Source organism: Cohnella sp. SGD-V74 (genome assembly GCF_003001675.1).
Classification (GTDB): Bacteria; Bacillota; Bacilli; order Paenibacillales; family Paenibacillaceae; genus Cohnella.
In genome coordinates this window covers 115,344-230,686 of record NZ_PVYW01000006.1, presented here as the reverse complement: position 1 = coordinate 230,686, position 115,343 = coordinate 115,344, and the positions used below count along the sequence as shown (strand labels likewise).

The 115,343-nt window shown below is 57.4% G+C and carries 81 protein-coding genes (2 of these 81 cut by a window edge); 51 read left to right on the top strand and 30 right to left on the bottom strand.

All coding sequences use genetic code 11. The annotated features are described in order from the left end of the window. A protein-coding gene (locus B0G52_RS35570; protein WP_158223672.1) for a hypothetical protein crosses the window boundary here: on the bottom strand, window positions 1-304 show its 5' portion. 131 nt of this gene lie to the left of the window's left edge; the window shows 304 of its 435 coding nt (coding positions 1-304); its start codon is at window positions 302-304; its stop codon lies beyond the left edge, outside the window. A gap of 463 nt (window positions 305-767) precedes the next feature. Here B0G52_RS35570 and B0G52_RS11800 point away from each other — a divergent pair, with 463 nt between their 5' ends. From B0G52_RS11800 to B0G52_RS11760, 9 genes are all read left to right on the top strand, one after another. Beyond that, a complete protein-coding gene (locus tag B0G52_RS11800; protein WP_094044402.1) occupies window positions 768-4,553 on the top strand; it encodes a DUF5695 domain-containing protein in 3,786 nt (1,261 codons plus the stop codon). Window positions 4,554-4,950: 397 nt separating this feature from the next. Then, window positions 4,951-6,003 (top strand): LacI family DNA-binding transcriptional regulator, encoded by a 1,053-nt coding sequence (locus B0G52_RS11795; RefSeq protein ID WP_233162606.1) that lies wholly within the window; start codon window positions 4,951-4,953, stop codon window positions 6,001-6,003. 486 nt (window positions 6,004-6,489) lie between these two features. Beyond that, on the top strand, window positions 6,490-7,899 hold the full coding sequence (locus B0G52_RS11790) for an ABC transporter substrate-binding protein (RefSeq protein WP_094044398.1): 1,410 nt from the start codon (window positions 6,490-6,492) through the stop codon (window positions 7,897-7,899). 72 nt (window positions 7,900-7,971) lie between these two features. Next, entirely contained in the window at window positions 7,972-8,895 is a 924-nt protein-coding gene (locus B0G52_RS11785) for a carbohydrate ABC transporter permease (RefSeq protein ID WP_094044396.1), read from the top strand. Further along, entirely contained in the window at window positions 8,892-9,761 is an 870-nt protein-coding gene (locus B0G52_RS11780; RefSeq protein WP_094044394.1) for a carbohydrate ABC transporter permease, read from the top strand. The genes B0G52_RS11785 and B0G52_RS11780 overlap by 4 nt, the downstream gene beginning before the upstream one ends. An 86-nt stretch (window positions 9,762-9,847) precedes the next feature. Further along, on the top strand, window positions 9,848-11,785 hold the full coding sequence (locus B0G52_RS11775; protein WP_094044557.1) for a glycoside hydrolase family 127 protein: 1,938 nt from the start codon (window positions 9,848-9,850) through the stop codon (window positions 11,783-11,785). A 190-nt stretch (window positions 11,786-11,975) separates the two neighbouring features. Further along, window positions 11,976-12,629, top strand: a complete 654-nt coding sequence (locus B0G52_RS11770; RefSeq protein WP_158223671.1) for a TetR/AcrR family transcriptional regulator — start codon at window positions 11,976-11,978, stop codon at window positions 12,627-12,629. Continuing rightward, window positions 12,626-13,810 carry an FAD-dependent monooxygenase gene (locus B0G52_RS11765; RefSeq protein WP_094044390.1) on the top strand — a complete coding sequence of 395 codons (1,185 nt, stop codon included), beginning with the start codon at window positions 12,626-12,628 and terminating at the stop codon, window positions 13,808-13,810. The genes B0G52_RS11770 and B0G52_RS11765 overlap by 4 nt, the downstream gene beginning before the upstream one ends. Window positions 13,811-14,008: 198 nt before the next feature. Continuing rightward, window positions 14,009-15,397: a glycoside hydrolase family 32 protein gene (locus B0G52_RS11760; RefSeq protein ID WP_094044388.1), complete on the top strand. Its 1,389-nt coding sequence runs from the start codon at window positions 14,009-14,011 to the stop codon at window positions 15,395-15,397. A 224-nt stretch (window positions 15,398-15,621) separates the two neighbouring features. Here B0G52_RS11760 and B0G52_RS36600 read toward each other — a convergent pair whose 3' ends face one another. After that, complete coding sequence (locus B0G52_RS36600; RefSeq protein ID WP_369827048.1) at window positions 15,622-15,702, bottom strand: putative holin-like toxin; 81 nt, start codon at window positions 15,700-15,702, stop codon at window positions 15,622-15,624. 220 nt (window positions 15,703-15,922) lie between these two features. Between B0G52_RS36600 and B0G52_RS11755 the strand changes: the two genes are divergently transcribed. Then, window positions 15,923-17,500: an alpha-L-rhamnosidase-related protein gene (locus B0G52_RS11755; RefSeq protein ID WP_094044555.1), complete on the top strand. Its 1,578-nt coding sequence runs from the start codon at window positions 15,923-15,925 to the stop codon at window positions 17,498-17,500. Here B0G52_RS11755 and B0G52_RS11750 read toward each other — a convergent pair. Beyond that, the gene (locus tag B0G52_RS11750) at window positions 17,488-18,489 is read right to left on the bottom strand and encodes an AraC family transcriptional regulator (RefSeq protein WP_158223670.1); all 1,002 of its coding nucleotides are present in this window, start codon (window positions 18,487-18,489) and stop codon (window positions 17,488-17,490) included. The genes B0G52_RS11755 and B0G52_RS11750 overlap by 13 nt on opposite strands. A 441-nt stretch (window positions 18,490-18,930) precedes the next feature. On the opposite strand from B0G52_RS11750, the gene B0G52_RS11745 reads away from it, so the two are divergent. The 3 genes from B0G52_RS11745 to B0G52_RS11735 all read left to right on the top strand — a co-directional run bounded on the left by B0G52_RS11745 (window position 18,931) and on the right by B0G52_RS11735 (window position 22,049). Next, window positions 18,931-20,259, top strand: a complete 1,329-nt coding sequence (locus tag B0G52_RS11745) for an ABC transporter substrate-binding protein (RefSeq protein WP_233162604.1) — start codon at window positions 18,931-18,933, stop codon at window positions 20,257-20,259. A 78-nt stretch (window positions 20,260-20,337) separates the two neighbouring features. After that, the gene (locus B0G52_RS11740) at window positions 20,338-21,219 is read left to right on the top strand and encodes a carbohydrate ABC transporter permease (protein ID WP_094044384.1); all 882 of its coding nucleotides are present in this window, start codon (window positions 20,338-20,340) and stop codon (window positions 21,217-21,219) included. Then, the gene (locus B0G52_RS11735; protein ID WP_094044382.1) at window positions 21,216-22,049 is read left to right on the top strand and encodes a carbohydrate ABC transporter permease; all 834 of its coding nucleotides are present in this window, start codon (window positions 21,216-21,218) and stop codon (window positions 22,047-22,049) included. The genes B0G52_RS11740 and B0G52_RS11735 overlap by 4 nt, the downstream gene beginning before the upstream one ends. 59 nt (window positions 22,050-22,108) lie before the next feature. Here the strand turns inward: B0G52_RS11735 and B0G52_RS11730 are convergent, their stop codons facing one another. Next, window positions 22,109-23,689 (bottom strand): response regulator transcription factor, encoded by a 1,581-nt coding sequence (locus tag B0G52_RS11730; protein ID WP_094044380.1) that lies wholly within the window; start codon window positions 23,687-23,689, stop codon window positions 22,109-22,111. Window positions 23,690-23,701: 12 nt separating this feature from the next. Next, complete coding sequence (locus B0G52_RS11725; protein WP_094044378.1) at window positions 23,702-25,498, bottom strand: sensor histidine kinase; 1,797 nt, start codon at window positions 25,496-25,498, stop codon at window positions 23,702-23,704. A gap of 202 nt (window positions 25,499-25,700) precedes the next feature. Here B0G52_RS11725 and B0G52_RS11720 point away from each other — a divergent pair, with 202 nt between their 5' ends. The 3 genes from B0G52_RS11720 to B0G52_RS11710 are packed head-to-tail and all read left to right on the top strand — an operon-like array spanning window position 25,701 to window position 30,484. After that, window positions 25,701-26,690: a 2-hydroxyacid dehydrogenase gene (locus B0G52_RS11720; protein ID WP_094044376.1), complete on the top strand. Its 990-nt coding sequence runs from the start codon at window positions 25,701-25,703 to the stop codon at window positions 26,688-26,690. 5 nt (window positions 26,691-26,695) lie between these two features. Further along, entirely contained in the window at window positions 26,696-27,751 is a 1,056-nt protein-coding gene (locus B0G52_RS11715; RefSeq protein ID WP_094044374.1) for an NAD(P)-dependent alcohol dehydrogenase, read from the top strand. A 21-nt stretch (window positions 27,752-27,772) separates the two neighbouring features. Then, on the top strand, window positions 27,773-30,484 hold the full coding sequence (locus B0G52_RS11710; RefSeq protein WP_094044372.1) for an alpha-L-rhamnosidase: 2,712 nt from the start codon (window positions 27,773-27,775) through the stop codon (window positions 30,482-30,484). A 163-nt stretch (window positions 30,485-30,647) separates the two neighbouring features. On the opposite strand, the gene B0G52_RS11705 is transcribed toward B0G52_RS11710, so the two are convergent. Further along, entirely contained in the window at window positions 30,648-34,061 is a 3,414-nt protein-coding gene (locus B0G52_RS11705; RefSeq protein WP_094044370.1) for an S-layer homology domain-containing protein, read from the bottom strand. A 242-nt stretch (window positions 34,062-34,303) separates the two neighbouring features. Between B0G52_RS11705 and B0G52_RS11700 the strand changes: the two genes are divergently transcribed. Continuing rightward, window positions 34,304-37,474, top strand: a complete 3,171-nt coding sequence (locus B0G52_RS11700) for a UvrD-helicase domain-containing protein (protein ID WP_094044368.1) — start codon at window positions 34,304-34,306, stop codon at window positions 37,472-37,474. Window positions 37,475-37,546: 72 nt separating this feature from the next. On the opposite strand, the gene B0G52_RS11695 is transcribed toward B0G52_RS11700, so the two are convergent. The 13 genes from B0G52_RS11695 to B0G52_RS11630 form a co-directional block, all read right to left on the bottom strand. Then, entirely contained in the window at window positions 37,547-38,821 is a 1,275-nt protein-coding gene (locus B0G52_RS11695) for a Gfo/Idh/MocA family protein (protein ID WP_094044366.1), read from the bottom strand. A 121-nt stretch (window positions 38,822-38,942) separates the two neighbouring features. Beyond that, window positions 38,943-39,803 carry an AraC family transcriptional regulator gene (locus B0G52_RS11690; RefSeq protein WP_094044365.1) on the bottom strand — a complete coding sequence of 287 codons (861 nt, stop codon included), beginning with the start codon at window positions 39,801-39,803 and terminating at the stop codon, window positions 38,943-38,945. 103 nt (window positions 39,804-39,906) lie between these two features. After that, entirely contained in the window at window positions 39,907-41,289 is a 1,383-nt protein-coding gene (locus tag B0G52_RS11685) for an ADP-ribosylglycohydrolase family protein (RefSeq protein WP_094044363.1), read from the bottom strand. A gap of 135 nt (window positions 41,290-41,424) precedes the next feature. Further along, the gene (locus tag B0G52_RS11680) at window positions 41,425-43,095 is read right to left on the bottom strand and encodes a response regulator (RefSeq protein WP_094044361.1); all 1,671 of its coding nucleotides are present in this window, start codon (window positions 43,093-43,095) and stop codon (window positions 41,425-41,427) included. Then, a complete protein-coding gene (locus tag B0G52_RS11675) occupies window positions 43,073-44,842 on the bottom strand; it encodes a histidine kinase (RefSeq protein ID WP_094044551.1) in 1,770 nt (589 codons plus the stop codon). Before B0G52_RS11675 ends, B0G52_RS11680 begins: the two co-directional genes overlap by 23 nt. Window positions 44,843-44,890: 48 nt before the next feature. Continuing rightward, window positions 44,891-45,775: a carbohydrate ABC transporter permease gene (locus tag B0G52_RS11670; protein WP_094044359.1), complete on the bottom strand. Its 885-nt coding sequence runs from the start codon at window positions 45,773-45,775 to the stop codon at window positions 44,891-44,893. Between the two features lie 33 nt (window positions 45,776-45,808). After that, window positions 45,809-46,714: an ABC transporter permease gene (locus B0G52_RS11665; protein ID WP_094044549.1), complete on the bottom strand. Its 906-nt coding sequence runs from the start codon at window positions 46,712-46,714 to the stop codon at window positions 45,809-45,811. A gap of 266 nt (window positions 46,715-46,980) precedes the next feature. Beyond that, window positions 46,981-48,657 (bottom strand): extracellular solute-binding protein, encoded by a 1,677-nt coding sequence (locus B0G52_RS11660; protein WP_094044357.1) that lies wholly within the window; start codon window positions 48,655-48,657, stop codon window positions 46,981-46,983. 225 nt (window positions 48,658-48,882) lie between these two features. Beyond that, window positions 48,883-49,710, bottom strand: a complete 828-nt coding sequence (locus B0G52_RS11655) for a carbohydrate ABC transporter permease (protein ID WP_094044547.1) — start codon at window positions 49,708-49,710, stop codon at window positions 48,883-48,885. Window positions 49,711-49,797: 87 nt separating this feature from the next. Then, a complete protein-coding gene (locus tag B0G52_RS11650) occupies window positions 49,798-50,718 on the bottom strand; it encodes an ABC transporter permease (protein ID WP_094044355.1) in 921 nt (306 codons plus the stop codon). A 263-nt stretch (window positions 50,719-50,981) separates the two neighbouring features. Beyond that, window positions 50,982-52,628 (bottom strand): type 2 periplasmic-binding domain-containing protein, encoded by a 1,647-nt coding sequence (locus tag B0G52_RS11645; protein WP_233162602.1) that lies wholly within the window; start codon window positions 52,626-52,628, stop codon window positions 50,982-50,984. Between the two features lie 507 nt (window positions 52,629-53,135). Then, on the bottom strand, window positions 53,136-55,484 hold the full coding sequence (locus B0G52_RS11635) for a helix-turn-helix transcriptional regulator (RefSeq protein WP_094044351.1): 2,349 nt from the start codon (window positions 55,482-55,484) through the stop codon (window positions 53,136-53,138). An 18-nt stretch (window positions 55,485-55,502) separates the two neighbouring features. After that, the gene (locus B0G52_RS11630) at window positions 55,503-56,753 is read right to left on the bottom strand and encodes an MFS transporter (protein WP_094044349.1); all 1,251 of its coding nucleotides are present in this window, start codon (window positions 56,751-56,753) and stop codon (window positions 55,503-55,505) included. Between the two features lie 303 nt (window positions 56,754-57,056). Between B0G52_RS11630 and B0G52_RS11625 the strand changes: the two genes are divergently transcribed. Genes B0G52_RS11625 through B0G52_RS11600 form a run of 6 tightly spaced genes read left to right on the top strand, consistent with a single transcriptional unit; the run spans window position 57,057 to window position 64,187 of the window. Beyond that, window positions 57,057-58,748: an ABC transporter substrate-binding protein gene (locus B0G52_RS11625; protein WP_094044346.1), complete on the top strand. Its 1,692-nt coding sequence runs from the start codon at window positions 57,057-57,059 to the stop codon at window positions 58,746-58,748. A 22-nt stretch (window positions 58,749-58,770) separates the two neighbouring features. Further along, window positions 58,771-59,697, top strand: coding sequence for an ABC transporter permease (locus B0G52_RS11620; protein WP_094044344.1), 927 nt, complete (start codon window positions 58,771-58,773; stop codon window positions 59,695-59,697). Window positions 59,698-59,715: 18 nt separating this feature from the next. Next, complete coding sequence (locus B0G52_RS11615) at window positions 59,716-60,612, top strand: ABC transporter permease (protein WP_094044342.1); 897 nt, start codon at window positions 59,716-59,718, stop codon at window positions 60,610-60,612. 12 nt (window positions 60,613-60,624) lie between these two features. Beyond that, window positions 60,625-62,634, top strand: coding sequence for an ABC transporter ATP-binding protein (locus B0G52_RS11610; RefSeq protein ID WP_094044340.1), 2,010 nt, complete (start codon window positions 60,625-60,627; stop codon window positions 62,632-62,634). Between the two features lie 34 nt (window positions 62,635-62,668). After that, a complete protein-coding gene (locus B0G52_RS11605) occupies window positions 62,669-63,445 on the top strand; it encodes an SDR family NAD(P)-dependent oxidoreductase (protein ID WP_158223669.1) in 777 nt (258 codons plus the stop codon). Then, window positions 63,432-64,187: an SDR family NAD(P)-dependent oxidoreductase gene (locus B0G52_RS11600; protein WP_094044336.1), complete on the top strand. Its 756-nt coding sequence runs from the start codon at window positions 63,432-63,434 to the stop codon at window positions 64,185-64,187. The genes B0G52_RS11605 and B0G52_RS11600 overlap by 14 nt, the downstream gene beginning before the upstream one ends. Window positions 64,188-64,206: 19 nt before the next feature. On the opposite strand, the gene B0G52_RS11595 is transcribed toward B0G52_RS11600, so the two are convergent. Then, a complete protein-coding gene (locus B0G52_RS11595; protein WP_094044334.1) occupies window positions 64,207-64,989 on the bottom strand; it encodes a class I SAM-dependent methyltransferase in 783 nt (260 codons plus the stop codon). Window positions 64,990-65,172: 183 nt separating this feature from the next. On the opposite strand from B0G52_RS11595, the gene B0G52_RS11590 reads away from it, so the two are divergent. Together B0G52_RS11590 and B0G52_RS11585 are read left to right on the top strand one after the other, a co-directional pair. Continuing rightward, a complete protein-coding gene (locus tag B0G52_RS11590; protein WP_094044332.1) occupies window positions 65,173-65,649 on the top strand; it encodes a GNAT family N-acetyltransferase in 477 nt (158 codons plus the stop codon). A gap of 30 nt (window positions 65,650-65,679) precedes the next feature. Further along, entirely contained in the window at window positions 65,680-66,564 is an 885-nt protein-coding gene (locus tag B0G52_RS11585; protein WP_094044330.1) for an aminoglycoside 6-adenylyltransferase, read from the top strand. On the opposite strand, the gene B0G52_RS11580 is transcribed toward B0G52_RS11585, so the two are convergent. Further along, window positions 66,554-66,958: a CBS domain-containing protein gene (locus B0G52_RS11580; RefSeq protein ID WP_094044328.1), complete on the bottom strand. Its 405-nt coding sequence runs from the start codon at window positions 66,956-66,958 to the stop codon at window positions 66,554-66,556. The genes B0G52_RS11585 and B0G52_RS11580 overlap by 11 nt on opposite strands. 262 nt (window positions 66,959-67,220) lie before the next feature. On the opposite strand from B0G52_RS11580, the gene B0G52_RS11575 reads away from it, so the two are divergent. The 3 genes from B0G52_RS11575 (at window position 67,221) to B0G52_RS11565 (ending at window position 71,232) form a co-directional block, all read left to right on the top strand. Further along, window positions 67,221-68,267, top strand: a complete 1,047-nt coding sequence (locus tag B0G52_RS11575) for a FecCD family ABC transporter permease (protein ID WP_233162618.1) — start codon at window positions 67,221-67,223, stop codon at window positions 68,265-68,267. A 2-nt stretch (window positions 68,268-68,269) separates the two neighbouring features. Continuing rightward, complete coding sequence (locus B0G52_RS11570) at window positions 68,270-69,310, top strand: FecCD family ABC transporter permease (protein WP_094044324.1); 1,041 nt, start codon at window positions 68,270-68,272, stop codon at window positions 69,308-69,310. Between the two features lie 938 nt (window positions 69,311-70,248). After that, window positions 70,249-71,232, top strand: a complete 984-nt coding sequence (locus tag B0G52_RS11565; RefSeq protein ID WP_094044322.1) for a cell wall hydrolase — start codon at window positions 70,249-70,251, stop codon at window positions 71,230-71,232. A gap of 4 nt (window positions 71,233-71,236) precedes the next feature. Here B0G52_RS11565 and B0G52_RS11560 read toward each other — a convergent pair whose 3' ends face one another. The 3 genes from B0G52_RS11560 to B0G52_RS11550 are packed head-to-tail and all read right to left on the bottom strand — an operon-like array spanning window position 71,237 to window position 76,084. Further along, a complete protein-coding gene (locus B0G52_RS11560; protein WP_094044320.1) occupies window positions 71,237-72,826 on the bottom strand; it encodes an extracellular solute-binding protein in 1,590 nt (529 codons plus the stop codon). Next, window positions 72,823-74,271: a response regulator gene (locus B0G52_RS11555; protein ID WP_158223668.1), complete on the bottom strand. Its 1,449-nt coding sequence runs from the start codon at window positions 74,269-74,271 to the stop codon at window positions 72,823-72,825. Before B0G52_RS11555 ends, B0G52_RS11560 begins: the two co-directional genes overlap by 4 nt. Continuing rightward, window positions 74,264-76,084: a sensor histidine kinase gene (locus B0G52_RS11550; RefSeq protein ID WP_158223667.1), complete on the bottom strand. Its 1,821-nt coding sequence runs from the start codon at window positions 76,082-76,084 to the stop codon at window positions 74,264-74,266. Before B0G52_RS11550 ends, B0G52_RS11555 begins: the two co-directional genes overlap by 8 nt. 240 nt (window positions 76,085-76,324) lie before the next feature. On the opposite strand from B0G52_RS11550, the gene B0G52_RS11545 reads away from it, so the two are divergent. From B0G52_RS11545 to B0G52_RS11520, 6 genes are all read left to right on the top strand, one after another. Then, entirely contained in the window at window positions 76,325-77,731 is a 1,407-nt protein-coding gene (locus tag B0G52_RS11545; RefSeq protein WP_094044314.1) for an ABC transporter substrate-binding protein, read from the top strand. A gap of 226 nt (window positions 77,732-77,957) precedes the next feature. Continuing rightward, complete coding sequence (locus B0G52_RS11540) at window positions 77,958-78,866, top strand: carbohydrate ABC transporter permease (RefSeq protein WP_094044312.1); 909 nt, start codon at window positions 77,958-77,960, stop codon at window positions 78,864-78,866. A gap of 17 nt (window positions 78,867-78,883) precedes the next feature. Then, window positions 78,884-79,714: a carbohydrate ABC transporter permease gene (locus B0G52_RS11535; RefSeq protein WP_198960634.1), complete on the top strand. Its 831-nt coding sequence runs from the start codon at window positions 78,884-78,886 to the stop codon at window positions 79,712-79,714. A 272-nt stretch (window positions 79,715-79,986) separates the two neighbouring features. Then, window positions 79,987-82,026: a DUF5107 domain-containing protein gene (locus B0G52_RS11530; RefSeq protein WP_094044308.1), complete on the top strand. Its 2,040-nt coding sequence runs from the start codon at window positions 79,987-79,989 to the stop codon at window positions 82,024-82,026. 1,217 nt (window positions 82,027-83,243) lie between these two features. Next, entirely contained in the window at window positions 83,244-83,804 is a 561-nt protein-coding gene (locus B0G52_RS11525) for a Uma2 family endonuclease (protein WP_094044306.1), read from the top strand. 46 nt (window positions 83,805-83,850) lie between these two features. After that, a complete protein-coding gene (locus tag B0G52_RS11520) occupies window positions 83,851-85,581 on the top strand; it encodes a Uma2 family endonuclease (RefSeq protein WP_094044304.1) in 1,731 nt (576 codons plus the stop codon). 75 nt (window positions 85,582-85,656) lie between these two features. Here the strand turns inward: B0G52_RS11520 and B0G52_RS11515 are convergent, their stop codons facing one another. Genes B0G52_RS11515 through B0G52_RS11510 form a run of 3 tightly spaced genes read right to left on the bottom strand, consistent with a single transcriptional unit; the run spans window position 85,657 to window position 87,820 of the window. Beyond that, a complete protein-coding gene (locus tag B0G52_RS11515) occupies window positions 85,657-86,358 on the bottom strand; it encodes a Gfo/Idh/MocA family oxidoreductase (RefSeq protein ID WP_198960633.1) in 702 nt (233 codons plus the stop codon). A gap of 27 nt (window positions 86,359-86,385) precedes the next feature. Next, window positions 86,386-86,721, bottom strand: coding sequence for a Gfo/Idh/MocA family protein (locus tag B0G52_RS35905; RefSeq protein WP_198960632.1), 336 nt, complete (start codon window positions 86,719-86,721; stop codon window positions 86,386-86,388). Between the two features lie 4 nt (window positions 86,722-86,725). After that, a complete protein-coding gene (locus B0G52_RS11510) occupies window positions 86,726-87,820 on the bottom strand; it encodes an FG-GAP repeat domain-containing protein (RefSeq protein ID WP_094044302.1) in 1,095 nt (364 codons plus the stop codon). A 180-nt stretch (window positions 87,821-88,000) separates the two neighbouring features. On the opposite strand from B0G52_RS11510, the gene B0G52_RS11505 reads away from it, so the two are divergent. Then, window positions 88,001-88,831 carry a helix-turn-helix transcriptional regulator gene (locus B0G52_RS11505; RefSeq protein ID WP_094044300.1) on the top strand — a complete coding sequence of 277 codons (831 nt, stop codon included), beginning with the start codon at window positions 88,001-88,003 and terminating at the stop codon, window positions 88,829-88,831. On the opposite strand, the gene B0G52_RS11500 is transcribed toward B0G52_RS11505, so the two are convergent. After that, window positions 88,809-89,909, bottom strand: a complete 1,101-nt coding sequence (locus B0G52_RS11500; RefSeq protein ID WP_094044298.1) for a metallophosphoesterase — start codon at window positions 89,907-89,909, stop codon at window positions 88,809-88,811. The two genes, B0G52_RS11505 and B0G52_RS11500, sit on opposite strands and share 23 nt — an antisense overlap. 140 nt (window positions 89,910-90,049) lie before the next feature. Here B0G52_RS11500 and B0G52_RS11495 point away from each other — a divergent pair, with 140 nt between their 5' ends. The 8 genes from B0G52_RS11495 (at window position 90,050) to B0G52_RS11460 (ending at window position 101,296) form a co-directional block, all read left to right on the top strand. After that, window positions 90,050-91,066 (top strand): HD-GYP domain-containing protein, encoded by a 1,017-nt coding sequence (locus B0G52_RS11495; protein WP_094044296.1) that lies wholly within the window; start codon window positions 90,050-90,052, stop codon window positions 91,064-91,066. A gap of 155 nt (window positions 91,067-91,221) precedes the next feature. Continuing rightward, window positions 91,222-92,154: a carbohydrate ABC transporter permease gene (locus B0G52_RS11490; RefSeq protein WP_094044294.1), complete on the top strand. Its 933-nt coding sequence runs from the start codon at window positions 91,222-91,224 to the stop codon at window positions 92,152-92,154. A 17-nt stretch (window positions 92,155-92,171) separates the two neighbouring features. Next, window positions 92,172-93,011, top strand: coding sequence for a carbohydrate ABC transporter permease (locus B0G52_RS11485; protein WP_094044292.1), 840 nt, complete (start codon window positions 92,172-92,174; stop codon window positions 93,009-93,011). A gap of 113 nt (window positions 93,012-93,124) precedes the next feature. Then, window positions 93,125-94,546: an ABC transporter substrate-binding protein gene (locus B0G52_RS11480; RefSeq protein WP_094044290.1), complete on the top strand. Its 1,422-nt coding sequence runs from the start codon at window positions 93,125-93,127 to the stop codon at window positions 94,544-94,546. A 347-nt stretch (window positions 94,547-94,893) separates the two neighbouring features. After that, complete coding sequence (locus tag B0G52_RS11475) at window positions 94,894-96,732, top strand: sensor histidine kinase (protein WP_094044288.1); 1,839 nt, start codon at window positions 94,894-94,896, stop codon at window positions 96,730-96,732. Beyond that, window positions 96,725-98,323, top strand: coding sequence for a response regulator transcription factor (locus B0G52_RS11470; protein WP_094044286.1), 1,599 nt, complete (start codon window positions 96,725-96,727; stop codon window positions 98,321-98,323). The genes B0G52_RS11475 and B0G52_RS11470 overlap by 8 nt, the downstream gene beginning before the upstream one ends. A 27-nt stretch (window positions 98,324-98,350) precedes the next feature. Further along, complete coding sequence (locus tag B0G52_RS11465) at window positions 98,351-100,138, top strand: heparinase II/III family protein (RefSeq protein ID WP_233162600.1); 1,788 nt, start codon at window positions 98,351-98,353, stop codon at window positions 100,136-100,138. A gap of 15 nt (window positions 100,139-100,153) precedes the next feature. Further along, the gene (locus B0G52_RS11460) at window positions 100,154-101,296 is read left to right on the top strand and encodes a glycoside hydrolase family 88 protein (protein WP_094044282.1); all 1,143 of its coding nucleotides are present in this window, start codon (window positions 100,154-100,156) and stop codon (window positions 101,294-101,296) included. 291 nt (window positions 101,297-101,587) lie between these two features. Here B0G52_RS11460 and B0G52_RS11455 read toward each other — a convergent pair whose 3' ends face one another. Continuing rightward, on the bottom strand, window positions 101,588-103,666 hold the full coding sequence (locus tag B0G52_RS11455; protein WP_094044280.1) for a beta-galactosidase: 2,079 nt from the start codon (window positions 103,664-103,666) through the stop codon (window positions 101,588-101,590). A gap of 141 nt (window positions 103,667-103,807) precedes the next feature. Between B0G52_RS11455 and B0G52_RS11450 the strand changes: the two genes are divergently transcribed. From B0G52_RS11450 to B0G52_RS11415, 8 genes are all read left to right on the top strand, one after another. Next, window positions 103,808-104,668 carry an AraC family transcriptional regulator gene (locus tag B0G52_RS11450; RefSeq protein WP_094044278.1) on the top strand — a complete coding sequence of 287 codons (861 nt, stop codon included), beginning with the start codon at window positions 103,808-103,810 and terminating at the stop codon, window positions 104,666-104,668. A 35-nt stretch (window positions 104,669-104,703) separates the two neighbouring features. Continuing rightward, window positions 104,704-107,064 carry an AraC family transcriptional regulator gene (locus tag B0G52_RS11445; RefSeq protein ID WP_158223666.1) on the top strand — a complete coding sequence of 787 codons (2,361 nt, stop codon included), beginning with the start codon at window positions 104,704-104,706 and terminating at the stop codon, window positions 107,062-107,064. Between the two features lie 172 nt (window positions 107,065-107,236). Beyond that, complete coding sequence (locus B0G52_RS11440; protein WP_094044274.1) at window positions 107,237-108,166, top strand: ABC transporter permease; 930 nt, start codon at window positions 107,237-107,239, stop codon at window positions 108,164-108,166. A gap of 18 nt (window positions 108,167-108,184) precedes the next feature. Continuing rightward, window positions 108,185-109,069 (top strand): carbohydrate ABC transporter permease, encoded by an 885-nt coding sequence (locus tag B0G52_RS11435; protein WP_094044272.1) that lies wholly within the window; start codon window positions 108,185-108,187, stop codon window positions 109,067-109,069. 93 nt (window positions 109,070-109,162) lie between these two features. Next, window positions 109,163-110,698 (top strand): ABC transporter substrate-binding protein, encoded by a 1,536-nt coding sequence (locus B0G52_RS11430; protein ID WP_233162598.1) that lies wholly within the window; start codon window positions 109,163-109,165, stop codon window positions 110,696-110,698. Between the two features lie 87 nt (window positions 110,699-110,785). Then, window positions 110,786-111,691 carry an aldo/keto reductase gene (locus B0G52_RS11425; RefSeq protein ID WP_094044270.1) on the top strand — a complete coding sequence of 302 codons (906 nt, stop codon included), beginning with the start codon at window positions 110,786-110,788 and terminating at the stop codon, window positions 111,689-111,691. 28 nt (window positions 111,692-111,719) lie between these two features. After that, on the top strand, window positions 111,720-112,463 hold the full coding sequence (locus B0G52_RS11420) for an RraA family protein (protein WP_094044268.1): 744 nt from the start codon (window positions 111,720-111,722) through the stop codon (window positions 112,461-112,463). Beyond that, the gene (locus B0G52_RS11415) at window positions 112,456-114,507 is read left to right on the top strand and encodes a DUF8034 domain-containing protein (RefSeq protein ID WP_094044266.1); all 2,052 of its coding nucleotides are present in this window, start codon (window positions 112,456-112,458) and stop codon (window positions 114,505-114,507) included. Before B0G52_RS11420 ends, B0G52_RS11415 begins: the two co-directional genes overlap by 8 nt. A gap of 67 nt (window positions 114,508-114,574) precedes the next feature. Here B0G52_RS11415 and B0G52_RS11410 read toward each other — a convergent pair whose 3' ends face one another. Next, window positions 114,575-115,343: the 3' portion of an AraC family transcriptional regulator gene (locus tag B0G52_RS11410; protein ID WP_158223665.1), read on the bottom strand. Its footprint extends 110 nt past the window's final position; 769 of the gene's 879 nt are visible here — the last part of the coding sequence; its start codon lies off the right edge, out of view — the gene reads right to left on this strand; its stop codon occupies window positions 114,575-114,577.

Below are 115,343 nucleotides of genomic sequence, written 5' to 3'. Positions count from 1 at the left end.
GATTATCTTCGGAACGACCTACACGGCTACGCCGGGGTTCGGTATGAGATTCATCAAGTGGTATTTCGGCATCTTTTTCGCGCTGGGCATAATAGGTGCGGTGCTTACTTTGGCTGGAGTTATCGAATTTTGAGGTTGCGATTAAAGGGAAGCCCCGATGATTCGGGGCTTTTACTTTTGAAGCAACGGGCGTTTCGGCGGAATCTCTCTCATTCGAGGGAGAAGGTTTATTTGTGCCGACGCATAAAGGATAGACCGGAGGCGGGGCAAGCGGGGCGATCCGTTCATCAAAATTCTCTTGCAAAAAAAACGGCTCAGTGATATAAAAAAGTTATCCGTAATCTAAACGTTTAAATTGCGAATTCATCTACGACTCTCCCTATCTGGCACCTCTCCGCAGCAGACAGCTTCCCTTCATGAGTCTGCACAAGCATAGTACAAGCCGTTTGCAAAGCGCGCATCCCGTAAATATGACCTCATCGCCCAAACCCATCTTTTCAACGAATCGTTCCAATTTGACGACCTAGTGTCTTTAATAAGATAAACGTTTAGATTTCTTGGGGAAAGTCTATTCTGAGACGACTGACGAAATTCCGAAATTCGGCTTTGCAAAAATGAAAGCGGTTTATTTCGGATGTCGCGAAAAAAGCAATTCGGGCAGCGAGGCGATCCATAAAGGAGGTGATGGGTATAGGCTGATCGGATAAGCAATCGTTAGGGGCAACAAATGGACGGCAATTTTCCAACTTAAAAGGAGGCATTTATGTATGGTTCAACGTCTGGCGCTCGTGCAAATTACTAAACGCGTGCTATTGCTGTCGGCTTTGCTGGGGGCGGCGCTGCTATGCGTCGCGCTGCTTCCGCAGTCGGCTTCCGCCTATACGCTGTCGAACGGTACGTTCGAGGTGCAGACCGGCACGCACGGTGAAATTACGTCGCTGAAAATCGTCGGCGACAACTATCCGACGAACTACGTCATGAACGCGACGAACGCGCCGCAGCAAAATACGGCCGATCATCAATGGGTCGGCGAATTGATGTTCAAGTACCGGCTCGGAACCGGGGCGTGGCAGACCGCCCTGACGCAAAGCTCCGCGGACGGCAGAACGCAGAACCAGAGCGGGACGACGGCGACGATTACGTACCAGAATTCCGCCAATGCGAACGGCGTCAAAAACTTCCGTCTCGTCGAGACCTACTCGCTCGTGAACGATTATTTCCTCTGGCAAATTCAACTGACGAATACGAGCGCGCAGACGATCGAGTTCGGAGACATCGGTTTGCCGCTGCCGTTTAACGAATACTGGTCCGGCGGCGGCAACGAGCAAATTTACGAGACTCGGGTCGTCACACACTCCTTCGTCGGCAACAACAGCTCCTACATTACGGTCGGCAGGCCGAGCGGCATCGGACCTTACTTGCTCATGGTGCCGGACGTATCGACAGGCGCGGGTTTCGAGTACCAGGACCGCTGGAGAATCGAGGAGCATCCGGGCAGCATGTGGGCCGCCGATCAAGGCGGTTGGCCGGAAGGGCTTAACGTGTTCTACATCCACTCCAACGTCATCAAGAGCACCAACCGCGGCTACTTGCCGAACACGAGCCTGACGCTTGCGCCGGGCGCGAGCAAGACGTACGCGTTCAAGTTCTTCAAGGTCGCGAACGAGAACGCGGTCAAGGATCGGCTCTATAGCGAAGGCATGATCGACGTTACGGCGATTCCGGGCATGATCGTGCCGACGAACCAGACGGCGAAGTTCGATCTGCATACGTCGAAGGCAATCACCTCGATTACGGCGCAATATCCGTCCGAGACGACGATTACTTCCCTCGGTACGACGGGCACGAACCATAAGCTGTATTCGCTCAAGATGAACCGTCTTGGCCCTAACCTGATTACGGTCAACTATGGCAGCGGGGAGAAAACGGTGCTCCAGTTTTACGCGATTGAGCCGATTGCGGACGCGCTGCAGCGGCATTCGACGTTCATGGTGAACAGCACGCAGTGGAACGTGCCGGGAGACATCCGCGACAAGGTGTTCGACGACTGGATGATGCATACCAATTCGAAGCGGAACGTCTTCAACGGCTATTGGGGCTGGGGCGACGACTGGGGCTATACGCACGGTCAATTCCTCGCCGAGAAAAACGTGCAGACGCCGGTCGCTTCGGAGGTTACAGCTGTCGATCAGTATTTGCAGACGGCGATCTGGACGAACCTGATGGCGAACAACCATACCGATTATTTGATCCACGACTTCCTGATGCCGGCTCCGAACACGACGCCGACCTATCGCGGATATGCGTACCCGCACATTTACAACACTTATTTCAGCATGTACAAGATCGCCAAGCTATACCCCGATCTTATTTCTTACACGAACACGAGGCAGACGTACTTGTCCCGCGCCTACAACATTTTCAAGGCGCTGTACGACGGACCGGTCGCTTACAATTGGCACACCGGCCTGATGGGCGAGCAGACGACGCCGGAGCTGATCAAAGCGCTTCAGGACGAAGGAATGACGGCGCAGGCGAACGATGTGATTGCGAAAATGGCGACGAAGTACAACAACTTCAAGAACACGACTTATCCGTACGGCTCGGAATACAATTACGACAATACAGGAGAAGAAGCGGTCTACATGCTCGCCAAGATGAACAATAACACGTCGATGATGAGCAAGATCAACGCGAAAACGCGCGCGACCCGCGGCCATATGCCCGTATGGTACTACTACGCGGACCCGGTCACGATTACGGGAGAGAACTGGTGGAACTTCCAGTATTCCGTCTCGCTCGTCGGCTACGCGATGGACGATTGGGTACGCAATTACTCGGCGAATCCCGAAGTCGAGCAGCGGATGACCTATGCCGCGAAGATCGCCAACGTGAGCGCGATTAACTCGGGACAAATCAGTTCGGACCCTGCCGATATCGGCGCCGTCGCTTGGACGTATCAGGCGGAGAAAGGCAACTATCCGGCGCTCGGACTCGGCGGCGGCCCGCTGCAGAACGGCTGGCGCGGCATGTCCGGCGAAGCCGACCTCGGCTTGTTCGGGGCGATCCGGATTCTCAGCTCCGACGTCGCCATCGATCCGATCTTCGGCTTGTACTGCTATGGCTGCGACGTGACGGAGTCCGGAGGCAACTATATCATCGTGCCGAAGGACGGCGTCAATCAGAAGCTGAATCTGATTACGCAGAAGCTGAACATGACGATGGAGCGGGACAAGTATACGGCCGCGACGGTCGCTCTCGCCAAAAACTATGTCAACTTCACACTGCAGAGCGCAACGCCGGGCAAGGCGCATACGACGAAGGTGACGTTCACTGGGCTTGCCGCCGGTACGTACCAAGTGCTCGTCGACAATGCGGTCGTCGGCTCGGTCAACGCGACGACCGGGGGAGCGACGACGGTGAATCTCGGCATCGGCACAGCGCCTTCTTACGACATTAAGCTTCAGCAAGGCGGCGTTTCGCTGCCGGAGCAGCTCGTCCGCTATCCGTTCAGCGAGTCGAACGGAACCTCGACCGCGGATGCGTCCGGCAACGGCAAGACGGGGACTTTGAACGGCGGAGCGACGTTCTCTGCGGGGCAATCCGGCAATGCCGTCGCCTTGAACGGAACGAACGGATACGTCAGCATGCCGAGCGGCATTGCGAACGGGGCGACGGACGTGACGATCGCGGCGTGGGTGAAGGCCAACAGCCTAAGCAACTGGACGCGCATCTTCGATATCGGAACCGGCACCTCGAACTATATGTTTCTGTCGCCTCAGCCGGGCGGAGCGGGTCTGCGCTTCGCGATTACGACCGGCGGCAACGGCGCGGAGCAGCAGATTCATTCGACGGCCGCGTTCCCGACGGGCGTCTGGAAACACGTCGCTGTCACGATTGCCGGCTCGACGGGCAGACTGTACGTGGACGGCGTGCAGGTCGCTGCGAACGCGAGCATGACGCTTAATCCGTCGAGCCTCGGCAATACGACGCAGAACTGGCTCGGCCGCTCGCAATTTGCCGGCGATCCGTACTTTAACGGACAGATCGACGATTTCCGCATTTACAGCAGAGCGCTGAGCGCTTCGGAGATCGGCACATTGTATGGCGGCACGACGATATCCGACATCGCGCCGCAGGCGACCGCGACGACATCGTTCGTCTCGTCGTGGGAGAGCCTCGCGGGGTTAAACGACGGCTATACGCCGGTGAGCTCCAACGACCGGGGGCATCCGGTATACGGCAACTGGGACAATCCGAACACGACGCAATGGGTGCAATATACGTGGAGCTCTGCCCGCACGATTTCCTCTGTCGACGTGTATTGGTTCGACGACGATCAAGGCATCGACCTGCCCGCATCTTATACGATCCAATATTGGGACGGCAGCTCCTGGGTTAACGTGAGCGGCGCTTCGGGGCTGGGCCTGCTGGCCAACCAGTACAACACGACGACGTTCGCGCCGGTGACGACGACGCAAATCCGGTTGAATATTACGGCAAAGGCGACGACTTCGACCGGTATCGAGTCGTGGAGAGCGAACGGATATTAAAGCAAGCCAAAAGGCTGTCTCATAAGTAAAAAAGACGTACCAAACGATTATCGATGGATGAGTGTTCACGGGCATCCATCTCCTTCCGATGCTGTACGGCCCTGGAATTTTGAATGGATAGACCCGTAATAGGGTCATTTCAGGACCGTATGAGGCAATCACCAGGAGATGGATGCCCTTCTTCTTTTCATCGATAATCGGGTACGCCCCTACTTACTAAGACAGTCTCTTAGAAGTTTGCCAAGATAGCGCTGCGACCCGGCCCAGGAATATAAACGATTAGATTTATGCGCCCAAAGCCCCCTGAATCGCGAGGATCGCTTGCTTTTATCGCAAACGGAATGATATAACAAGAACAATATCGAATCTATCCGTAACGATGAAGGTGGCGATGACGGTGTCGGAGAAAGTGAGCATTAAAGAGATCGCGGCTAAAGCGAACGTTTCGATCGCTACGGTCTCCTATGTATTAAACGGCACGCGCAACGTGCGCCCGAAAACGAAGGAACGGGTGCTTCGGGTGATAGAAGAGCTGAACTACCAGCCGAACGACATCGCCAAAAGTCTGAAAAGCAAAAAAACGAACACGATCGGAGTCATTGCGGAAGACGTCACGGTATTCAACGTGCCCGAGATCATCGACGGCATCAACGATTACGCGGACGGTCACGATCTGCACATTGTGCTGACGAACTTGCGGCTGCACAAGCGGGTCGGTCATAATTACGCCGATGTCGAAGCGTACCGCAAATACGCCGCGAATGCCGTCTCCGATCTGATGGCCAAACAGGTCGAGGGCATTATTTATGTCGGCATCCATCCGCGTGATGTAACCGGGCTGATCGACACGAGGGGCAAGCCCATCGTATATACGTATTGCTATACACAGAACGATCTATCCATCCAATATAACGACGAGCAAGCTGCGTACGACTCGGTGTGCTACCTGCACGACAAAGGCCATCGGCGAATTGCGGTCATTACGGGATTGATGGATTCCATTCCGTCGCGTCTGCGGTTCAACGGCTATTATAAAGCGATTATGGAGCATGAGCTTCCTTTCGAGCCGCAGTTGATCAAGGTCGGGGATTGGGGAACGGAGTCGGGATTGCGGGCGACGAAGGAGCTGCTTGAGCTGGAAGAACCGCCGACGGCGGTGCTTGTCATGAACGACGTAATGGCGGCAGGCACGCTTCGGGCGGCGTGGGAGAAAGGGTTCCGAGTTCCGGAGGATCTGTCGATTGTCGGATTCGACAACAGGGAGTTCAGTGATTACTTGCAGCCGCGCCTGACAACGTTGGATCTGCCCCTTCACGAAATGGGCTACTCATCCATGAAATCGCTCATGCGGCTGGTCAACGGAGAGCCGGCCGAACCGGTGCCGATGCCATTATGCGTATTGCTGGAGAGAGAGTCGGTCGCTTCGCCGAATGGCGCCGAGACAAGCTAGTCAGCATCGACTGCCGAATCCAGACGGAACAGTATAACGTATTCCCATCCCGACGCCGCCTAAGCGGACATGGAGATGGGTTTTTATTTAGCAATTCGGAAAAATAAATTTCCCGCAAAAGAAAAATAAGCGCTTGCATAAAAATTGAAATCTATGTTATAAAGAAATTGCAACTAATTCTAAACGTTTAGATTTAATCCGAATTCATGGATTTATCAGCATTTCCACTCGCTTCTACATCGGAATCAATTGTTTTGTTCGCCTGAGACCCAAAAACTCCAAGATGTAATCGCTTCCCAAGGACAAGAGACTCCCGGACTTAATGTTTAGCCTACCGACATTCACTCTTTTTCACGCAATAAGATAAACGTTTAGATTTTGAATTGAGGTGCTGAACGTTTAACTCGCAAACTTGGAATCTTCAAGGCTCCGGGTCAAACGGTTAGACATATAAAATTTTTTAAGCCATGAAGGGAGAGAGGGGCAATGAAAGCAGGAAAGAGACTTGGGGGAGTTCTTCTAGCGGCTGTATTGGCGATCGGTGCGGCAGGTTGCGGGAACAGCGAGAACAACGAGAAAAGCGCAGCTCCAACAGGAGGCGAGTCTTCGAAGGCGCCGGAGAATACGTCTTCCCCGACGAAGAAGGTCAAAATTACTTATTCGATGTGGGGAAGCGCCGAAGAAGGGAACACCACCCAGGCGGTCGCGGACAAATTCAATGCTTCCCAAGACAGAATCGAAGTGGAAGTAATGGCGATTCCGTGGGAGAACTACATGACCAAGCTGAATACGCTCGCAACGGCAAACCAGTTGCCGGATACGGGGATGCTGAGGGAAGACGGCGTTATCCAGTGGTCGTCCCAAGGTATGCTGAATGACGTAGGCTCCATGTACGAAGGAAGCGACAGCAAACCGCTGGACAGCCTCGCTTACAAATATCAGGGCAAGACGGTAGCCTACGCCGCCGCCAACGAGATCCTCCTCCTCTACTACAACAAAGACATGTTCGACAAGGCCGGCGTGCCTTATCCGCCATCCGCGCTGGATCAAGCATGGACATGGGACGAATTCGTAGCTGCGGCCAAGAAGCTGACGATCGACAAGAACGGCAAGCATCCCGGCGAAGACGGCTTCGATTCCCAGAGTATTGTCCAGTATGGCGCATCCGTCGAAAACTTGCCGTGGCAGTTGGAAACCTGGGCAATCAGCAATGGCGGCGGATTCTACAACAACGACGGGACAGAGGTGAGAATCGGGGAAAACGCCAGCGTCGAAGCGATTCAGAAAGTCGCGGATCTGTATTTGAAAGATCATGTCGCGCCTTTGTCCGTCGGCCAAACCGATGACGGCATACAGCGCACCGTCATCGCGGGTACGGTTGCGATGGCTACGAATGGACAGTGGAATGTCGGAACGAGCCTGAATACGGCCAAGGAGCAAGGCTTGAACTATGGCGTAGCCGTATTGCCGTACATGAACGAGAAGGTTACGCTCAATACCGGCGGTGCGAACGTCGTATTCTCCCAGACCAAGCATCCGGAAGAAGCGATGGAATGGCTCAAATGGTACACCTCCGAAGAAAACAATTGGGGGCTTATCAGTTCGGGAATCTGGATGCCGGTGCTGGAAAAATGGTATACGGACGAAACGCTCACCCGCAAATGGGTCGAAAATCCGAACTTCCCTCCGTATGACGAATATAAGTCCGCGGTCGTCGATTATGCGCAATCGTCCGCCGCGAGACCGGCTTCCTGGTTTTACACGAATCATACGACGGAGTTCAACACGTTGCTCGGCTCGATTCTCGGGGATGTCTGGACCGGCAAGACGACGGCCGCGGACGCGATCTCCAAAAATCTCGAAGCTTTGAAAGCGGCTCATTCGGGCAGCCAATAACAAGATCGGAAGGATGACCGCCGCTTGCGAGATCCCGGCGGTCATCCTTCACGCATAGGGTGGGAGCGAGAAATGGAAACGATCGGTAAACCGCTAAAACGCCGTTCCCGAATTCATTCGAGCGAGCAACGCGTTGCTTATATCTGTTTGATTCCCGCGTTCCTCGGGCTGATCTTCCTGACGTATGCGCCCCTTGTCGGGGTACTGGGGATCAGCCTGACGAACTGGACAGGGCTGAAGAGCCCGGAATTCGTCGGCTTCGATAATTATGTCAAGCTATTTACGACCGATCCCTATATTAAGGACTCGATTATCGCGACGATTTATTTTGCCTTTTTATCCGTAGCCGGAAGCATGATTTATTCGCTGTTCATCGCGATGCTGCTTAACCGTAAAATTCCGGCAAGAGGTTTTTTCAGAGCCGTATTTTATGTGCCGTTTGTTTTGCCGGCCGTCGCGATCTACGTCGGATGGTCCTGGCTTTACGAGGCGAATTTCGGTTTCTTCAACTACTTGCTCTCCGAAGTCGGCTTGAACAAAATTCTGTTTATCGCGGATTCCCGTTACGTAGTTCCTTCGCTTTCCTTGATTGCGGTCTGGCTGGCGGGCAACTTGATCGTCATTTTCCTGGCCGGACTTCAGAACGTTCCGAGCGTCTATCATGAAGCGGCCGAGATGGACGGCGCGAACGGGTGGAAACGGTTCAGACATATCACCCTGCCCTGCATGACGCCGATCATCTTTTACAACTTGCTGATGAGCTTGATCGCCAATCTTCAGGTTGTTACGCCTGCTCTTGCTCTGACCAACGGCGGTCCCGGCAATTCTTCCCGATTCATGACCTATCTGATGTACGATCAGGCTTTCGTCAATTACAAGCTGGGTTATGCCTGTGCGACGACCTTCATTATTTTCGCTATTCTTGCCGCCTTTACCGCTGTTTTGTTCAAGACGTCGAATCGGTGGATTTTCTCTGAAGGGGGCGACGACAAATGAGCGAAGCGGCTTACGGCAGACTCAAAAGCAAGAAACGCAGCGAACGAACGGCGAACGTCATCACGCTTGTCGTTGTCTTGTTCTTTGCCGTTCTCGTACTTTTTCCGATCTGGTGGATCTTCCGTACGTCTCTGATGACGAACGCCGAGATTTACAGATTTCCGCCGTCTTTGCTGCCGGCAGACTGGTTGTTTTCCAACTATGAGAAAACGCTGAAGGTATTTAAGTTCTGGAAGTATCTATGGAATACGATGGTCATTATCGTTCCCTCCTGTTTGGCAGGGACGTTTACGGCTACCTTGTGCGGATACGCTTTTGCGAGGCTGAGGTTTCGGGGCAAACAGTTGATCTGGGCTCTGTGCATCGGTTCCATGCTGTTGCCTGCCATGGTTACGCTAATTCCGCTGTACATCGGGTGGACACGGGGGTTGGGGCTGCATGACAGCTATCTGCCGTTGATTTTGCCCTATTTCTGCGGTGGCGGCGCTTTTAATATCTTTTTGATCCGTCAGTTTATTCTTTCCATACCGAGAGAGCTTGACCAAGCGGCAACGATCGACGGAGCCGGATATTTCCGCATTCTGTTCAGCATTATTATGCCGGCGATCAAACCTGCCATGATTGTTGTCGCGCTGTTTATCTTCATCGGCCTGTGGAACGATTTGCTTCAACAGATGATTTATATCAATTCAAGCGACAAATATACGATAGCTTTGGGGCTTACCAACTTCAGGGGACAATTAAAGCAGGAATGGTCGCTGACGATGGCAGCCACGTGCCTGTCCTTTGCTCCCGGCGTTCTTTTCTACCTGATCGGTCAAAAGTACTTTGTCGAGGGAATCACGATGACCGGGATGAAAAATTAGTCCGGCGCGCTGACCGACAGATAGAACAACTTCAAATTGTGCAACCAAGCGGGGAGGAACCGACTGTGACGATTCAATCTGCGGACATGCTGCCTTTAAGTCGGGTGTCCATACAAGATCGCTTCTGGATGGAATACGTAAATCTCGTGCGGGACGTCGTCGTTCCGTATCAGTGGGAAGCGCTGAACGATAGAATTCCGGACGCGGAACCGAGCAGCGCCGTCCGCAATTTCAAGATCGCGGCCGGGGAAGAGCAAGGCGAATTTTACGGCATGGTGTTCCAGGACAGCGATGTCGGCAAGTGGCTGGAAGCGGTCGGGTACTTGTTAAGCTCGCGTCCCGATCCCGAGCTCGAGCGGATTGCCGACGAACTGATCGATACAATCGCGAAGGCGCAGCGTTCCGACGGCTACCTGAATACGTACTTCACTTTGAAGGAGCCGGAGGGCCGCTGGACGAATTTGGCGGAATGCCATGAGCTGTACTGTGCGGGTCATCTGATGGAAGCGGCGGTAGCCTATTACGAAGGAACGGGCAAGCGCAAGCTGCTCGACGTCATGTGCAAGTACGCGGATTACATCGATACCGTATTCGGGCCGGAGCCGGGCAAGCTGAAGGGCTACGACGGCCATCAGGAAGTCGAGCTTGCGCTGGTGAAGCTGTACAGGGCGACAGGCAACGAGAAGTACTTGAACTTGAGCCGATTTTTCCTGGATCAGCGCGGGGCGAAGCCGAACTTCTACGAAATCCAGCTGGCGCAGCGCGGCGGCAAAGTTCATTATCCGAATCTCGATATCGCCCGCCGCTTATCTTACAGCCAGTCCCATCTGCCCGTTCGCGAACAGTACACGGCGGAAGGGCACGCCGTCAGAGTCGTCTATATGTGCGCGGGAATGGCGGATATCGCGAAGGAAACCGGGGACCGCGGTATGCTCGAAGCCAGCCGCAGGCTGTGGCGCAATATCGTGGACAAGCGGATGTATATTACCGGCGGCATCGGTTCGATGGAGCACGGGGAATCGTTCACCTTCGATTACGACTTGCCGAACGACACCGCATATGCGGAAACTTGCGCCTCGATCGGCCTCATTTTTTTTGCGCATAGAATGCTGCAGCTGGAGCCGAAGAGCGAGTACGCGGACGTCATGGAACGGGCGCTGTACAACACAGTGCTGAGCGGCATGTCCAAGGACGGACGGCACTTCTTCTATGTGAATCCGCTTGAGGTATATCCGGAAGCGCACGGCAAAAACGCGATTTACAATCACGTCAAGCCTGAGCGGCAAGGCTGGTTCGGCTGCGCATGCTGCCCTCCGAATATCGCGAGATTGCTTGGCTCGCTGGGGAAATACATCTATTCGGCACAGGGGAACACGCTGTATACGCATCTCTATATCGGAAGCCGGATCGAATGGGAGTCGGCGGGAGGCTCGGTAAAGATAGAACAGGAAACCCGGCATCCAGGGTCGGGGGACGTCCGTCTTCGCGTGTCGGCGGATAAGCCGTCCGTTTTCGAACTGGCCCTTCGCGTCCCGGATTGGTGCGACGGATACGCCGTTCGGGTGAACGGCGAAGCGTGGACGACGGTCGGGGGCCTTGGCAGCGACGGGTACGTCAAAATCGAGAGACTCTGGACGGAAGGCGACACGGTCGACCTTGTCCTTAGCATGCCGACGCGGCGGATGCTCGGCCATCCGATGATTCGCCAGGTCGCGGGCAAGACGGCCATCCAGCGGGGACCGTTCGTCTATTGTCTGGAGGAGGCCGACAACGGCCCGCACTTGCACGAGATCGCGCTGCTCAAAGACGGGAAGCTGCAGGCCGGCTTCGAACCTGACCTGCTGGGCGGACTCGAAGTCGTGACGGCGGAGGGAGTTCGCATGAAGAGGGAGTCGGGGGGCGATCGGCTGTACGAGCCTGACGCCTCGTGTCGGGTCGAACCCGCCGTCCTTCGCTTCATCCCTTATTACGCCTGGGCGAACCGCGGTCGGGGAGAGATGACCGTGTGGGTGCGCAGTTTGTAAGGAATCGCATATAATTTGAAATTTGGCGGCGCAGGGGGGCACTGCGCCGCCATTGCGCTTTTTTTGGTCTGCCGTCACTTTGCGCCTTAACGCCTGCTTGGAGATTGACAAAAATAGGTTCTGACAATACCATAGTACCAACAGTACTTATTTGTTACTTTTGGTACTATATACGTGACGGAGGTTCATCGTGAACGAGAGCAACGAAGATCAGAACAAAGGCCATCCCAACGGCAAAGTCAGAAGACGCATTCTGCAATACGCCAGCGACAAATTCGCCGTAAGCGGCTATTCGAACGTCTCCATCGCGCAATTCGCCTCGGAACTGAAGATGAGCAAGTCGACTTTCTATAAATACTACCAGAGCAAGGAAGAGCTGCTCTATGCCGTGATCGAGACGTTCTATTCCGATTTCGAGGAGGAGATCGCCGCGATCGCAAGCGACTCGGCCATGAATACGGGCGACAAGATTCAGGCATTCGCGATGGCCGTTCGCCGTCGCTTCGAGAACGTCCGGGTATCGTCCGTAGAGGATCTGCAGCGTTCCGCCCCGGAAGCTTACGAGGTTCTGGAGCGGCGGCGGAAGAGAATCATTACGGGGAACCTGATTCGGCTGTTCGAACAAGGGGCAAGCAGCGGTTATATTCGCAAGGACGTCTCACCGATGCTGATGGCGAATTTGTTGCTTCAGGCGCTTCAATACTTGGAGCATCCCGGGTTCATCGCGGGAACGAACTTTACGTTCTCCGAGATGTTCAAGCAAGTGTTCTCCATCTTGATGGAAGGCAGCTTGACGGAGACGGGGCGCGGCGAATTCCGGGAAGCGGAGGAGGAGCGGACATGAAGGCGATCATTATCGGAGCGGGAATCGGGGGGCTGACCGCAGCCATCGCGATGCGCAAGGCGGGGATACAGGCCGATCTTTACGAGAGCAAGAGTGAAGTGAGATTAAACGGAGCGGGGCTAGGTCTCGGTCCGAACGCGGTGAAAGCGCTGGAGCTGCTGGGCTTGGGAGATGCGCTTCAACGCGCGGGAATGCCGGTGAGACAGGTGCAAATCCTCTCGCAGGAGGGGAAAGTTCTTAGCCGTATGGGAGCGCCCGATCGGAGCAAGAATGCGGATCCGGAGCAAGTTACCGTGCTGAGGGCGGATCTGCTCGGGTTTCTCGTGGATGCGCTGGGGGCGGGGGAAGCGATTCATACGGGGAAAACGTGCGTCGATTTCGAGCAGGGCGAGGATGGCGTAACGGTGAAGTTCGAGGACGGCTCGACGGAAGAAGCGGATCTGCTTGTAGGGGCGGACGGCATTCGCTCCGTGGTCCGGGGGAAGCTGTTCCCGGAGGCGAAGCCGCGGTATTCCGGTTACACGTGCTGGCGCACCGTAGTCCAGGCGGGTTCCTCGCTGCGTTACGACCGCGAGTTGTTCACGGAGACGTGGGGAAGCAATGGAAGATTCGGTATCGTTCCTTTGTCGGACAATCGCATCTACTGGTTCGCGTGCGTGAACGCTCCTTATAACGATCCCGCCATGAAGCGGGTAACAATAGCGGATTTGGCGAAACGGTTCGCCGGGTACCATTCTCCGATCTCCGATCTGCTGGAGTTGTCCAGTCAGGACGCAATCTTGCACCATGATATCGAATATTTGCCTCCGATCAAGCGGTTTGGCCGCGGCCGCGTCGTTCTGATCGGCGATGCGGCTCATGCGATGACGCCCAACATGGCGCAAGGAGCGGGGCAGGCTATCGAGGATGCGCTATTCCTCGCGGAGCATGTCAGCCGTTGGCCCAATTTCGCGAGCGCATTAGAAGGATACGAGAAAGACCGGGTCAGCCGGACGGGGACGATTACCCGGATGTCCGGGCGAATCGGGCGCATGGCTCAGTTGGAAGGCCGCCTGCCCGTGGCGCTGCGCAATGCGGTTCTCCCGCTGGTTCCCGACGCGCTCATGCAGAGGCAACTGGATTATGTGTACAAGGTAAACCTGGAGAGGGCCGGGATGCTGCTGGGCCGTTCAGGGAGCTGAAGAGAGAGCGTGCATGCAAGGAAAATGTTAATGTGAACGAATACGAGCCCAGGGGACGATAGTCGGCCCCTGGGCTCGGTTGCGGAAAAAACGATCCTTACGAAGGAAGTTGGATATGCGGACGAGAAATACTGTATAGCATAGGTAAGCGGGTTTCTCCCCAGCAATTCCGGGAAGAAAACATAAGGAGCGATCAATATGGATCGATATAGGCCGATATTCCACTTTACGCCTCCGCGCAATTGGATGAACGACCCGAACGGCCCGTTCCAACTGAACGGCGAGTACCATCTGTTTTATCAGCATAATCCGTCGAAGCCCGAGTGGGGAGACATCCATTGGGGCCATGCGACAAGTACGGATCTGGTCAATTGGACCCGCAAGCCGGTCGCGGTTGCTCCTTCGCGGGAGCTCGGGGAATGGCACTGCTATTCGGGATGCGCCGTCATCGACGGCGACGAGGTGAAGTTGTTCTATACGAGCATCGGGCAGGACGAGCGGAATGCGACGACGGGAGCGCAGCAGTGGATGGCGAAAAGCAAGGATTTGCAGGCCTGGCACAAACCTTCCGTCAACCCCGTGTTGACTTCGGAGCTGCATGGGGGCGTCGAAATCACAGAGTGGCGGGACCCTTACGTATGGAGAGACGGGGACGAGTGGAAAATGGTTCTCGGCGGCATACACGAGGGCAAGGGCTGCGCGTTCCTGTATCGTTCCGACGATTTGGAGAATTGGAGCTATGAGGGCATTTTTCACCGGGGAGAGGAATCAATTTGGGAATGCCCGCATCTGTTCCGGTTCGGAGAGAAAGCGGTGTTGTTCTATTCCCCGAGCGCCCAGGTGCGTTACATCTCCGGGACGATCAATGCCGAAGGAGAGTTGGCAGCGGACTTCCGCGGAACCGCCGATTACGCGGGCTTCGAAGGCTATTACGCTTCGACGGGGTTCGTTGACGAGCAGGGACGGCGCGTATTGCTCGGCTGGATGCCGGAGGGAAGGGGAGAGGATTTTCCGGAGCCCGTGGAATGGGCGGGCGCACTCGCTTTGCCGCGCCTCGTGTCTTTGAATGCGGACGGTTCGATCCGGATGTCGCCGCTGCCCGAGCTTCGTCAGCTGAGGGGTGAGCATCGGGAGCGCTCTAACGTTCGCCTGGGAGCGGGAGCAGTCGATGCGGGAATGCGTTCGAATACGTTCGAGTGCGCGCTGGAGATCGAAGGACCAAGCGGAGAGGACGGCGCTGTTAAGGTGTCCGTGCTTCAGTCCCCGTGCGGTCGGGAACGGACGGACATTATCGTGGACTTCGCCGGCAATCGGATCGTCATCGACCGTTCGCAATCGAGTCTGTTCCCGAACACGCACAAAACCTCGGTAGAAGGAAAGCTGCCCTCCGGCGCCCGGGAGTCTCTTGAACTGCGAATCTTCGTCGACCGTTCGACCGTCGAAGTGTTCGCGAACGAGGAGACATGCCTGTCCGCTCGGGTGTATCCGTCGTTGGCCGACAGCGACGGCATCCAGGTTCGTTCCGACGGGGAGATTCTCTTGAAAAGCTGGCAGGTATGGGCGATGAACGCTGCGGCTATTGGGTAGGGGATGGTTCGAAGAGGAATGGGAAGCGGCTCCGGCTTTGGGAAATGACAACTTGTTGGAAAAGTATGACGTTTCTGAGTATGCTATGCTATAATATACTCAGAATGAGATTCATGTTAAAGGAGCCGTGCGGCTAACACGACTCCCCACAACAGCCGCTTTTAAGGGCGGTAGGCTTATAGGAAGTACGGCAGAAATAGACCGATTCCTTTGCGGGGGGCGGTCTATTTCCGTTTAAAGGACAGTATCGCAACGATCAGCGAACCGAACGTTATCATAAGTATAAGTCCCTCGAATACTGTCATGGGCATCACCTCCCTTCCGGGAGATTAGCCGACCGCCCTTGCAAGCCTATACTGTTGTATGTCCAATTATACTATAATTTTCCAACCGAGCGACAAAGTTGTCGTTCTTTTTTATTGGCCAAATCCGGTCATCGGATAAAAAAACAAGGCGATCGGGCATGTTACCGGTGGACGAAAAGAGGTAGGGTGGAGGAAAACGTTACAGATGGAGGTCGATGTCATGTCGGATCAAGCCAAATTTCAAGCTGCTCAGACGACGATCGTACGCAACGAACGCTTCATCCGGATTGCCGACGGGCTCAAGCCGGAATGGTTTGGCGAGGAGGTCGAGCCGACGCAGCTCGTGAAGGTCGAAGCCGATGAAACGGCGATGCACGGGTGGCGGGCGGTACGCGATGCGGAGATCGGCTCTCTCGGGAGTCGGGAGCTTGGGAAGGGACAGTCGGCGATCGCGGATTTCGGCGATCATCGCGTCGGATACGTATCGTTCGAGATCAAGCCGGCCGGCAGTCCGCCGGACGCGCCGCTGAAGCTGAGGCTGACGTTCGGAGAAATGCCGGTCGAGATGGCGGTGCCGTTCTCCAGCTACGACGGATGGATCAGCAGCTCGTGGCTGCAGGAGGAAACGATCTTCGTAGACGTGCTCCCGGGCAAGGTGTCATTGCCGCGCCGTTACAGCTTCCGATACTTGAAAATCGAAGTGCTGGACACTTCCCCCAAGTATCGCGTCAGCTTCTTCAACCTGAAATGCGCGACCGTCACTTCGGCGGATCGGACGAGCATTATCCCGTTCGCTCATGCCGATCCGCTGCTGCGGGACATCGACCGCGTCAGCGTCAAGACGCTGGAAGACTGCATGCAGGACGTCTTCGAGGACGGACCGAAGCGGGACCGCCGGCTATGGCTGGGCGACTTGCGCCTGCAGGCGCTGGCAAACTACGCGACGTTCCGCACCGACGCGCTCGTCAAGCGCTGCCTGTACCTGTTCGCCGGAGTTCCCGACGATCGCGGGCGGGTGTCCGCCAATCTGTTCATCGCGCCGAAGTTGATCGCCGACGATACGTATTTGTTCGATTACTCGTTGTTTTTCACGGTAACTTTGCACGATTATTATGAAGCGACCGGGGACAGGGATACGTTGCAGGAGCTATGGTCGACCGCACGCCGTCAAGTCGAGCTGGCGTTGGAGCGGCTGGACGATCGAGGCGTCGTGCGAGACGAACCGACGTGGTGGTCGTTCATCGACTGGCACGAGTCGTTAAACAAGCAAGCTCCGTCTCATGCCGTTCTGATTTACGCGTTGCGTCGGGCCATTCGTTTGGCCGAGGCGGTCGATTGCGCAAGCGCCGAACAATTCGAACGTCGGCTCGCCGATGCCGAACGAGCGGCAATGGAATCCCTCTGGGATTCGGAGCAGGGCTTCTTCGTCAGCGGAGAGGGACGGCAGGTATCCTGGGCTGCTCAAATCTGGATGGCGCTGGCCGAAGTTCTGCCGCCGGACGAGAACAGGGCGCTGATGCAGCGCTTGCTGAGCGCGAAGCCGGACATCGCGCCGACGACGCCGTACATGTACCATCACCTCGTGGAGGCGCTTCTCGTCGTCGGGCTGAAGGATGAGGCCGTACATCTGATGAAGCAATACTGGGGAGGCATGCTGAAGAACGGCGCCGATACGTTCTGGGAGCTGTACGATCCGGGCAACCCGGACTTCTCCCCGTACGGCAGCCCCCTGATCAACAGCTACTGCCATGCCTGGAGCTGCACGCCGACGTACCTGATCCGCCATTACGGATTGTAAGGCAGCGTGCGCGGAGCGCTGCGGAAATCGTGGGGCGTCCGGCCGAAGCGGGCCTTGAACTTCCGATAGAAAAATCCGAGGCTCTCGTACCCGCACTGCCTGGCGACCTCATCGACGCTTGCGTCGGTTTCCATGAGCAGCCGGGCCGCCCGGTTCAGCCGCTGCCGCTGCACCCACTCCGTATAGGTGAGGCCCGTTCGGCTCTTCAGCAGGCTTCCCAAGTATTTCGGACTGAAGTGGAAGCGCTCGGCCAATTCGGTCAGCGTGCAGCTTCCCGGATTTTCTTCCATATAGAGCAGCACGTCGCGGATAACCCCTTGGGGGAGGGGCGGTTCCGGCTCGTAATTCAGATCAAGGTCGTAGATGCGCATCAGCTCGATGAGCAAAATCGGCACGTAGTGGCGCAGCAGATCGGCGGAATGTCCGTCCGGATCGAAAAATTCGCACATCATGTCGCACATCAACCCGTGCAGCTTGACGCGTTCCCCGGGCCGGAAGACGATGTATCTTCCGTGCCGCTGCCGCTCCGATAGAGCATGCGCGATAAAGCTCGCGACCGCTCCGCCTTCGGGCGCCCGGTCCGGGAAAGCGGAAGCGAGCGTCTCCTTGCGCAGCAGCAGGTTCACAAGAATATCGTTCTCTCCCAGCGGCGCGATGCCGTGAGGCACGTTGCGGTCCATCAAGCAGGCGTCGCCTTGGCGAAGCGTCACCTGCCGGCCGTCGATCCGCTGCTCGCATGAGCCGGAATACATATAGTTCAATTCGATGAAATCGTGCTTATGGACAGGCATGGCGGCGAACCGGTGGTGCTTGCGCAGGGATACCGAATCGCTCCCGAAAAAATACTTGCCCTGCATGCGGGGAATTCCGTCGGGCTCGTCCGCAAGCTCTCCGCCGTCGAAGTCGTTGACGTTCTCGCGCGTACGGAGCTGAATGCGTTCGACGGCATCCAGGCCCCGAAGCAGCTCGTCCAATTGAAGGTGGTTCATGCGCAACCCTACTTTTTCCCGATACTGACCAAAATATAACATACGAAGAGGCTGTCCATTAAGTCAATCGAGAACAACAATATAGAATGATCCATGTATTACCATGGGGATATATCTCCTTCCGCTACAATGTACCCCAGAAAGTGACGAGAAGCTTCGCAGCTTATTCCGATTACTTTCCGGGGACCCCGAAGCAAGGTCATGAAATCAGGAATGGATTAACCCGTAACAGGGTAATTTCATGACCGTATGAGGCAGGCGCTTCGCTCTACAGGAGATATATCCCCATTCTTTTTATCGATCATTTTTGTTGTTCTGGCTTATGGGACCGCTCCTTCATCTAAAAATTGTGCACTTTAAGTACTAAAGTAAATACACCGGAAGAGAAGGTAACATGAACGTAGCCCGAAAAACAGATCAAGATCAGGGGGACTGATAACCGTGTTCCAAGGAAAGAAAAAGATGAAGACGATTCTGGCCGGCGTAACCGCGCTGGCGGCAACGACAGCTCTATTGAGCGGCTGCGGCAGCTCCGACAAAGGCGAGGAGAGCAGCGGAGGAAGCAAGAACGTCACGCTGACGATGATCGTATCCGGCAACAAAGCGGCGGACGGCCAAGACTTCGAGTTGGACGTGCTGCCTAAGATGGTGAACGAGAAGTTCCCGAACATCAAGCTCGAAGTTCAGAAGCTTCCGGACGACCAGTACAACACTTCGATCAAGACGAAGCTGGCAGCGGGCGAAGCGCCCGACATCTTCCGCGTATGGCCGAGAATGGGTTCCGCGGCGAGCATCATCGACCTGTCGAAAGCCGGTTATCTGGCCGACCTGACGGACCTGCCGTTCATGAGCAACATCAGCGAAGGCGCCCGCAGCGACATGTCGAACGACGGCAAAGTATACGGCATCACGAAGGGCATCGACATGCTCGGCACTTACTACAACAAGGATTTGTTCGCGGAGGTCGGCATTACGGAAGTGCCTCAGGATTGGCAGGCGTTCCTTGAAGCGTGCCAGAAGCTGCTGGACGCCGGCGTTACGCCGATCGTCATGGGCGATAAGGATCCGTGGTGGATTCAATTCGGCGCTTATCAGCTCGCGGCGAACACGGTGTACTCGGCCGACAAGGATTTCGACCTCAAGCTGCAATCCGGCGAGAAGAAATTCACCGACGAGACTTGGGTGAAGGCTCTCTCGATGTATAAGGAATTGTACGAAAAAGGCTACATCGCCAAAAACACGCTCGGACTGGGCGGACCGCAAGCGACGCAAATGTTCATCGACGGCAAAGCGGCGATGGTGTTCGACGGCACATGGGACTTCCCGACGCTGACGGCTCAAGGCGCGGCTACGTTCGAACGCGGATTTTTCCCGCTGCCGGGCAACGAGCCGGGGCAGCCGGTATGGCAAGCGGTATCGACGGCGGCCGGATGGGCGGTCAACGCGAAATCTGCGCATCTGGAAGAAGTCAAGCAAGTGCTCAACTACTGGTTCGACAGCAGCTCCGACTTGTTCGCGGAATGGGTGAAGCTGAATCCTTCGATCAGCGCGTTTAACGGAGTTCCGCTGAACAACGACTTGTACAAGTATTCGTACGAGCTGTACCAATCGGGCGGCAATTCCATCTACTTCGCCAACCAAATGTGGCCGAACGGCGTAGCCGACACGCTGCAGGTGAAGTTCGGCGAAATCATCGGCGGCCGCAAGACGACGACGGAAGACGTAGCCAGCGCTATGCAAGCGAAGTTCGACGAACTCTGGAAGAAATAATCCGGTCCGTCGCCAAGAATCGAATGAAGGGGACCGTGAAGGTCCCCTTCCCATTCCATTCGGAAAGGAACTCCCAGCATGAATTCAGCGGTATTGAAAAAAACGATGTACTGGTTCGTCGTGCCCGCATTGACGATGTATCTCGTATTCTGGATCTATCCGATCCTTCGGCTGTTCCAGTACAGCTTTTCCGACTATAACGGCTTCATTCAAAATTTCAATTATATCGGCTTCGATAACTTCTCGCAGATTTTCAAGGACGGCGTAGCCGGCACTTCCTTGTCCAACACGCTGATCTACACGCTCGTATTCGTCGTGTTCAGCAACTTGATCGCATTGGGTTTGGCTTTTCTCCTGAATATGAAAATAAGAGCCACGGGCCTTTATCGTACAGCCGCTTACGTGCCGACCTTGTTCAGCGCGATCGTCGTCGGGTTCATTTGGAGCTACGTCTATATGCCTGACAGCGGCCTTATCGCTACCGTATTAAGCTGGTTCGGCGTCGACGGCGCGAGCCTTAATCTTCTCGGGAACTACAGCTCCGCGTTGTACGCGATCACCGCGGTCGACGTCTGGAAGCATATCGGGACGAGCACGGTTATTTTCCTGGCGGGGTTGCAGACGGTTCCCGTCGACTTGGAGGAAGCGGGCCGCATAGACGGCGCCAGCTCCTGGCAAGTGACGCGGTTTATTCGCCTGCCGCTGCTGGCTACCTCCATGACGATTAACGTGACGCTCAGCTTGATCAACGGCCTGAAGGCGTTCGATTACTCCTTCATCATGACCAACGGCGGACCGGGGCGGGCGACGAGCACCCTGCTGTTCGAAATTTTCCGCATGGCTTTCCGCGAGATGCAGTACGGCAAAGCTTCCGCGCTCGCCGTCGTATCGTTCATCGTCATTATCGCCATTACGATCTTCTTCGTGCTTAGGCTGAACAAAAGGGAGGTGTCGGCATGAACGGCGGCATCGCCAAAAAGACGCTTACGCATATCGGCATTTCGTTTGTCCTGCTGCTGAACATCCTGCCGCTTCTGATCGCGCTGTCGAGCTCGTTCCGTTCGGTATCGAACATGACCAATCCGCTGCAGCTGTTCAGCGAATTTTCGCTGGAGAGCTATCGGGTCGCTTTCGATAAGATGCACTTCATGCAGGCGCTCGGCAACAGCTTAATGCTGACGGTCATCTCGGTCGTCGTCGTCGTGCTGTTCACGTCGATGGCCGCTTATCCGATCGCGCGGATCAACAATCGGCTGAGCAAGGCGCTCTATCTGTTCTTCCTGTGCGGGCTTGTCGTGCCGAGCCAGATGGTCATTATCCCGATCGTTCAGACGATTCAGGGACTGCACATTCCGAGCTCGCAATATACGCCGATTCTGATGTTCATTACGTGCAGCATTCCGTTTTCCTCTTTCCTCTATACCGGGTTTATCAAGAGCAGCATTCCGATCGAGGTAGAGGAGTCGGCGCTCATCGACGGAGCGGGCCTGATGCGCCGCTTCTGGCAGATCGTGTTCCCGCTGCTGCTGCCGGTCACGGTGTCGGTCGTCATCACGCAGGGCGTGTGGATCTGGAACGACTACTTCTTCAACATGATCTTTATTTCCAGAGCCGCCGAATCTCCGCTGCCGCTGGCCATGCTCGGCTTCATGGGCGACCAGACGAATCCGACGGCGTGGAACGTCCTGTTCGCGGCGTGTTTCCTCTGCGCGCTGCCGCTGCTCGTCATGTTTGCGTTTCTGCAAAAGTACTTCATCGGCGGACTGACCGTCGGTTCGGTTAAAGGGTAATCGTCAGATCAGCAAGGGGCCGTCCCTAAGTCGACAAGACTTGGAGACGGCCCCTTGATCTATTGGGAGGATTCCGCAGCATGAGCCGCGTTCGAGCGATATTCCTCCGGAGTCAGCCCGGTCAGCTTCTTGAATACGCGGAAAAAATATTTCGTGTTGTCGTAGCCGAGCGACTTCGCGATTTTGTACACTTTGTCGTCGGTGCTTCCGAGCAGCTCCTTGGCTTTGCCGATGCGTACCTGGTTGACGTAGTCGATGAAGTTGATGCCGGTTTTCTCCTTGAACAGGAAGCTGCAATAGCTGGGGTTCAGGAAAAACAGCGACGAGATTTTGTCCAGCGTCAGCACTTTGTTGAAATTGTTGTGGATGTAAGCTTTGATATTGTCGACGATCTGTTCGGACGAGTACAGGTTTTGTCCGCTCATCATGTCTGCGACACTGGGCAGCACGTTGAGCAAATAGTCGCGAATGGCGTCCGCATCGAAGAAGCCGGCCAAGGCGGTCTCGAAGCTGGACGAGGGGGAATGGCCCCCATCAATGTGAAAATTGCGGTGCAGCACGTCGCGGACCTCTTGCACGAGCAGCCGGCATTCGCTTTTTACCTCCCCCAGCGTCAGCTCCGGCACTGAAGAATAATGCGCGAACAGCTTGCCGATCCATTCGGAGGTCTTCGCCTTGTTGCCCGACTCGATGAAGAACAGCAGCTCGTCCGCCCGTTCCCACGGCTCCGTCAGGGAAACCGGCTTCCCGGCGCCGCCGCGAAACACCGATACGACCGCCCCCGTGGAGCCGATGCGAATGCCGTTCAACGCTTCGACCGTCTCCTCGTACGCCTCGAACAGCTCGCTTAGCGAGCTTTTTTCCCCGCTGATTCCGAACCTCGGATTCCCGGGGGCCTGCTCGCCAATCATCCCGGCCATTGCCGCCGCAGCCTCGGCGAGATCCTTCGCGGCGCTCTCCGGCGCCGACGCATAGAACAAATAAAAGGCCATATGATCCTGCTGAACATGCGGGACGTACAGATAAGGGGCTCCGGCCTCACCTTCATATGGCTCAAGCTCTCCCGAGGAGTACGCCGCCAGCAGGACGTAGCGCTTCGCCGAAGCAGCCTCCTGCAGCCTTACAGAGCGGAACGCCGGAACCTTCTCTTTCCGGTGCAATCCCACAATAAGATGGCCGAGCGACTGAAGGTCCGCGTCGTAGCTGATCTCCTGCTTCTCGTTCTCCTGATGCTCCAGCTGCTGCAGCGCCGAGCGCTCCGCATCGAGCAAGTCGATGGCCTTGGTCAGCGTTTCGCGAATCTCGTCCCGGCTGAACGGTTTGAGCAAGTAGCCGACCACCTTGGCGGAGATGGCTTCCTTCATGTATTCGTAGTCGGAGTAGCCGCTGACGACGATGATTTTCTTGCTCGGATAGTTCGTCTGAAGCGTCTGAAGCAGCAGCTTGCCGTCCATCTCCGGCATTCTCATATCGGTGATGATAATGTCCGGGTCGGCGCTCTCGAGCAGAGCCAGAGCGTCCTCGCCGTTGTTCGCCTCCCCGGCGAACTCGAGTCGATCGCCGAAGTCGGCGGCGCGAATCTTCTTCAGCATTCCGCGCCGGATCAAGACTTCGTCGTCCACGACGATATATTTATACATAACGCGACACCTCTAATCCAGGATAGGCACGTTGAGAACGACCCTCGTCCCTTTGTCCAGCTCGCTCTCCAGCGATAAGCCGTACTCGGGGCCGTAGTAGAGGGAAATTCTCGAATGCACGTTTTTAAGCCCGATGCTCCGCTTGTCGCGGTGGCCGAGCTCGCTGAAAGCGGGCGGCTCGCTCAGCAGCGCCCGCAGCTCCTGAAGCTGCTCCGGCGACATGCCGACGCCGTCGTCCGCGATTTCCAAGACGATGCGCTCCTCCGCGCGGAATACTTTTACGGCGACGGTTCCCTTTTTCCTGGTGCTCTCCAGACCATGGTACAGCGCGTTCTCGACGATCGGCTGCACGATGAGCTTCAGCACCTTATAGGACGGCAAATCTGCCTCGATCTCGAGGCGGAAGTCGATTTTGTCCTCGTAGCGGATTTTCTGAATCGTCATGTAGTTGCTGACGTGCGCAAGCTCGTCCTCGATCGGGACCAGCTCGCTCTCCGTCTTGATGCTGTAGCGGAACATGTCTCCGAGCGCCTTCGTCATGACGGCGATGCTCTCGACTTCCTCGATCTCGGCGATGCTGTTGATCGACTCCAACGTGTTGTACAGAAAGTGAGAGTTGATCTGCGCCTCCAGCGCTTTCATCTGCGAATCCAGCGTAATAAGCCTGTTCTGATAACTCTCCTTGATATATCTGTCGATGTCCTGAATCATTTTGTTGTACTCCGTGTACAGCACGCCGATCTCGTCTGTCCGCTCCAGATTCTTCTTCACCGTAACGAGGCTGAGAAATTTGTTTTTCCGCATCGTCTTGCTGAGGTCGATAATCGGCTTCGTAATCAGGCTCGAGAGCAGAATGGACAGAAGTACGAAAATCACCGCGCACGTGACCGCGATATAGATCAGCAGCCGCTCGGACACGCCGTATTGCTTGTACAGCTCCGACAGACGAATCGAGCCGACGATCTTCCAATCGTTGTCGGGAAACGGCCTCACGACGGCCAGCGTCCCGTCTGTCGTCTCTTCGGCGGCTTCGCCCGGATGGGCGGCGATCCAGCCGTTCAGCGGCTCGGGCAGACGCTCGCCGATTCGCGGAGCTGCGGAGTTTTCGTACAGAATCTTCCCGTTGCCGTTAACGAGAAACATGTTCGTAATGTCGGGGACGATATCTTTGTCGATGCCTTTGAAAATATCGAGCCCGCAGTCGAGCATCAGCACGCCGAGCAGCTGCCGGGTATCGGGATCGTACAGCGCGCGGGAGAACGTAATGGACGGTTTGGCGTTTATGATGAATTCCTTCGTATCGGCATCGCTGATGTACAGGCCTCCGTTTTTCACCAGCGTCCGTTCGTACCAAGCGTCGCCCAGCGGGCTGTAGTCGACCTTGAGATCGGTGCTGATGCCGTAGCTGATCGACTGTCCGTCCGGGAGGAAAATGTAGATGCCGTTCAAATACGGATTGCCGAGCATGAGGTTGTTGAAAAAAAACAGCATGTTGGTGCGCGCCAGGAAAAAGTCGTACTGATCGGCATTCGGATTGTTGATCAGCTTGTTCAGCTCCTGCGACACCGTCACCGCCCCCGGGCGGGTGGTGAACTGCTGGAATGACAGCGTAATATGGTCGATGTTCTGGAAAATATGGTCGATCCGCTCGACAGCGTTGTCGATCGTGCCGGTCGAGACGAGGGATACCTGCTTGGCGACAAGACTCGTGTAAGCGTTATAGGAAATGAGCGTCACGATAAAAATGGGAACGATCGAAATGCCCAGAAATACGAAAAACAGCTTGTTGCGAATGTTGCGATTAATCATCTCGAGTCCTCCGAAGGGCGGCATATCTAAAAATAGCATACCATGATTGCCGGAAGCCATACAAAGGGGGCAGAGCGCGTTCGCCTAAAAATAGTGCACCCGATTCGCTAAAGTTAATGTACCGTCCGGAGAGGTATGATAGCATCGAACAATCGTCCGCGACAGGGCGATCGATGTCTTATGCGATAGAGGAGGGGACGTTATGGCCATGCCGAAGGCGCTCGTCCTGAAGCCGCTGCCGGAAGAAGCGAAGCGAACGATACGGGAGCGCTGCGAGCTGATCGAGCCGAAGGAGATGCCGCTCAGTCGAGAGCAGCTTCTGATAGAAATTGCGGACGTCGAAGGGCTGCTGACGAACGACGTGCGAATCGACTCCGAGCTGCTGAACGCGGCGAAGAAGCTGAGAGTCGTGAGCAACCAGTCGGTCGGCTACGACAACTTCGACGTTGCCGCCATGAAGGAATGCGGAGTGATCGGAACGCATACGCCTTACGTTCTTGACGATACGGTCGCCGATCTCGTATTCGCCTTGATGCTGGCCGCGGCGAGGCGCGTTCCCGAGCTGGACGCCCAGGTCAAGCAAGGAAGATGGGGAGAGCCCGGCTGCGGAGGAGAAGCCCATTATGGGATCGACGTGCACCATGCGACGCTCGGAATCGTCGGCATGGGCAGAATCGGTGAAGCGGTGGCGCGCAGGGCGTCGCTCGGCTTCGGCATGAACGTGCTGTACAGCGGCCGTTCGCGCAAGCCGGCTGCCGAGCATGTGTACGGCGCACAATATCGGACGCTCGACGAACTGCTGGAGCAGGCCGACTTCGTCGTCGTGATCGCGCCGTACACGCCGGAGACCGCCCGGATGATTCGCGCCGAGCATTTCGCGCGGATGAAGCCGACGGCGGTGTTCGTCAACGCATCCAGAGGACAGCTGGTGGAGGAGGGGGCGTTGGTCGAGGCGCTGCGGAGCGGGCGCATCTTCGCGGCGGGGCTGGACGTCTACGAGACGGAGCCGGTGAAGGCGGGCCATCCGCTGCTGGCGCTGCCGAACGTCGTCACGCTGCCGCACATCGGCTCGGCGACGGCGAAAACCCGCCACGACATGGCGATGACGGCCGCGAACAATCTGGTCGGGGGCCTTCTGAACGACCGCCCGATCCATATCGTGTCCGAATTGCAACATCTGAGAAAAGGGTGATTGAGATGACTATTCCCGCAACGATGAAGGCGGCCGTCATGACCGAGCCGCGCCGGATCGCGACAGAAGACCGGCCGATTCCCGAGCTCGGCGAGCACGAAGCGCTCGTCAAGGTGATGGCGGTCGGCGTGTGCGGCTCCGACGTCCACTATTTCGAGCATGGCCGCATTGGCGGCGCGATCGTCCGCTATCCGATGATTCTCGGCCATGAATGCGCCGGCGAGGTTATAGCCGCAGGCAAAGGGGTTACTCGGCTTAAGCCGGGCGACCGGGTCGCAATTGAACCGCAGACGACCTGCGGACGCTGTCCCGCCTGCAAATCGGGCAAGTACAACCTGTGCCCGGAGGTTGCGTTTTTCGCGACGCCGCCGATCGACGGCTCGTTCGCTCAATATGTGAAGATGCGCGAGGACTTCCTGTTTCCGATTCCCGACAGCTTGAGCTACGAAGAAGCGGCGCTGATCGAGCCGTTCTCGGTCGGCATCCACGCGGCGAACCGGACCGGCCTTAAGCCGGGGGACTCCGTGGCGATTATGGGCATGGGACCGGTTGGCCTGCTAGCCGTCGTGGCGGCCAGAGCTTACGGCGCGAGCCGGATTTACGTCACCGATCTGGAGCCCGTCCGTCTGGAGGCGGCCAAGAAGCTGGGCGCCACGCACGCGATTAACGTTCGCGAGCAGGATGCCGTCGAGACGATCAAAGCGCTCAGCGGCGGCTCGGGCGTCGACGTCGCCTGGGAGACGGCCGGCAATTCGAAGGCGCTGCAATCGGCGCTGCTGTCGCTGAAGCGCGGCGGCAAGCTGGCGATCGTCGGTCTGCCTGTACAGGCGGAGATTCCGTTGGACATTCATTTCATCAGCGACCACGAGGTCGATATTTACGGCGTGTTCCGCTACGCCGGCACGTATAAGGCGGGAATCGAGATTCTGGCCTCCGGCATCGCCGACGTTTCCTCGCTCATTACCGACCGCTATCCGCTCGGCCGGACGCAGGAAGCGATGGAGCGAGCCATGAACAACAAGAGCGAGAGCCTGAAGGTGATCGTCTATCCGAACGAATAAGGCGGAGGGAGAGAAGAAAGCATGACGGAATTCATCGTTCGCTCGTTGACTTGCGAATATCGGGAAGCTTTGCTCGGAACCGATGTACGGGTGCCGCGCTTCGGCTGGAAGCTCGAATCGGACAGAAGGGGCACGGTCCAGACCGCATACCGGATTCAGACCGCGGAGTCGGAGGACGGCTTCGACGCGCCGCTCTGGGATTCCGGACGGGTCCAAGGAGATCGGTCCGTGTTGGTGGAATACGGCGGACCGGCCATTCGTTCGCGAACCCGTTACTACTATCGGGTGAAGGCGTGGGACAATTACGGCCGCGAGACGGAATGGAGCCGTCCCGGCTGGTGGGAGACCGGACTGCTGTCGCCCGAAGAGTGGAAGGCGGAGTGGATTACCCCTGATTCGGAAGCGATCGATCCGCACGCCAAGGAAGCTTATCTGCTGAGGAAGGGCTTCTCTGTGACAAAGGGTATCCGCAGCGCAAGAATTTACGCGACGGCGGCCGGCGTGTACGAGCTGTACGCGAACGGCTCGCGCGTAGGCGAGGACGTGCTGGCGCCGGGCTGGACGAGCTATCGCGAGCGCCATCAATATCAGACGTACGACGTCACCGGCCTGCTGCGCGAAGGCGACAACGTCATTGGAATCGCGCTTGGCGACGGCTGGTACAAGGGCGAGTTGACGTGGCTGAGCAAGCGGAACATCTATGGAGACAGAAGGGCGGCTCTGCTTCAGCTCTGCATCGGCTATGAGGACGGAAGCGAAGAGTGGGTCGTCACCGACCGCGCCTGGGAAGCGGCAACCGGAGCGATCCGGATGTCCGAGCTGTACGCCGGAGAGCTGTACGACGCCCGATTGGCCCGCGAAGGCTGGAGCGAGGCGGGAGGGACGGATGGAGGCTGGCACGGGACGGTAGAGGTTCCGCTCGGGTATGGACAGCTCGTGGCGCAGGAGAATGATCCGACCCGCGTCACCGAGACGCTGGCACCGCAGGCCGTTCTTCGTACGCCCCAAGGGGACAGAGTGCTGGATATGGGGCAGAACCTGGTCGGCCGGATGCGCTTCTCGCTTGACTTGCCGGCAGGCGCTCGCGTCCTTCTGCGTCACGCGGAAGTGCTCGATAGGGATGGGAACTTCTACACCGGCAATCTGCGCAAGGCGAAGCAGACCGTCGAATATATCGCCGGGGAAGCCGGTCGCGTCGCTTATGCGCCGCACTTTACGTTCCAGGGCTTCCGTTACGTGCTTGTGGAAGGGCTGGAGCATTTGTCGGACGAAAGCCTGGCAAACGGCTTCGTCGCGGAGGTCATTCATACCGATATGGAGCCGACAGGCAGCTTCGAAAGCTCCAATGCGAGAGTCAACCGGCTGCAGCAAAACATCGTCTGGGGGCAGCGGGGCAACTTCCTCGACGTGCCGACGGACTGCCCGCAGCGCGACGAGCGGCTTGGCTGGACCGGGGACGCACAGGTGTTCATTCGGACAGCGGCGTTTAATTACCATGTCGGCCCGTTCTTCACGAAATGGCTGCGCGATCTGAAGGCGGATCAGCGCGACACTGGCAGCGTGCCTTACGTCGTGCCGAACGCCTTGGAGGACTACACCTCCACGATGTGGGGAGACGAGACGTACACTTCATCGGCTTGGGGCGACGCCGCCACCGTCTGTCCGTGGACGGTGTATCAAGTTTACGGAGATCGCCGCCTGCTGGAGGAACAATACGGCAGCATGAAGGCGTGGGTGGAATTCATTCGCGCGCAGGGGGACGAAGAGAGTCTGTGGAACACGGGCTTTCATTTCGGCGACTGGTTGGCGCTCGACGCCCACGAGGGCAGCTATTTCGGCGCGACGCCGGTGGAACTGGTCGCTACGGCGTACTACGCGCTGTCGACGCGGATTTTGCGCGATGCGGCGGCCGTGCTCGGCAAGGACGAAGACGCGGCGGAGTACGGCAGGTTGCTGGAGGGTATCGTCGGCAAGTTCCGCGAGACGTTCCTGACTTCCGAAGGTCGGATGGCCGCATCGACGCAGACGGCCAACATTTTGCCGCTCGTGTTCGGACTGGTCGACGGAGAAGACCGCAAGCGAATCGCCGCCGATCTGAACGAGCTCGTGCGGAACAACGGCTATCATCTGGATACCGGCTTCGTCGGCACTCCGTATCTGTGTCTGGCGCTGTCGGAGAACGGTTACCATGACACGGCCGTCAAGCTGCTGCTCCAGGACACCTACCCGTCGTGGCTGTACTCGATCACGAAGGGCGCGACGACGATCTGGGAGCACTGGGACGGCATCAAGCCGGACGGCTCATTCTGGAGCGACGACATGAACTCCTACAATCACTACGCGTACGGCGCGATCGGCGACTGGATGTATCGGTACGTGGCCGGGCTGGATCTGGACGACAGCGTCCCCGCCTATAAACTGGCGAAGATTCGTCCGGGCTGCTCGAACAGTGAGCTGACGTTCGCCCGCGCAAGCTTCGAATCCGCCTACGGGCGAATCTCGTCCGGATGGCGCGCTGAAGGCGGCGACATCTTCGTCGACGTCGACGTTCCGGCCAACGCCTGCGCGGACATTTTGCTCCCGGGAGCGCGGCTGGCGAGCGTAACGGAGAGCGGCTCGGCTCTGGAAGCCGCCGAGGGCGTCCGTTCGCTCTCGCAGACGGACGAAGGAGTCAGGCTCACCGTCGGCTCCGGCTCTTATCGCTTCCGTTTTCCGCCTACGGGCGCAAATTGAATGGGATTGTCCTGTAAGTAAAAAGAGTCGTACAAAAAGAGGATCGGTGAACAAATGTAAGAGGCATCTATCTCCCTACCCTTGCTCTATAAGGAGATAGATGCTCTTATTTTTCGTCGATCATCTTGTACGACCCTGCTTATGAGGCAGCCTCGTTATTCAATTATTGAATCGTCACCGACATGACCTGCCCTTCCCAGGCCCATATCAGATAATTGCCAGCTTGCAGTCCGCTGGTGTCGATCTCGAAAGTTTGGGAAACATTATCTGCATTAATGCGATACACTCTGCCCTGTGCGGCCGCCTCAAATTGCGTTTGACTTCCAAAAGTATCGGCGGGCACAAAGTACACCGTCGTTGGCTTATCCGCCTTGAAGGTGATCGTATCTCCTACTTGTAACACTGGAACGTATCCTTCAACGTTGAGGAGCGCTCCGGCCTTATAGGAAGAAATCACTTCAGCTTCTATAGGCGTGTTGTCTATCTTAAATGTTCCGGAGGCAATCTTCCAAACGTTATTATCTCCAGTGAAAGGCACCGCGAAATCAACGAGTATGCGCCACAAACCGCTGCCGTCGTCCGGCTGCACCGTGACGGTATCATTCTGGTCAAGAGGCTGGTAGGTGGCGCCGCCATCCGTCGAAATGGAGATTACGGACTTCAAGTTGGACGGATCCATATTCAAATCAATTCCCTGAGATAGATGCAGAGAGACGCCGCTGTTATAACGAATTCCCCGTGCAATGGTCAAATTCCGATTAATGGCAAGAGTGGCCGGGTCAGACAAATTGCCGGCAGCGTCTGCTGCTACGACTTGAAATTCTCCCTGAGGAATAAGGACTGTCTGCAGCGATACAGGCGTATTGGCGGTTACCGCAACGGCCATGCCTCCCCCTTGCTGTACGAATTGATGAATGGCTTTGCGGCTGGACTGCGATAGGTCATACGTGCTTGGAAGAACATAGACAGTACCGGTTTCGGTACTGCTTACTTGATAGTTATTAAATAAATCCCGTATACTGACCGTCAACTCAGGCTTTGTCGTATCGCTAAGGTCGATGGTCGTGTTTTTGGCAAGTTTTGCTCCCGTTGCGGCATGAGCCTCGTCAAACTGAAGCAGCTTGTTGTAGACTCCGATCGGATTTCGCTGCTGGTCCAGGAATACAATGTACAAGTACTGATCGTAGTTCAAATCCGAAGTGTTGGAGTAAAATGGGACTTCTCCGTTAAAACCTGACGAGCCTGGAAAGTGAGCCAAAATTGCGCTTGCTTTGAAATGCTCTGCAGGCCAAGCTTTCGGCAGCGGTTCCGAGCCCAAGACCGAATAGGTGCCGACAATCCCAATGTATCGGGCTGCCGCTTTTAAGGATTCCGGAAGCTGCGTTTCGGAGATGGTAACAGATCCGCCTGTGGCGACATCCCCTAATGAGAGCCTGTTCATTTCATCCAGCTCTGCAGTCGTGTAAAGTCGAACATCAACGCCCGTTATATTCTCAGTGACAGGAACCGGAGTCATATCAGGCACATAATTGCCCTCGGCTATTACCGAATCGCCGCGCAACACCTTAATGTACAGCGATGTTGGAAATTCGGGGATGTTCGACCAAATTCCTAGGTAACAGGATATTTGGTTAGAAAAGGGCGATTCGCGGCATTCTGATTCTGGTATTATTTGACCCAAAAAATAGACTTCGACTTTATCTGTTTTCTCAAACGCTTCCGTCGTCAACGTATACACAGGTCTATAGATTCCCGCAGGATCGTAAAAACCGTTGTCTGCCACTCTGAATCCTTCCTGGATCGTTCTTGGATAGCGGATGTCAAAGTTGTAGTTTTTCCCGTAAATGTTGTCGCTGCTCTGAACGTATATGCTAATATGAACGTCTTCAAGGGGCTTTAATTTAACCTGGATGTCTTTCTTCCCTTTGAAAGCATAAATCGCGCTTGCTTCATTCTGATAGTCTATAGACACAAATACATGAGCCCATTCCGACTCTGCAGCGACGGACAAACGGACCTCCTGTTGCTCAATATCTCGGGGCACGTCCAACGTGTAGGAGAACACCGATTTGGAGAAGCCTTCGCCGACAATTGAATCTATTTCGTCGCGCTGTGTCAGTGTATAGTCTCCGAACGTCAGTTTGGACAAGAACGCGCTGCTGCACAGAGCGGTACAGACCGCAGGTGGAGTGCCGCCACCATTGCCACCTCCGGTGCCTCCACCGCCACCGCCGCCTCCACCACCGGCAGTCGATCCGCCGGACGCGCCAGAATTGCCAGCCCCGTCAACCTTTTCCGGTTTCGTTTCGAAGCTGGAGCCTTTGGCTCCCTCTTGAACCGTGGCGTTGATGACTTTTCCTTCGCCAATCATTTTCGTTACGGCCTCAAGAACGAGCTGTATGATTTGGGCTTCTTTGCTGAGGTTGATTTCCGCGCCCGTCGCTCCCGAGCCAACCTCCATATTTTGCACCGAGCCGCTTGGAATGCTGACGACGATGCGGGAAGCCAAGACGCTTACGCTTTCGAATTGTCCGCTAAGCTCTACCTTCGAGCCTTCGGGCAAGGCAGGCGACAGCTCAACATCCTTCACGCCGCTGTCTGTCACAGTCGATTCTTCCAGCTTTACGGGAGATTGCACGGTTACCTTCTGAACCGTCGTGGAACCGGAGACTACGATTCGTACCGAGCCTGTCGCTTTATTGACAACGACCTGCACCAGCACGGAATCTTCCAGATGAATCGAGTTTTGACCACCGCCGGCGATAGTCGTCTTCCCGTCTACCTTAACCTGTTTCAGGTAAACGTCCCCTTCGCCAATCTCTTTGCCCAACAGCAGGTTTCCTTTAATCTCATAGTTAATCAGAGTGACGCCTGCAGCCGCAACCGTGACGTCGCCGTTAACGACCGTTTTCTTGGCGGCGGAGCCGTACTCGCCCGGCTTGGATATGACGGTTGTTTCTCCCTTGACCCTCGTTAAGGCATTGTCGATCGCTACAATCGCTTCAGCGCGGGTGATCGGCGATAGCGGCCGGAAGTTGCCGGCCTTGTCGCCCTGCATAACGGATTGTTCGACGAGAGCGGCGACTTGCTTGCTCGCCCAACCTGCGATCAGGTTAGCATCCTTAAACACGGACAGGTCGGCATTCGCCGGTCCATTTAATTGCAATGCGCCGGCAAGCATAACCGCCGCTTCCTGGCGCGTAGTCATGCCGTTCGGATTGACCTTTTGGCTCGAATCTCCCTTTATGTATCCCGCCTGATAGGCTATGGAGATATCTCTGTACCCCCAGTGATTGCTTGCCAAGTCCACGAAGCTGAGCGATGCGGCCTGTTCCTTCAGCCCGAATGCCTGATTGAGGAAGGCCGCGAATTCCGCGCGCGTTACGGGCGCATCCGGCCGTACTTCCCCGTTTCCGTAGCCTTGCAGCAGCCCTTGATCTTTCCACTTCTGCAAGGTCGACATTGCCCAATGGTTGGAACTATCATTTGTGGCTGCAGCAAACGCAGAGCCGGATAAGGATAGCGGCAAGGCTATCAACAAAGCAAGCACAAAGCATGTCAAACGCTTGAACCTCATGCGGAAATTCCTCCTATTTTGTCATTACCTCGATAGTACAAGATTTATCTCAGAATAGGAATAATTTTCTTCTCAAGGTAACAAGTTGGGTTTGGCCCAGTCTGTGGCACTAACCCTTGGACGGGTTATTTTCGTTTAGATTAGTTAATAGGGAAAAGGAATAAGATGGGTTTTGTCGAATTGACGAGAGACGGGGAGAAATCCCGAATCGACCATCAGTCAGCGCAGAGAGGGCTTATGACATGGAAATCAAAGGTCTCGACAAGCTCATGGATCAACAAAGCTTTCGCCTGCTCAAAGAAAAGGTAAAAGAAGGAAATATCGCCAAACTGGTTCTCCAGAGAAGGGAAATCCGGGTCATTTGCAAAGAGTTGTATTTGGGGACGATTCCGGCCCAATATGGGTTGGATGATCTTGAAGGCTATGCCTACGCCAGAATCGACCAAGTTCTTCCCCGGACGGTTACGATAGATTACTGGATCACCTGTATGACGAAAGAGGAAGCGATCGCTTATAAGAAGATCCGCGAGGAAGAGCGGGAACGCAGGAGACGGGCGCGGATCGAAGAGGAGATCGGTCGCGAAGTGCAGCGTAAAATCCGTCTGGATGAGGAAGAGCGGAGCAGGATGCGTTCCGTTACCCAAACTTTCTACTTTCGGCGTTTGGCTGAAGACTACGAGCGCAAGAGACGGTCGGCCCACACGCCGGTTGTCCAAGGAAACTTCAATTTTCTTCTTGGCGTAGACGGCAAACAGCAAAGGGAGAGGCAGTATCGGCAGGACGTACAGCGGCAATTGGATCGAGACTTGACCCGTAATCCGAACGATGAGACGCTGCTTTTACTGAGCCGTTTGAACCGCGAAGGAACATTGCTGCGTATGCTGGAAACGAAGCATATACCGGAGCGGACGGTCGTACGGGCAGAGGAGATCGAACGGGAAGCGCGCGAGAAAGTGGAGCGGCTGGCCCAGGAAAACGAGGAACGCCGGGCCAAGGAACGAGCGAGGCAGAAAGCCGAAGCGAAACGGAAGGCAAGAGAAGAAGCGAAACAAAAGGTGAGGGAAGAAACCGAGCGCAGCGCAAGGGAAGAAGCGGAGGGCAAGGCCAAGAAAGAAGCCGATTTGAAGTTAAGGGAAGAAGCAGAACGCAGGACAAAAGAAGAAGCTGAGCGGAGAGAGAAAAGAGAGGCGAAGACGAGGGTCGGGGAAGAGATCGAGCTGAGGGGGCTGCTTAATTCGGCCAATGCTGAGCCCGTTTTTTTCAAACCCAAGTCGGAATGGACTGGATGGGGGAGGAGCTACGACTTTGAGCTTAATTACTTAACCGCTACCCGTAAAACGATCCAGAACCAGATCGATCTGACCGAGCATAAGCTCAGCTTCAAATCTCGAAGGGAATGGGGTCTGGGCGGGGGAGATATCTATGCGGACAATCTGATCGCCGCGTCGATCGCCAAGCAAATCCCGAAATTACGGAGTGTGTACGACAAACCGTATTTTGCGAGAATCGATTATGAGCTCCAGAGGGGAAAGGCTGTCACGTATTATATCGGTCAAGCAGGCGTAAGCGACCAAGCGAGCTCCGAAGTTCGGGTCGTTTCTTGGACATCCCCGTTAAGCTCCCTGTTCTATCAAAAGAAATTAGGGCCGGCCGTTTCCAGCGAAGGCCCGGTCACGGTGAGACTTATCCGGCAATTCGAACTGGACGAAGGCCTGCAATATCTCGATCAGGAGTGGAACGAAACGTATTTCGAGTATGACGACCCGATCCTGAGCAAGAGGCTGGCATCCCATTCCAACGAGAAGATGCGAGATATCGTCGAGACGATTCAGGCCGAACAAGATTCGCTGATCCGGTTGCCCAGAAACAAGTCGATTATCGTGCAAGGCTCGGCCGGCAGCGGGAAAACGACGGTCGCTCTTCATAGGCTCGCCTACTTGTTCTACGAAGAAAGCAAGCTCGATCCGACGCGTTTTATTGTGTTCGGCCCTAATCGCATCTTCCTGAATTACGTGCACAAGGTGCTGCCTGGCCTCGGCGTGGATGGGATCGAACAGAAGACGTTCCAGGAATGGGCGGTCGAACTGCTGAATATCGGGAGCTTCGTGTTTACCGAGCCGTTCGAGACGATGCAGATCATCGAGAAGAGCGAGCCGTTGGTCGCGAACCGGTACCTGTTGAAATCCAAGATCAAAGGCTCGCTGCCCTTCAAGAAAGCGTTGCTCCGCTATCTCGAGGATTACGAGCAAGCTTGTTTTCCCCAGGACGAGGTGAGAATCGCGATTGACCAAGACGAGGATTATATCGTATCCGTAGAGCAGATGCGGCGCTGGTTTTGCGTGGACTACAAGCATTTGCCGATCGTCAAAAGACGGGAGTTCATTTTGAACGTTATCGAAAGATACGTACGCAACCTGGCCGAAAGATCGCAGACCTCTTCGAAAACTAAAATCAGAAAGCAGCTTAACGGCTTAAGGTCGAGATGGAAAGAGCCCGAAGCTCTGGAGATCTATTTCGATTTCATGTCGAGCGAGCTCAACTATTCGTATGTTGCCGATTTGATCGATTTGGAGGGCTACAGGTTTCTGTGCCGTCACCATCGCTTTATGAGGGAGAACAACGAGCTGGAACACGAGGATTTGGCTCCGCTGCTGTACATCAAGCAGTACATTTCGGGAGAGATCGGCGCCAGAAGGATTCAAAATAAAGAGGTCAAATATGTCAGCTATCAATATGCGGTCATCGACGAAGGCCAGGACTACAGTCCGTTCCAGATCGAACTCATCCAATCAGTCGTTAGTCCCGGTTCCGTCATGATTCTGGGGGATTTGGGGCAGAGCATATTCAGCTTTCGCGGCATACATAGGTGGGATGAGATTACAAGCGCGCTAGGGGACTGCACCTACTTGGAACTGCGTACAAGCTACAGATCGACCGTGGAGATCACTTCGTTTGCCAGCCGCTTGATCGAATCGTGGAGCGAAGGAAAGTTTGCATTGTCGCAGCCGATTTTGCGTCATGGACGCGAGCCGGACGTCTATGAAGAGGAGCGGGCAGCGTGGCTGTCCCGAGTACGGGGTGCGCTCCAAGGGGCGATTGATCGAAACTATGGCAATATCGCGTTAATCGTCAAAACTCCAAAAGAGGCGTTGGAGCTGAAGAAGGGTTTGGGACGCGAGGATGCGACAGTATTGCTGGATTCCGCCGATGAGTACGCCGGTGGGATCGTCATCCTGCCTGCCTATTTGTCCAAGGGCATCGAATTTGATGCGGTCGTCGTTACTGACGCATCCGCAGGGATTTACGGAGATAATGTCTCCGACAGAAAGCTCTTATACGTAGCATGTACCAGAGCGTTGCACGAGCTTCACGTCATTAGCAACGGCATGCTTAGTGCGGCGTTCGCTGTATAGTCGCATTTGCGCGGCGTCATGGCAGCCGACCGTATCGTGCGGAAGCGGATACGGTCGGCTGTTTGGCTGCCGCTAAACCAACACCGAGTCCTTCCGGTACAGATCCGCCAGCTTGACGGCCTGACCGTCGTGAAGCCTCGAATGCTCGGCCGCGAAAGCCATCAGATGGCTCTGCAAGGAGGCGGTGGCCGACGTCAAGCCGTGCGACGGATTGCGGTCGAAGCCGCGCACGTCGCGCAGGAACGAAGCGACCATGCGCTCGTCGCCGCCGCCATGGCCGTCTCCCTCGACGCTGCAGCGGATTTCGACCTGCTCGCCCGTCGCGTAACGGTACAGCGTGAAAGCCCCCTTGTCCATATCTCCGATAATCTCGCCCTGCGTACCCATGATCTGAACCCGCCGCGTGCCGCTCTGCGTCAGGCCCGACATGATGAACGAAGCGTTCGCTCCGTTCTCGAAAGCCAGATTGACGACCTGGTGGTCGACGACGTTGTTGTCGCAGCGATAGACGCAGCGGCCGAACGGCCCTTCGCGCAGCGCCGTCAGGATGCCTTCCTGCGACAGGTCGCCCGTCATGTAGCGGGCCCAGGGGTGATGCGGAGGCTGCATGTACATTTTCAGCGCGGAGAAGGCGCAGTCCCGTTCGACCTCGCAGCCGTCGGTGCAGCGCTCGGCCGAGCCTTCCGGAGCGTTCTCCGCGCGGAAGTGCAGCAGCGAGCCGTACGAGCTGACGCCGGTGCACGGCTGATCCATCAGCCAGGAGATGAGGTCCAGATCGTGGCACGACTTGGCCAGAATCATCGGGCTCGTCTCCTCCGAATTTCGCCAATTGCCGCGCACGTAGCTGTGGATCATATGCAAATAACCGACGTTCTCGGTAAGTTGAATCGTTCCGAGCGTCCCCAGCTCTCCGTCCGAGATGCACTTTTTGATCCCCGACCAGAACGGGGAATAGCGCAGCACGTGCGTCACGGCGAGCAGCCTTCTATACTTGAGCGAAGCGCGCTCCAGCCGGATGCATTCCTCCAGCGAGGGCGACATCGGCTTCTCCAGCATGACGTGATAGCCGAGCTCCATCGCCGTCATCGCGGGAACGTAATGCATCCGGTCCAAGGTGCAGATGATCATAATGTCCGCCATGCGGCCGTGCTCGAACGCCTTCTCCCAGGAGTCGTATACCCGGTCGGGGGCGATGCCGTGAATTTCCGCGAACCTGGCTCTGCGCTCCTCGTTCGGCTCGGCTACGGCCACGAATTTCAGCTCGTTGGGGAATTTCTCCGCATACGGTCCATAAATGTATCTTCCTCTGCTGCCGGCTCCCAGCAATACCGCCGTTAATTGTTTCACAACGATTCCTCCTTAGTGCGCGCCTACTGCGTATCCCAATTGTAAGGGGGGCGCTCCGGAGGAAAAAGAGATCGTTGCTTACATTCCATATACATTTATTGACCTGTCCCGGCCAGACGTCTTATTCGTCCGCTTGCTGCACGGAGCCCATAGATTGACGATAAGCGACGGGGGATACGCCGACCGTGTCCTTGAACACCCGATAGAAGGTCGGCAAGCTCTGGAAACCGCATTCGAACGCAATATCGGCTACCGCTTTGTCCGTTCCCAGCAGCTCCTGCTTGGCGGCTTGGACCCGCAGGAGGGAGACGTAGTCGGAGAAGCGGTATCCTGTCGTCTCCACAAAGGCGCGGCTGATGCGAGAGACGCTTGCGCCCAACTCGTCCGCCAGTTCCGCCAGACTGAGCGGCTCGCGAAAGCGCCGCTCCACCAGAGCGGCCAGCGAATGCGCCTGACGCACCGCCTGCACCATCGTCTGCCGTTCGTCATCGTTAAGCAGATCGCTGTAATGGCGAAGCATGCGGCCGCATAGCTGAACAAGCGCGCTTTTGGCCATCGCCAAATAGCCGGGGGACTTGTCCCGCAGCTCCTGCGCGATTGCGTGTATCCAGGGCGTAAGCTCCTGCGCAAGAGGAGAGCCGCCGGCGATGTGATTGCGGAAACGAGTGGAACGGTAGGAGAAAGGCAGCAGAAGGCCGGGGTCCTCGGCCAGCAGCAGCGCCGGATCGAAGTTAATGAACAGATAGCGGCTCGGATCGTGCGGGTCGGATTGAGCGACATGGCGTTCCTCGTTGTTGACGATAAACAAATCCCCGGGACAAGCCTCATAGCTTTTGCTGCCGAAGAAGAAGCGGCCTTTGCCCGACAGGCAGAGGCCGACTTCCAGACTGGAATGCATGTGGGGCGACTGGCGATCGAAGGAGGGCGTCCATTCGAAAGCGTTGATCGGAATCGGATGATCGTACGTAATATGCAGCTTCATCGCTTCGATCGCATCCTGACAAAATCGTAGTATAGGGCAAGTATACAACGTTGCTCACGATAACGGAACCGCATTCCGGCGCCGCGACGATCGAGGGACGGTCTTACTGCTGCAATTTCCGGAAAACCTCATAGCTTCTGCGAGCGCATTCCGAGAGGGCGATCGGGTGGAAGCCGCTGACGTCCGCGTATAAAGTATCGTTCAACGGCTTGATCCAGGTGCCGGGCAGCGCCGCCGCTCCAAGCGACGCGCCAAGGATGGAGCCGACGGTGGCGCCGTTGCAATCGGTATCCCAGCCGCCAAGCACGGCCGTCGTAATCCCTTTCTCGAAATCTCCGCCGGAATGAATGAGCGCGGCCGCGCACAATGCGGCGTTATTATTGGTATGAACGCAATGGTAGTGCTTGAACGCGTCCCAAATGTTCTCCACCAGTTCCAATTGATCCGACGTACTCTCGGCAATTCGGACCGCCAGCGCGATGTCTTCCGCAAGACGGCTGCGCTTCGGAATTTGGCTTAACCCGATCTCGACGATCCGCTTCACGTCGTTCTCGACGAACGCGGCCGCAATCATGGCGGAGCAGAACATGGCCCCGTAGATGCCGTTCTTCACATGAGAGAAGGAGGCGTCCCGCCAAGCCAGCTCGGCTGCGAGTTCAGGCCGTCCGGCAGCTCCGTACGCGTAGCCGTCCACGCGGATCTGCGCGCCGATCCATTCGCGGTAGGGGTTCAGATGAGAACGTCCCCAATGAACATGCTTCTCCCAGTCATCGGGCCGTTCGCCGCTAATATGAGAGGTGACTCGAGCGAAATTCAAATAGGTCTGCGCTTCGGCGGTGAATACCTGACCGAACGACAGATGCCGGTGCCACAGCTTGCCGACGTCCCAGGAATCGAAAGCCAGGCCGCGTTCCTCCAGCATGAGCAGGCCAAGCGCGGTGTAGCGGATATCGTCGTCCGTTTCCATGAAGCGGATATTTTCCCGGCAGCTGGCCAGACTGCTCCAGCGTGCGATCTCGATGCCGTATTGCGCTTCGGCCGCCGATTCTCCCGGCGTATAGTGGCGAATCGGCCATTGCCCGGCGCCTTCGAACCAAAGCTTAATATTGTGCCAGCCGGGTCTGCCGCCCGAGCCTTGCATGAAGGAGGAAGCCTCCAGCGGCTTGCCCAGCGCGCAGCCGGCCGCGCGGCCGAGCCAGGCGCCGTAAAACTTGTTGTGCCATTCGGCATCCGTCCAAGAACCGGCCGCAATGCGCGGCTGTTCCGGGCGTTCGGCGCGAATCGTCTCCAGGTCCGACGGCTCGATATACTTAAAATCCTCGCTCGGCTGAAGAGCCGTTAACGCGCGATATACGTCCATAATCGGAGCTTCATCCGTGCCGGCGGCTTCCAGCCGTTCCGCGAAGCCCGATACGTCGCAGCCCTCTTCCCGGCGTTGCTGAATTTCTTCCCGAACAAGCTCTCTCAGTCCCGTCCATTTCGTCATAACGATTGCCTCCCCTAATTAAGCGAAATCCGTATGAACCGATTATAACCATCAGGATCGTCCATGGCTTCTCATAAAGCAAAGGGGATATTCTCATTTTTTGCGCGGCGCTCAAGGCCCGTGGTTCGTATCCGTTTATTGACCCGGCCCGGCAGGCTGGGAGCGCGCGGAGCGGAAATCCTGAGGCGTCATGTCGTTCTGCTTCTTGAAGAAGCGAATGAACGCCAGCGCCGAGTTGTAGCCGAGCGCGGCGGCCACCTCGCTTACCTTCATCGAAGTGTTCAGCAGCATCTCCTTCGCTTTCATGTTGCGGTAATCGTTCACGTATTTCGACAGCCCGACTCCCGTAATTTGCTTGTACAAGCGGGACAGGTAGGACGGGTTCAGGCTCACGTAGTCCGCCAGCGCCGTCAAGGAGATGTCGGAAGCGATGTTCTCATCGATATAGCCGTGCACCTTGTGGACCAATTCGGCCGGGAGCTCCGTGCCGCGCTGCGCGTTCCATTCGAAGAAGCAGTCGGCCATCTGCCGGTAATATTGAACCAGCTCCGGCCACGACATCGCTTCGTCGTACCGGAACAGCTTGTCGAGATCGAGCTGCGTATTGACGTATTCTCCGGCATCCCGATTTTGCTGAATGCAGAACAGGAACACCGCGGACAGCGAATGGTACAGCTCGACTTTCCGCTCGTGCGCTGCCGCCGGGTCGTTCCAGACGGACGTAAGCTCGGCGTACAGCTGGTCGAACTGCTCGCGGTGATTGTTTTCCAGGCAGCTCATCAGCAGCTGGACCCGGGCATGGTAGAAGCTGTCGCGCCCGACTCCGGCGGACTCGGCGGACTGGCCTCGCGGCAGATCCTTATCGGTCAGGATGACTTCGTTGAACAAGCCGTGTCCGAGGCTCAGAGCGTATTTGACGGAGTGAAAACGGTCCGACAGCGCCCCCCAGTCCGTCGTCTCGCTCGCCAGCAGGAAGGAGACCGACAGCCCGAGCAGCTTGCGGCAATTCGCCTGCACTGACTCCAGAATGCCGCTCGCATAGCGGTGCGCCTTGAGCCATTCCGCGCCGCCCGGCTCGGCGCACGACTTGGGCTGGATCAGCCAGGCGACCTTGGACAGCTCGAAGACGACGGAGAAGCATCGGACCTGCGCGGACAGCATCTCGTCCCCGATATTTTGCATCGCGTAGCAGAGCAGCGCCTTGTCCGGGGCCGTGAACGTCTCCTTCCACGCATCCAGTCTTCCGATGAGCAGATACGCGGGCAGGGACGCGTCGAGCGGGATGTCCAGCTCCCGGAACATCCGGTCGAGCTGGATTTCCGCGACGTGCTTGCCTTGGAGCAGTCCCCATATATAATCCTTCTGCAGCGAGGGCAGCGCCTGTCTCATCTTGGACTGCGCCCGGACGATCATGTTCGCCTGGTCCTGCTCCTCCTCGATTTTGGCGACGGCCCGCTGCACCGCCTGTACGATCTTGTCGTCGCTCTCGACCTTCAGAATATAATCGAAGCCGCCGTAGGTGAGCGCGCTCTTGGCGTATTCGAAGTCGTTGTACCCGGTCAGGAAAATCACCTTGCAGGCCGGCCACTGCGACTTGATCTCCCGCAGCAGCTCGATGCCTTCGATGCCCGGCATCTTGATGTCGGACAGCACGATATCGATGCGCCGGGAGGACAGCACCTCCAGCGCCTCCTCGCCCGAATAGGCCGTCACCGTCTCCAGCGGCAAATGCCCGTTCTGCTCGAACAGCTCCACAAGCCCCTCGACGATAATGGGGAGGTCGTCAACGATCAGCAGTCTGTACATGTTCGTTCCCCCTGTCGCTCGCGCATAATTTGATGCCGACCTTCAGCCCGCCCAGCTCCGATCTCGCCACGGACAGGCCGTACGGTTCTCCGTAGCGAAGCTGAATCCGGCGGTGGACGTTCAGAAGTCCGGTCGTCTCCTCGATCCGGCTCGTGGAATGCCGCAGCTTCCTGCGCAGCAGCTCGATCTCCTCGTCCTTGATGCTTTGGCCGTTGTCCTCTACATAAATCGTAAATTCGTCGCCCATTCGCTCGGTATGCACCCATAGCTCCCCCGGATGAAGCATATTGCCGAGCGCATGCTTGTACGCATTCTCGATAACCGGCTGCAAAATCAATCTCGGCACGTAAATAGGGGGGACCTCCCCGTCGAACCCGACCTCGATCCGGTCGCCGTAGCAGATCGTCTGCATTTTGACGTAAGTTCGGGAATGCTCCATCTCCTGCTCCAGCGGAATGTCGTCCTCGTCGTTGCGGGTGATGAACTGAAAGTACTGTCCGATGTACAGGCAAAATTGATAGGCTTTCTCCTTATGCTTGTCGGACTTGATCAGCCGGCACAGCACGAAGAAGCAGTTGTACAGAAAATGAGGATTGATCTGCGACTGCAGCCGCTTCAGCTCCGATCGCTGGTTGCGGATCTGCTGCTCGTAGTTTTCCTCGATGAGCGTCTTCAAGGAGCGCACGGTGTCGTTGAACGCCTGGTACAGATAACCGAATTCGTCGGCTCCGCGATTGATCGGGATCGGCTCCAGCCGGTTCTGCTGAACGCGGCGGAAGGAGTGGACCAGCTTCATCAGCGGCCGGTAGATCAGGCGCAGCAGGAAATAAGTGAAGAACAGCACGATGGCGACCGCAAGGGCGCAAGCCCACCAGAACAGCGTTCGGTACATCTGCAAGGAGCCGAGGATCATTTCCTCCGGAATGCATGTGACCGAGTAGGCGTTCCACAGGCTGGAGTATTTGTAGACGGCGAGCAGACGCTCGCCCCGGTGGACGATCGTTCCGTAGCCTTCTTCGGAAAGCGCTTCCTGCTTGGCCGACGCGAATGCCGTCACTCTCTCCAGCAGCTCCGGGTCCATGCCCGTGTCGATGCGCCAGCCGCGCTTCAAGTTCAGCAGCACGCTGTGTCCGCCCCGGGCGCCGCCGATCTGCGTCAGCGTCTCCCGGATCTTGGCAGCCGACAGCTCGACGCCCACGACGTACAGCGGACTTCGGGACGTGCTGACGGGATACTGCATCGTAATGAAATAGCGATCGTTCCAGTAAATAAAAGCTTCGTCGTAAGCTTTGGCCCCGTTCTGCATCGATACGTATTCCCGTTCGTCCAGATGGGTTTCGTAATTGTTGCTCAGAACCGTTCGCTCGATAAGGGGGATGTAGGCTTTGGCCTCCCGGATATACGGGCTGGAATTTTTCATCAGCTCCAGCCGGCGCTGGATGTCGAGAATTTTGCTCGAACGCTCGTAAGAGCTCATCTCGTTGCCTGTCGCCGCGACTTCCATTAAATCCTGATCCATGACGTAGTTGGGCAGATAGCGGCTGATCCGGTCCGCTTCCTTGTCCAGAGAATCCATATAGAACCGGGTCGTGTTCAGCACAGAACCGGATATTTCGCTGCGGATGTTGGCCGAGCCCCGCTCGTTGATCATCCAGGTAATCGCCAGCATAGGCAACAAGGCCGCCAGGAAGGCAGCCATGATTTTCTTGAATATGGACGACTCGTGCAGAAAGAATAGGTTCTTCATCGCTCGCGCTCCCGGTTCGTTTTCGCCAAGTTGTGAGTAACTCCGATCTTATTCTTTTACGCTTCCCATGACAATGCCTTTAATGAAAAAGCGCTGCAGGAACGGATAGACGATCAGAATCGGGAACGCCGCCACGAAGATTTGCGCCGCTCGGCTTGTGCGGTCGGACAGCTTGACCATCAACTCGGCTTGCTCCGCCTTGATAAAGCGGAAATCCATCTTGATGATGACCGTCTGAAGGAACGTCTGCAGCGGGTAATTCTCGGTATGGTTCATGTATAGCATGCCGTCAAACCAGCTGTTCCAATGCCCGACGACCGTGAACAGTCCCGTTGTTGCCAGAGCCGGCAGAGAGAGGGGGACGTAAATTTTCCACAGCGTCTTAAAATGTCCCGCCCCGTCGATTCGCGACGACTCCTCCAGCTCCTTGGGCAGATTGCGATAGAAGTTCAGCAGCAGGATGACGTTAAACACCGGGATCGCCGTCGGCAGCACGAGCGCCCATAGCGTGTCGATCATTCCGAGGTTTTTGACGGTCAAATAGGTCGGAATCAGTCCGCCGCTGAACAAAATGGTAAATACGAACACCCATGCGTAAAACGTTCTGAGCCGGAACTGGCGGGGGTCCTTGGACAGCGGATAAGCGGTGACGATCATAAGCGCCATGCTTAGGGCAGTTCCGAGCAGCACGCGCTGGATCGATACCCAGAAGGCGCGGAGGTATTCCGGCTTGCCGAACACGTTGTCGTAAGCGGCGGTCGTGAAGTCGACCGGCCACAGGGACACTTTGCCGGCCGCCGCCGCGGCTCCGGAGCTGAACGAAATGGCCAGAATATGCATAATAGGCATCAGGCAGAGGAAGGAGATCAGAAACAGGAACGTGAAGTTTCCCGCAATAAAAACTCTTCTGCCGAGCGAACGGTCAGTAATCATGGTAAGTCTCCCTTCTGAACGGCGGGCGGATCATTAGAAAATACGGTAATTCGCCAGTCGGTAGGCTAGGACGTAGGACAGCGACACGAACAGAAACGAGACGATCGATTTCAGCAGGCCTACGGCTGTAGCAAAGCCGAACTGCGCTTGTTGCACGCCCATACGGTAGACGAAGGTGTCGATGATGTCCGCGCTTTCGTAGACGGGAGGGCTGTACAGGTTAAAAATTTGTTCAAAGCCGGCGTTAAGCACGTTGCCGATGTTGAGCGTCAGCATCAGCACGATAATCGGCATCATGCCGGGGAGCGTGACGTAGAACGTCTGCTTGATCCGCCCGGCGCCGTCCATGGCGGCCGCTTCGTATAGAGAAGGGTTAATGCTCGTTAACGCGGCTAAGTAAACGATCGTGCCGAAGCCGAACTCCTTCCATACATCCGAAGCAACCATGACGTACGGGAACCAGTCGTTGCTTCCCAGGAAGAAGATCGGTTTGACTCCGAACCATCCGAGCACCTGATTGAAAATGCCGGAGGAGGGGGACAAGATATCGACGAGTATTCCGCTCAGCAAAACCCAAGACATAAAATGAGGCAAGTAGACGAGCGTCTGGAAAGTCCGTTTGATCCATTCCCGACGCAGCTCGTTGAGAAGAATCGCTATCGTAATCGGCACGAACAGTCCGGCCGCTATTTTCATGACTGCAATAAACATCGTATTGAAGAAAATGCGCCCGATATCCGGGTAATCGATCAGCAGTTGGAAGTTTTTCATGCCGATGAAAGGGGAACCGAACAAGCCTTTGTTAGGCACGTATTTCTGAAAAGCCATAATGATGCCCGCCATCGGGACGTAGCTGAACAGCAGTACCAGGAAAAGGCCTGGAATCAGCATAAAATGCAGCGGCCATTCCCTCTTCCATATCCTCGTTAGTCCATTCATGCCATTCACCTCGATGTTCAGCTGGAGCCGGGCCGTCAATGGGAAGGTCTGTTCCGAAAGCGGTTCAAAGATCTCGACATCTGAATAGTAAACGCGCATGTATCTCCATCCGAGTCTATACGCTCCTGAAATCCGGAATGGTTAACCCGTTGCAAGGTTATTTCAGGACCGTATGAGGCCTTCTCCAGGAGACACATGCGCACTTTTTCCTATCGATAATCTAGATCAGCTTTACTTTCGAGACGCTCTTCCGTACGCGTCCGGGGTTATTTATTAGCGCTATACCACTCGTTAACTTCCTTCGTAATCTCGTCTCCGCCAAGCTTTTTCCACTCTTCCACGAACTTGTCGAATTCGTCGACGGACACTTGGTTCATCATAATCTTGAAGTACACCTCGTCGCGCTTCTTGGTCAGAATTTCCTGTCTGTCGACCATCGTAGGCGTCGGAGCGCCGTAGAATTTGTTCTGCATGTATTGCTTGTTCTTCTGGATTTCCGGACCGTAAGAGAAGGCGCCTTTCGGACCGGAAATCAAGTATTCCCACCACATGCTCGTATCGCCGTCGACAAATTTCATCGCACGCTCATAACGATTTTTCTGGTCTTGCGTCTGCAGGATGCTCGCGTCCTTGGTTTCGATGGCTTTAGGAAGAATCTCTCCGTTGTTGTCGAGCTGCTTGCCGACGCGAAGCGGATTGAGCAGCCAGTAATTGCTGCCTTTCTCGACGCGATCCTTGCCGTATCCGTAAACCTTCTGGTCTTCGGTCGGATGGTTGTCGACGACGATCCATTGGTTCAACAGCTTGATGACGCCTTCCGGATGCTTCGCTTTCTTGGAAATCACGTAGTATTCGTCTACGCCGATACCGATCTGCGGACGAGCCGGGTTGCCGTCCACCGAAGGAATCGGGAAGACGCCCCATTCTTGCACGATTTTGCCGTCTTTGACCGCGCCCTTAACGAGCTGAGCCGGAGTCCAGGTTGCGCCGAACACCATGCCGATGCCATCGTCGTAGAGCAGCTCGGCTGCTTTCTCCGTGTCCTTGACGGCGAATTCCGGATCGATCAAGCCCTTCTTGAACATATCCTGCAGCGCAGCGAGAGCTTGCTTGACTTCCGGCTGAATATCGCTGTTGACTAGTCCGCCGTTGCCGTCGTCGATCCAGATATTCTCATACGCATGATAGCCGTTGAGGAAGGCGCGCAATCCGGTTACGCCGGTTTCGATGCTGAACGGATTTTTGCTGACCGCAAGCCCGTAGGTCGTGCTTTTGCCGCCCGGGTTTTTCGCTTTGAACGCTTCGGAGACGGCCACCAAGTCGGCCATCGTTTTCGGCTCGGGCAGGTTCAGCTCCTTTAGCCAGTCCGTGCGGACGTACAGGTTTTGGTACTGATACGGGTTATAAGAGCTTGGAATACCCATCAGTTTGCCGTCGAACGTGGCCGTCTTCATCTGCAAGCCGCCGTCCATCGTCAGAAACTTTTTCGTTTCATCCGTAGCATATTGCTCATACAATTCTGTCAAATCCATAATCATGTCGGCCTCGGTCAGCTCCTTGAGCTGAGTCGCGTTGACCATCAGGAAATCCGGCAAATCGTCAGAGGCAATCGTAATTTTTACTTTTTCTTTGAATTGAGTGACGTCGGCGATCCATTTGTTCGTGATTTTGACGCCGATATCTTTCTCATAAGCATCGTATATCGAATTCTTTTCCCAGCTCTCGCCCTCGTCGAACTTCAGGTAAGGATCGCTTTGGGAAACCGTCGATACTTCGATCACTTCGCCGCTCTCGGCGCCGCTCGAAGCGCTCGAGCCGGCTGACGCCGACGGCGATGCGCTCGGCGACGACTTCTCGGTTTCCTTCGCATTGTTGCCGCACGCGGCCAGTGCCACGCTGACAATCAAGGTCGTGATCAAGAGGAATTTCCTGCCCAGCTTCATACTACCCCTCCACAGTGTCTGATGATGGTGAGTCCCGCTGCGCCAAGGCAGCTTCGCTTCCTAATTCAAGTATAGGAACGGGGGCGACGGTCATCCATATACTAGTCTTTACCTTTCGTATACACCTTTTGACCGGCTTGCGCAAATAGACGAAGAGGGCGGCTCCGAAGTCGCTTCGACAACGGAACTGCCCTCTGTATTGGCTATTGGGGAAAATGACTCTGGTTATCCCTTCAGCGCGCCGATCATGACTCCTTTTACGAAGAAGCGCTGAATGAAAGGGTAGACGCACAGAATCGGAACGGTGGCGACCATGATGGTCGCGTACTTGATGGTGGCTCCGATCTGGAACTGCTCGCCGACCGCCGCTCCCGAGGAGAGCGAGTCCGTCGAGCTCAGAATGAGAATTTCCCGAAGGTAGATTTGCAGCGGGAACAGCTCCTGCTGCTGAATGAAGATGGAGGCATAAAACCAGCCGTTCCACTTCTCGACCGCGTAGTAGAGCCCCATGACGGCCAGCACCGGCAGCGACAGCGGAATAACGATGCGAAACAGAATGACCAGATGATTCGCCCCGTCGATCTTGGCCGACTCCTCCAGACTGTCCGGGATGGATTGGAAGGAGGTTCTCATCACGATCAGATTAAAGGTTGAGATGGCGAACGGCAAAATCGTCGACCACAGCGTGTTCGTCAGACCGACGCCTTTGACGACCAAATACAAGGGAACAAGGCCGCCGCTGAAAAACATGGTGAACGTCACCATAATCATGAAAAACTTGTTCCACATGACGTTTTTGCGCGAGAGCACATAAGCGCCGAGCGCCGTCATCAGCAGATTAAGCGCCACGCCGACAACGACGATAAACAGCGTGTTCCGGTAACCGATATAGATGCGCGGATCGGCAAAGACGAGCTTGTAGGCTTCAAGGCTGAAGCCCAGCGGCTTCCAGAGCAGGCCCCGGTGCGAGACGATCTCGGCCGGGCTGCTGAACGAAGCGAATATGACGTGCAAAATCGGATACAAAGTGACGATGACCAACGCGAGCAGCATCAGATTGATGGCAAGCAGCGTGATCCGATCCGCCGGGCCGTTCTTCAAGGCCGACACCTCCTGGTGAACATGAAGCGTGCTGCTTGCTTACCACAAGCTGTTTTTCGTAACTTTTCTGCTGAGCCAGTTGGCCAGCACGAGCAGCGTCAGATTGATGACGGAATTGAACACGCCGACCGAGGTGCTGTAGCTCCAGTTGAACTCCAGCAGACCTTTGCGATAGACGAATGAAGAGATGACGTCGGCCGTCTCGTACGTGATCGGATTGTACAGCAAAATGATTTTCTCGAAGCCGACGTTGAGCAGGTTGCCGACGCGCAGAATGAACAGAATGACGATCGTCGGCAGGATGCCGGGAAGGGTGACGTACCAGATCTGCTTCAGTCTGCCGGCCCCGTCGATGCGCGCCGCTTCGTATTGATCCTGATCAATGCCCATGAGCGCCGCCAAGTAAATGATCGATTCCCAGCCGATCTTCTGCCAGATCTCGGACAGAATGTAGATCGGGCGGAACAAGCCGGCATGCTGCAGCATGGAGGTGCCGTCGCCGCCGAAATACGAATAGAGCGTATTGATGACGCCGCCGCTGTCCGTGAAGTCGCGGATCAGGCCGGCGATGACGATCATGGATATAAAATAAGGCATGTAGGTAACGGTCTGGACGAATTTCTTGTACCGTCGGCTGCGTACTTCGTTGATCATCAGGGCCAGAATAATCGGAGCCGGGAACTCGAAGAGAAGGGAGTACACGCTGATGATTATCGTATTGCTCAGCACTCTCAGAAAATAGTAACTGTCGAAAAACGCCTGAAAATGGTCGAGTCCGACCCAGGGACTGCCCAGAATGCCTTTTGCCGGCACGTAATTCTTAAAGGCGATCAGCACGCCGTACATCGGCGTGTATTGGAATATGAGATAGTACGCGATAACGGGGATCATCATGGCGTACAGGTATTTGTTCGTCAAGAAGTCTCTGACGAATCTTCTGCCGAAAGCCGTTTTGTCCATGCTTCACCTTCCTGGCCGAAGGGTCTGTCCGATAAGTTATTAGGGAGCCAACCTTATAAAATGATCCACGTATTACCATGGGGATATATCTCCTTACGCTGCTGATACGGTCATGAAATTAGGAATGGATTAACCCGTAACAGGGTAATTTCATGACCGTATGAGGCAGGCGCTTCGCTCTACAGGAGATATATCCCCATTCTTTTTATGGATCATTTTGGTCGCCCCGACTTATGAGACAGACCGCGTTCGCGAACCCGTTTTTAGCGATTGTAGTACCGGTCCAGCGCGGTTTGCTGGATTTCGATGGCGCGGTCGATCTTGAGCGACTTCAGCTTGTCCAGGTAGCCCTCGTAAGCGTCGATCGGCTCGTTGCCCAAAATGATCTTGAGCGTCATCTCGTCGACGAGCGTGTTCACGTCGTTCATGATTTGCGCCAGCTCGGAAGCTTCCTCCGGAGTCGGTGTGACCGGCGGCACCTTGTATTTGTCGATGTCGGTCTTGGACCATACTTCGAGCGCCTGCTTCTGCTGCGGCAGCGCCAAATATTGCGTAATGTACCGTTTGTCCTGAACGAACGGCCCGGCGAAGTTCGCGCGAATGTACAGGGACATCGCTTGGGACGGGGACAGCTTCTCCGGGTTGTTCATCAGCAAGTCCGTATAGACGGGAGCGCCGTCCTTCATCTCGTAGCTGACGCCTTCCTGCCCGAAGTTGAAGTACATATGTCCTTCTTCGCCATAGCCGTAATCCAGCAGACGGGCGGCCAGTTCAACATTCTGGGAGCTCGACGTGATGGCGACGTTGCCGTTGTTCGAGAACTGCGGGTCCTTCTGGCCGAATTTAGGCGCGTCGCCCTTGTTGAGCACCGGATACGGCGCGGCGATGAGCTCGGAGTCCGGTTCCTTCTCGAGCAGCAGCGGAGTCCATTTGCCGATACCGCCGCCCGAATTCGCCACGGTTGCGCCGGTCGCTCCGGACGTAATGTTCGCGTCCAGCGCCTTGCCGTCCACGTTGGCGATGTTCTTGTCGAGCAGCCCTTCCGTATACCACTGGCGGAACGTGCTCAGAAACTCCTTGTAGCCGGGCTGCATCGGACCGAAGCGAACCTGGCCGTCCTCCTGGAACCAGCCGCGGGTCGTATCGAACGCGCCGATGAACGCTCCGTTATTCAGAAACTCTCCCGAGAAAATGTAGGACAGCGGGCTGACCGCGCCTTTCTTTTCCTTGAACGCCAGAAGCGTCGTATGCCACTCTTCGATCGTCTCGGGCACCGGAAGGTTCAGCTCCTTCAGCCAGTCGCCGCGCACGATCGGTCCCTGGTACACCTGCAGCATCGGATCTCCGCGCAGGAACGGGAACGTGTAGTAGCTGCCGTTGTCCGTCTTCAGCATTTTGTCGATATCGGGATGCTCCTGCAAAAACTTCTTGAGGTTCGGGGCGTATTGGTCGATGACGTCGTTCAGCCGCAGGATGTATCCGTCGGCGATCGCCTTCTCGGGGCCGCCCGGGAAGTTGAACCAGTCGAACTCGATCATGTCCGGCAAATCTCCGGAAGCCAGCAGGATGTTGAGCGCATCCTTGGATTGTCCCGTCGGCGGACTGATGAACTTCAGCGGCACGCCCGTGCGTTTCTGCCACTCCTGGAAGAAGGGAACCTCGTCGATGGTCGACTTGGTCGTGTTGTACTCGGCCCAGTAGGTCAGCGTCTTGTCTGTCTGTAATGGATAGGAGATTTCCGCGCCTTCCTGCGAAGGAGCGCCGGAGCTTGCGGCGGGCGCGGAGGCGGACGGCGATGCCGCTTCCTTGCCGTTGCCGCCGCTGGAGCAGCCCGCTGCGGCGAAGACCAGCATGGCCGCGGTCAGCGTGAGCGCTGCGGCTTTGGACGTTCTCGAAGTTTGGAACTTCATCTTGGTATACCCTCCCGTATCGTCGTCTTGAACTTAATCGGTATGCATTAGGATGCGATAGGCATGATGCGATATGCGGCCTGTCGCGAACGCTGCATCCGCGCCGGGCGGCTGCTTCGCGATGCCTGAAAGCGGTGAGGCGCCTCGTTATCGATTATGCTCCGAAAGGCTCCCCCGAGGGAATCGTCAACATGCCAAGCGGCATCGTCCAAATCTCTTCCGGCATCGACGAAATCGCAATCGGCATCGGCAATTTCCCGAAAATCGCCCTTTTCGACCGCAAAAGAGGCTGTCCCATAAGCAGAGTTGCTTGAGCTGATCGATAGACAAAGAAGGGGTATGTACCTCCTGGAGAATGCCTCCTACGCTTCTGAAACCACCTTATCACGGGTTTACCCATTCAGGTTTCAGAAGCGTATAGCATCGGAAGGAGGTACATACCCCTTGCACCTTTATCATCGATTATCTTTCACAGCAACTTGGTTGGCTTATGGGACAGCCTCTTCCTTAACCCAGCTTCTGAAATTGTCCCGGGGTAATGCCTTCGTATTTCTTGAACGTGCGGATAAATGTGTTGATATCGTGGAAGCCGACTTGGGACGAGACCGATTTGATGCTCTCTTTGGTGCCTCGCAGCAGCGTCTTGGCCTCCTCGATGCGAAGGCGGTTGATCGTATCGAGCAGCCCTTGCCCGGTCTGATCCTTGAACAGCTTCGACAAGTAGGTCGGCGTCATTCCGAAGCGCTCTCCGATCATGGAGATGTTCAGGTTCGCTTCCCGGTAATTGGCCGAGATGAAGGCCAGAATGTCCTGGCTGCGCTCCATCATCGCCTGGTTGCGGGAGGAGCTGGTGTTCTCCCTCTGCCTGCTCAGCGCGAATTCGCAAGTCTCCCTGACCGCCGCCGCGAGCTGGATTTCCATCTCCTGGCTCGACTCGCAGTTGACGAGCTGCGCGATGCGGGCGGCCAAGCCGTCCACGGGGCCTCCGATCTCTCCGACGGCCTTGAGGAGGGTGCCGACGAGATCGTGCATCAGGCATTTGACCCATTCCACGGACAGGGAGGCGCGTTCCCGGCTTCGGGACAGCAGGCCCCGCACGATTTCCTCGGCTCCGTCGGCTTCCCCGGCTTTGATCAGATTGATCAGCTGCTGCTCGACTTGAATCGGGTAGTAGTAGTCGGACGGGGGAGCGAGCGCTTCTTCCCGCCGCAGTTCGTCGTAATCGGACACGTCCTGGTCGCCGACGACGATCCGGTATTCCATGGCGTCCACCGCTTCCCGATAAGCCTCGGCGATCTCCTGACGGGACGACTTGATGCCGCTCAGGGAGACGAGGGTGTCGATGCGGAATTTCTCCTCCAGAAAACGGGACGCCCGAAGGGCGATCTCCCGCAGATCCTCGCGCAGCCCTTCGTGCGGACCGTCGGTCAGATTGATCAGGCACGCGATGTTGTCGTCGATCTCGCAGGCGAAGCCCTGATGCTTCTCGCCGGCCAAATCCTCGACGACGTTGGCGACGATGAATTCGAGCAGGCGCGTCTTGTCCCGGACCGATACGGCGTCGATATGCTCGAAGAAGCGTTCGTCGTCGACGTAAAACAGAATAACGGCGAACCTCTCCGAGCGAAAATGGACGTCGAAGGCGGTCAGCGACTCGTCGAGCGCGAGCCGGTTGTCCATTCGTCCTTTCAGCATGCGGGTCAGCATATTCGAACGAAGCATGGAGGACTGCTGCTTCATTCGCGAATAAATCCGGCCTTTCTCGTCCAGCGTATCCGAGATCGCTTGCTGAATCCGGTGGAACTCGTCCCCGACGGGAGCCGCTTCCTTTTTCTCGACCGTCTGGAGCAGACGGAGCAGCCGCTGAATCGGGCTGTAGTTCCGCAGCAGGAACAAGGCCGACAAAATAAGGCCTCCGACGATGCTGATCAGCATGCCGATATACATGATGCTGCGCAGCGAGTCGGTTTTCTGCCAGACCAGGGTGCTCGGGACGACGGTGGCGTAGATCAGCTCCGAGTTGCTCGACTTGATGTACATGAACTCCGACGGCTCGCCCTTGTATTCCTCGAACGCGGAGCCGCTCTGTCCTTCGAAGGCGATGTTGGACAGATAAAGCGGCTGCTGGGTGCTGTCCGTCGAGACCAGCACTTGCTTTTCCGGATTCAGGACGAGCACCTGGCCTTCGCTGAAGGCTTGAACGTTGCGAATCGTCTCCATTAATTTCGTCGTATCGAGGAGGACGACCGACGTGCCGGGAGAGCTCTCCAGCCGTTCGCCGGGAAAGGATTGAATGTAAGCCAGCGTGCTGGGCTTGGCGTCCTTGCTGGCCAGCTTGATGAAGCCTCCCGCGTTTTTGCGCTGCAGCAGGTTCAGCCAGATCTCGTAGGAGATGGCGTCGTTCTCGTGGATCGTCTCGTAAGCAAGCTTATGGTCGCGGTAGATGCCCGGTTCGAAAATAAGGTCCATGTTTTTCCAATAGACGTAATACGTTCGGATGGAAGGATACAAGGTTCGGTAGATGGCCAAGTCCTTCGCCGCGATATGCAGATTGTACAGCTCTCCGTCCAGGCTTGCCGGGGTCGAGTAGAGGCTGGAGTACATAAAGGCCCGAAGCCGCACGTTCCAGATCAGCTCCGTCGTCAACCGCTTTACGCTGTCGACCTGGTTGTCGATGACTTCGCGGACTTCCTGCAGCAGGACGTTGTTCGCATGGTGGATCTCGCTCTTGAGCAGCTCCTGGGATCGGGAATAGACGAAGCTGCTGATGAGAAGAGGGACGAACAGGATGGCCAGATAGGACAACAGCCAGGTCAGGATAACGCTCCTTCTCCGGAGCAGGAACCTCTTCCACATGTAAAAATTGATCCTCCTTCAGGATGGGCCGGACGAATCGTTTTTTACAATGTTCGACAAGGTCTCCCGGTTCTCCTGTCGGGCTCGGGCGATTTGCGGCCGGTCGAAGCCGCTGGCTTGGACATACCACGCCGAACCCAGCAGCGCGATGCCGGTAAGAAGGAAAACGAGCGGAATCCCGATCCATCCCCCGAGGAAGCCGCCGAGCAGCGGCCCGATGACGATGCCGAGCTGACTGGCGGTCTGGCTCAGGCTGACGGCTCTGCCGCGAAAGTCGGCGTCCGCGTGCTGAACGATCAGCGCGTTCAGCGCGGGATAGACGGCGGCGAAGAACAGCCCGTAGCCGAAGCGCAGCATGGCGAAGCCGGCCAGATGGGATACAACCGCCTGAAGCAGATTGCCGAGCCCGCCGCCGATCAGTCCGATGATCAGCGTTTTCCCATAGCCGATTTTTCCGCCGATCCGCCCCCAGCGCGAACCCGTTAACACCGTCGCCACACCGACCGCCGAGAAGACGATTCCCGCACTGAGCATGGCGTTGCTCTCGTCGGCTCCCAACTGCACGACGAATATCGTCAGCAGCGGCTCCAGCACAAGGACCGAGACCGACACGACCAAGATCAGCCCGTAAATGCGAAGCAGCCGGGGAGTCGCGGCGGCCCGCTTCAGGTCCTGCAGCACGCTCGGACGGGCTCCGCTCCTCTTCTCGCGGACTTCCTTGACGCCGAGCACGATGACGGCCGAGATCAGCGTAATGACGCCCGAGGCGATGAAGCAACCCCGCAGTCCGACCCATTGACTCAGAATACCGCCGGCAAGCGGACCGATAATGCCTCCCGCGGCGGTCGACGTGGAGATGACCCCGAGTGCGTAGCCGACGTGCTTGTCTGGCGTATTGGTGCCGACCAAAGTGACCGAAGCGGGACTGAAGCCGGCCATCAACCCTTGGAAAATCCGCACAAGAATGAACGTAAACAGATCGTATACGAAATAATTGGCCAGATGGGCCGCAGCCAACCCGACTCCGGAACGAACGAGCATCGGTTTGCTGCCGTATTTGTCGGCCAGCGATCCCCAGAAGGGCGCGCACAATCCGCTGATCAGGAAGCTGATCGAGATCGAGACGCCCGCCCACGCCTCCAATCCGCTGGTGAGTCCCAAGTCCTGGTGCAGGAACAGCGGGAAGAACGGAACCGAGAGCGTATAAGCCATATGATTGATGAACAGACCGAGCCATAGGATGTACAGATTGCGTTTCCAGTGCTGCAACAGGCTTTCCTCCCCGTTTCGCGGCCTCCGTTTTAGATCATCATAGGGGAACGGTCCGATCGTTGAATAATAGAAAAATGCAATAAAGCGATAGCAAATTTCTGCTTGCGATTCGGGAAATGAGCGGATATTAAAAAAATGCTATGAATGGATAGAAATAATCTATTATCCATTTCGTTGCCAATCGGGAGCAAAGGTGATAGATTATTTCCAAGTCAAAACCATGTAAACCAATGAGAATAATGAAAATTGGGGTTGCGAACTGTATAAGCCTCGATATCTAAACAGGGAGAAGTGATTCTAATGTCCAACAAACGCAAAATCGTTCGCTCGTTGCCCGTCCTGGCGCTGATCTTCGCCATCGCGCTGGCCGGCTGCGCTCAGAAGCCGTCTTCGGGGGAGTCAAGCGCGGCAGGGGGCGCGTCTCCGGCGGCCGCCGTATCGTCGGCCTCTCCATCGGCCGAAAGCGGCAATACGCCTCAGGGAGGGGAATTGAGCTATGCGCTGGCCACTTCGCCGGACCAGCTCGACCCTCATCGCAGCGGATACGCGGTAGCCGTTCGCGTCATCCGGACGATTCACGACAGCCTTGTCGCCCAAGCGCCGGACGGCTCGATTCATCCCTGGCTCGCCACCGAGTGGGAAGCGTCGCCGGACGGCAAGAGCTACACGTTCAAGCTGCGCCAGGACGTGAAGTTCCACGACGGCACTCCGTTTAACGCCGAGGCGGTGAAATACAACTACGACCGGATTTTGAACCCGGAGACGAAGGCGGCCAACTCGCAATCCCTCATCTACCCGTACGAATCGGCCGAAGTTCTCGACGAATATACGGTGAAGCTGAATTTGAAGACGCCGTCCAGCGCTTTCCTCGGCAATCTCAGCCAGGCGCTCGTCAGCATCGTCTCTCCGACGGCCGCCGAGAAGTACGGCGATCAGTTGACCAAAAATCCGGTCGGCTCGGGCCCGTTCAAGTTCGTCAGCTGGGAGGAAAACTCGCAGATCGTCGTAGAGCGCAATCCCGACTATAACTGGGGGCCGGACTCGCTCGTGGACAATACGGGCGCGCCTTACCTCGACAAGATCGCATTCAAAATCGTGCCCGAGGAAGCGACCCGCATCGGCAGCGTTCAGAGCGGTCAGATTTTGGCCGGAGAGACGGTGCCGCCGCAAAATATCGCCTCGCTGGCCAACGACGCCAAGCTGCAAATTTTCAAATCCAATACGCAGGGCTTGCCCTTCACGCTGTTCATCAACCAGAAGAGAGAGCCTTGGGGCGATACGAAGCTGCGCCAAGCGCTGCAGGCCGCGATCGACGTCGGGTCGATCGTCAAGACGCTGTACTTGGGAACGTACGACCAAGCCTGGTCTCCGCTCACTCCCGGCACGCTCGGCTACGACGCGTCGCTGGAGAACGCCAACAAGTTCGATCAGAACAAAGCCAACGCCCTGTTCGACGAGCTGGGCTGGCTGAAGGGCGACGACGGCATTCGCGCCAAGGACGGCAAGAAGCTGACGCTGCGGTACGTGGACGGTTCGCCCAACCGGGAGAAGAGGAACGACATCGCGGCCATCGTCCAGCAGCAGCTCAAGCAAGTCGGCATCGCCGTCGAAGTCGAGATTACGCAGGATTTCCGCACCGTCATTTTCGAGCAGGGTAATTACGACATTTACGGCAACAGCCAGGTCAACTCCGACCCGGAGGCGCTGCGCAACTTCTATCATTCCGGCGCCAAGTCGATCGCAGCCTCCCAGAACCTCCCCGGCTACGCCAACGCCGAAGTGGACGCGCTGCTCGATGCGGGACTGGTCGAACAAGATCCGGCCAAGCGCGAGGACATCTACAAGCAGATCCAGCAGATCATTATCCGCGACGCGGTCATCATTCCGATCTACGTCTTCCCGTATACGGTCGCCGCTTCGAAGACGGTCGAGGCGTTGAAGTTCGACAGCTTGGCGTATCCGCTGTTCAACGACGTGTATCTTGGAAAATAAAGCGCGAGGGAGGAGATAGAGGATGCTCAGAACGGCGGGATTAAGATTGTTGACCTCCCTGCTCGTCATCTTCGGCTCTCTAGTGCTCGTATTCTCCATCGTCTACGTGCTGCCCGGAGATCCGATTCGTTCGATCGTCGACCCGACGACCGTGTCCGAGGAGACGCTTGCCAGCCTGCGCGCCGAACTGGGCCTCGATCGCCCGTTCTACGCGCGGTTCGCGGACTATATCGGCAGCATGCTAAGGGGAGACTTCGGCAAGTCGCTGCTGAACGACGAGCCGGTTCTTCCGAAAATCCTCAAGCATCTTCCGGCGACGCTCGCGCTGACCGCGGCCAGCAGTCTGTTCGCAGCCATGGTCGGCATCTGGCTGGGCGTGCTGTCAGCGATTCACCGCGACCGGTGGATCGACAGCGCGGCGAGGGTGATCGGCTTGTTCGGCATATCGATGCCGACATTCTGGTCGGGCATTCTGCTCATTCTGATCTTCTCGATTACGCTCGGCTGGTTTCCCGCGATGGGGTCCGACGGCTGGAAGACGCTGGTGCTCCCCGCCATCGGACTCGGGATCGTCGGAGCCGGATACGTCGTCAGGCTCGTGCGCAACAGCATGCTGGAAGTCATCAACGAGCAGTTCGTGCTCACGCTGCGCGCGAAGGGCGTGTCCGAACGGCTGGTCATGTACAGGCACGCCCTTCGCAACGCGCTCATTCCCGCATTGACGATGATCGGCGTGCTCAGCGGGGAGCTGCTCGCCGGAACCGTCGTTATCGAGACGGTATTCGCGCGTCAGGGCATCGGCCGGATTATTTCGGATGCGCTGATGGCCAAGGACATTCCCGTCGTTCAGGGAGTGATCTTTTTCTCCGCGGTCATGTACGTCCTGATCAACCTGCTCGTGGATCTGTCCTATCGCGTGATCGATCCCCGGGTCAGAAGGCTGCAATAAGAGAGAGGAGCGTTCCGGATGGAAGATACCGTAGCGGTCAAATCCCCCGCCTGGCGAGAGAGCCGGGCGGCAAGCGAGAGAGTTCGCATCCGATCGGGAATCCGCTTTTCCGCCTTGCTCGTATACGGAGCCGGGCTGGTCATTTTTTTTATTGTGCTGTGCGCGCTCTTCCCCGGACAGATCGCGCCGTATTCGCCGACGCTGATGAACGTGGACGCGATTATACAGTCGCCCAGTCTCGCGCATCCGTTCGGCACCGATTATTACGGCCGCGACGTCTTCAGCGTCGTCGTGCACGGAACGAGGGACTCGCTGCTGATCGGCATCGCCTCCGTGCTGGTCGGAGGGCTGATCGGAGCGGCTATCGGAGCGATCGCAGGTTTTCTGGGAGGCGTCATCGACACGATCATCATGGGTTTGATCGAGGTTATGATGACGATCCCCGGCATTCTGTTCGCCCTGGCGGTCGCGGCGGCGATGGGACCGAGTCTGTTCAACATCGTGCTGGCCGTCGCCTTGTCGGCGGTTCCCGGCTATGCCCGCGTCTTCCGCAGTCAGATCATCAGCATCAAGGGCAGGCCGTTCATCGCGGCCGCCCGATCCGTCGGAGCCGGACGCGTGCGGATATTCGCCCGTCACGTGCTGCCTAACGCTTGGGCGCCGCTGCTCGTCATGGCGACGATCGGTCTGGGCACCTCCATTCTGGTCGGCTCGGGGCTCAGCTTTCTCGGTCTGGGCGTCATTAAGGAAATTCCCGACTGGGGGACGCTGCTCTCGCAAGGAAGAGGCTACTTGACGGTGGCCTGGTGGATGTCGACGTTCCCCGGACTGGCGATTACGCTGCTGGTGCTGTCGGTCAACCTGCTCGGCGACAAGCTTCGGGATCGGCTCGATCCGAAGAAGAATCGAATCTAGGAGGCTCGCCGCATGAAGCAATTGCTCGATATTCGAAATCTGACCGTTAAATTCGCGACTCCAAACGGGTGGCTGACCGCGATCTCCGACGTGTCGCTGGGCATCCGTCCGGGCGAAACGGTATGCCTGGTCGGCGAGTCGGGCAGCGGCAAGACGATTACGTCCAAATCGGTTATGCGCCTGATCGACTACGAGAACGGGGTCATCGCGGACGGACGGATCGAATTGGACGGCATCGACATCGCCCAAGCTCCTCAGAAGCAGCTGCGCGGCTTGCGGGGCAAGAAGATGGCGATGGTGTTCCAGGAGCCGATGGCGGCCTTCGATCCCGTATTCACGATCGGCAGCCAGATCGTCGAGGTCATTGTCGCGCATAAGCTGGGGAACAAGGCTCAGGCGCGGGAGCGCGCCGTTCATCTGCTTGGCAGAGTCGGCATTCCCGAACCGGAGCTGCGCATGAAGCAGTATCCGGGCGAACTGTCCGGAGGCATGCTGCAGCGCGCGATGATCGCGATGGCGCTCGCCTGCGGACCGGATCTGCTGATCGCCGACGAGCCGACGACCGCGCTGGACATGACGATTCAAGCGCAGATTCTGCAGCTGCTCCAGGAGCTTAAGGCCGAATTCAACATGGCGATTCTGCTGATTACGCACGACATGGGCATCGCCGCCGAGATGGCCGACCGCATCGTCGTCATGTACGCGGGGCGTGTGGCGGAGGAAGCGACGGCGCGGCAACTGTTCGAAAAGCCCCATCATCCGTACACGCAGGGGCTGCTTCGTTCCGTGACGACGCTGGACAGCGAGCGAGGGGCCAAGCTGTACGCCATCGAGGGAAGCATCCCCAATCTTGCCGAGCTTCCGGGGGGCTGCCGCTTCCATCCGCGCTGCCCGTACGCGACGGCGCGGTGCACGCAAGATGATCCTCCGCTCGCCGAAGTGAACGGGCGCCGGGTCGCATGCTGGCATGCAGAGTCTCTCGCGGAGTCGGAAGGCCCGGTCGCCGCGGCCGTAGAAGTGCGGGAGAGGGCCGATTCGAACGAGTCGGCCAAGTCCGGGGATACGTTAATTGAGGTCAAGTCGCTGCGCAAATACTATCCTTTGAAGAAGGGGACGCTGTTCGGGCGTTCCGCGGCCATTCGCGCGGTGGACGACGTCAGCTTCCATATTCGCAGAGGAGAGACGTTCGGTCTCGTCGGGGAATCGGGCAGCGGCAAGTCGACGCTGGGCCGGCTCATCCTGCAGCTGGAGCGGGCGACTTCGGGAGAGGTGATCTTCGCGGGAAGCAGCTTGCGGGAGCTCGGAGAGAAGGAGCTTCGCGAATCGCGCAAGGACATGCAGATGATCTTTCAGGACCCGTACGGTTCCATGAATCCGCGATGGAAGGTCGGCGACATTATCGCCGAACCGCTCTCCATTCACACGACGATGACCGCGGCGGAGAAACGGGAAAGAGTGGGCGAGCTTCTGCGGCAGGTCGGTCTGGACCCCCAGTGGAGCGAGCGATACCCCCACGAATTTTCGGGCGGGCAGCGGCAGCGAATCGGCATCGCCCGCGCGATCGCCCTTCGGCCTTCCTTCGTCCTGGCGGACGAGGCGGTGTCGGCGCTTGACGTATCGGTCCAGGCGCAGATCGTGAATCTGATGCAGGAGCTCAAGACGAATCTGGGACTCACGTTTCTGTTCATCGCCCACGGCCTTCATGTCGTACGGCATATTTCGGATCGGATCGGGGTGATGTACCTCGGCAAGCTGGTCGAGATCGCGGACAGCGAGGAGCTGTTCCTTCGGCCCGCTCATCCGTATACGAGAGCGCTCATCGCGTCCATCCCGTGGCCCGATCCCGGGCGCAGACGCGGATCCGCTTCGCTCGGCGGGGAGATTCCTTCTCCGGCGAATCCGCCTTCGGGCTGCCGCTTCCATACCCGCTGTCCCGCCGCGACCTCCCGATGCAAGGAGGAGCAGCCCGAATTGGGCGAGATTCGCCCGGGGCATTGGGCGGCGTGCCACTATCCGTTGTAAGGTCCGACTCAGGGACGGGAAGGAGGAGAACGACTTGGGGAGATTGTCCGGCAAAACGGCGCTAATCGTCGGCGCGGCTCATCCGGAAGGAGCGGCCGTCGCCAGTTTGTTCGCTTGGGAGGGAGCCAAGGTGGCTCTGACGCACGACGGTCAGCCGGGGGTGGCGGAGCTTGCCGAAGAGATCCGCGGTTTCGGCGGGGAAGCGGTCGTCGTCCCTCTGGATGACGCCGCGTCTTCGTCCGCGTGGAAGAGCGCGGTAGAGGAAGCCGCAAAGGCGTTCTCCTCCATTCATATTCTGGTCTATGTCGCGGGCGGATATCGGGAACATGATCGTGAGCGGTCTCTGGAGACCGAGACGCTCGCTTCCTGGGAACGGGTGCTGCGAACGTGGACGTCGTCCGCGTATCTCGGTATCCGATCGGCCGCGCCGGCGCTGCGCCGGGAAGGCGGGGCCGTCGTGAACGTTGTGTCGTCGTCCGCCGTCTCTCCGCAGGCGGGCAGCTCGGTCGCGGCGTCGGAGGGAGCGATCCGGATTCTGTCCAAGAGCGCGGCCATCGAGCATGCGAAGGACGGCATTCGCGTCAATGCGGTCGTCGTGGGCAATCTGTACGCGGATTACGACAAGGATGTTCCGGCCGGGAGGCGGGGCACGGCTAGAGACGTGGCGCATGCGGTGCTGTACCTGGCGTCCGACGAATCGGCCTACGTGAACGGCAGCGAGCTGATCGTCGACGGCGGCAGCTCGGCGAGGTCTCGGAAGGATATCGTTACGAGAAGACAGGCGGGAGAGGGAGCACTTGGGCAGACTTGACGGGAAAGTTGCGCTGATTACTGGCGCGGCGCGAGGCATGGGCGCGCGCGAGGCGGAGCTGTTCGCCGCGGAAGGCGCGAAGACGGTCGTAACGGACATGCGCTATGAGCTGGCGGAGGAAGTCGCGGAGCGCATACGGCGCGGCGGCGGAGAGGCGATCGCGCTCCGTCACGACGTCAGCTCGGAGCAGGACTGGATTCGGGTCGTCTCGGCATCGGTCGAACGGTTCGGGGCTTTGCATATTCTTGTCAACAACGCCGCGATCGCGGCGAGCTCTCCCGAGGTGGCCGGCCTGGATGCGGAAGAGACGTGGGATCGCATTCTGTCGGTCAACCTGACGGGGGCTTTCCTCGGCGTTAAGCACGCGGTTCCCGAACTGCGCAGGGCCGGGGGAGGATCGATCGTCAACATCTCCTCCGTCGCCGGCATCAAGTCGTTGGGAGGCCCGTCGAGCGCCTACTCGGCGGCCAAGGGCGCGCTGAGAAGCTTCTCGAAGGGCGCCGCCGTCGAGCTGGCTCCCGACCGTATCCGCGTCAATTCGGTACACCCCGGCCTGATCGAGACGCCGCTTGTTCAAGCTGCCGCCGACCGGGAGAGGGACCGCTACCTGTCTGTCATCCCGCTCAACCGGCTCGGCAGTCCGGAGGACGTCGCGTACGGCGTGCTGTACTTGGCGTCCGACGAATCGTCCTACGTGACGGGAACCGAACTGGTCATTGACGGCGGTTTGCTGGCTTATTGACAGTTGCCAAGCTTGTCGGTCACGGATGAAGCGGGGGCAGCTCCGCTTCGATTTGATCCGCGACCAAGGTGTAAAACTCCGGAAGGCCGGGAGCGGAAGAGGGGAACTCCTCGAAAGCCCGGACGTACAAGCCCGCTTTCCCGACTGCCGTGACGATGTCTCCGACCGTCCAGCCTCGCGTCATCACCTTGCCCAGGCCGCCGCGTTCCTCTTCGGGCAGCAGTTGAATGAACGCCACGTCCCCTTCATGGAACCTTTTATCGAAGTAGTCGGAGGGCGTCTGGCCCTCTCGCCAACTTTTCCATATGCGGGCAAAAGGGTGGAAATCGGTCAGAAGCAGCCGTCCCTTGGGCGCCAATCTTCGGCGAACCGTCGAGAAGATCGGATCGAGCTCCGCAAAATAATGCAAAATGCCGAACTCCATCAGCACGATGTCGTATTGCCCCAGCTTCTCTTCTTCCGGAATATTCGTCGCATCGGCGCAAATGTAGTCGATCCGCACTCCCGCCGCCTCGGCTGTCCGCATCGCGTACAGACGATTCTCCTCCGAGATGTCCACGACGGTCACGTCCGCTCCCATCAGCGCAAGAGAGACCGCCTTCCGGCCGTTCGAGCCGAGAAGGTTGAGCGCGCGTTTGCCGGCCGGCTCGCCGATGTACTTCAACCAGTAACGTAGAAGATGCCGATGCGTTCGCTTCAATTCCTCCGCGAGATTTTCCGGCGTTCCGTGCGCCTCCACCCAGGCTTGATACGCTTTCGTTTCCCATGCCGTCTTATTGGCTGCGGACTGCTCTTTTTGCATGAACGGCCTCCTTTTTTTCGCTGGCTTGGAGCTGTGTCTTCCCTATTTCTTTTGCGAAGCGGTCTGGCTTATGTATTCTAATGTAAGAACGCATTTTTCCGTGGACGGTTGCGGAACAGATTTGATATCGTGGAAGAATGAATAACAATTAAAAAGAGACCTGGACGGCGGGGAGCGGTAACGATGGAAATCAGAGTGGACGACTTGACGGGCGGCGAGGTGCGGGAGCTCATTCGGCAGCATCTGGCGTCGATGGCGGAAGGGTCTCCGCCGGAAAGCGTGCATGCCTTGGATCTGACCGGGCTGAAACGGCCCGACGTCACGTTCTGGAGCGTATGGGATCAGGGCGAATTGATGGGCTGCGGGGCGCTGAAGGAACTGGACCCGCTGCACGGAGAGATCAAATCGATGCGTACGGCTTCGGCCCATCTGAGGAAGGGCGTCGCCAGGCGCATGCTTCAGCATATCGTGGACGAAGCCGTAAATCGCGGCTATCGGCGGTTAAGCCTGGAGACGGGATCGATGGATTCGTTCATACCGGCCAGAACCTTGTACGAGAGCTTCGGCTTTCGCTGCTGCGAGCCGTTCGCCGACTACGCAGAGGACCCTTACAGCGCGTTCATGACCTTTGAGTTGGAGCAGGAAGGGCGAGCGGTGTAGACCGGGGAAACGGGAGGGAGACGAGGGAACATGAGAAGCGAACGCGAAATGATGGCCATGTTCTTGGACTGCGCGCGCGAGTACGAGCAGATCCGCGCCGTTACGCTGGAGGGCTCGCGGACGAATCCGAACGCCCCCAGAGATGTTTTCCAGGACTACGACATCAGCTATCACGTCACGGACATGGCTCTCTTTATCGACGATCCGTCCTGGATCGACCGGTTCGGGGAGCGCATCATCCTGCAGACGCCGGAAGACATGGCCCTGTTTCCTTCCGAATTGGGGAAGCGCTTTTCCTACTTAATGATTTTTACGGACGGCAACAAGGCGGATCTTACCCTGATTCCGCTGGACGAGGCGGAGGAATACCGCAAGGAAGACAAGCTGATGCAGGTGCTGCTCGACAAGGACGGCGTATTCCCGGGCGTTCCGCCTTCGAGCGACGAGGATCACTGGGTCAAGCGCCCGTCGGCGGAGTTTTTCGCGGACTGCTGCAACGAATTTTGGATGGTGTCTACGTATGTCGCCAAAGGGCTGTGGAGAAAGGAAATTTTGTTTGCTCTGGAGCACTTGAATTCGATCATGAGGCCGATGCTGCTGAAGCTGATCGAATGGCGCGTCGGATTCGAGACGGGCTTCTCGGTCAGCATCGGCAAATGCGGAAAGTACTTGGAAAGGTACATGACGGAGCAAGACTGGCGGAAGCTGACGGCGACCTACCCGGGCGGCGCATACGAAGAGGCGTGGGAGGCGCTGTTCGTCATGGCGGAGCTGTTCCGCTCGACCGCCGAGGAGGTTGCGGGAAGACTGAATTGCGAATATGCTCGGGAAGAGGACGAAAGGGTTACGGCGTACTTATTGCGCGTAAGGGCATGGGCGAACGAGGCCGAGGACGGCCGAGGCGTCAGTCGGTAATGTTTCTCGTGTAATATTCGATGATGTCCTTGCGCCTGATCAGTCCCAGGAACACGCGAGCGTCGTCGACGACGGGAACGAAGTTCTGGTCGGCAGCCAGCGTCAGCATGTCTTCCATATGGGCGTTTATCGCTACGCACTCGTTGTAGATCCGTTTCTTGATCTCTGCGACCGGAATCTCGTCCATATTGTCGAAGTTCAGTCCGGGCGTGCATTTCAGCTTCCAGAGCAGATCTCCTTCGGACAGGGTGCCGATATATTTGCCTTTCGTATCTATGACGGGCACGGCGGAGTACTGGGAAGCTTCCAGCAGCTCCAGCGCTTCCTTCATGGACTCCGCGGTCGTTAAATACGCGACTTTTTCTTTGGGCAGCAAAAACGATCGGATTTCCATCGGGTTCGTTCCTCCTTCTCGGGTCGTTGTCGGGCTACAGTACTATTAAAACATATTTGGGCTCCGAGGTCTCCCCCGTCCGGGAGCAATGGGGATTAATCATTGACAGCAAAAAATGATAATGATAATCTTTATCAATATAAAGAGTCGGCTTGCAGAATGCGAGTTACTGCAAAATTCACTAGACTGGGGAAGACCTAACGTGGCAGTAAAAAGCAAACAATCCAAAGAGCCCGGGCTGTCGTCCGCGGCTCCAGATGCGCTGGAATCCGTCGGGCCGGCGAGCGCGGCCGAAGCGGTCAAGCAAATTCATTCGCGTCCGAATGTCGCTATTCTGATCATTCTGGGCGGCATCGTCGCGCTAATCTTGGGCATCGGCGTGTCGGTGACGTTCGGAGCGAGAGATATCCGTTTCGTAGAGGTATGGTTGGCTGTTTTCCAATACAATCCGGACTTGACCGATCACCAGGTCATTCAGGAGCTGCGTTTGCCGAGGGTGCTTGGATGCGTGCTCGTAGGCAGCAGCTTCGCGGTAGCGGGCGCGATTCTGCAAGGGATGATGCGCAATCCGCTGGCCGATTCGGGTCTGCTGGGATTAAACTCGGGAGCGGGCTTCGCTCTCGCGGTTTGTTTTGCCTTTTTTCCGGGCCTGTCTTATTCGTACCTCGTTCTGGTCTGTTTTATCGGCGCGGCGTTAAGCGCCATGTTCGTATTCGCGCTCGGATCGATTGCCAAGGGCGGACTGACGCCGGTTCGTCTCGTGCTCGCGGGCGCCGCGTTGTCCGCGCTGCTGACCGCGTTAAGCGAAGGCATAGCGCTCTATTTCCGGATCGGTCAGGATCTGGCGTTCTGGTATGCCGGAGGCGTAGCCGGAACGAGATGGATTCACTTGAAAGTCATGGCTCCGTGGATCGCGTTGGCCATCGCCGGAGCGATCGCCTTGTCGAGATCGATCACGCTGCTCAGCCTCGGCGAAGACGTGGCGAAAGGGCTCGGCCTTCGTTCGGGCTTTACCAAGTTCATGGGAACGGTTATCGTCATCGTGCTCGCGGGCTCGGCCGTATCCGCCGTCGGAGCGGTCTCGTTCGTGGGCTTGCTCGTGCCTCACTTCGCGCGCAAGCTGGTCGGCGTGGATTACCGGTGGATCATACCGACTTCGGCCGTGCTCGGGGCAGTGCTCGTCGTGCTGGCCGACTTGGCCGCGAGAACGGTGCGTCCGGGCTTCGAGACGCCGATCGGCGCGCTGATCGCGCTTATCGGGGTGCCCTTCTTCCTCTATCTTGCGAATAAGGAAAGGAGGGAGCTGTAGGGATGGGCGAATACATAAGGTTGAAATCTCCCGAGGAGCTCGCCAAGCGCAAGCGCAACATTATCGTTCTCGTTATTCTGTCCGCTGCCATTATTCTGGCATTCATGGCCAGTATGAATACCGGATTTATCCGCTTGTCCCCTATGGATTTGGTAAGAACGCTGTTCGGCGAAGGAACGGCGCAGCAAAACTTGATTCTGTACGAATTCCGGCTGCCCCGGATCGTCATCTCCATTCTGATCGGCGCCGGTCTCGCGTTGTCCGGCTGCGTCCTTCAGTCGATCTCGCGCAACGCCTTGGCGGATGCGGGCATTATCGGCATCAACTCCGGCGCCGGATTCATGATTCTGATGTACGTCGCCTTCTTCCCGACGATCACGGTAGCTTCCGCTTTCGTGCTGCCGGTGCTCGCTTGGGTCGGAGGCGGAGTGGCGGCTCTGCTCGTCTTCACCATGTCGTATCGCAGACACAGGGGATTGTCGTCGAACCGGCTCATTCTGAACGGCATCGCGCTCAATTCGGGCATCTCGGCCGCTACGATCGTGATTACGCTAAGAATCAGTCCGGAGCAATACCAGTTCGTGGCTACCTGGATGGCAGGCAGCATATGGGGCAAGGATTGGAAGTTCGTCTGGGCGCTGCTTCCTTTCATCTGCATATTGTTGCCTTACGTCTATCTGAAATCCCAGACCGTGAACGTGCTGTCTTTGGGAGATTCGCTGGCGAAAAATCTGGGCGCGGCCGTGAGCCGGGAACAGCTGCTGCTGCTGGGGGCCGCTGTCGGCTTGGCGGGCTCGTGCGTGGCGGTCAGCGGAAGCATCGGCTTCGTCGGGCTGATCGCGCCCCATCTGGCCAAGCGGCTTGTCGGGCAGAGGTACCAGATCCTGCTGCCGACGACCGTGTTGACCGGCTCGCTGCTCGTCCTCGTGGCGGACACGCTGGGCAGATGGGTGTTCCAGCCGTCGGAAATTCCGACGGGCATCGTCGTCGCCGTCATCGGCGCTCCGTACTTCCTCTATCTGCTCGTGCGTTCCAAAGGGTAAGGTGCCGTATTCGTTGCAAAGGATGGCGTTCGAACCGGCATCGACATCGTGGCCGATCGGTTCGATGGCTTGTTAGTTGGTCCACTGCTTGAGTTGAGCGTACAAGCGGGCAACCCCACGGGAGAGGGGCCGGGCGAAGCAGCCCGCGCCTCTCTTTTGCCGCGTTGAGGAGAGCCTTCGCTCCGAGCCTTCGCTCCGAGCCTTCGCTCCGAGCCTTCGCTCCGAGGCTTCGCCTCTGTGCGGAGAATCGTCGGAGCTGGTTGGGCCTACGGTGGGACGCGGTGTTCTAGAGAATCGATTAACAGGACTCGAATGGGGCTCCGGAGGAGCGCGTTGTTCTAAAGAATCGATTAACGGGGCTCGAAGGGGCCTCCGGAGGAGCGCGTTGTTCTAGAGAATCGATTAACGGGACTCGAATGGGGTTCCGGAGGAGCGCGTTGTTCTAAAGAATCGATTAACGGGGCTCGAAGGGGCCTCCGGAGGAGCGCGTTGCTCTAGAGAATCGATTAACAGGACTCGAATGGGACACGCCGGGGCTCAGCGTTCTGGCAGACCGTTTGCATGAGCTTCTTCGACCGAATCGGATGCCTAAACGGAGGAATTTACTCCGAGAGATCTAGGGCGTGTATGCAAACCCGCTCAGAGGCAACTATCACCGCCTTTTCGCCCCCTGCTTCGTCACTTTTGCTTGACGTACCTCCGGTACGCCTTCACAAAAGTTCCTTGCATGGAACGAAAATTCGGCAACATCTGCTATCCTCGGAGTATGCATACACGCCCTAGCAAGCCAGTTGTAGTCAATTGGTCAGCCGTAGTTTTTTTCGCGTAAACCCCCATTTGTGTGAAAAAGTTAATCCTGCGCGCCCCCGGTGTTGTGATATATTTTTACAGTAGCAAGAAAACGCTAACGATACATTTTGTACCTTCGGGAGGTTCTCATGCTCCATAGAAGCAAGCAAATTCGGGCGATCCTGCTCCTGTCGCTCTCCGCTCTGCTCCTGCTTGGCATCGGATTGCCGTCGGCGGCGGCTGCGGACGAAGACAACATTACGGTCAAGGTCGACGGGAAGACGGTCAAATTGGCCGAACCGGCGCAAATCCTCGGAGGCAGGCTGTTCCTGCCGATCGCGAGCGTGACCGGATTGCTGAACGCGACAGCCGAATGGGATTCGGAGAACGAAGCGGTGACGATCCATACCGCATACAAAGACAAGATTGTGTTGACCAACGGCGTGCCCGTCGTCTACTTCAACGATTCGCGCTACGTGATGGACGCTGCGCCGTTCTTCTTGGACGGCCGAATCTATATTCCGGTGCGCTACGTTGCCGAGCTGCTGCACGCGAAGATCAAGTGGGACCCGGAAGCGTTGCTGGCCGAGATCGAATCGGTTGAACCGGCGGTCGTAGCGGAAGATTACGGATTGCAGGAAATCGCCGAGGCGCATGGCGTCAGCAAGGCCGTGCTGCTCAAGCGCAACGGGTTGGATAAAGCCGAGGCCGTGGAGGCAGGAACGAAGCTCCAGGTCGTCGTGCCTTCGATTTTCGATAACGAAGCGAAGCCGTTCACCGAGGAAGATTACCGTCTGCTGGCCAAGCTGGTGCAAGTCGAAGTCGGCTACGAGTCGTACGAGGCGCATCTGGCGGTTGCGAACGTCGTGCTTAACCGCGTGGCGGATTCGCGCTTTCCCAATTCGATTCGCGACGTCATCTACTCGGGCAAACAGTTTCCGCCCGCGCACAACGGCCTGCTCGACAAGAGCAAGCCGAACGCGACTGTCCTGCGCGCAACCAAAGACGCGCTAAACGGGAAGAACAACGTGAAGGACGCCGTCTATTTCTATAACCCGAGAGTGACCAAGGGGGCGTTCTGGTCCGGTCTGGAGACGATCGCGACGATCGGCAGCCACCGGTACGCCAAATAATAGCTTACTCGATGCCGAACTCGCGGGCTCGGACATTCACTTCCTCGACCATTCGGTCGAGGCCTTTTTCTTTATAGCCGTCGATAATGGACTGCCATGCCGCTTCGACGGGCAGATCGCTGATCATAACGCGAATCATATCGTCGCTGTCGAAGATCGTGAAGCCGTCCTTGGCCGGAGTGGACAACCGCGTCAGCCGCGGCTCGTAAGCCTGCTTGCGGGTCTCGCGCATGGAGTAGTCGACCAGCTCCCGCTGCGCTTCCTTGGCTTCCGGGGTGATGCCGACGTAATCCGGATTCAGCTTGAACATGCCGTCCCAATCGAGCAGATTGGCGAAGGCGGAGAAAGCCTTATATTTCGTCATGACGCTGGCGTCCGGATCGAGCGGCTGAATGCGGCCGTTCTCCCTGACGAAGTCTTCGTTTTCCAAGCCGTAACGCCGCATCTCCTTGAACTCGTCCGTATTCATATAATCGAACAGCTCCAGAATGCGGGCCATCTTCCGGTCGTCCACCTTCGCGGAAATATAGCTCTCCGACCAGAACGTCTTGAACACGGCATGGTACCGGTTGCCGTCCAGCGCCGGCAGCGGCTTAAGCAGCTTCACCTTGTCGTAGAAGGACGTATCTTCGGGATGAAGCTTCAGCCACCTCTCCTTGTAGATGCTCACGTCCAAATTTTGCGCGCCGCCCGCCAGAATGAGCGCCGCCACTTTGCCTTCGGCGAACTTGTCCCTGGCCATCTCTCCCCGCGTGACGGGCAGATCGGGATCGATCAAGCCGGACGAGTAGAAGTCCCGCAGCAGCTTCAGCGATTCGATGGAATACTTGGAGAATACGGCGGGAATGTAGCGGTCGTCCTCCTTGATCCACTTGAAGTCGCTGCCGCTGCCGTCGCTGGTGGCGGCGGGGGAGCTGTACAGCCAGAACAGCCCGCCGAGCAGCAGATTGCCGACGGAGGTCAGTCCCCGCACGCCCTTCTTCTCCGGATCATGGTCGATGATCGCCTTCAGCATCGCCCGGAACTCCTCCCACGTCTCGGGCTCCCGAGTAATGCCGGCTTGCCGGGCGAGGTCCCACCGATAGGCCACGATTCGGTCCAGAACGTTGTAGTCGGTGCTGTCGTACGTCTGCCGCGGTATGAAGTACAGTTTGCCGTCGTCCTTCAAGTCGTCGGTTCCGGGCAGGCTCAAGTAAGCTTGCAGGTTCGGATAGGCGGACAGGTCGTCCGGAATCGGCTTGATGACGCCGCGGTCGCGCCAGCTTTTGTAATAGTGGGAGTTCACCGCGTCCACGGAGAAAATATCCGGAAGCTGGCCGTTCGATGCCCACATCTGAATCTGCTGCACGTAGTTCTCGATTTTGATCGGAATCGGCTTGATCGTAATGTTCAGCTTCCGCTCGAGCAGCTTAAGAGCCGGATCGTCCTGCGCCATGGTCTCTGCGAGATCCCAGAAGGCGACGGAAATCTCCATCGGTTCGGAGTCCGCAGAGGGAGTCTTGCCGTCCGAAGCCGGGCCGGAGCATCCGGAGAGCGAAGCGGCCAGGAGAAGGGAGACAAGCAGCCAAGCGGCGGCGCGGCGCGAACGGCTCATGCTTTCTCCTCCCGCATCGTCCCGGCTTGCAGGCGGTACTGCCGGGGCGTTATTTTCTCGTGCTTCTTGAACGTCCGGATGAAGTAGAAGTAGTCCCGAAACCCCACGCTCTCCGCGATCTCCCCGATGGAGAGGGCCGTCGTCTCCAGCAGCAGGCGGGCCTGCCTCAGACGCGCCTGGGTCAAATACTCGGTGAACGTCACGTTCAGCTCCCGCTTGAACAGCTGGCTCAAGTAGTTGGGATTCATATAGAAGCTTCTCGCGATGCTCTGGATGGAGATGTCGCTCCGATAGTTTTCGTTAAGGTGCTTAACGATCTCCTTCAGGTTGGCGTGCTCCGTCTTCCGCTCGGGGCGGCCGTCCAGCCCGCTGCCCGGTCTGCGAAGCTCCTCCCGCAGGCTGTCGATCATCGCGTCGAAGGTGCCGTACAAGTGATAGAGCTGGTCTCTGCTGAAAATGTAGTCCTCCTCGGGCGCGGCCGACAGATCGGAGGAGGCGTGAAAGTAGACGAGGTTGTAGACGATAAGCGCATGTACAATGGTGAGACCGCGTTGGTTGCCGGGCTGCGCCATCTCGCCGAGCAGCTGCCGCATAGCGGCGGTATCCTTCTTGGCGGCGCTGCGTTCGAGCTGCCGGACCAGCCGGTCGGCTTCCGTCTCGCCGTCCGTTTCTTCGCGGAAATGGACGGCATCCCGTCCGTGAACGAAGAAGTCCCAGGCGTTTACGGTCGCCGCGTCCAGCCCTTTAATGACGCTGCACAGCTTCCGCCCCGCGCGCGCGGCTCCGACGCCCTGAATGTCCGGGGAGATCGGCTCGCGAATCAGGTCGCGCAGCAGCTCGGCGCTCGGGCATTGCACGAAATATCCGGTTCGCGAGCCGCCCAGATGGATGGATACGGCGTTCGCGCCTTCCCGGAAGCTCAGCCGGCCTTTGCCCAGCGAGACGAGGACGTACAACAAATCCTCGTCCAGGCCGTGAGCCCGCAAAATCCGGTCGAACGCGGCGTCGGCCTGTTCTCCGGCCGGCTCTTCGATCAGCTCCAGCAGCTCGTTCTCGCGCTTCTGCCGGACGTCCTCGATCGCCTTGGCCGCCGTCTTGAGCAGGCCGTCGATCTCGTGGTCGTCGAACGGCTTCAGGCAGTAGCCCAGCACGCCGTAGCTCAGCGACTTCTGCACGTATGCGAACTCGGCGTAGCCGCTGATGACGACGATCTGGATGTCGGCGTTCGTCTCCTTGATCTGCTTGATCAGCTCCAGCCCGGACAAGCCGGGCATGCGGATGTCCGTGAACACGATATGGGGCTTCAGCTCGCGAACAAGCTGGAGCGCCTTGGCTCCGTTATTCGCCCTGCCCGCGACGGCAAACCCCGACTTGCGCCAATCGATTCCGGCTTCGAGGCTTTTGAGCACGAGATTCTCGTCATCGACCAGAAGCGCTTTATACATCCGTATCTCCTCCCGGTTGCGCAGCATGCAAAGGTATGTGCAGGAAGATCCGGGTTCCTCGCCCGGCTTCGCTGTCGAAGGTTAAGCCGCCTTCTTCGCCATAGGCCAATCTGAGCCGGTTGTGCACGTTCAGGACGCCGAGCCCTTCCGTCGGGACGGACGGTTCAGCTCCGGCGCGGTCCGGAGACGACGGCCGCGCCGCCAGCCGGCCGCGGATCGCCGCCAGCATCTCCTCGTCGACGCCGACGCCGTCGTCGACGACGCCGAGGACGAGAACGGCTCCGTCGTCCACGCGGCCCGAGAGCAGCAGCTTGCCGGGCGTCGTCTTCGGCTCCAGCCCGTGGAAGATGGCGTTTTCGACGAGCGGCTGCAAAATCATTTTCATCACCGGCGCCTTCAAAGCCTCCTCGGTAAACTCGAAGCTCACTTCAAAACGGTCCTCGAAACGGATCGATTGCAGGAAGACGTACGATTGAACGGCGTTCAGCTCGCGGTCGAGCGTCACCCAGCCCGGCCCTTTGATGCTGTAATGGAACAGCTTGCCGAGCGCCTTCGTCATCTCGACGACCCGGTCCGCCCCGAGCTCCAGCGCCACGCCCTTGATCGATTCCAACGTGTTGTACAGGAAGTGGGGGTTGATCTGGCTGCGCAAATAGGCGGAGGCGGCTTTCTCCTTCTCGATCTCGGCTTCCAGCAGATGGGTCGTCGTCTCGACGAGCTTGTGGGTCAGGCTGTTCAGCTCGTTCAGCATGCCGTTCAGCTTCTCGGCCACGACCTTCATCTCCAGATTGCCTTCCAGCTTCAGATCGTTCTTCGCCTCGCGGATCGCGCCTCCGGATTTCATGCTGTTAATGAACTTCACGAGCACTTGAATCGGATGGACGATGTTGTTGATGATCATCGCGAAGGGCAGGGCCATCAGCAGGAGCGCGAACAGGACGATAAAGACGCTCTGCGTGCGCACTTTGTTCAGCTCGGCCAGCAGCGCCTCCTCCGGAATGAAGCTGAGAAGCGAGGAGTCGATGGCGGCGAGCGGGTGGAGCTGAACCGAGCCCTTGATGCCTCCGATGGAGTCCTTGATCGCGGGCTGTTCCTCGGACATGCGGTCCAGCGTCCCGACGTTGCGGGCAATATCGTCGCCGTTCGTCTCCGGGAACGTCCGGCCGTACCGGTCGATCAGATAGAAACCGGCTCCGGGCTCGGACTGCGGCGTATCGGAATCAAAAAACATCGTCTCCACGTTGGCGATAACTGCAATGTAACCGATTCGTTTGTCCGCGCTTCCGTTCGTGCCGTCGGAGTGTATATTTTGGGCGAACACCAGGGTATTTTGCGGCGTGCCGCTATAGCTGAATTTCCGCAGGCCGCTTACGTAGACGCCGTCGCTGCTTAAGATTTCCGACTCCAGTTCCCGAACGTATTCGATGCCGCCGTTGAGGCTGTATTTCGTGCCCCGCGCGCCGATCAGGACGATGTCCTCGATGCCTTGCCGGCCGGCCTTCAAGGAGATGATCTTGCGGTCCAACTCCTTGCTCATCTCGTACAGCAAGCTCGGATTGACCTGGGTCAAATATTGCTGAAGGAACGGATCGAAGCCGAGATTGAGCATGATCTGCCCGACCTCGTCGACCTTCTGGGACATGCCGAGCTTGAACTTGCGGACGAGGTCTTCGGTATATTGGCTGTTGTTGCGGATGACGATCCGGGACGTCTGCTCGTACAGCGAGTAGATGATCAGAAGCATGACGGCGAGCACGCATGCAACCGCTATCATAATTTGCGTTTTGATTTTCAGCTTTTTCAATACGCCCACGGTGTCACCGCTTTCCGCTCTATGTACTCCGATTATATCACGATCCATTTCTTATAGAGACGGGGCGAAGCGCTGTTCTAACTGGAGTCCATGTTTATCTAACGAGAAGACATAGTTTGCCGGGAGCAGCCGCTAATCGCGGTCCATTTTAATCTAATCCGGCGCCATACTTTGCCCGGTCCGTTCGCTCTATAATCGCAATTGTAAGCGTCATCAACCAATTCATAGGGGGAATCGAACGTGAACAACGGAAAGACAGGCATATTCGCAATGCTATCGTTTATTTTGGCGCTTGTGCTGCTGGCGGGCTGCGGCAATTCGGCAGCGCCTTCGGCGTCGCCGAGCGCGTCTCCGTCCGCCTCGCCGTCGGCTTCGGCTTCGGAATCCGCTTCCGCGGAAGAGAGCCCGTCGGCTTCGGGACTGGAGGGCAAAGTCGTGTTCTGGTCGATGTGGAGCAACACGGAGCCGCAGGCGAAGGTCATCGAGGAGGCGGTCGCGGAATTCAAGGCGAACAATCCCGCCGTCGAGGTCGAACTGAAGTTCAACGGCCGGGACATCAACAAGCTGATCAAGCCCGCGTTGGAGAGCGGCCAGCAGATCGACATTTTCGAGCAGGACCCTGGCGCGGCGTTGGCCAACCTGAAGGATCACGTGCTGAAGCTGGACGATCTGCTTCAGCAGCCGTCAGTCGGCAGCGAAGGCAAGTCTGTGAAGGATTCTCTCATTCCGTCGCTCATCGAGTGGGTCAAGACGCTGTCGACGGAGGCCGGTCTGGAAGAGGGGTACTACGCGATCCCGCAGCAGCCTTACGCGGTGTTGTTCTTTTATAACAAGGCGCTGTTCGAGAAGGCCGGCATTACGGCGGCTCCGACGAGCTGGGAGGAATTCCTGGCGGCGTGCGAGGCGCTTAAACAGATCGGCGTAGATCCGATCACGTTCGACGACGCTTATCGCGATCTGTTCATCGGCGGCTATTTCGGCAGCGCGATGGGCAGCGACTGGACGGACAGTCTGGTGAAAGACAAGACCGGCGAGATGTGGAAAGACCAGATCGTGCAGCAATTCGCGAACGACATGCAGCTGTTGAGGGAGAAGGGCTACCTGTCGAAGAAAATCGCCGGCAACAAGTATCCGGCCGGTCAGCAGGATCTCGCTCTCGGCCAGGCGGGCATGTACTTGAACGGCACCTGGCTGCCGAACGAGGTCGCCGCCACAGCCGGTCCGGATTTCCGCTGGGGCTCGTTCCAATTCCCGATCGTGCCGAACGGCAACGGCCAAGGCGGGCTGGAAGGGCTGACCTTCGGCGCGCAAGGCCTGTTGTTGAACAAAAACAGCAAAAACGTTCCGGCGGCGTTCGAGCTCGTCAAATATTTGGTCGGCAAGAAGGCGCAGCAAGCGATGTCGGATCAGGCGCTGGCCATCCCGGCTACCCTCGACACCGAGTGGCCGGCTCCGCTGGCGGAAGCCGCGACTGCGTTCGGCAACGCCAAGGTGAATATGCCTTGGGGCAACGGCATCGATAACGGCGGCGACTTCTCTACGGGTACGGTTATCCCCGTGTTCATGGAGCTGGCGACGGGCAAGCTGAGCCCGGACGCATACGTCGACAAGATGAGTGCGGCGGCGAAGAAGTTCTACGGAGGCTAATCTCTCGGTAAGGGGAAAGGGCCGGGCGCGGCGGAAGGGTTAGCCGCTTCGCCCGGCTATTCGCCGGTTATGTGCGTGATTCACGCCAAAGGCGTTTTTGCTTGGTGATTCAGAAAGTATAAAATTCGCTATACTTTTCTGAAACACCTCCGACAAAAACTCAATTTTGCGTCTGGAGGACGCCAAAGGCGTTTTTGCTTGGCAAGTTTTCAACGGGAGGTGTCTCATGAAGCTGAAAAAATCGGTCATCGCCCTGTTTTTGGGGCCGGCCGTCACGATCTACCTCGTCATTTTCCTGTATCCGACGCTGCGGACGTTCGCGATGAGCTTTTACGATATTCCTTCGCTGTCCAGCAAGGTGGCGGAGTGGACCTTCATTGGCTGGGACAATTACGCGACGCTGTCCCGCAGCCCTTATTTCCTGGATTCGGTGAAGAACGTTCTGGGCATATGGGCGATCGGGGGCGCGCTTATTTTCGCATTCGCTTTTCTGTTCGCTGTCATTCTGACTTCGGATGTCCGCGGAAAGGGGTTCTGGCGCTCGCTGATCTTCCTGCCGAACACGGTGTCGGCGGTCGTTCTGTCCGTCGTCTGGCTTCATTACGTCTTCAATTCCAGCTACGGCCTGCTGACGACGCTGTTCGAGAAGCTGGGACTGACGGCGCTGGCGGACATTCAGTGGACCGATAACGAGCATATTTACTATTCGATGATCATCGCCTTCAGCTTCGGTTCGATCGGTTATTTCATGCTCATCCTGAACGCGGGCATCGGGAGAATTCCGACCGATTACTACGAAGCGGCAACGCTGGACGGAGCGAGCGTCTGGACCAAGTTTTTCCGGATTACGATGCCGCTGCTGCGCGATGTGTTCCGGACGACGCTCGTGCTGTGGACGATTACGGCGTTCAATTTCTTCGTCTGGTCGGCGACGTTCGGACTGGATGATCCGAATACGGTAACTCCTGGCTACTACATGTATCAGAAAGTGTTCGGCAAGGGCGGCAGCGTCTATCTGGAGGACTCCTTCAACGTCGGAGCGGGGGCGGGAGTCGGCATCCTCATCACGGTCGCGACGATCCTCGCCGCTGTATTGATCGGTCGATTGTTCCCGAAAGACCGGCTGGAATATTAAGCGAGGAGGCGATTCCATTGCGCAATAAAGGGTTGCGGCTGCTGCCGGCCTACGTGCCGCTCGCGGCTTGGCTGGCGTTCTCCATCGTGCTGTTCGGCTGGGTCATCCTGGCGTCGCTGAGCACGACGAGAGACATTTTCACCAATTCGCTGCTCGGAAGCGGCATTCAACTGTCCAATTACACCGATTTGTTCAAACAGCAGGAGATGGGCCGCTATTTCTTGAATAGCATCATCTATACGGTCGCCTCGTGCGCCGGCATCGTGCTGGTCGCCGCTCCCGCCGCTTACGTTTTGGGACGGGTCAAGTTCAGAGGCTCCGGTTTTCTCAATCTGATGTTCGTGTCCGCGATGTCGATTCCGGGCATTCTGATCTCGATTCCGCTGTTTTCCCTGTTCGTCGGGCTGAAGCTGACTGGCTCGATTGCAACGCTGGTGCTGATCTATATTTGCACGAACGTGCCTTTCGGCGTGTTTTTCCTGACCGGATTTTTCTCGTCGATTCCGAAGGAGTTCGAGGAGTCGGCGGCGATCGACGGCTGCGGCCCGATCAAGGCGTTCGTGAAGGTCATTCTGCCGGTCGCGCAGCCGGGCATTATTACGCTGACGATCTTCAACTTCCTCGGCGTCTGGAACGAATATTTCTACGCGCTCATCTTCGCCAACGACGAAGGCACGCGGACGCTCGCGCTGGCGCTCCAGTCGATCGTCTACGGCTATTCCAACACGGGGAATTACGGCGGCATTTTCGCGGCGTGCATGGTCGTGTTTCTGCCCAGCTTCATCGTCTATCTGTTCGTGTCCAAAAGAATTATCGCCGGCATTACGATCGGCTCGGTTAAGGGTTAGATGCGATGCCGGAAGCGATATTGAACCAAGACGCTTCGATGAATAGGCCCAATGGAATGGAGAAAGGAAATGGTTTTGTCCGCGAGTTTTGGCTTTGAGTTGCAAACCTATGAAGGTCTTATGAATCAGAGCAACTCAAAACAACCTGTCTGAAGCCGGCAAAGCCATCCCTTTCGGAATGCAATGGTCCTCTCATTTCTTGGTTCAATCTAGAGTCGCTTCGTGATCAAAATCGGACTTTTAGAACTATCGTTAAAGGAGGGGCCGTTAGGATGAAGGTGTACACGTCGATTGTCGAGCTGGAAGGAGCGCGTCTGGAGGGCGAGAACCCGCTGCCGATGTTCGCGAGCCGCAATCCGCACCGCGAGGTGACGGAGGACGGCAGCTTTACGCCCGAGCTTCGGGAAGGATTCGGCGACGATACCGGAGAGCGATATTTGCCTTACCGGATGCAGGATCGCTATACGCGGAAGCGGGCTCCGCTGGCGCTGAAGACGATCGTGCTGGAGAACGAGCGGCTGCAGGCCGTATTTCTGCCGGAGTACGGCGGTCGGCTGTACGCGCTGAAGGATCGCCGGACAGGCCGGGACATTTTGTACCGCAACCCGGTGTTCCAGCCGGCCAATCTGGCGATTCTGAACGCGTGGTTCTCGGGAGGCGTCGAGTGGAACATCGGCCAGATCGGCCATACGTTCGGGACGTGCTCGCCCGTGCATGCAGCGAGGCTGCGGGACCGCGACGGCAACGAGTTCGTGCGGATGTACGAGTACGAGCGCTGCCGGAACGTATTCTGGCAGATCGACTGCCATCTGCCGCCGGGCGCGAAGGAGCTGCAAATCCATGCCCGCATCGTCAACGACAACGAGCGGCCCGTGCCGATGTATTGGTGGACGAACATCGCCGTAGAGGAGACGGAGCGCTGCAGGGTGTTCGCGGCGACAGGGAAGGCGGTCTACATTTCCCCGGAGCTGAGCGGCCACGGCGTCGGCGAGCTGCCGGCTCTGCCGTCGCTGCCGGGCGGGGACGCTTCTTACCCGATGGAATTTCCGTTCTCCAGCGAATATTTCTTCCTGACGCCGGCCGAATGCCGCTCTCCGTGGGAAGCGGTCGCCTACGAGGACGGCCGGCTGTTCTACGAGCGCTCCACGGCTCGGCTGCGCTACCGCAAGATGTTCTGCTGGGGCCATCATGCGGGCGGCAGACGCTGGCGCGATTTTCTGGCGAAGCCTGGAGAGGGCGGCTACGTGGAAGTGCAGGGCGGCTTCGCTCCGACGCAATTGCACGGGCTGAAGATGCCGGGGGATGCGGTGTGGGATTTCACGCAGCTGATCGGCATGGATCGGGTGGACCCGGAGACGGCGCAGGCGGCGGACTGGAACGAGGCGCGGGATGCCGTGGAGAGAGTGGTGGACGCGCTTCTGGGCGAGGAGCAGGTGTATGCCATTCACGAGCGGCTGCGGGAGCATGCGGAAACGGAGGCGGGCGAACCGCTGCACGTCGGATCGGGCTGGGGCGCGCTGGAGCGGTTGCGCAGGGCCGAGCGGGAGGAACGCTCCATCCCGAGCGGGCTTGCGTTCCCGGACGATACGCTCGGCGAGCCTCAGTACGCCTGGCTGGCTTTGCTGAGGGAGGGCAGGCTGCCGGAGACGGCGACGGAAGACGTGCCGGCGTCGTGGATGGTGCAGGACGAATGGCGGGAACTGCTGGAGGCCAGTCTGAGCAGCGGGGATAGCCTTAGCCGTAACCGGAGCTGGAACGCTTATTTGCATTACGGCGTCATGCTGCTGGAGATCGGTCGGGAGAAGGAAGCGGAAGCAGCGTGGGAGACGTCGCTTCGTCTTCGCCCTTCCGCATGGGCTTACCGGAATCTGGCCCGCTTGGCCGTGCGCCAAGGGGACGAGGAGCGGGCGGCTGCCTGTTACGAGCAAGCCTATCTCGTGTCGGGCAGCTTCCCGGATCGCGCCTTCGCCGAGGAGTATTTGCAGCTGCTCGTGCGGCGCGGGGAGTTCGAGCGGGCGTGGGGGCTGTACGAATCGCTGCCGGCCGAGCTGGCCGGGGGCGACCGAATTCGGATTGTCGTCGGGGCGGCGGCGCTGGAGCTGGGTCAGGACGAGTATATGCGCCGGCTGTTCGAGACCGAGTTCGCGGTTATCCGCGAAGGAGAGACGCTGATCATCGACCTGTGGTACAAGTATCAGGCGCTGAAGCTGGCGAAGGAGCGGGGAGTGGAGCTGACCGAAGCGCTTCTGGCTGAGGCGAAAGCGAAGTTTCCGCCCCCGGGACCGATCGATTTCCGCATGATCGGAGGCTAGTAGAGCGCTCCCGAAGTAACGTAACCAAGACGTTGAGAATCCAATCCGACTCAGTCTTGCTGAGTCGGATTGGAGCTGGATAGGAGCAGGCAGAGTCGCTGTAACCGTGCTGAGTCGGGTTGGAGCTGGATAGGAGCAGGCAGAGTCGCTGTAACCGTGCTGAGTCGGGTTGGAGCTGGATAGGAGCAGGCAGAGTCGCTGTAACCGTGCTGAGTCGGGTTGGAGCTGGATAGGAGCAGGCAGAGTCGCTGTAACCGTGCTGAGTCGGGTTGGAGCTGGATAGGAGCAGGCAGAGTCGCTGTAACCGTGCTGAGTCGGGTTGGAGCTGGATAGGAGCAGGCAGAGTTGCTGTAACCGTGCAGAGTCGGGTTGGAGCTGGATAGGAGCAGGCAGAGTCGCTGTAACCGTGCTGAGTCGGGTTGGAGCTGGATAGGAGCAGGCAGAGTCGCTGTAACCGTGCAGAGTCGGGTTGGAGCTGGAAATGAGCAGGCAGAGTCGCTGTAACCGTGCTGAGTCGGGTTGGAGCTGGAAATGAGCAGGCAGAGTCGCTGTAACCGTGCTGAGTCGGGTTGGAGCTGGATAGGAGCAGGCAGAGTCGCTGTAACCGTGCTGAGTCGGGTTGGAGTTGGATAGGAGCAGGCAGAGTCGCTGTAACCGTGCTGAATCGGGTTGGAGCTGGAAATGAGCAGGCAGAGTCGCTGTAACCGTGCTGAGTCGGGTTGGAGCTGGATAGGAGCAGACAGAGTCGCTGTAACCGTGCTGAGTCGGGATACAGCGACAAAAAGAGGTACAGCGAGGTTGCAGGACGGCAGTATCGGGTTAGAATCCGCCTGGCGAAGAACCTGACCGTAAGTAAGATTGCATCGGCTTCGAGCGCAATCGCATTTTATTTCCGGAATGCTCTACTAGGGCGTGTATGCAAACCCGCTCAGGGGCATCTTTCACCGCTTGCTTCGTCACCTTTGCTTGGAACGAAAATTCGGCAACATCTGCTATCCTCGGAGGATGCATACTCGCCCTAGGACGAAGGGCGTTCGCGGCTTTGCGGCGTCTGCGCGGAACGAATCCGACAAGCGTTGACAGGATTCTGATCGGAATGGCATAATTGGAAATATAAGATAAATAAGATGACGGAACGAGGAAGCACCTCGCCAAAGCCGGACACGGGACGTGTTGCTTTGTCGGGGTGTTTTAATTTGAGCGAGGAGATGGGGGCGATGGCGAGGAAAAAAACGAATAAGGATCGGATCATGGAACATCCGGTAACTTACGAGGCTTATGCGGAAATGCCGGACGACGGACAGCGTTACGAGGTGCTTGATGGGGAGTTGGAGCTGATGTCTCCGGGACCGTCCACCGTTCATCAGGTCATCGGCTCGTCCTTGCATCTTCTCGTGCAGAGCTGCGCCTCGGAATACTTTATTTTAATAGCTCCGCTGGACGTCATTCTGAGTCGAACGAATGTCGTTCAGCCGGACTTGATTATGATCCATCGCAGCCGACCCGACATCGTGACGATGCGCGGAGTGGAGGGGGCGCCCGATCTCGTCGTCGAGGTGCTCTCTCCGTGGTCGCATAAGAGAGACCGCCTGCGAAAGCTGCACATCTATGCCAGTCACGGCGTACCCGAATATTGGATCGTAGATCCGGCTGTGCAGACGCTGGAACGGTTCGAGCTGACCGGCGAACAGCGATACGAGCTGCGAGACCTGTTCGAGAACGACGAGCGCGTGGCGTCGGACAAGCTGACTTGCGTCTCGTTCCCGGTTGATCGTTGATCGACAATTGGACTGTTGAACAACTTCTTCAAAGGAGGTCAAGGGGATGGCCGACAAGTGGAACGACGGACGCGAAGATAGGGACAAGCAGGAGATAGCAGGGCAAGGGAAGGTTAAGGAGACTCCGGAAAATGACCTGATCGATGAAAGGTACGAAATTATCGAAGGGGTGCGATACGATTTTCTGTCGTCGCCGGCATACGCTCATCAGCAAGTGCTGAGAGACTTGATTCTCGGTTTTCACCAAAACTGTGCGAAGGATGGAGAGGTGTTGTTCGCACCGCTGGACGTTCATTTCGATGAGGATAATATTTTTCAACCGGATTTGATTTATATTGCCAACGCGAATCGCGGCATTATGCGGGACGGATATATCTACGGCGCGCCCGATCTGGTTGTAGAGATTTTATCTGCAAGCACGGGATGCCGGGACAAGACGATTAAGAAGAACGGCTACGAGAAATTCGGCGTGCGCGAATATTGGCTGGTCGATCCCGTTCACCGATTCGTAGAGCAGTTCGTTCTCATGGACGGGAAGTACGCAGCGGTGGCGACGCTGACGGAAGAGCAGACGCTGACCTCGCCGACCGTGCCTTGCCTGCACTTAAATCTGGGAGACATCTTGCGGGAGGACGAGGGGAACGACGAAAGCGAAGCCAAGGACAAGCAGGGGAAAGTCAAGGAGACTCCGGAAAACTATCTGATTGACGAAAGGTATGAAATTATTGAAGGGGTAAGATATGATTTCTTGTCGTCTCCAATATACGCGCATCAGCGGGTACTGGCGAAACTCTATCTCGCTTTTCATAATGGCTGTGCGGCGGACGGAGAGGTGCTGTTCGCACCTCTTGATGTCCATTTCGACGAGAACAACATTTTTCAGCCGGACTTGATTTATATTGCCAACACGAATCGCGGCATTATCCGGGACGGGTACATCTACGGCGCACCCGATCTGGTTGTAGAGATTTTATCTGCAAGCACGGGACGCCGGGACAAGACGATCAAAAAGAACGGCTACGAGAAATTCGGCGTGCGCGAATATTGGCTGGTCGATCCCGTTCACCGGTTCATAGAGCAGTTTGTTCTTCTGGAGGGGAAATATGCGGCGGTGGCGACGCTGACGGAGGAGCAAACGCTGACCTCGCCGACCGTGCCTTGCCTGAACTTAAATCTGGGAGACATCTTGCGGGAGGACGAGGGGAACGACGAAAGCGAAGCCAAGGACAAGCAAGGGAAGGTTAAGGAGACTCCGGAAAACTATCTGATTGACGAAAGGTATGAAATTATCGGAGGAGTGCGTTATGATTTCCTGTCTTCTCCGGTATATGCGCATCAGAGAGTGTTGGGGGAACTGCATTTCGCGTTTCGGAACGATTGTGCGGCCGACGGGGAAGTGCTGCTGGCACCGCTGGACGTTCATTTCGATGAGAACAACATTTTTCAACCGGATTTGATTTATATATCCAACGCGAATCGCGGCATTATCCGAGACGGGTACATCTATGGCGCACCCGATCTGGTTGTAGAGATTTTATCTGCAAGTACGGGACGCCGGGACAAGACGATCAAAAAGAACGGCTACGAGAAATTCGGCGTGCGCGAATATTGGCTGGTCGATCCCGTTCACCGGTTCTTAGAGCAGTTCGTCCTCATGGACGGGAAGTACGCAGCAGTGGCGACGCTGACGGAAGAGCAGACGCTGACCTCGCCGACCGTACCTTGCCTCAGTTTGAAGCTGGAAGGGATTTTTCCCCCGGAAGATCAACCGATTTGACGAACCTTGTCCGACCCACCGGGGGATTCGTTGCGCGTATCGCGTCAATTTCCTGTCCAGGCTGCGCCCTGTCCTCTATCGATCAGGATATCGATCGGACAAGTAATCGATATACGAACGGGCGAAGATCAGATCCTCCAGCGCTTCCTTGGACGTGCACGGAGCGGGGCGTTCTCCCCGTACGGCGGCCAGGAAGTTGACGGCCTGGTTGCGCATGGCCGACACTTTCGGCAGCACCGGCTGCACGATCTCCGGCGGAGCGATGTCCGGGTTGTCCTTGTAGATCGTCAGCTTCCCGGCTTGCTGCTGAGCCAGCGGAGAGGGCAGCTCCACGCTCACATAGCCCTTCTCGAAGGAGACGAGCACCTTCTCTTCCCAATCGATCGTATTGCCGTAAGGAGCCATCTCCAGCGACACCGTCACTCCGCTGTCGCTCTCTCCGACCAGCAGGACGCCGGCCCGGTCCCCGAATGTCAGCCGGTAATTCTCGCCGAGGAAGAAGCGGATTGCGTTCACCTGATGGATATAGTAGTTGACGAACGCCTCCAGCTCGGCCGTCTGCTTGTCGTCGTAATCGGCCGGTCCCGGTTCGGGCACGAGCGGAGGATAGGATTCGTCCGTGTTCTGGGGCCATACGATACCTCCCGTCCAATCCCCCGGAGGCATCGTAATGCGGATATAGCGCAACTTGCCGTAATCGCCGCTCTTCTTCCACTGCTCCGCGACGGTTTTCGCCCGTTCCATGGCCGGATCGGAACGCTTATGGTAGCCGATCATATGCAGCGTTCCTGTCTCTTCCCCGATCTAAACGAGCTCTCGGCCCGCCTCGACGGTCAGGCTGAGCGGCTTCTCGGTCAATACCGGAATGCCGGCGCGAAGAATGTCCGGAACGACGACATAATGGTTGCGGAACTGCTGCGGCGCGACGATAGCGTCGACCTTGGCGCGCGCGAGCAGCTCTCTATGGTCGCTGTATACTTCGGAAATTCCGTATCGGGAGGCGACGAGCCTGGCCGATTGAGGGCGAGGCTCCGCGATCGCGACCACCTCGCATTGCTCTCTTAATGCCGCATAATTGGCGAGATGAGCCATCTGCCCCATATTGCCTGCGCCGACGAAACCGATTTTCAGCTTTGTCATTCGCTCATTCGTCTCCTTCCGCGGGTCCCAAATTTTCGAAATAGCAGAGTCCGTCTTTGCCCGGGGCGATAATGTCCGGATATCCGTTGCCCGACAAGTCCTGCACCCAGAAATAGATGCCCAGGCCCGATGCTTCCCCGGCTTCGCCGTAATCGATGACGTGCTTCTCGAACCGGCCGTCTTCGATTTTGTAATAGTACACTCCGATCGGATCATGCGCGCCGGGGTCGCCGTCGTTGTGCGCCCGGTAACGCTTGCCTGTCACGAGCTCCGGCTTGCCGTCAAGGTCGAGATCGACGAGCTGCAGGTCGTGGAACTGGGAGCCGCTGAAGTCGATGGCATGTTTCGTCCACGTCCGGGCCCCGTTCGCTTCAAGACGCTGCTCGAACCAGTACAGGCCGTAGTCGTGGGCTTGGCCGACGATCAGATCGGTCAGGCCGTCGCCGTTGACGTCGTATCCGAGAACCGGGACGCTGGCGGAGCCCAGATCGAACTCGGGATGGAACGTCCATGGCCCGGCGAACGGATCTTCGGGTTGTTCCAGCCAGCCGTCGAACAGAACGACATCCATGCGACCGTTGCCGTTAATGTCCGCGAAGCCCATTCCGTGTCCGCTCGCCTTCTCGCCGATGACGTATTTGCGGAACAGCCCCGTCCCCCTTCCGGCGGCGTCCCTGACCAGCTTGTAGAAAGCCTGGGGCGAGCCGGGCGTATTCGGGAAAACTTCCGGAACGCCGCAGCCGTCGATGTCGAGATAGCGGATCGTCTCGATGCTGCCGCAGCGGTCGATGTCGATCGTCTCCCAGAGCTTGCCGGTCTCGCCCGGATTTCGCCGCCACCGTAACGTTTCTCCCCACCAGTCGCCCGTCACGATATCGAGGCGGCCGTCGCCGTCGACGTCCATCGGATAGTCGGAGAAGTCGGCGTGATAGCCATGGAGCGCCTCTACTTCGCAGATCGTGTGTTTCCGGACGAAGTCCGGTCCTTCGTACCAGTACCCCCCGCTGACGATATCCGCTATGCCGTCTCCGTTCACGTCGAACACGGAACAGGCCTCGAACTTCTCGGCGGACAGAAGTCTTTTCTTGAATCGCAGCAATCGACACGCCTCCTCGCGATGGAATGAACCTATTCGATCTTGCAATCTTATGCAGGCCGTTCTATTGTAAAGTCAGTGATGCGCCTCAGCCGTCAGATAATAAATTATTCCATTCCGGTGCTCGCTTCAATAAGGCGGGTTGTTAAGAAAACTATTCATTCTTGCGATTAGGGGGGCGGAATGAGCGGAACGACAAGGATAGAGGGCCAGCCGTCGATCGTCGGCTGCGGCACGTTCGATAACGACGAACAGAACAGATTCCAATTGGATCTGCATAAGCACGACCGAATGACGGAAATATTGCTGATCGAGGAAGGGGAAGGAGAGTTCGAAATCGACGGGCGGGGTTATACGGCCGGAGCGGGTACTCTGCTGTTCTATCAGCGGGGCGTGTGGCACAAGGAGCTGTCGACGAAACATCCGTTCCGGGCGGCATATATCGGCTTCGAGGGACTGAGGATCAAGGGAGCGGCTCCGGGCTTTTTCTTCGAAGAGGGGGAGTCTCCGATTGTTCGGCTGCAGGAGCACCTCCCCGTCGTTCGCAAGCTGATGAGGGACGCCATCGCCGAGTATCGCCGCAACGAGCCGGAGTCGGAGACGATTGCCAACCACTATTTGGGCATTTTGTTCGCCAGGCTGGCGAGGCTGCGGCTGTACGGCGACGCGGGGGAGAGATCGCGCGTTTCCGTGAAGGAGGCCGTGCAGAGAGCAAGGCGGATGATCGAGGAGAACTACGCTTCTCCGATCACGCTGGATGCGCTGGCCGCGGAAACATACTTGAACAAGTACCACCTCGCTCATCTGTTCAAGGCGGAGACGGGGGTCAGTCCGATCCGTTTCTTGATCTACTGCCGGATGGAGGCGGCCAAGAGGTACTTGATAACGACGGATCTGCTCGTCAAGCAGATCGCGGAGCTGATCGGCTATCAGAGCGAACCGTCGTTCTACAATATTTTTCTGAAGGCGGAAGGCGTTACCCCCGGGGAGTTCAGGAGGAGAAGCCGATCGTGATCTGCACGATTTCCGAGCGGCTGCCCAAGCGGATCGGAGGCCCCCAGAAGCCGTAGCCGGACGTGACGATGGAATGGAAGCTTCCCTTCTGCACATGGCCCCAATCGTTCTCGTACAGCGCCTTGGTGATCAGGTGGGCCGGAGCGATCTGACCGCGGTGCGTATGGCCGGATACCATCAGGTCGACGCCGTTGTCCGCCGCGATATCCAACCCGTAAGGTTGATGGTCCAGCAGGACGATCGGGCCGTCGCGCGGAATATCGGCCATGAGCGTCTCCAGCGCGGCGCGGTCGCTCTCGGTCTTGTCCTTGCGGCCGATCAGCGTCACGCCTTCTACGGATACGGTCTCGTCGTACAGAATGTCCATGCCGCTCTGTTCGAGGGCGGAGATTAATTCTTCCATTCGGCCCTTGTATTTGTCGTGGTTGCCCAGCGAGGCGAATACGCCGTATGTCGCCTGCACGCCGGAGATGATCTCGCCGATGCCCTTGTCGAGATAGACGTCGAGATTGTCGTCGATAATGTCTCCCGGGTACAGCACGAGATCGGGCTTCAGCGCGTTGATCTCTTCCACCATGCGCTTGGCGTGCGCTTTGCCGGAGAGCAGGCCGAAGTGCATGTCCGCCGCCATGACGACGTTCAGCTCCCGGAGATCGCCCGCTTGCTTGTCGATGCGAATCTCGTAGCTGCGGACGACCGGGCTGTATGCGTTAAGCGTTCCGTAGGAAAGCAGTGACGCGAGAATCAGCAAAGTGATCGAGCCGGCCCACTTCTGCACGCGATGCCGGGGCAGGCTTGTCAGCCGGAACAGCCACAGGCAGAGATGGACGATCGGAAGAAGCATAAGCAGCAGCGAGAACGCGGCCAGCCAGTAAGAGCCCAATATGCTTATGGCGGGAACGCTGCCGACGAAGCGGCCAAGAATGAACGACGAAGCGAGGAAGACGACAGCGACGACGTACAGCCACTTGAAGCGGGCCGAGACCATCGGCTTCATCCATTTCCAGCCGCTCCAGCCGATATAGAAGACGGAAACGCCATACAGAGCCAGAAACAATAATCCAATCAAGATAAACATAGGCAGCTCCTTCATGTTGAATTAACAAAAATTTTATCATATTCACCCTGGAAATGAACAATTGTCTAATTTTTTTCTCTTAATTTTTGAGAGCTTTATGTTATGATATATCCTAAGAAATGTCATATGGGAGCGTATACATGGAGCATCTAATCGGACGAAGAGTGCTAGCTGACGTAATCAACAATTATGGCGTGACGATTATCCCCGCCCAGACGGTGCTGAATTACGACTCCGTCAAGCTTCTGTACAACCACAAGATCGACGAATTTACGCTCTCGCTCGATCAGCCTCCCGAGTCGCAAGGGGACGGGGCGCGCAGCCGCAAGGTGCTTAAGCAGACGGTAAGCCGGTCGAAAGAGCTGTTCTCTTCCGTAACCGACTCCGGGAGCATTCCGCTGGCGGACATCCGCCGGGAAATTCTGCCGGCGATTCGCGATCTGTCCGGCAACTCGGACTTGTTCGAGCTGTTCGAGATCGTCAAGGCTAAGGATGATTATACGTATGAGCATAATATCGGCGTCGGCATCCTGGCGACGTTGATCGGCGGCTGGATGAACTTGAGCGAGGACGAGCTGGCCATCCTCTCTCTGGCGGCTACGCTGCACGATATCGGCAAAGTCAACGTCCCGGAATCGATACTGAACAAGCCCGGCTCGCTTACCGACGAAGAGTTCGAGATCGTCAAGAAGCATACCGTGCACGGGTACGAGCTGCTCAAGAACGCCGAAGGACTCCATCCTCGGGTGGCGCTCGTCGCGCTGCAGCATCATGAACGAGAAGACGGCCGGGGATATCCGCACGGTCTGGACAAGAGCCGGATCGATCCGTTCAGCGCGATCGTGGCGGTCGCTGACATTTTCCATGCGATGTCTTCCAAGCGACCTTATCGCGAAGCGACGCCTTTCCACGAGATCGTCAGCCAGATGCGGCAAGGAAAGTTCGGGGAGCTGAATCCGCAGATCGTATCGCTTTTCCTGGACAACCTGATGAAGAAGTTGCTCGGCAGACACGTCGTTCTGACGGACGGCAGAGCCGCCGAAGTCGTCTATTTGAACCCTCATAATATGGAATCTCCGCTCGTGAAGGCGGGCGAGCAATTTATCGACCTGGCCAAAGAGAGGAACGTCCAGATTCGGGAGATTGCATTGGTATAACAGAAAGTCAAATAAATCGCGTACGAGATCAAAATACCGTCAAAGGATGACGGTATTTTTTTTATATAATGACACCATACAGAGGATGACGAGCCGATAGACTTCTCTATTATAGGTTCTAATGTATTCAGATTTTCAAAGTCGAGGTGTTCAACATGACTCAACCCGCCGCGGTTCCCGAAGCCGTCAAGCCGGCCCGCCGCCGATTATCGCTATCCGCCGGAGAGACGCTGGCCGGATTCCTGTTCGTGAGCCCGATGCTGATCGGAGTGACCGTGCTCGTCCTGCTGCCGATTCTGGCGGCGCTCGCGCTCAGTCTGGCCGATTGGAATTTCGTGCAGGGCTGGGACGGCATCAAGTGGATCGGATTCGAAAACTTCCGCAAGCTGTGGGACGATCCGGCGTTTATTCGCTCGATTCGCAACAACTTTTTGTTTCTGCTCGCGGTGCCCGTCTACATGCTGATTTCCATGGTGCTGGCCGTGCTGATCGACCGGTATGTCTACTGGAAGGGCTTTTTCAAAGTCGCCTACTTCATGCCCTACATTTCCAACATCGTTGCGGTCGCCGTCGTCTGGCAGGTGCTGTTCCATCCTTCGTACGGTCCGATCAACGAGATGCTGCAGGCGATCGGCATCGCCAATCCGCCGAAATGGATCGCCGATCCGAAGTTCGCGCTGTACTCCATCATGATGATCACGGTATGGATTTCGATCGGGTTCAATCTGATTATTTACATTGCCGGTCTTCAGTCGATTCCCCGGGATCTGTACGAGGCGGCGGACATTGACGGAGCGAGCGCCTTGGTGAAGTTCGCGCGGATTACGTTCCCGCTGCTGTCCCCGACGTCCTTTTTCCTGCTCGTCACCGGCATTATTTCTTCCTTTAAAGTGTTCGATATTATCGCGGTCATGACGCAGGGCGGGCCGATCGGTTCGACGAGCCTGATGGTCTGGTATTTGTACGATCAAGCGTTCAACAACCTGAAGATCGGGTACGCTTCTTCGGTGTCCGTCGTCCTGTTCCTGTTCGTATTCCTGATTACGGCAGGACAGTGGATCGCACAGAAAAAATGGGTCAACTATTGATTGGGAGATGAAACGCCATGGCAACCTTGCATCGGCTGGACTGGCGCAAAGCCGTTACGACCGCCGTCCTGTTCGCCGTCAGCCTATTGTTCCTGCTGCCGTTCCTGTGGATGCTGACGACTTCTTTCAAGCTGGAGAAAGACGTGTTCGTCTATCCGATCGAATGGATTCCGAAGCAGTGGAACGCGATCGCCAATTACAAAGAAGTGTGGTTCGGCCGATATCCTTTCTATATCTATTACTGGAACTCGATCAAGGTCAGCGTCATTACGGTGCTCGTCTCTTGCACGACCTCCAGCCTGGCGGCCTACGGCTTCTCCAAGGTGCGGTTCAAAGCGGGCAAGTGGCTGTTCCTGATCGTGCTGGCCACCTATATGGTTCCGAGCCAGGCGATTCTCGTTCCGCAATTTATTCTGTACCGCAATATCGGCCTGTTCGACAGCCACTTCGGCCTTATACTGCTCAGCAGCTTCAGCGTGCTCGGCACGTTTATGCTCCGGCAATTTTTCATGGGGGTCAATCAGGAGTATATCGAGTCGGCGAAGATCGACGGGGCCGGCCATCTGCGGACGTTCTGGTCGATCGCGTTTCCGCTCGTGAAGCCGGCGGTGGCCACCTATGCGATTCTGCGCTTTATCTGGACGTGGAACGATTACCAGAACCCGCTGATCTTCCTGCGAACGGACGGCCTGTACACGATTCCGCTGGCGATGCAGAAGTTCACGTCCATGAGCGGCGAGTTCTATTCGCTTATTATGGCGGGCGCCGTTTCGGCCATCGTGCCGCTTCTGATCGTCTTTATCATTGGGCAGAAGAGCGTCATCGAGGGTATCGCGCTGGGCGGAGTAAAAGGCTAACTGATCAAAAATATTACATTATAGGTAAATATAGTTACATTTGAGTTCGGAAGGACGCCTTTATAATGTGGATTGTCAACACCAGATTACTTATCCAATAGGAGGGTGTCACGATGAGAAAACAGAAGTGGTTGTACGGCATGGCAACAGGCGTAATGCTTGCGGGACTGCTTGCGGGCTGCGGCGGCAATAAGAACAACGAGACGGCGAGCCCAAGCGCAAGTCCGAGCGCTTCCGCTCCGTCCGCCTCGGCTTCGGCGCCGGCGTCCGAGCCGGCCAAAAACGTAAAGCTGCGGCTGTACACGTTCGGGCCCGAGTCGACGTACAACTGGTCTCAGACGTTGAAGGCTTACGAGGAAGCGAATCCGGGCACTAAAGTCGAAGTTGTCGTATTGAGCGACAAGGGCGATACGCAGGAGGCCATGAAGAAGCTGGATCTGGCGTTCGCCTCCAAAGAGGAGATCGACGTGCTCATGTTCAGCGATCCTGCCGGATACGCGCAGAGGGTGTCGCTCGGCATGGCAGAGCCGCTGGACGATTTCATCGCCGCCGACGGGGGATACAAAGTATCGGAGGAATACAAGGTCGATACGACGCTGAACGGCAAAGTGTATGCGCTGCCGGGCAAGTTTAATCCGTGGTACGTGCTGCTGAACAAGGATCATCTCGACGAAGCGGGATTGGCCGTGCCGACCGATTGGACCTGGGACGACTATGCGAGCTACGCGAAGCAGTTGACGAAGGGCGAGGGCAACTCGAAGCGTTACGGCACGTATTTCCACGGACCGCAGGGCGGCGGCTGGATGGAGTTCCTCAAGCTGAAGATGATGAACCAACCGACCAACTCCGACTTCCTGAAAGCCGACGGCTCCTCCAATCTGGACGATCCGAACTTCAGGGCGACGCTGGAACTGCGCGTGAAGATGGAGCAGGAAGACAAATCCTCCGTACCTTACACGGACATCATCTCCCAGAAGCTGGCGTACCGGAATCAGTTCTTTAATCAATCCGCCAGCATGCTGACGATCGGAAGCTGGATGAATACGGAGATCGGCGGCACCGAGAGCTTGCCGTTAACGTTTAACGTAGCGGTCGCGCCGTTCCCGAAAAACAATGCGGGCGACCCGATCGGCTACGCTCCGGTCACGACGGATTACACTGCGGTGTCTTCCATCTCCAAGAACAAGGATGAGGCATACAAGTTCGTGCGCTGGTACACGACGGAAGGCCAACTGGTGCAGGCGAAGAACGTGCCGTCCTGGAGCAAGGTGTCCAACGATCAGTTGACGCCGATCATCGATTCGATTTTGGCGGGCACGGCGAATCCCGGACTGGTCGACAAAAACTCGCTGATCCAGACGCTGCTGGTGTCCAAAGCTTCGGAGATGATCCCGGCCGCCTCTTATCAAGCCGAAGTCTACAAGGCCGTTAACGAGGAGTACGAGAAGCTCATCCTCGGACAGCAGGATATCGACGCGACGGTGACGAACAGCCAAGAGCGCGCGCAGCAAATTATCGAAGCGAACAAAAAGTAACGTGCTATACTGATGTTGCGGGGACAGCCCAGTCGCTGTCCCCCTTTGTTAACGATACAGAATTTATAAGTTTCACGTTTATCATTGTCTGTATCGTCTCCGACAAAAACGCGTTCGCCGTCCTAGGGCGTGTTTTCATACTCCGAGGACAGCAGATATTGCCGAATTTTCGTTCCATGCAAGGAACTTTTGTGAAGGCGTACCGGAGGTACGTCAAGCAAAAGTGACGAAGAAGGGGGCGAAAAGGCGGTGATAGATGCCCCTGAGCGGGTTTGAAGACACGCCCTAAGGACGCCGCAGGCGTTTTTGCTTCTAGAAGCAACTTGCGTACACGGGGGGGAGCTTGCATGCTGCGGATGAACAAAGGGTTCGGATTGCGGTCGATAAGACATAAGCTGATGATTGCCGCAATCGCTTGCATTTTGATTCCCGCGGTGCTGACGCAGTTTATCTACACTTCCCTGACGAAGGACGCCGTGCAGCGTCAGGCGGTGTCCAACGCCCAGGATTCCTTGCTGCTGGCGGAGAGCTCGGTATCGAATCTGCTGACCAGCATGCTGAACATGGCGAACTACATTCAGACGAACGCGAGCATGACGAGCTATTTCAAGCTGGTCGTCTCGGGCAACACCGAGAGCCGCGACGCTTATTTGAATTTTACGGATCAGAAAAGAATTATCGAACAGCTCGACAGTCTGACCGTCAGCGATAAAAGCTACATTACCGTCCTGCTTACCGACGACACTTTCTTTACCAACTACTCCACGAGCGACTACAATCCTCTGCAGCTGAAGGAGGAACCGTGGTTCGAGCGGCTGGACGGCTTGAAGTGGCCGATCTCCCACTGGATCGGAGCCAGTCCGGTCATGTTCGCCTACATGTCGGAGGAGAGCCCGTACCAGCTGTCGCTCGCCCGCCCGCTGCGCCGGGACGATTCGCGAATTTACGGGTACGTCGTCATTACCGTTATGGAGAACCAAGTGAGACGTTTGTTCGAGAAGCTTAGCTCTGACCAGGAGATGATGCTGCTGGACGAGAACGGCCGGATCTTGTCCGGCGGCGACGGGTCGCAGATCGGACAGACGTTCACGGAAGTCGGGGAGTCCGCGGGAAACCTGCACACTTCGATCCGGACGATAGACGGCGAGAAATATTTGATCACGGAGAAGCCGTTCTCGTTCAACGATTGGCGGCTCGTATCCAAGCAGCGCTACAGCGAGGCGATCGTCGACATCAGCTCGATTTTCAACCAGGTGTTCGTCGTGCAGATTTCTTCTCTCGCGGTGTTTCTGCTTATTCTGCTCATTCTGCTCCGCGCCTTCACGAAGCCGCTCGTGCAGCTTGGCCGAACGACCTCCACCGTGCAGAGAGGGAATCTGAGCGTCAGATCGGGGGTCAGGGGGACGGACGAGATCGGCCGGCTCGGCTTTCTGTTCGATCAGATGCTGGACCGGATTCAGGAGATGATCGCGGAAATATCCGATACGCAGGCGCGCAAGCGCAAGGCGGAGCTGAAAATGCTGCAGGCGCAAATTCATCCCCATTTCTTGTTTAACGTTCTGAATTCCATCCGCATGAAAGTGATGCGCGGCGGAGATTCGGACAGCGCGAAGATGATCGGCTCGCTCTCGACGCTGCTGCGCATGACGATCAACAGCGACGCGGACGAGATCAGCCTGCACGAGGAGCTTGAGCTGCTTACCCACTACGTGGAGCTGATGAACTTGCGTCAGAAGGAGAAGGTCGAGCTGTCGCTGGACATCGCCTCCGAGGCGATGCTCGTGCGGGTGCCGCGCTTCTTCCTGCAGCCTATCGTGGAGAACGCGCTCATTCACGGCTTCAACCAGAAGGCGGGGCTCATTCGCATCGGCGCGGAGATGCGGGATCGCGTGCTTCATCTCGCGGTTGAGGACGACGGCGTCGGCATGGACGAGGAAGCCGTCGACGCGCTGAACGGCAAGCTGCAGCGGGTAATGGACGACCAGGGGGCGCAGAAGGGCAAGGCGGCGGCCAAGGCGGGAATCGGAGCCGGAACGGCTTTCTCGGGAATGGGTTTGACGAACGTGGTCGAGAGAATGACGATGCTGTGCGGAGACCGCTTCTCTATCGCGGTGGAGAGCCGCAAGGAAGCCGGAACGTTGATCCGGGTGACGATCGCTTACGAGAGGATGGATGGCCATGTATAACGTCATGCTGGTAGACGACGATTATCCCGTTCTGGAGCTGCTGTCGGAATCGATCGATTGGGAAGCCCGGGGGTTTCGCCTGATCGGAGCGTTCGAGAATGGAGCGGTCGCCTGGGATCATGCGCAGTCGGAAATGCCGGACATCCTCATTACCGACATCGGCATGCCCAAGATGAACGGACTGGAGCTGTGCGCCAAGATCAAGGAACGGAAGCCGGATGCCCGGATCGTCATCCTGTCCTGTCATAACGAGTTTGCTTACGCTCAGCAGGCAATGAGACTCAGCGTGCAGGAATATTTGCTCAAGGAGACGCTGCAGCCCGGCGAACTCGTACCGATGCTGGAGCGTTTCAAGGAGGATTTGGACGCGGACCGGCAGATGAGCGGGGAACGGCTGCGGCTCCATGCGTTGGCGAACGACGCCAGGGAGCTGCGCAAGGAGCAGGCGTTCAAAAACTTCATTCACCAGCCGCTGCTGTCGGCGGATGAGTGGATGACGGAGGCGAACGGCTTCGGCCTGTTCGCGGAGGAGACGTGGTGCCTTCCCGCGATCGGCTACGTCGAGGACTATACCCGCGCGAAGCAGCGCTTCGCCTCGGAGCAGACGCTCCGGTTCGCCATCGCCAACGTCATTGCCGAGGTGCTGGCCGAGCCGGAGCTCCGTGCTCTGCATATCGCGTACAGCGAAAGAAAGCATCTGCTGCTGATCTCGTACAAGCCGAGCCTGAAAACGAACGCATACGACCGGGCGGCGGAGCTGTGCCGGATCGTCCAGAAGGCCATAGGGTCGGTTCTTAAAATCCGGATGGCCTTCGTGCTCGGCACGGAGTGCGGAGCGACGAAGGCGCTCAAGCGCAATTTGCACGAGCTGGTAACGGACGAGGAGCAAAGATTCTATCTGGAGTCGGGCGCGGTGGCGAAGCAGAGAACGGAGGAACTGAGCGAGGAGGATCTGTTCGTCCATTACGACGCCGCCAATTCCGAGCTGAGAGAAGCGTTGATCGACGGAAGGCATTCCGACGCTTGCCGGATGGCGGATGCCTGGATCGAGCGCATTATCCGGGGCAGGTATCCTCCTGCCGCGGTGAAGGATTGGGCGCTGAAGCTGGTGCTGGATTTAAAGCTGAAGCTGCGCACCTTGCAATACGTCCGGTCGGGCTATTCCGCGGATACGCTGCACAAGGAAATCTCGGCGATCGATTCGGTTCGCGAGCTTCGCGAATGGCTAAGCGGCCAACTGGCCGCCTCGGAAGAAGGGGATCGGGCCGCCTCGATCAACAAACGGCCGGAGGTGAAGGAGGCGTGCAAATACGTATCCCTCAATCTTCATCGCCGCATCTCTCTGGACGAGGTGGCCGACAGCCTGCACCTGAACGCCAGCTATTTCAGCCGGATGTTCAAGAAGGTGACGGGCGAGACGTTCATCGAATACGTAACGCGGATGAAGATGGACCGGGCCAAGGAGCTGCTGGACCAGACGTCCCATACGGTCGGGGAAATATCGGAGATGCTGGGCTACGACAATCAGAGCTATTTCATTAAAACATTCAAGTCGCATGCAAGCGTAACGCCTATGGAATATCGCAAATAGACGGCTCGGCGAAGGGGGAAGGTCATCGTGGAATGGATCGGGCGGAGCGTGGACGAACTCTACTATCCCGCGGGAGAGAGCGCCGCCGAGTTCTGGGCGCGGGCTGCGACGGCGCCGGAATTCGCGGAGTTGGCCGCGGAGGTTCGCGGGGAAGGGGAACGGCTGTCGGCAGAGCCGCTTCCGGAACTGACGGAGGAGCTGTTCTCGATTTTCGAGCGAACGGGCTCCCGTCTGGAGTACGAGCGAGCGTATTTCGAGCGGCGGAGAAGGCTGAACGCCTTCGCGCTGCTGAGCTTGCTGGAGCCTGCCGAGGAGCGGTTTTACGGGAAGCTGCTGGAGACGGTGCGCGCTATACTCGAAGAGCGAACCTGGTGTCTGCCCGCTCATGTGAAGGGGACGGATGCCGCGAAGACGATCGACTTGTTCTCCTCGGAGACCGGGTTTACGTTAAGCGAGATCGCGTGCCTGCTCGGCAATCGGCTTCCGCCGGAGCTGACGGAGGCGATCGATCGCGCGGTATCGGAGCGGTTGATCGAGCCGCTGCTGCGGCACGGTCCCCATCATTGGGAGACGGCCAAGCACAATTGGGCCGCCGTATGCGCAGGGTCGATCGGCTCGGCGGCTTTGCTGCGGATGACCGATTCGGCGACGTTGGAGGCCGTGCTGGCCAGGGCGCTGCCGGCCTTGGACTGTTATTTGGAAGGCTTCGGGGAAGACGGGGCTTGTCTGGAGGGGCTCGGCTATTGGAATTACGGGTTCGGCTACTACGTCTGTTTTGCCGATCTGTTGAGCAAGCGCACGGGGGGCCGGATCGACCTGTTCGCGAAGCCGAAGGTCCGAAGCATTGCGTTGTTCCAGCAGGCGGCTTATTTGTGCGGGGATCGCGTCGCGAGCTTCTCCGACTCGCTGCAGGCGATTCCTTTCCGCGCAGGACTGACGCATTACTTGGCCCGGCTCTATCCTGAAGTAGAGGCGCCCGACGCGCGATACGGAGCGGGCTTGGGGGAAGATCACTGCCACCGGTGGGCGCCCGTTCTCCGGGATTGGGTCTGGAGAGATTCGGGAATGGCGGCGTCCGGAAGCTTGCGTCCGGCATCGCGTTATTTTCCCGACGCGCAGTGGCTGCTGTCCCGCTATGAGACGGAAGCGGGACGATGCTTCGGCTTCGCGGCCAAAGGCGGCCATAACGACGAGCCGCACAACCACAACGACGTCGGACAGTTCATCTGGATGGTCGACGGAACGGCTTACGCGGCCGACTTGGGCAGCGGGGAGTATACGGCCGCTTATTTCGGCGCGGGCCGGTACGATTACGATTGCAACGGCACGCAGGGGCATTCCGTGCCGATCGTGGGCGGCCGCGGACAAGAGGCCGGGAGAGAGCGCGCGGCCGTGGTCTTGGAAGCGATTGCGGGCGAACAAGAGGACGTGCTGCGACTGGATTTGCGCCAGGCCTATCGGGTGACCGGGCTGGCGTCGCTCGTTCGCGAGCTCAGGTGGCGCAAGGCGGACGAATGCCGCTTGACGTTGACCGACGTGGTATCGTTCGAAGGCGAGCCGCTCGGCTTCGCGGAACGGGTCGTTACCTTCGTTCCCCCCGATCTGGCGGCCGAGGGAACGGTGCGTCTGACGGATGGCGGCTTGACCGCGCTGATTCGCTACGATAGCGGCTTGCTGGAGGCGTCGGCCGAGCGGCGCGTCTATTCCGATCATTTCGGGAAGCCGAGGGAATGGCATGCGATCGAGTGGAAGCTGCGCCGACCGGAACCGACGAATCGGATCGAGCTGGTTTTCGAGTTGGATAACGGGAATTAATGGAGGATAACGTCTATGGAGACAACGGGCAAGAACCGGCCCGCCTGGGTCGAGGAAGCGTGGAGCAAGGCCAAGGAGAAGACGCTGCGCAATCTGGCCCGCATCGGGGACGGATTTCCGCATGCAAGCGTCGGCGGCGCGTACGCGCTGGAAGAGCCGTATTGGTGGACGGCCGGGTTTTGGCCGGGAATGCTGTGGCAGCTCTACGAAGAGAGCGGGGACGACAGGCTGAGAGAGACGGCCGCAAGCTGCGAAGTCCGTCTGGACGAGGTGCTGGACGGATACGACAGGCTTGATCACGATCTCGGCTTCATGTGGACGCTGACGAGCGTCGCTTCCTATAAGCTCCGGCAGGACGAAGCTTCGCGAAGACGGGCGCTGAAGGCGGCCAATTATCTTGCCGCTCGGTTTAACTTGCGCGGACGGTATATTCGCGCCTGGAACCCATGGTTCGAGGGAGACGACAACGCAGGCTGGGCCATTATCGACTGCGCCATGAACGCGCCGCTGCTGTACTGGGCGTCGCGGGAGACCGGCGATCCGCGCTACCGCCACGTCGCGGAAGCGCATATGGACACCGTGCTGGAGCATTTCATCCGTCCGGACGGCTCCGTCTATCATATCGTCGAATTCGATCCGGCGAGCGGACAGCGGGTGCAGGCGAGAGGGGGTCAAGGCTACGCCGCCGAATCCGCCTGGTCGCGGGGAACGGCGTGGGCGCTGTACGGGCTGGCCTTATCCTATCATCATACCGGCAATCCCGCTTACTTGAACGGTTCCAAGCGGGTCGCCCATTTCTTCCTGTCCAATCTGCCGGACGACCATGTGCCGCACTGGGATTTCCGTCTGCCGCCCGACGTGAAGAAGCATCGGGATTCGTCCGCCGGCGCAATCGCGGCCAGCGGCTTGCTGCTGCTCGCCGAGCAGGTCGGCTCTCTGGAAGCTCACGTCTACCGCGAGCCTGCCGTTCGCATGCTCGAATCGCTGTATCGGAATTACGGGGCGTGGGACCGCGCGGACGAGGAAGGACTCATTGGCGAAGGAACGAGCCACTACCCGGAAGGCAAAAACATCGGAGTTCCGCTCATCTACGGAGACTTCTTCTTCGTCGAAGGCTTGGCGCGGCTTCGCGGCGAAGGTACGATCTTCTGGGAGTAATGCCGACGCTTGAAATGCGAATGGGGCTGCCCCATAGGTAAGAAGAGACGTACCGAACAATTATCGATAGGTGAATGGTAATGGGCATCTATCTCCTTCCGATGCTATACGACCCTGAAACTTGAATGGGTAAACCCGAGATAAGGTGGTTTCAGGATCGTATGAGGCAGTCTCCAGGAGATAGATGCCCTTCTTTTTTCATCGATAATCTTGTACGCCCCTACTTATGGGACAGCTCCTTCGAAGTTCGGGGCGCGCGGCTCGAGAGTTTCGACTGCCGCAACAACCGCCTTATTCGTCCGCCAATTCGAGAATCGCTACGCCGTAAGGCTCGAGCAAGTGGCTGCCATCGAGCACGCTGCCGGTAATCAGATCCGACGCGGGACGCTTGAACCGCAGCTGTGCCGCATCGCTGCCGTAGTTCAGCAGGAAGGCGTACGCTTTCCCTTCGCCGGCCCGAATCGCGACTTCGACCTGTTCGGGCAGCTCGCACACGTCCGCCAGAGGGGAACGGAGGCCGCTGCGCCGAATAATCTCGGCGGCGACGGCTTCGGAAAACGCCGCACCGTAATACCAAGCCTGCCCGGCGCCGTAAGCGTTGCGCGTCAAGGCCGGTTTGCCCGCGTAATAGTCGGAAGCGTAGGTGGCGACGACTTCGACGGACGGAGACTCTGCGGCGAGAACATCGTTGAACATCTCGGCATAGACGGTTCCGCCCGTCTCCGTTCCGCCCGCAGCATCGCTCCATTGAATAGAAGGAGCCGGAATCGTGCCGTTAATAATCGTATAATCCTCCACCGTCACACCGACCAGGTCGGCGACCGGACCCGGGAAAGGCTGGCCGAGCCGGCAGTGGCCGAATTCGTCCTTATATCCGGTCCGCGCCCCGAAGACAATCGTCCCGCCGCCTGCCGCGTACTGTTTGAACAGCTCGGCCTGAGCGTCGGTCATGACGGCGGCATGCGGGTATACGAGCATGCGGTAACGCTGCAGGTCCGCAAGCGTCGTCTTCTCCGTCAATTCGAGCACGTCGGACGGAATATGCCGATACTGCAGCGCCTTGAACCACTCCAGCAAGCTCTTCCCCGTCAGAGGCCCGTGCCAGATGTCGAGCTCCCCGTCCCAGCCGTTGTCGTAATTGTGCAAGATCGCGACTTCCGCGCGCCCCTTTTTCCCCGCCAGACGAGATCCGATTTTCGCCACTTCGTTCCCGATTGCCGCGGCTTCCCGCAGACGGCGGTTCGGCCGGTTATGGTAATCGTTCAGGCCGTGCCAATAGATTTCCGAGCCGAACGTCGCGGTGCGCCAGCGGAAGTACAGCACGCTGTCGGCGCCGTGGGCGATCGATTGGTACGTCCATAGCCGCATCTGACCGGGACGGGGCATCGGAATGTCCATCCGGTTCACCCAGCCTCCCGCGCCGGACTGCTGCTCCATCACGCAGAAATTGGGCGAGATCGACCGGACGTTGCTCAAGTTAAGGCTCCATTTGCGGTCAAGCAGCGGACGGTCCCCGTCGTCCGGATAGATCGTGCCGAACGTCGGGTAGGAATCGTACGAGATGAAGTCGAGCAGTTCGTCGGTCATGCGGTGAGTATCCAGGTGCCCGAAGAAGCCGTTCGTCGTCACCCAATGGCCGGGACAGACTTCGCGCAAAATATCGGCCTGGACCTTCGCGAACGAGATCGCGCTGTCGGATATAAACCGCTTCTCGTCAAGCGCCTGATGCGGATTGGGCGAATCGCCGGGAGTCGGCCGCGGCAAGTACACCTGGTTCCAGTCCGTGTACGTCTGGCTCCAGAACACGGTTCCCCATGCGCGGTTCAGCGCGTCGAGCGTGCCGTACTTGCGCTTGGTCCACTCCCGGAAAGCCGCATGGTCGGCATCCGAATAGAACACGTTGACCTCGCAATTGAGCTCGTTGTCGATCTGCCAGCCGACGACGGCCGGATGCGCCGCGTAATGCTCGGCCATCTTCCTCGTGATGCGGGCGCACAGCTCGAGGTAAACCGGGCTGTTGTAATTGTAGTGCCGGCGCAGGCCGTGCCGGTAGACGACGCCGTGCTTCGTCGCGTTCAGCACCTCGGGATACTTCTCCGTCAGCCAGGCCGGCGGAGTGGCGGTCGGCGTGCCGAGAATCACCTTCAGGCCGTGTCGGTGCGCTCCATCGATCGCCCGATCGAACAGCTCGAACGAGAACATTCCTTCCTCCGGCTCGAAGATCGACCAAGCGAACTCGGCGACCCGGATGACGGACAGGCCCAGCTCCTTCATTCTCCGATAATCGTCTTCCCACATCGTCTCCGGCCAATGCTCCGGATAATAGCAAACGCCAAGCTCGATTCGCTGCTCCACAACGGCTTTTTTCATGGGATCACATCCATAAGTACAGTATTTTGCTTTTTTTGCAATCGTTTTAACCATTCTAATCCGGTAAAATAATTATGGAAAGATTCCAATCTTGCCATTGATTTTACTATCTTGCGATTATGCAGGAAGGGGGAGCCGCGAGTGAGGCTGCATCTGGTGATACCTCCGCCGGGGCTGCGCTATTATGCTTTCTATCCCGAAATGCTCGGACGCTACGATCGGCTTCCGAGCCACGGCGAACATCGGGGGGCCGGAAGCTTCGGCGGCTACAATCTGCATATCGTGTGCGCGGGCAAGGGGCGGGTGAAGATCGGAGCCGACTGGCTGGAGCTGAAGCCGGGTGCCGGGTTTCTGTACCCGCCGCTGTGCGAGCAGCGGTATCGTACCGATCCGGACGATCCGTGGGACGTGCGTTGGGTTCATTTCTCTGCCGGCCCCGAGACCGAATGGATCAGGAGTCTCGCCGGCAAGGACGGATGGGCGTTCGCGCTGGGACAGTTGGACGAAATCGTTCGATTGACCGACGGCCTGTACCGGGCGAGCGAGCCGTTCTCGAGCAAGAACGAAGTCCGAATCTCCGCGCTGCTCTACGAGCTGCTGCTTCATCTGTCGGCGGAGGCCGGCAGCTTGAGGGATACGGGTTCTTCCGCAAGACGGGACGCGATACGCAGGTCGGCGGACGAGATCCGGGAGAGATGCGCCGAAGACTGGACGCTCGCCAGAATGGCCGAGCTGGCGGGATACAGCGCCTACTATTATAATAGGCTCTTCCATGAAACGATGGGACGGACGCCCGTCCATTATTTGAACGAGGTGCGGATGGCGGAGGCCAAGAGGCTGCTCGTCGCGACGCGGATGTCCGTCAAGGAAATCGCGTTCGCAGCCGGGTTCAAGCAAACGGGCTATTTCGTGACGCTGTTCCGCAAGATGCACGGCATGACGCCGACGAAATACCGGAACTCGTTCGGTTGCGCGATAATCGGAGAACAATGGATAAGATAGAACGACAAGATCATGAACGGACGAAGGTGAACCTCTTGCGAATCCCGATATCGAAATCCTCCAAGCGACACAAACGGCGCAAGTTTCTGAATACGATTCTCGTCTGGATCATCGTGGCGATGCTGCTTCCGCTGTCCACGTTTGCCCTGATCGCGTACAACATGTCCGGTCAAGCGATACTGAACAACGAATACCAAGCGAACAAGAAAATTTTGTTCCAGGTCAAATACAATATCGATTACATGGACGATATGATTCTGAATTCTGTCATCTCGCTGTACTACAATCCGGAAATCCGGTCGATCATGTACAGCGAGGAGATCGACTTCATCGAACTGATGAAGGAGATCAACAGCCTGCAAACCTCGATCGTCAACTCGAACCCGTTCATCCGGTCGATCTACCTCTACAACCGGAAATCCGACACGTATTATACGACGACGGGCGAACTCCTGTTCAAGGATGCGAACTTCGACAAGCTGCTGCACTCCGGCCGGGAAATTCCGATCCTGAAGCCGATCCCCCGCAAGATGGAATACGAGGCGGGCGGCAGCGCGGGCGGTTCGGAGAACGTGGTCAGCTACTTCATGTACGATTTCAAGGATGACAACAATTTGCCGATGGGCGCCTTGATCGTCAACGCGAGCACCGATTGGCTGCTGCAGAACATCGACAAAGTCAATTTGGTCGATCAGAGCAAGCAGGAGGAGGTCATTATTCTCGATCAGGAGACGGACATCGTCGGCCATGATCCGGAGCAGAGGCCTTTGCTGGCGGCGATGAGGCAGTCCTATCTGGACTATCGCGACGCGGCGCAATCGGACGAGCCGACCGGGTATTTCCGGACCGAGCTGGATGGGGAAACGTATTTGATCACCTATGCGAACGTGGAGAAAATGAACTGGACGCTGATCAAAGCGCAGAAGTTCGACCAGGTGTTCCGGAAGGTGGACGCGCTCAAAACGACGTTCCTCGTTACGACATGCGTGTTCCTGACAATCGCGATCGTCATCGCCGTGCTCATCTCCCGCAGAATCTACAGGCCGATCGGCGATCTGGTCAAGCGGGTCGGCCATGCGGAGCCATTGTCCCGGATCGGCGAGCCGAAGGACGAATTCACTTACTTGAACGAAGCGTTCCGCCACTCCATCGACCTGATCAACGAATATCACCGAAGGAAGAGCTCGGAGCAGGAAGTCATGAAATCGTACTTTTTGCGCAAGCTGCTGATCGACAGCACGTCCATGGCGGAACAGGAACGGGATCAAGCCGCCGACGCTTACCGCATTGCGCTCGACTTCCGGCGACCGATGGTCGTCTGCATCGTCAAAATCGACGATTATCAGGCGTTCAGGCAGAAGCTCAGCCCGTTCGATCAGTCGTTGTGCGCGTTCGGCATCACGAACATTTCGACGGAGCTGCTGGGCGGTTCCTATCCGTGTGAAGCGGTCGACATGAAAAACGACTTCGTCGCGTTCATCGTCAACGCGGCCGGGCCTTCGGAGGAGCTGGAAGGGCTGTGGAAGCAGGCGCAGCATTATATAGAAGAGTATTTTCACCTGTCCGTATCCGTGTTCATCGGGGACCCCGCGAACGATTGCCGGGAACTGTCGGAAAAATACTACGAAGCGCTTAACGGCACCGCTTACCGGATGCTGTTCGGCAAGTCCTGCATTCTGACGAACGAGAAAATACGGGGCAACGAAGAAAACGGGCAGCTGGGATATTCCGCCGCTCTGGAGAAGAAGCTGACGGAAGCGATCAAGAGCGGCAATACGGCCGAGGGAGAAGAGGCGCTCTCCAAAATATTCGTGGAGCTGAGCGGATTCAGCTACAATAACGCGATGTTCTCGGCGATGAATCTGGTGAATTCGATCAAAGCGACGGTCGAGGAGCTGAACCGCGCCAAAGTGGAGCCGGTGAGAGTGAACTTCGGCAGCTTGACCAAGCGATTGTACGAGGCGGAGACGTTGGCGGAGTTCCATCGCCAGCTGCTGGCGCTGCTCAAGGACATTCTCTCCAAGGCGGAGAGTGCGGAAAGCGAGAAGCAGACGATTCTGGTAGAAGCGATCCGCGAGCTGATCGAGGCGGATTACGCGAATCCGGCCATGTGCCTGCAATTCGTCGCGGACAAGCTGGGCACCTCCTCCAAGACGGTCAGTCGGCTGTTCAACGCGAGGATGAATCTGTCGGTCGCCGACTACATTACGGAGACGAGGCTGGCCAAAGCGGTGGAATGGATGGAGAGCACGAACTTGACGACGAAGGAAATTTTGCAGAAGATCGGCGTGGAGAACGAGAGCTACTTCTACAAGCTGTTCAAGAAGAAGTACGGCACGACGCCGAAGGAATACGTTCTGAGCCGCAATCTGCAGCGCATTCAGGACAAGGAATAACGAATAATCGCCCCGGGGCGCCCGACTGTACGACTGTAAAGTACAGCGGGGGCCTCTTTTTACAGTCGAAAAGAGAGCGGCGGGCGCGATTTGCACTAGGTATCCGAGCTTGACCCGGCTAGTATGGAGAAGGCAGACGCAACGAGAAATTCGCAGCAAAGGAGTCCGGGCAATGAGTTTGGGAAACAGAATAAACGAAATATGGAAAGAGTCGATGCGGCATAAGGGATTAATCGGACTTGCCCTCCCCGGATTACTGTTCGTATTGGTATTCAGTTATATGCCGATGTTCGGAGTCATCGTCGCTTTCAAAGACTTCAATTTCGCGGACGGCTTCTGGGGGAGTCCGTGGGTCGGGTTCAAAAACTTCGAGTTCTTCTTCAAATCGGATGCCGCTTGGCAGGTTACCCGCAATACGATCGGCCTGAACCTCAGCTTCATCGCGCTGTCCACGGTCGTCTCGATCTCGTTCGCGCTGATGCTGATGGAGCTGACCCGCAGATCGGTCAAAGTGTTCCAGACGACGTTGTTTTTCCCGTATTTCCTGTCGTGGGTCGTCGTGAGCTACGTCACTTACGCGCTGCTCAACCCGCAGATGGGCGTCATGAACGGGTTGCTCGAGCGAATCGGGATGGAGCCGATCAATTGGTATTTGGAATCGAAATATTGGCCGTTTATTTTGTGTTTGGCGTATTTGTGGAAGAACGTCGGCTATTCGACCCTGATCATCTACACCGGCTTGCTCGGCATCGACAAATCTTATTACGAAGCGGCGGCGATCGACGGAGCGACCAGATGGCAGCAGATTATCCGGATTTCCATTCCGTTGATCGCGCCGCTGATCATTCTGGTAACGCTGCTGCAGGTCGGACGCATTTTCTACTCCGATTTCGGGATGTTCTACTTCCTGACCGCCGATTCCGGCGCCCTGTACGAGACGACGGACGTCATCGATACTTACGTGTTCCGGGCGCTGCGCGTCTCAGGCGATATCGGAATGGCATCCGCGGTAGGCTTGTACCAATCGATCGTCGGGTTCGTTCTGGTCGTCTCGGTCAACTGGGTCGTGAGGAAAATCAACCGGGACAACGCCATTTTCTAAGGAAAGGAAGCCAGCCTCATGAATACGCGCCAATCGGTCTGGAGCAGACGGGTCATCATCCTGTGGTTTACCGTATTTTCGATCTTCTGCATCGTTCCGTTCGTCTACGTCATCTCCATCTCGTTGTCCGAGGAAACGGATATCGCGATGTACGGGTACAGTCTTATTCCGAAAAGCTTCACCTTAAACGCCTACGAGTATTTGCTGCAAAGTCCGAAGCAGCTGATCACCGGCTACACGGTATCGATTCTCGTTACCGCGATAGGCACCTTGCTCAGCCTGCTGCTCACGGCTAAGCTAAGCTACGCGCTGTCGCGCAGAGATTTCCGCGGATCGAACAAAATGTCCTTTTATGTTTTCTTCACGATGCTGTTCAGCGGAGGACTCGTGCCTTGGTACATTCTGATCAAGAAATATTTGATGATCGACGATTCGTATTTGGCCCTGATCCTGCCTTACGTGATCATGCCCTGGCACGTTCTGCTCATGAAAGGATTTCTGTCGGATATTCCGCTGGCGCTCGTGGAATCCGCCAAAATCGACGGCGCGGGCGAATGGAAAATTTTTTACCGGATCATCCTGCCTCTATCCAAGCCGGCGCTCGCTACCGTAGGGTTGTTCATCGCGTTCGTCTATTGGAACGACTGGTGGCTGGCGATGCTCTTTATCGACAATCAGAATTTGATCCCTCTTCAATATATGCTGTACCGAATCATGAACAATATCCAGTTTCTGTCCACGTCGATGCAGTCGGCCAACATCAGCATCGACGTTACGCAAATGCCCAACGAGACGGCGCGGATGGCGATCGCCATTATGGCCGCGGGCCCGATCCTGTTTGTGTTTCCTTTCTTCCAGAAATACTTTATTAAAGGGTTGACGGTCGGTGCGGTGAAAGGCTGACGCCGGACCGGATCCGGATTTTCCAAGGTTGTCGCGGCTCGCGCCGTTACAATAGCTTCATCATGATCTCATCATACTAGGGAGGTTACTCAATTGCTGAAACAAACAAAGAAGTTCGTCAGCACGTTCCTTACGCTCGGTCTTCTGTCGACGACCGTGCTCGCCGCATGCGGCTCCGGCAACTCGGATAAAGGCGCCGCGTCGTCCAGTCCGGCTGCATCCGGGGCGGCTTCCGCCGCGCCGGCCGATCTGAAGCCCGTGGATCTGACCTGGTACTTCGCCGGAAATCCGCAGGCGGACGTCGCGTCCGTCGAAGCGGAGATGAACAAGATTCTGAAAGAAAAGCTGAACGTTACCTTGCACCTGAAGGCAATCGATTGGGGCAACTTCGACCAGAAAATGCAGCTCGTGAACGCTTCCGGCGAGGAATACGACCTCGCTTTCACGTCCAGCTGGGCGAACAACTACTTCGTCAATGTCAGCAAGGGCGCCTTCGTTCCGCTTGACGACCTTCTGCCGCAATACGCGCCCAACATCATGAGCACGATTCCCGAAGTCGGTTGGGAAGCGGTGAAGGTGAACGGCAAAATCTATTCGGTGCCGAACTATCAAATCTGGGCGATGACGAACGGGCTGGCGATTCAGAAGGAAATCGCCGACAAGTATGGGTTCGACCCGTCCACGGTCAAGAAATACGAAGACCTGGAGCCGCTGCTCGAAGCGGTCAAGACGAACCACCCGGAACTCGTGCCGTACGAGAACGACAAGAGCGGCAAGTTCGGCAACTCGACCGTGCATTACGGCTTCGAGACGATCAGCGGCGGCGTAGGCGTCATCCGCATCGCCGACGAATCGTTGCAAGTGGTCAACATGTACGAGACCGACGAGTATAAATCGCTTCTGAAGCTGATGCGGGACTGGTACCAGAAAGGCTACTTCCGCAAAGACGCGGCGACGCTGGCCGACACGTCCGGAGACCGCAAGGCGGGCAAGCCGGTCGTCGTGAACGAGGGCAACGTGAAGCCGGGCGGGGAAGCCGAGATGGCCGTCGCTCTGGGCGGCAGGGAAGTCGTTAACGTCAAGCTGTCCGAGCCGTACCTGCTGACGACGTCCATTATCGCGACGTTGACGGGCATCAGCAAAACTTCGAAAAATCCGGAAAGAGCGCTAATGTTCCTCGATCTTCTGTACAGCGACAAGGAGCTGTTCAACCTTCTCGCGCACGGAATCGAAGGCAAGCACTATACGAAGCTGGACGAACACACGGTCGAACCGATTACGGAAGGCGGCTACAACCCGAATTCCGACTGGGAGTTCGGCAACCAGTTCAACAGCTTCTACCGCAAGGGCCAGCAGCCCGGCACTTGGGAAGAGACGATCAAGATCAACGAGACGGCGAAGGCGTCGCCGCTGCTTGGCTTCAGCTTCGACCCGACGCCGGTGAAAACCGAGATCGCGCAAGTAAGCACCGTAACGACGCAATACGTGCCGCTGCTCGAGACAGGATCCGTCGATCCGGAGCAAGGATTGGCCGAGATGCTCAAAAAGCTGAAAGCGGCCGGCGCGGACAAGATCGTCGCCGAACAGCAGAAGCAAATCGACGCTTGGAAACAAGCGAACGGCAAATAAGGTGAACGCAAGGAGGAGAGCGCGCGCTGGCCATTCGCCAATCGGAGCTCTCCTCTTGCGTTCCGCGAACGACCGGAGGGAGAGAGGATGGAGTATACGAGATTCGGCAAAACCGGGCTTCGGGTATCAAAGCTCGGACTCGGCGGGGCTCCGATCGGCGGCGGCTTCGGAGAGATCGACGAGGCGGAGATCGATCGCCTCGTGCATGAAGCGATCGATCTGGGAATCAATTTTATCGATACCGCCCCGCTGTACGGATCGGGCAAGTCCGAGGAAAGAATCGGACGCGCGCTGTCCGGGGGCAAGAGGGAGCAAGTGGTGCTCGCGACCAAAGCGGTCCGCTGCGATCTGTCGTACGGTTACGCGAGCACGATCGACTCGGTCGAGCAGAGCCTGAAGCGGCTGCGGACGGACCGAATCGATCTGCTGCAGATCCACGACGTGGAGAAACAGCCGTTCGAGACGATCGTGAACGAGACGATCCCGGCGCTGCGGAAGCTGCGGGACGACGGGAAGATCCGGTTTATCGGCGTCACGACGCGGGACTTGGATTTGCTGAAGCGTTATATGCTGCTCGACGAGTTTGATGCGATTCAATTTTACGCGCGTTACATGCTGGTCGACTTTTCCGCGGAACGCGAAATTCTGCCGCTCGCCCGGGAGAAGGATATCGCTGTCGTCAGCGGCAGCATTATGGGGATGGGAGTTCTGGCGGACGATCCGGCCGAGTTCATCGACGAAGGGACGATCCGAGCCGGACGGGAGCGGATGGACAAGCTGCGGTTTCTGAGCGGCGGCCGCAAGGGCGGCCTGGTCGAGCCGGGCATGCGTTTCAGCTTCGGCAATCCCGACATTCACGTCTCGCTGACGGGCACGATCCGCGCGGACATTCTTCGTCGGAACGCTTCCTATTGCGACGGCGCAGGGTTGCGGCCGGAAGACGAGCGCCGGGTCAGGGAGCTGTTCGCAGGTTATCCATCCTTATTCGCGTAATCATTCATTATTAAAGGGGAGAAACAAGATGTCCGTTCACAACACGCACGAGATTTCCGACGAGCTGTTGGAGGAATTAAAGCTGGTCAGCGTCAGTACCGCTGCCCACACTCTGGTGGAGATGGGCTACCGCAACGCGTACATGCAGGGAATCCTGCCGATGAGCTTTCCTGAAGACCAGCCAAGCGCGGTCGGCCGCGCCGTCACGCTGCGGTTTATTCCTTTAAGGGAAGACCTCGTGAAGCAGCAATACGAATCGCTGACGGGATCGCCGCACCGATCGGCGCTTGAGTCGATCGGCCCTAACGACGTGCTCGTCATCGATACGGGCAGCCATATGGAGACCGGAGTCGTCGGGGATATTTTCACGCGGAGAATCCGATATTTGGGCGGCCGGGCGATCGTCGTCGACGGCTGCATCCGCGACCTGCAGCGGGTCATATCCGTCGATTTCCCGGTATACGCGAAAGGAGTCCACGGCGGCGCGATTCCGCGCTCGCTCATGTCGGTCGGGCTGAATGAACCGATTCGGTGCGGAGGCGTTCCGGTCATCCCGGGCGACATTATTCTGGCGGACCGCGACGGAGTGGTCGCGATTCCGCCGCAATGCGTGGAAGAGATCGTCAAGATCGCGCGGGCCCATGACGAATTGGAGGAGCGCTGGATCAGAATGAAGCTGGACGAAGGCGCTTCGCTTCACACCCATTATCCGCCGAACGCCGAGGCGAAGCTTGAGTTCGAGCAATGGAAGAAGGATAACGGCTATGAATAAACCGCTGTCCGGCAAGAACGGAAGCTTGAAGGAGATGCCGGTCATCCGCGCGGACCGGCCGTTCATCGAGCCTCCGGAATGGGCGATTCTCGAACGGCGGCTGATGGACGTCATGAACGAGGCGGTCGACCCGCTCGTCGAACGTTATATTCGTCCCGACGGAACGATCATGTGGCCGACGAGAGACGATCATATCGGTATCGACGCGCTCGACGACATGTACGAGAGCTTCTTCAACTGGCCGCTCTATTACGCGATCGGAGGGCACGAGAAGTTCAAGGACCTGAGCCTGAAGGAGTTCGACGCGATTACCCGGCAATTCGCGAAGTACGATACGGGCACGGGACACAAGATGATCGAGAAGGAATACGAGCAGGGCTACGACTGGTTCCATCAAGGGGAAGGGTACACGATGTTTTACCACATGGCCCTGATGGATCCCCAGCACGCGGTTACCCGGGAGAGGGCTGTCCGGTTCGCGGGCTTTTTCTTGAACGAGGATCCCGACGCCGTCAACTTCGACGAGGAACTGGCGATGATCCCGTATCCGCATTCCGGAAGCAAGGGGGCGACGGACCGGAATATCCGGCGCAATAGCGACGGTTGGTATTATCAGGATTGGATGAAGTATTACGGTCTTCCGTTCCAGGACGTTCCGGGGGTCCGTTCCCTGGAGGACATCAAGCACGAAGCGGGAGCCCTCGCTCTTGGAGCGGCGGTCGCTGAGCGGATGTCCAAGGGGGATGTTCCGCTTAACCTGCTGGCTACGAGCATGGTCACGAACGCGTACTTGCATACCGGCGATCCGAAGTACAAAGCTTGGGTCAAGAGGTACGTCGAGGCCTGGATGGAAAGAACGAAGCAAAACGGCGGCGTTATTCCCGACAACGTCGGGTTAAGCGGCGTCATCGGCGAGCATAACGGGGGCAAGTGGTACGGCGGCTGGTATGGGTGGACGTGGCCTCATGGCTGGGTGAGTATCGGCCAAGGCGTCGCCGCTGCGGGGGAGAACGCGATGCTGCTCATGAGCGATTCCGGTTATTTGGAATTTCTCCGGAGTCAGCTGGAGACGCTGGAAAGCCGCTCGGTCGAACACGAGGGAACGAAGTTCGTGCCGTACAAATACGGGGATCCCGGCTGGTACGGTTACGAGATGCAAGGAGACAACGTTCTCTTCGAGGGCGGGGAGACGTCGGTCGCTTTCCAGAAGGAGAATCCTCCCGTGCTCTGGAAGGACGGCTGGTTCGAATTCCAGCCGATGGATCCGGTCTACCCGACCCATCTGTGGTACATGTCGATGCGCCCGGACGATCTGGAGCGCCTGAACCGGCTGCGCAATTACCGCAATCCGGATTGGAACGACATTCGTTATGTCCGGGCGAAGGATCAGGCGGGACACGACTACGCATGGGTCTCTTACCTTCAAGGAGAGTATCCGTCCTATCCGGTCGAAATCTTGAAGTACAATCTCGCCCAAGCTTATCAACGGCTCGACTTCATGAATACGGATACCGAAGATCCGGCCGGATACAAGGACGATTACATTCAGATTCGCAATCCTGTCACGCTCGAGGGGCTGCTCCAATTGACGATGGGAGCGCCGTCTCCACTGTATAACGGAGGCCTGCTCATGGCGATGCTGCGCTATTACGACGCGGACGCCCAGCGGCCGGGCCTGCCGCCGGATGTGGCCGCTCTCGTGGAGAAGCTGGACGAGGGGGGAGTCGCCGTCAAGCTCGTCAATCTTCATCCGACGCGCTCGCGGCGGGCGATCGTGCAAGCGGGAGCGTTCGGGGAACATCGGTTCACCGGAGTCAAATACGAAGCGCGAGGAGCCTCCGCGGGAGAAGGGGGCAAGGTTGGCGGTTCGACGACGATGGAGAAGATGCCTTCCGGCATCTCCGCCCCGTCGGCGGAATACCGGGAGGAGGAGCTGAACGGCAAGTGGCTGCTCGTCGAACTCGGGGCCGGCTGTCACACGACATTGGAGCTGGGAATTTCGCGATTCGCGAACGATCCATCCTACGAGGAGCCGTGGAAATAAGAGAAAACAGGCCTGGGGGCGCCCAGGCCTGTTTCTTCTTCGGACAGCGCCGCGCGCGGCAATCGTTTCACGGAGAGGGTTCCCGAATCGCGTTAAACGCTCGGTATTTTCCCGGAGTGAGGCCGGTCGTCTTGCGGAACGTCTTGATAAAATAATTGCCGTCCGGCAGGCCGACGGCTTCTCCGACTTCCCGGACGGTCATCTCGGTGGACACCAGCAGCCTGCGGGCTTCTTCCATTCGCACGTGCTGCACGTATTCCACCGGCGTCATTCCCGCATGCTTCTTGAAGCAGCGCGCGATGTAGTCGTAGCGATAGTGCAGCGCTTCTTCCACGTGCCGCCTTTTGAACGGCGACGCATAATGCGACTCGGCGTATTCCATAAACCGATAGGAGACTCTTTGGGAAGGGGCGACGAACTGCCGACCCGCGATTTGCTGCACCCGGAACAAAAATTCCGTCAGCAGCATGTGGAGCTCCAAAGCGTTTTCTATTCGAATGCGGCCGTGCAGCCGGACCATTCGGTCCAGAAGCGGCCGGAACAGCGTCATGTCCAGAGCGGCTTGCTTCGGAATGTACATGCAATGCGGCGGAGGAGTTTCATCCTTGCTGCTGCCTCCCGGGAGCACCGACAGCCAAGGGATTTCATCGTAGGCCAGCGCGCGAACCGGACGGGAATGGATAAAATGCAGCCAGTAAATTTCCGTCTGGACATCGCAGCCGCGATGTCCGTAATGCAGCGATCCGGGGGTCAGCACGAACAGTTCTCCGGCCCCGATTTCGTACGGAATTCCGTCCTCGGTCATGTAGACTTTGCCGGAAGCGACGACCAGCACG

Coding starts and splice junctions, on each gene's coding strand:
- B0G52_RS11800 (WP_094044402.1), top strand. CDS start 768: ATGGTTCAACGTCTGGCGCTCGTGCAAATTACTAAACGCGTGCTATTG.
- B0G52_RS11790 (WP_094044398.1), top strand. CDS start 6,490: ATGAAAGCAGGAAAGAGACTTGGGGGAGTTCTTCTAGCGGCTGTATTG.
- B0G52_RS11785 (WP_094044396.1), top strand. CDS start 7,972: ATGGAAACGATCGGTAAACCGCTAAAACGCCGTTCCCGAATTCATTCG.
- B0G52_RS11780 (WP_094044394.1), top strand. CDS start 8,892: ATGAGCGAAGCGGCTTACGGCAGACTCAAAAGCAAGAAACGCAGCGAA.
- B0G52_RS11775 (WP_094044557.1), top strand. CDS start 9,848: ATGCTGCCTTTAAGTCGGGTGTCCATACAAGATCGCTTCTGGATGGAA.
- B0G52_RS11765 (WP_094044390.1), top strand. CDS start 12,626: ATGAAGGCGATCATTATCGGAGCGGGAATCGGGGGGCTGACCGCAGCC.
- B0G52_RS11760 (WP_094044388.1), top strand. CDS start 14,009: ATGGATCGATATAGGCCGATATTCCACTTTACGCCTCCGCGCAATTGG.
- B0G52_RS36600 (WP_369827048.1), bottom strand. CDS start 15,702: ATGACAGTATTCGAGGGACTTATACTTATGATAACGTTCGGTTCGCTG.
- B0G52_RS11755 (WP_094044555.1), top strand. CDS start 15,923: ATGTCGGATCAAGCCAAATTTCAAGCTGCTCAGACGACGATCGTACGC.
- B0G52_RS11750 (WP_158223670.1), bottom strand. CDS start 18,489: ATGAACCACCTTCAATTGGACGAGCTGCTTCGGGGCCTGGATGCCGTC.
- B0G52_RS11740 (WP_094044384.1), top strand. CDS start 20,338: ATGAATTCAGCGGTATTGAAAAAAACGATGTACTGGTTCGTCGTGCCC.
- B0G52_RS11735 (WP_094044382.1), top strand. CDS start 21,216: ATGAACGGCGGCATCGCCAAAAAGACGCTTACGCATATCGGCATTTCG.
- B0G52_RS11730 (WP_094044380.1), bottom strand. CDS start 23,689: ATGTATAAATATATCGTCGTGGACGACGAAGTCTTGATCCGGCGCGGA.
- B0G52_RS11725 (WP_094044378.1), bottom strand. CDS start 25,498: ATGATTAATCGCAACATTCGCAACAAGCTGTTTTTCGTATTTCTGGGC.
- B0G52_RS11720 (WP_094044376.1), top strand. CDS start 25,701: ATGGCCATGCCGAAGGCGCTCGTCCTGAAGCCGCTGCCGGAAGAAGCG.
- B0G52_RS11715 (WP_094044374.1), top strand. CDS start 26,696: ATGACTATTCCCGCAACGATGAAGGCGGCCGTCATGACCGAGCCGCGC.
- B0G52_RS11710 (WP_094044372.1), top strand. CDS start 27,773: ATGACGGAATTCATCGTTCGCTCGTTGACTTGCGAATATCGGGAAGCT.
- B0G52_RS11705 (WP_094044370.1), bottom strand. CDS start 34,061: ATGAGGTTCAAGCGTTTGACATGCTTTGTGCTTGCTTTGTTGATAGCC.
- B0G52_RS11700 (WP_094044368.1), top strand. CDS start 34,304: ATGGAAATCAAAGGTCTCGACAAGCTCATGGATCAACAAAGCTTTCGC.
- B0G52_RS11690 (WP_094044365.1), bottom strand. CDS start 39,803: ATGAAGCTGCATATTACGTACGATCATCCGATTCCGATCAACGCTTTC.
- B0G52_RS11685 (WP_094044363.1), bottom strand. CDS start 41,289: ATGACGAAATGGACGGGACTGAGAGAGCTTGTTCGGGAAGAAATTCAG.
- B0G52_RS11680 (WP_094044361.1), bottom strand. CDS start 43,095: ATGTACAGACTGCTGATCGTTGACGACCTCCCCATTATCGTCGAGGGG.
- B0G52_RS11675 (WP_094044551.1), bottom strand. CDS start 44,842: ATGAAGAACCTATTCTTTCTGCACGAGTCGTCCATATTCAAGAAAATC.
- B0G52_RS11670 (WP_094044359.1), bottom strand. CDS start 45,775: ATGATTACTGACCGTTCGCTCGGCAGAAGAGTTTTTATTGCGGGAAAC.
- B0G52_RS11665 (WP_094044549.1), bottom strand. CDS start 46,714: ATGAATGGACTAACGAGGATATGGAAGAGGGAATGGCCGCTGCATTTT.
- B0G52_RS11660 (WP_094044357.1), bottom strand. CDS start 48,657: ATGAAGCTGGGCAGGAAATTCCTCTTGATCACGACCTTGATTGTCAGC.
- B0G52_RS11655 (WP_094044547.1), bottom strand. CDS start 49,710: ATGCTGCTCGCGTTGGTCATCGTCACTTTGTATCCGATTTTGCACGTC.
- B0G52_RS11650 (WP_094044355.1), bottom strand. CDS start 50,718: ATGGACAAAACGGCTTTCGGCAGAAGATTCGTCAGAGACTTCTTGACG.
- B0G52_RS11645 (WP_233162602.1), bottom strand. CDS start 52,628: ATGAAGTTCCAAACTTCGAGAACGTCCAAAGCCGCAGCGCTCACGCTG.
- B0G52_RS11635 (WP_094044351.1), bottom strand. CDS start 55,484: ATGTGGAAGAGGTTCCTGCTCCGGAGAAGGAGCGTTATCCTGACCTGG.
- B0G52_RS11625 (WP_094044346.1), top strand. CDS start 57,057: ATGTCCAACAAACGCAAAATCGTTCGCTCGTTGCCCGTCCTGGCGCTG.
- B0G52_RS11620 (WP_094044344.1), top strand. CDS start 58,771: ATGCTCAGAACGGCGGGATTAAGATTGTTGACCTCCCTGCTCGTCATC.
- B0G52_RS11615 (WP_094044342.1), top strand. CDS start 59,716: ATGGAAGATACCGTAGCGGTCAAATCCCCCGCCTGGCGAGAGAGCCGG.
- B0G52_RS11610 (WP_094044340.1), top strand. CDS start 60,625: ATGAAGCAATTGCTCGATATTCGAAATCTGACCGTTAAATTCGCGACT.
- B0G52_RS11595 (WP_094044334.1), bottom strand. CDS start 64,989: ATGCAAAAAGAGCAGTCCGCAGCCAATAAGACGGCATGGGAAACGAAA.
- B0G52_RS11590 (WP_094044332.1), top strand. CDS start 65,173: ATGGAAATCAGAGTGGACGACTTGACGGGCGGCGAGGTGCGGGAGCTC.
- B0G52_RS11585 (WP_094044330.1), top strand. CDS start 65,680: ATGAGAAGCGAACGCGAAATGATGGCCATGTTCTTGGACTGCGCGCGC.
- B0G52_RS11580 (WP_094044328.1), bottom strand. CDS start 66,958: ATGGAAATCCGATCGTTTTTGCTGCCCAAAGAAAAAGTCGCGTATTTA.
- B0G52_RS11570 (WP_094044324.1), top strand. CDS start 68,270: ATGGGCGAATACATAAGGTTGAAATCTCCCGAGGAGCTCGCCAAGCGC.
- B0G52_RS11565 (WP_094044322.1), top strand. CDS start 70,249: ATGCTCCATAGAAGCAAGCAAATTCGGGCGATCCTGCTCCTGTCGCTC.
- B0G52_RS11560 (WP_094044320.1), bottom strand. CDS start 72,826: ATGAGCCGTTCGCGCCGCGCCGCCGCTTGGCTGCTTGTCTCCCTTCTC.
- B0G52_RS11555 (WP_158223668.1), bottom strand. CDS start 74,271: ATGTATAAAGCGCTTCTGGTCGATGACGAGAATCTCGTGCTCAAAAGC.
- B0G52_RS11540 (WP_094044312.1), top strand. CDS start 77,958: ATGAAGCTGAAAAAATCGGTCATCGCCCTGTTTTTGGGGCCGGCCGTC.
- B0G52_RS11530 (WP_094044308.1), top strand. CDS start 79,987: ATGAAGGTGTACACGTCGATTGTCGAGCTGGAAGGAGCGCGTCTGGAG.
- B0G52_RS11525 (WP_094044306.1), top strand. CDS start 83,244: ATGGCGAGGAAAAAAACGAATAAGGATCGGATCATGGAACATCCGGTA.
- B0G52_RS11520 (WP_094044304.1), top strand. CDS start 83,851: ATGGCCGACAAGTGGAACGACGGACGCGAAGATAGGGACAAGCAGGAG.
- B0G52_RS11515 (WP_198960633.1), bottom strand. CDS start 86,358: ATGATCGGCTACCATAAGCGTTCCGATCCGGCCATGGAACGGGCGAAA.
- B0G52_RS35905 (WP_198960632.1), bottom strand. CDS start 86,721: ATGACAAAGCTGAAAATCGGTTTCGTCGGCGCAGGCAATATGGGGCAG.
- B0G52_RS11505 (WP_094044300.1), top strand. CDS start 88,001: ATGAGCGGAACGACAAGGATAGAGGGCCAGCCGTCGATCGTCGGCTGC.
- B0G52_RS11500 (WP_094044298.1), bottom strand. CDS start 89,909: ATGTTTATCTTGATTGGATTATTGTTTCTGGCTCTGTATGGCGTTTCC.
- B0G52_RS11495 (WP_094044296.1), top strand. CDS start 90,050: ATGGAGCATCTAATCGGACGAAGAGTGCTAGCTGACGTAATCAACAAT.
- B0G52_RS11490 (WP_094044294.1), top strand. CDS start 91,222: ATGACTCAACCCGCCGCGGTTCCCGAAGCCGTCAAGCCGGCCCGCCGC.
- B0G52_RS11485 (WP_094044292.1), top strand. CDS start 92,172: ATGGCAACCTTGCATCGGCTGGACTGGCGCAAAGCCGTTACGACCGCC.
- B0G52_RS11480 (WP_094044290.1), top strand. CDS start 93,125: ATGAGAAAACAGAAGTGGTTGTACGGCATGGCAACAGGCGTAATGCTT.
- B0G52_RS11475 (WP_094044288.1), top strand. CDS start 94,894: ATGCTGCGGATGAACAAAGGGTTCGGATTGCGGTCGATAAGACATAAG.
- B0G52_RS11470 (WP_094044286.1), top strand. CDS start 96,725: ATGTATAACGTCATGCTGGTAGACGACGATTATCCCGTTCTGGAGCTG.
- B0G52_RS11460 (WP_094044282.1), top strand. CDS start 100,154: ATGGAGACAACGGGCAAGAACCGGCCCGCCTGGGTCGAGGAAGCGTGG.
- B0G52_RS11455 (WP_094044280.1), bottom strand. CDS start 103,666: ATGAAAAAAGCCGTTGTGGAGCAGCGAATCGAGCTTGGCGTTTGCTAT.
- B0G52_RS11440 (WP_094044274.1), top strand. CDS start 107,237: ATGAGTTTGGGAAACAGAATAAACGAAATATGGAAAGAGTCGATGCGG.
- B0G52_RS11435 (WP_094044272.1), top strand. CDS start 108,185: ATGAATACGCGCCAATCGGTCTGGAGCAGACGGGTCATCATCCTGTGG.
- B0G52_RS11425 (WP_094044270.1), top strand. CDS start 110,786: ATGGAGTATACGAGATTCGGCAAAACCGGGCTTCGGGTATCAAAGCTC.
- B0G52_RS11420 (WP_094044268.1), top strand. CDS start 111,720: ATGTCCGTTCACAACACGCACGAGATTTCCGACGAGCTGTTGGAGGAA.
- B0G52_RS11415 (WP_094044266.1), top strand. CDS start 112,456: ATGAATAAACCGCTGTCCGGCAAGAACGGAAGCTTGAAGGAGATGCCG.